Origin of the sequence: Ensifer adhaerens (genome assembly GCF_000697965.2) — a bacterium.
Taxonomy (GTDB): domain Bacteria; phylum Pseudomonadota; class Alphaproteobacteria; order Rhizobiales; family Rhizobiaceae; genus Ensifer; species Ensifer adhaerens.
On the sequence record NZ_CP015881.1, the window covers coordinates 971,537 to 1,086,879 of the forward strand.

105 protein-coding genes, 7 pseudogenes and 1 riboswitch (2 of these 113 running past the window's edge) are annotated in these 115,343 nt (G+C 59.6%); of the genes and pseudogenes, 49 read left to right on the plus strand and 63 right to left on the minus strand.

The window, feature by feature from the left end; genetic code table 11:
* The 5 genes from FA04_RS24060 to FA04_RS24080 all read left to right on the plus strand — a co-directional run.
* Nucleotides 1-687 carry the 3' portion of a glycosyltransferase family 2 protein gene (locus FA04_RS24060; RefSeq protein WP_034797997.1) on the plus strand. 294 nt of this gene lie to the left of the window's left edge, so the window shows 687 of its 981 coding nt (coding positions 295-981); its start codon lies beyond the left edge, outside the window; it ends in the stop codon at nt 685-687.
* Nucleotides 684-1,610, plus strand: a complete 927-nt coding sequence (locus FA04_RS24065) for a glycosyltransferase family 2 protein (RefSeq protein WP_034798001.1) — start codon at nt 684-686, stop codon at nt 1,608-1,610. Before FA04_RS24060 ends, FA04_RS24065 begins: the two co-directional genes overlap by 4 nt.
* The gene (locus FA04_RS24070; protein ID WP_034798004.1) at nt 1,610-2,626 is read left to right on the plus strand and encodes a glycosyltransferase family 2 protein; all 1,017 of its coding nucleotides are present in this window, start codon (nt 1,610-1,612) and stop codon (nt 2,624-2,626) included. Before FA04_RS24065 ends, FA04_RS24070 begins: the two co-directional genes overlap by 1 nt.
* Nucleotides 2,627-2,630: 4 nt before the next feature.
* Nucleotides 2,631-3,536, plus strand: coding sequence for a UTP--glucose-1-phosphate uridylyltransferase (locus FA04_RS24075; protein ID WP_034798018.1), 906 nt, complete (start codon nt 2,631-2,633; stop codon nt 3,534-3,536).
* 73 nt (nt 3,537-3,609) lie between these two features.
* On the plus strand, nt 3,610-5,970 hold the full coding sequence (locus FA04_RS24080; protein ID WP_034798020.1) for a polysaccharide biosynthesis tyrosine autokinase: 2,361 nt from the start codon (nt 3,610-3,612) through the stop codon (nt 5,968-5,970).
* Nucleotides 5,971-5,998: 28 nt separating this feature from the next.
* Here FA04_RS24080 and FA04_RS24085 read toward each other — a convergent pair whose 3' ends face one another.
* On the minus strand, nt 5,999-7,453 hold the full coding sequence (locus FA04_RS24085) for a TrkH family potassium uptake protein (RefSeq protein WP_034798022.1): 1,455 nt from the start codon (nt 7,451-7,453) through the stop codon (nt 5,999-6,001).
* A 354-nt stretch (nt 7,454-7,807) separates the two neighbouring features.
* Between FA04_RS24085 and FA04_RS24090 the strand changes: the two genes are divergently transcribed.
* Nucleotides 7,808-8,050, plus strand: coding sequence for a hypothetical protein (locus FA04_RS24090; protein ID WP_034798024.1), 243 nt, complete (start codon nt 7,808-7,810; stop codon nt 8,048-8,050).
* A gap of 48 nt (nt 8,051-8,098) precedes the next feature.
* Here FA04_RS24090 and FA04_RS24095 read toward each other — a convergent pair whose 3' ends face one another.
* The 7 genes from FA04_RS24095 to FA04_RS24125 all read right to left on the minus strand — a co-directional run bounded on the left by FA04_RS24095 (nt 8,099) and on the right by FA04_RS24125 (nt 17,938).
* Nucleotides 8,099-9,172, minus strand: coding sequence for a glycoside hydrolase (locus tag FA04_RS24095; protein ID WP_167550721.1), 1,074 nt, complete (start codon nt 9,170-9,172; stop codon nt 8,099-8,101).
* 46 nt (nt 9,173-9,218) lie between these two features.
* On the minus strand, nt 9,219-10,391 hold the full coding sequence (locus tag FA04_RS24100) for a polysaccharide pyruvyl transferase family protein (protein ID WP_034798026.1): 1,173 nt from the start codon (nt 10,389-10,391) through the stop codon (nt 9,219-9,221).
* Nucleotides 10,392-10,533: 142 nt separating this feature from the next.
* Entirely contained in the window at nt 10,534-11,712 is a 1,179-nt protein-coding gene (locus tag FA04_RS24105) for a polysaccharide pyruvyl transferase family protein (protein ID WP_034798028.1), read from the minus strand.
* 38 nt (nt 11,713-11,750) lie between these two features.
* Nucleotides 11,751-14,432 (minus strand): glycosyltransferase, encoded by a 2,682-nt coding sequence (locus FA04_RS24110; protein WP_034798031.1) that lies wholly within the window; start codon nt 14,430-14,432, stop codon nt 11,751-11,753.
* Entirely contained in the window at nt 14,419-15,891 is a 1,473-nt protein-coding gene (locus tag FA04_RS24115) for a DUF6212 domain-containing protein (protein WP_167550715.1), read from the minus strand. Before FA04_RS24115 ends, FA04_RS24110 begins: the two co-directional genes overlap by 14 nt.
* 174 nt (nt 15,892-16,065) lie before the next feature.
* Nucleotides 16,066-17,319, minus strand: a complete 1,254-nt coding sequence (locus FA04_RS24120; RefSeq protein WP_051659390.1) for a glycosyltransferase family 4 protein — start codon at nt 17,317-17,319, stop codon at nt 16,066-16,068.
* Nucleotides 17,320-17,365: 46 nt separating this feature from the next.
* Nucleotides 17,366-17,938, minus strand: a complete 573-nt coding sequence (locus tag FA04_RS24125) for a MarR family transcriptional regulator (RefSeq protein ID WP_034798035.1) — start codon at nt 17,936-17,938, stop codon at nt 17,366-17,368.
* 232 nt (nt 17,939-18,170) lie between these two features.
* Between FA04_RS24125 and FA04_RS24130 the strand changes: the two genes are divergently transcribed.
* The 9 genes from FA04_RS24130 to FA04_RS24170 all read left to right on the plus strand — a co-directional run bounded on the left by FA04_RS24130 (nt 18,171) and on the right by FA04_RS24170 (nt 30,989).
* A complete protein-coding gene (locus FA04_RS24130) occupies nt 18,171-19,916 on the plus strand; it encodes a type I secretion system permease/ATPase (protein WP_034798037.1) in 1,746 nt (581 codons plus the stop codon).
* Nucleotides 19,913-21,331 carry an HlyD family type I secretion periplasmic adaptor subunit gene (locus FA04_RS24135; protein ID WP_034798039.1) on the plus strand — a complete coding sequence of 473 codons (1,419 nt, stop codon included), beginning with the start codon at nt 19,913-19,915 and terminating at the stop codon, nt 21,329-21,331. Before FA04_RS24130 ends, FA04_RS24135 begins: the two co-directional genes overlap by 4 nt.
* Before the next feature lie 311 nt (nt 21,332-21,642).
* Entirely contained in the window at nt 21,643-22,302 is a 660-nt protein-coding gene (locus FA04_RS24140; protein WP_034798040.1) for a calcium-binding protein, read from the plus strand.
* 66 nt (nt 22,303-22,368) lie between these two features.
* Nucleotides 22,369-24,621 (plus strand): glycosyltransferase family 2 protein, encoded by a 2,253-nt coding sequence (locus FA04_RS24145; protein WP_051659391.1) that lies wholly within the window; start codon nt 22,369-22,371, stop codon nt 24,619-24,621.
* Nucleotides 24,618-25,463, plus strand: coding sequence for a class I SAM-dependent methyltransferase (locus FA04_RS24150; RefSeq protein WP_034798041.1), 846 nt, complete (start codon nt 24,618-24,620; stop codon nt 25,461-25,463). Before FA04_RS24145 ends, FA04_RS24150 begins: the two co-directional genes overlap by 4 nt.
* A complete protein-coding gene (locus FA04_RS24155; protein WP_034798043.1) occupies nt 25,460-26,722 on the plus strand; it encodes a glycosyltransferase family 4 protein in 1,263 nt (420 codons plus the stop codon). Before FA04_RS24150 ends, FA04_RS24155 begins: the two co-directional genes overlap by 4 nt.
* A 10-nt stretch (nt 26,723-26,732) precedes the next feature.
* A complete protein-coding gene (locus FA04_RS24160) occupies nt 26,733-27,464 on the plus strand; it encodes a hypothetical protein (RefSeq protein WP_034798045.1) in 732 nt (243 codons plus the stop codon).
* Nucleotides 27,465-27,474: 10 nt separating this feature from the next.
* The gene (locus FA04_RS24165) at nt 27,475-29,691 is read left to right on the plus strand and encodes a hypothetical protein (RefSeq protein WP_034798048.1); all 2,217 of its coding nucleotides are present in this window, start codon (nt 27,475-27,477) and stop codon (nt 29,689-29,691) included.
* Nucleotides 29,688-30,989 (plus strand): glycosyltransferase family 4 protein, encoded by a 1,302-nt coding sequence (locus FA04_RS24170; protein ID WP_034798050.1) that lies wholly within the window; start codon nt 29,688-29,690, stop codon nt 30,987-30,989. Before FA04_RS24165 ends, FA04_RS24170 begins: the two co-directional genes overlap by 4 nt.
* Before the next feature lie 23 nt (nt 30,990-31,012).
* Here the strand turns inward: FA04_RS24170 and thiD are convergent, their stop codons facing one another.
* Nucleotides 31,013-31,888, minus strand: a complete 876-nt coding sequence (gene thiD, locus FA04_RS24175) for a bifunctional hydroxymethylpyrimidine kinase/phosphomethylpyrimidine kinase (RefSeq protein WP_082936552.1) — start codon at nt 31,886-31,888, stop codon at nt 31,013-31,015.
* Between the two features lie 117 nt (nt 31,889-32,005).
* Nucleotides 32,006-32,109: riboswitch (TPP riboswitch) on the minus strand.
* A gap of 577 nt (nt 32,110-32,686) precedes the next feature.
* Between thiD and FA04_RS36525 the strand changes: the two genes are divergently transcribed.
* Nucleotides 32,687-33,421 (plus strand): CatB-related O-acetyltransferase, encoded by a 735-nt coding sequence (locus FA04_RS36525; RefSeq protein ID WP_051659392.1) that lies wholly within the window; start codon nt 32,687-32,689, stop codon nt 33,419-33,421.
* A gap of 3 nt (nt 33,422-33,424) precedes the next feature.
* On the opposite strand, the gene FA04_RS24185 is transcribed toward FA04_RS36525, so the two are convergent.
* Both FA04_RS24185 and FA04_RS24190 read right to left on the minus strand, forming a co-directional pair.
* Nucleotides 33,425-34,417 (minus strand): hypothetical protein, encoded by a 993-nt coding sequence (locus FA04_RS24185; protein ID WP_143106276.1) that lies wholly within the window; start codon nt 34,415-34,417, stop codon nt 33,425-33,427.
* A gap of 1,166 nt (nt 34,418-35,583) precedes the next feature.
* Complete coding sequence (locus FA04_RS24190) at nt 35,584-35,952, minus strand: hypothetical protein (protein WP_034798054.1); 369 nt, start codon at nt 35,950-35,952, stop codon at nt 35,584-35,586.
* A gap of 109 nt (nt 35,953-36,061) precedes the next feature.
* Here FA04_RS24190 and FA04_RS24195 point away from each other — a divergent pair, with 109 nt between their 5' ends.
* The 4 genes from FA04_RS24195 (at nt 36,062) to istB (FA04_RS24210) (ending at nt 41,118) form a co-directional block, all read left to right on the plus strand.
* Complete coding sequence (locus tag FA04_RS24195; protein ID WP_034798056.1) at nt 36,062-36,787, plus strand: class I SAM-dependent methyltransferase; 726 nt, start codon at nt 36,062-36,064, stop codon at nt 36,785-36,787.
* A 26-nt stretch (nt 36,788-36,813) separates the two neighbouring features.
* On the plus strand, nt 36,814-38,487 hold the full coding sequence (locus tag FA04_RS24200) for an alpha-2,3-sialyltransferase (protein WP_034798058.1): 1,674 nt from the start codon (nt 36,814-36,816) through the stop codon (nt 38,485-38,487).
* Between the two features lie 544 nt (nt 38,488-39,031).
* Nucleotides 39,032-40,330: an IS21 family transposase gene (istA, locus tag FA04_RS24205; RefSeq protein ID WP_034804431.1), complete on the plus strand. Its 1,299-nt coding sequence runs from the start codon at nt 39,032-39,034 to the stop codon at nt 40,328-40,330.
* Nucleotides 40,324-41,118: an IS21-like element helper ATPase IstB gene (istB, locus tag FA04_RS24210; RefSeq protein ID WP_164475062.1), complete on the plus strand. Its 795-nt coding sequence runs from the start codon at nt 40,324-40,326 to the stop codon at nt 41,116-41,118. The genes istA (FA04_RS24205) and istB (FA04_RS24210) overlap by 7 nt, the downstream gene beginning before the upstream one ends.
* A 176-nt stretch (nt 41,119-41,294) precedes the next feature.
* On the opposite strand, the pseudogene FA04_RS24215 reads toward istB (FA04_RS24210), so the two are convergent.
* Nucleotides 41,295-41,612, minus strand: a pseudogene (locus FA04_RS24215) (ATP-binding protein); the annotation flags it as partial.
* Between the two features lie 59 nt (nt 41,613-41,671).
* Here FA04_RS24215 and FA04_RS24225 point away from each other — a divergent pair.
* Nucleotides 41,672-42,885 (plus strand): IS3 family transposase gene (locus tag FA04_RS24225; RefSeq protein ID WP_156553014.1). Its coding sequence is split into 2 segments (ribosomal slippage): nt 41,672-42,008 and nt 42,008-42,885, totalling 1,215 coding nucleotides; the frame shifts between segments, so codons are not numbered across the junction.
* Between the two features lie 33 nt (nt 42,886-42,918).
* Here the strand turns inward: FA04_RS24225 and FA04_RS24230 are convergent.
* Together FA04_RS24230 and istA (FA04_RS24235) are read right to left on the minus strand one after the other, a co-directional pair.
* Nucleotides 42,919-43,515: pseudogene (locus tag FA04_RS24230) on the minus strand (ATP-binding protein); the annotation flags it as partial.
* Nucleotides 43,512-45,026, minus strand: a complete 1,515-nt coding sequence (gene istA / locus FA04_RS24235) for an IS21 family transposase (RefSeq protein WP_064817033.1) — start codon at nt 45,024-45,026, stop codon at nt 43,512-43,514. The gene istA (FA04_RS24235) and the pseudogene FA04_RS24230, both read right to left, overlap by 4 nt.
* A gap of 294 nt (nt 45,027-45,320) precedes the next feature.
* On the opposite strand from istA (FA04_RS24235), the gene tnpA reads away from it, so the two are divergent.
* Genes tnpA through tnpC form a run of 3 tightly spaced genes read left to right on the plus strand, consistent with a single transcriptional unit; the run spans nt 45,321 to nt 47,797 of the window.
* Nucleotides 45,321-45,716, plus strand: a complete 396-nt coding sequence (tnpA, locus tag FA04_RS24240; RefSeq protein WP_034803538.1) for an IS66-like element accessory protein TnpA — start codon at nt 45,321-45,323, stop codon at nt 45,714-45,716.
* Nucleotides 45,713-46,060: an IS66 family insertion sequence element accessory protein TnpB gene (tnpB, locus tag FA04_RS24245; RefSeq protein ID WP_027997154.1), complete on the plus strand. Its 348-nt coding sequence runs from the start codon at nt 45,713-45,715 to the stop codon at nt 46,058-46,060. Before tnpA ends, tnpB begins: the two co-directional genes overlap by 4 nt.
* Nucleotides 46,061-46,105: 45 nt before the next feature.
* The gene (gene tnpC / locus FA04_RS24250; protein WP_335668931.1) at nt 46,106-47,797 is read left to right on the plus strand and encodes an IS66 family transposase; all 1,692 of its coding nucleotides are present in this window, start codon (nt 46,106-46,108) and stop codon (nt 47,795-47,797) included.
* 675 nt (nt 47,798-48,472) lie between these two features.
* Here tnpC and FA04_RS36580 read toward each other — a convergent pair.
* Nucleotides 48,473-49,618 (minus strand): annotated as a pseudogene (locus tag FA04_RS36580) (recombinase family protein); the annotation flags it as partial.
* Nucleotides 49,605-49,784 (minus strand): hypothetical protein, encoded by a 180-nt coding sequence (locus tag FA04_RS24265; protein ID WP_034803546.1) that lies wholly within the window; start codon nt 49,782-49,784, stop codon nt 49,605-49,607. The gene FA04_RS24265 and the pseudogene FA04_RS36580, both read right to left, overlap by 14 nt.
* Before the next feature lie 359 nt (nt 49,785-50,143).
* On the opposite strand from FA04_RS24265, the gene istA (FA04_RS24270) reads away from it, so the two are divergent.
* From istA (FA04_RS24270) to FA04_RS24290, 5 genes and pseudogenes are all read left to right on the plus strand, one after another.
* On the plus strand, nt 50,144-51,676 hold the full coding sequence (istA, locus tag FA04_RS24270) for an IS21 family transposase (RefSeq protein ID WP_034804397.1): 1,533 nt from the start codon (nt 50,144-50,146) through the stop codon (nt 51,674-51,676).
* Entirely contained in the window at nt 51,666-52,460 is a 795-nt protein-coding gene (istB, locus tag FA04_RS24275; RefSeq protein ID WP_034804394.1) for an IS21-like element helper ATPase IstB, read from the plus strand. The genes istA (FA04_RS24270) and istB (FA04_RS24275) overlap by 11 nt, the downstream gene beginning before the upstream one ends.
* Nucleotides 52,461-52,600: 140 nt before the next feature.
* Nucleotides 52,601-52,831, plus strand: a pseudogene (locus FA04_RS24280) (transposase domain-containing protein); the annotation flags it as partial.
* A gap of 8 nt (nt 52,832-52,839) precedes the next feature.
* Nucleotides 52,840-53,121, plus strand: a complete 282-nt coding sequence (locus FA04_RS24285) for a hypothetical protein (protein WP_234798775.1) — start codon at nt 52,840-52,842, stop codon at nt 53,119-53,121.
* Nucleotides 53,109-53,702, plus strand: a pseudogene (locus FA04_RS24290) (IS21 family transposase); the annotation flags it as partial. The gene FA04_RS24285 and the pseudogene FA04_RS24290, both read left to right, overlap by 13 nt.
* Before the next feature lie 6 nt (nt 53,703-53,708).
* Here FA04_RS24290 and FA04_RS35295 read toward each other — a convergent pair.
* Nucleotides 53,709-53,878, minus strand: a pseudogene (locus FA04_RS35295) (IS66 family transposase); the annotation flags it as partial.
* Between the two features lie 180 nt (nt 53,879-54,058).
* Here FA04_RS35295 and FA04_RS24300 point away from each other — a divergent pair.
* Nucleotides 54,059-55,197 (plus strand): IS3 family transposase gene (locus FA04_RS24300; protein WP_167550716.1). Its coding sequence is split into 2 segments (ribosomal slippage): nt 54,059-54,317 and nt 54,317-55,197, totalling 1,140 coding nucleotides; the frame shifts between segments, so codons are not numbered across the junction.
* Between the two features lie 121 nt (nt 55,198-55,318).
* Here FA04_RS24300 and FA04_RS24305 read toward each other — a convergent pair.
* The 19 genes from FA04_RS24305 to FA04_RS24395 all read right to left on the minus strand — a co-directional run bounded on the left by FA04_RS24305 (nt 55,319) and on the right by FA04_RS24395 (nt 74,113).
* Nucleotides 55,319-55,564, minus strand: coding sequence for a hypothetical protein (locus tag FA04_RS24305; protein WP_034800630.1), 246 nt, complete (start codon nt 55,562-55,564; stop codon nt 55,319-55,321).
* Nucleotides 55,565-55,836: 272 nt separating this feature from the next.
* Nucleotides 55,837-56,619 carry an ABC transporter permease gene (locus FA04_RS24310; protein ID WP_090427500.1) on the minus strand — a complete coding sequence of 261 codons (783 nt, stop codon included), beginning with the start codon at nt 56,617-56,619 and terminating at the stop codon, nt 55,837-55,839.
* Between the two features lie 292 nt (nt 56,620-56,911).
* Entirely contained in the window at nt 56,912-57,304 is a 393-nt protein-coding gene (locus FA04_RS24315; protein WP_034800628.1) for a hypothetical protein, read from the minus strand.
* Between the two features lie 385 nt (nt 57,305-57,689).
* Nucleotides 57,690-59,045, minus strand: a complete 1,356-nt coding sequence (locus FA04_RS24320; RefSeq protein WP_034800626.1) for a KpsE/RkpR family capsule polysaccharide export protein — start codon at nt 59,043-59,045, stop codon at nt 57,690-57,692.
* Nucleotides 59,046-59,705, minus strand: a complete 660-nt coding sequence (locus FA04_RS24325) for an ABC transporter ATP-binding protein (protein WP_034800624.1) — start codon at nt 59,703-59,705, stop codon at nt 59,046-59,048.
* A 120-nt stretch (nt 59,706-59,825) separates the two neighbouring features.
* Nucleotides 59,826-61,052 carry a capsular polysaccharide export protein, LipB/KpsS family gene (locus FA04_RS24330; protein ID WP_082936578.1) on the minus strand — a complete coding sequence of 409 codons (1,227 nt, stop codon included), beginning with the start codon at nt 61,050-61,052 and terminating at the stop codon, nt 59,826-59,828.
* Between the two features lie 143 nt (nt 61,053-61,195).
* Nucleotides 61,196-62,065 (minus strand): glucose-1-phosphate thymidylyltransferase RfbA, encoded by an 870-nt coding sequence (gene rfbA / locus FA04_RS24335; protein WP_034800622.1) that lies wholly within the window; start codon nt 62,063-62,065, stop codon nt 61,196-61,198.
* Nucleotides 62,066-62,080: 15 nt separating this feature from the next.
* Nucleotides 62,081-62,980, minus strand: a complete 900-nt coding sequence (rfbD, locus tag FA04_RS24340) for a dTDP-4-dehydrorhamnose reductase (RefSeq protein WP_234798776.1) — start codon at nt 62,978-62,980, stop codon at nt 62,081-62,083.
* Nucleotides 62,977-64,038 carry a dTDP-glucose 4,6-dehydratase gene (gene rfbB, locus FA04_RS24345; RefSeq protein ID WP_034800620.1) on the minus strand — a complete coding sequence of 354 codons (1,062 nt, stop codon included), beginning with the start codon at nt 64,036-64,038 and terminating at the stop codon, nt 62,977-62,979. The genes rfbD and rfbB overlap by 4 nt, the downstream gene beginning before the upstream one ends.
* A 52-nt stretch (nt 64,039-64,090) precedes the next feature.
* Nucleotides 64,091-64,645, minus strand: coding sequence for a dTDP-4-dehydrorhamnose 3,5-epimerase (rfbC, locus tag FA04_RS24350; RefSeq protein WP_034800618.1), 555 nt, complete (start codon nt 64,643-64,645; stop codon nt 64,091-64,093).
* A gap of 231 nt (nt 64,646-64,876) precedes the next feature.
* Complete coding sequence (locus FA04_RS24355; protein ID WP_034800616.1) at nt 64,877-66,112, minus strand: DUF6716 putative glycosyltransferase; 1,236 nt, start codon at nt 66,110-66,112, stop codon at nt 64,877-64,879.
* Nucleotides 66,113-66,116: 4 nt separating this feature from the next.
* The gene (locus tag FA04_RS24360) at nt 66,117-67,331 is read right to left on the minus strand and encodes an acylneuraminate cytidylyltransferase (RefSeq protein WP_335668938.1); all 1,215 of its coding nucleotides are present in this window, start codon (nt 67,329-67,331) and stop codon (nt 66,117-66,119) included.
* Entirely contained in the window at nt 67,286-68,218 is a 933-nt protein-coding gene (locus tag FA04_RS24365) for an N-acetylneuraminate synthase family protein (RefSeq protein ID WP_034800612.1), read from the minus strand. The genes FA04_RS24360 and FA04_RS24365 overlap by 46 nt, the downstream gene beginning before the upstream one ends.
* Before the next feature lie 142 nt (nt 68,219-68,360).
* The gene (locus FA04_RS24370) at nt 68,361-69,431 is read right to left on the minus strand and encodes a capsular polysaccharide export protein, LipB/KpsS family (protein ID WP_051659553.1); all 1,071 of its coding nucleotides are present in this window, start codon (nt 69,429-69,431) and stop codon (nt 68,361-68,363) included.
* A 249-nt stretch (nt 69,432-69,680) separates the two neighbouring features.
* Nucleotides 69,681-70,475, minus strand: coding sequence for a sterol desaturase family protein (locus tag FA04_RS24375; RefSeq protein ID WP_034800610.1), 795 nt, complete (start codon nt 70,473-70,475; stop codon nt 69,681-69,683).
* 81 nt (nt 70,476-70,556) lie between these two features.
* The gene (locus FA04_RS24380) at nt 70,557-71,354 is read right to left on the minus strand and encodes a 3-methyl-2-oxobutanoate hydroxymethyltransferase (protein WP_034800608.1); all 798 of its coding nucleotides are present in this window, start codon (nt 71,352-71,354) and stop codon (nt 70,557-70,559) included.
* Between the two features lie 43 nt (nt 71,355-71,397).
* Nucleotides 71,398-72,624 carry an NAD(P)/FAD-dependent oxidoreductase gene (locus FA04_RS24385; protein ID WP_034800606.1) on the minus strand — a complete coding sequence of 409 codons (1,227 nt, stop codon included), beginning with the start codon at nt 72,622-72,624 and terminating at the stop codon, nt 71,398-71,400.
* 49 nt (nt 72,625-72,673) lie between these two features.
* Entirely contained in the window at nt 72,674-72,991 is a 318-nt protein-coding gene (locus FA04_RS24390; protein ID WP_034800605.1) for a MocE family 2Fe-2S type ferredoxin, read from the minus strand.
* A gap of 30 nt (nt 72,992-73,021) precedes the next feature.
* Nucleotides 73,022-74,113 (minus strand): fatty acid desaturase family protein, encoded by a 1,092-nt coding sequence (locus FA04_RS24395; protein ID WP_034800602.1) that lies wholly within the window; start codon nt 74,111-74,113, stop codon nt 73,022-73,024.
* Nucleotides 74,114-74,277: 164 nt separating this feature from the next.
* Between FA04_RS24395 and FA04_RS24400 the strand changes: the two genes are divergently transcribed.
* On the plus strand, nt 74,278-75,309 hold the full coding sequence (locus FA04_RS24400) for a LacI family DNA-binding transcriptional regulator (protein ID WP_034800600.1): 1,032 nt from the start codon (nt 74,278-74,280) through the stop codon (nt 75,307-75,309).
* A 29-nt stretch (nt 75,310-75,338) separates the two neighbouring features.
* Here the strand turns inward: FA04_RS24400 and FA04_RS24405 are convergent, their stop codons facing one another.
* A complete protein-coding gene (locus FA04_RS24405) occupies nt 75,339-76,382 on the minus strand; it encodes a capsular polysaccharide export protein, LipB/KpsS family (protein WP_034800598.1) in 1,044 nt (347 codons plus the stop codon).
* A gap of 319 nt (nt 76,383-76,701) precedes the next feature.
* On the opposite strand from FA04_RS24405, the gene FA04_RS24410 reads away from it, so the two are divergent.
* The 5 genes from FA04_RS24410 (at nt 76,702) to FA04_RS36410 (ending at nt 81,773) form a co-directional block, all read left to right on the plus strand.
* Nucleotides 76,702-77,514, plus strand: coding sequence for a TIM barrel protein (locus FA04_RS24410; RefSeq protein ID WP_034800596.1), 813 nt, complete (start codon nt 76,702-76,704; stop codon nt 77,512-77,514).
* Nucleotides 77,515-77,743: 229 nt separating this feature from the next.
* Entirely contained in the window at nt 77,744-78,673 is a 930-nt protein-coding gene (locus FA04_RS24415; protein WP_034800594.1) for a sugar ABC transporter substrate-binding protein, read from the plus strand.
* A gap of 165 nt (nt 78,674-78,838) precedes the next feature.
* Nucleotides 78,839-80,380: a sugar ABC transporter ATP-binding protein gene (locus tag FA04_RS24420; RefSeq protein ID WP_034800591.1), complete on the plus strand. Its 1,542-nt coding sequence runs from the start codon at nt 78,839-78,841 to the stop codon at nt 80,378-80,380.
* A 31-nt stretch (nt 80,381-80,411) separates the two neighbouring features.
* On the plus strand, nt 80,412-81,437 hold the full coding sequence (locus FA04_RS24425; protein ID WP_034800589.1) for an ABC transporter permease: 1,026 nt from the start codon (nt 80,412-80,414) through the stop codon (nt 81,435-81,437).
* Between the two features lie 213 nt (nt 81,438-81,650).
* Nucleotides 81,651-81,773, plus strand: coding sequence for a hypothetical protein (locus FA04_RS36410; RefSeq protein ID WP_255381084.1), 123 nt, complete (start codon nt 81,651-81,653; stop codon nt 81,771-81,773).
* Between the two features lie 118 nt (nt 81,774-81,891).
* Here FA04_RS36410 and FA04_RS24435 read toward each other — a convergent pair whose 3' ends face one another.
* Together FA04_RS24435 and FA04_RS24440 are read right to left on the minus strand one after the other, a co-directional pair.
* Entirely contained in the window at nt 81,892-83,271 is a 1,380-nt protein-coding gene (locus FA04_RS24435) for a sensor histidine kinase (protein ID WP_034800585.1), read from the minus strand.
* Nucleotides 83,268-83,945 (minus strand): response regulator transcription factor, encoded by a 678-nt coding sequence (locus FA04_RS24440; protein ID WP_034800583.1) that lies wholly within the window; start codon nt 83,943-83,945, stop codon nt 83,268-83,270. Before FA04_RS24440 ends, FA04_RS24435 begins: the two co-directional genes overlap by 4 nt.
* 77 nt (nt 83,946-84,022) lie before the next feature.
* On the opposite strand from FA04_RS24440, the gene FA04_RS24445 reads away from it, so the two are divergent.
* Nucleotides 84,023-85,090 carry an ABC transporter substrate-binding protein gene (locus FA04_RS24445; RefSeq protein ID WP_034800581.1) on the plus strand — a complete coding sequence of 356 codons (1,068 nt, stop codon included), beginning with the start codon at nt 84,023-84,025 and terminating at the stop codon, nt 85,088-85,090.
* 60 nt (nt 85,091-85,150) lie between these two features.
* Here the strand turns inward: FA04_RS24445 and FA04_RS24450 are convergent, their stop codons facing one another.
* Nucleotides 85,151-85,600: a DUF1801 domain-containing protein gene (locus FA04_RS24450; RefSeq protein ID WP_034800579.1), complete on the minus strand. Its 450-nt coding sequence runs from the start codon at nt 85,598-85,600 to the stop codon at nt 85,151-85,153.
* A gap of 460 nt (nt 85,601-86,060) precedes the next feature.
* On the opposite strand from FA04_RS24450, the gene FA04_RS24455 reads away from it, so the two are divergent.
* The 5 genes from FA04_RS24455 (at nt 86,061) to FA04_RS24475 (ending at nt 89,843) form a co-directional block, all read left to right on the plus strand.
* Nucleotides 86,061-87,005: a Bug family tripartite tricarboxylate transporter substrate binding protein gene (locus FA04_RS24455; RefSeq protein WP_034800577.1), complete on the plus strand. Its 945-nt coding sequence runs from the start codon at nt 86,061-86,063 to the stop codon at nt 87,003-87,005.
* A complete protein-coding gene (locus FA04_RS24460; RefSeq protein ID WP_034800575.1) occupies nt 87,002-87,493 on the plus strand; it encodes a tripartite tricarboxylate transporter TctB family protein in 492 nt (163 codons plus the stop codon). The genes FA04_RS24455 and FA04_RS24460 overlap by 4 nt, the downstream gene beginning before the upstream one ends.
* A 14-nt stretch (nt 87,494-87,507) precedes the next feature.
* Nucleotides 87,508-89,025 carry a tripartite tricarboxylate transporter permease gene (locus tag FA04_RS24465; protein WP_034800572.1) on the plus strand — a complete coding sequence of 506 codons (1,518 nt, stop codon included), beginning with the start codon at nt 87,508-87,510 and terminating at the stop codon, nt 89,023-89,025.
* A gap of 205 nt (nt 89,026-89,230) precedes the next feature.
* Nucleotides 89,231-89,398, plus strand: a complete 168-nt coding sequence (locus FA04_RS24470) for a hypothetical protein (RefSeq protein ID WP_156553057.1) — start codon at nt 89,231-89,233, stop codon at nt 89,396-89,398.
* A 277-nt stretch (nt 89,399-89,675) separates the two neighbouring features.
* Nucleotides 89,676-89,843: a hypothetical protein gene (locus FA04_RS24475; RefSeq protein ID WP_089045876.1), complete on the plus strand. Its 168-nt coding sequence runs from the start codon at nt 89,676-89,678 to the stop codon at nt 89,841-89,843.
* 185 nt (nt 89,844-90,028) lie between these two features.
* Here FA04_RS24475 and FA04_RS24480 read toward each other — a convergent pair whose 3' ends face one another.
* From FA04_RS24480 to FA04_RS35935, 15 genes are all read right to left on the minus strand, one after another.
* Nucleotides 90,029-90,475, minus strand: a complete 447-nt coding sequence (locus FA04_RS24480; protein ID WP_034800566.1) for a universal stress protein — start codon at nt 90,473-90,475, stop codon at nt 90,029-90,031.
* A 101-nt stretch (nt 90,476-90,576) separates the two neighbouring features.
* Nucleotides 90,577-90,897, minus strand: coding sequence for a hypothetical protein (locus tag FA04_RS24485; protein WP_156553059.1), 321 nt, complete (start codon nt 90,895-90,897; stop codon nt 90,577-90,579).
* Nucleotides 90,898-90,951: 54 nt separating this feature from the next.
* The gene (gene virB11 / locus FA04_RS24490; RefSeq protein WP_034800562.1) at nt 90,952-91,944 is read right to left on the minus strand and encodes a P-type DNA transfer ATPase VirB11; all 993 of its coding nucleotides are present in this window, start codon (nt 91,942-91,944) and stop codon (nt 90,952-90,954) included.
* A 10-nt stretch (nt 91,945-91,954) separates the two neighbouring features.
* A complete protein-coding gene (gene virB10, locus FA04_RS24495; protein ID WP_034800560.1) occupies nt 91,955-93,127 on the minus strand; it encodes a type IV secretion system protein VirB10 in 1,173 nt (390 codons plus the stop codon).
* Between the two features lie 9 nt (nt 93,128-93,136).
* Nucleotides 93,137-93,991, minus strand: coding sequence for a P-type conjugative transfer protein VirB9 (gene virB9, locus FA04_RS24500; RefSeq protein WP_034800558.1), 855 nt, complete (start codon nt 93,989-93,991; stop codon nt 93,137-93,139).
* Nucleotides 93,991-94,662 (minus strand): VirB8 family type IV secretion system protein, encoded by a 672-nt coding sequence (locus FA04_RS24505; RefSeq protein ID WP_034800555.1) that lies wholly within the window; start codon nt 94,660-94,662, stop codon nt 93,991-93,993. Before FA04_RS24505 ends, virB9 begins: the two co-directional genes overlap by 1 nt.
* Before the next feature lie 4 nt (nt 94,663-94,666).
* Nucleotides 94,667-94,942: a hypothetical protein gene (locus FA04_RS24510; protein ID WP_034800553.1), complete on the minus strand. Its 276-nt coding sequence runs from the start codon at nt 94,940-94,942 to the stop codon at nt 94,667-94,669.
* Between the two features lie 36 nt (nt 94,943-94,978).
* Nucleotides 94,979-95,914, minus strand: a complete 936-nt coding sequence (locus tag FA04_RS24515) for a TrbL/VirB6 family protein (protein WP_034800551.1) — start codon at nt 95,912-95,914, stop codon at nt 94,979-94,981.
* Between the two features lie 22 nt (nt 95,915-95,936).
* Nucleotides 95,937-96,149 (minus strand): EexN family lipoprotein, encoded by a 213-nt coding sequence (locus tag FA04_RS24520; protein WP_034800549.1) that lies wholly within the window; start codon nt 96,147-96,149, stop codon nt 95,937-95,939.
* Entirely contained in the window at nt 96,146-96,844 is a 699-nt protein-coding gene (gene virB5 / locus FA04_RS24525) for a P-type DNA transfer protein VirB5 (protein ID WP_034800547.1), read from the minus strand. Before virB5 ends, FA04_RS24520 begins: the two co-directional genes overlap by 4 nt.
* Nucleotides 96,844-99,210 (minus strand): VirB4 family type IV secretion/conjugal transfer ATPase, encoded by a 2,367-nt coding sequence (locus tag FA04_RS24530; protein ID WP_034800545.1) that lies wholly within the window; start codon nt 99,208-99,210, stop codon nt 96,844-96,846. Before FA04_RS24530 ends, virB5 begins: the two co-directional genes overlap by 1 nt.
* Nucleotides 99,203-99,544: a VirB3 family type IV secretion system protein gene (locus FA04_RS24535; protein WP_034800543.1), complete on the minus strand. Its 342-nt coding sequence runs from the start codon at nt 99,542-99,544 to the stop codon at nt 99,203-99,205. The genes FA04_RS24530 and FA04_RS24535 overlap by 8 nt, the downstream gene beginning before the upstream one ends.
* A 4-nt stretch (nt 99,545-99,548) precedes the next feature.
* Nucleotides 99,549-99,848, minus strand: a complete 300-nt coding sequence (locus tag FA04_RS24540) for a TrbC/VirB2 family protein (protein ID WP_034800542.1) — start codon at nt 99,846-99,848, stop codon at nt 99,549-99,551.
* Nucleotides 99,845-100,516, minus strand: coding sequence for a lytic transglycosylase domain-containing protein (locus FA04_RS24545; RefSeq protein WP_034800540.1), 672 nt, complete (start codon nt 100,514-100,516; stop codon nt 99,845-99,847). The genes FA04_RS24540 and FA04_RS24545 overlap by 4 nt, the downstream gene beginning before the upstream one ends.
* 2 nt (nt 100,517-100,518) lie before the next feature.
* Nucleotides 100,519-101,037, minus strand: a complete 519-nt coding sequence (locus tag FA04_RS35935) for a hypothetical protein (protein ID WP_082936579.1) — start codon at nt 101,035-101,037, stop codon at nt 100,519-100,521.
* A 93-nt stretch (nt 101,038-101,130) separates the two neighbouring features.
* On the opposite strand from FA04_RS35935, the gene FA04_RS24550 reads away from it, so the two are divergent.
* Complete coding sequence (locus FA04_RS24550; RefSeq protein WP_034800538.1) at nt 101,131-101,499, plus strand: transcriptional regulator; 369 nt, start codon at nt 101,131-101,133, stop codon at nt 101,497-101,499.
* A 227-nt stretch (nt 101,500-101,726) separates the two neighbouring features.
* On the opposite strand, the gene FA04_RS24555 is transcribed toward FA04_RS24550, so the two are convergent.
* The 6 genes from FA04_RS24555 to FA04_RS24585 all read right to left on the minus strand — a co-directional run bounded on the left by FA04_RS24555 (nt 101,727) and on the right by FA04_RS24585 (nt 106,360).
* Nucleotides 101,727-102,929: a hypothetical protein gene (locus FA04_RS24555; protein WP_034800533.1), complete on the minus strand. Its 1,203-nt coding sequence runs from the start codon at nt 102,927-102,929 to the stop codon at nt 101,727-101,729.
* A gap of 17 nt (nt 102,930-102,946) precedes the next feature.
* Nucleotides 102,947-103,258, minus strand: coding sequence for a hypothetical protein (locus FA04_RS24560; protein WP_034800532.1), 312 nt, complete (start codon nt 103,256-103,258; stop codon nt 102,947-102,949).
* A 52-nt stretch (nt 103,259-103,310) separates the two neighbouring features.
* Nucleotides 103,311-103,637: a LuxR C-terminal-related transcriptional regulator gene (locus FA04_RS24565; RefSeq protein WP_064817034.1), complete on the minus strand. Its 327-nt coding sequence runs from the start codon at nt 103,635-103,637 to the stop codon at nt 103,311-103,313.
* A gap of 68 nt (nt 103,638-103,705) precedes the next feature.
* Nucleotides 103,706-104,832, minus strand: a protein-coding gene (locus FA04_RS24570) for an IS3 family transposase (RefSeq protein WP_156553061.1) whose coding sequence is annotated in 2 segments (ribosomal slippage) — nt 103,706-104,604 and nt 104,604-104,832 — 1,128 coding nt in all. Because the reading frame shifts where the segments join, the coding sequence is not laid out codon by codon here.
* A 21-nt stretch (nt 104,833-104,853) separates the two neighbouring features.
* Nucleotides 104,854-105,237: an autoinducer binding domain-containing protein gene (locus FA04_RS24580; RefSeq protein ID WP_234798777.1), complete on the minus strand. Its 384-nt coding sequence runs from the start codon at nt 105,235-105,237 to the stop codon at nt 104,854-104,856.
* A 166-nt stretch (nt 105,238-105,403) separates the two neighbouring features.
* Entirely contained in the window at nt 105,404-106,360 is a 957-nt protein-coding gene (locus FA04_RS24585) for a LysR family transcriptional regulator (protein WP_082936580.1), read from the minus strand.
* A 151-nt stretch (nt 106,361-106,511) separates the two neighbouring features.
* On the opposite strand from FA04_RS24585, the gene FA04_RS24590 reads away from it, so the two are divergent.
* Nucleotides 106,512-107,411: a nucleotidyltransferase and HEPN domain-containing protein gene (locus FA04_RS24590; protein WP_034800182.1), complete on the plus strand. Its 900-nt coding sequence runs from the start codon at nt 106,512-106,514 to the stop codon at nt 107,409-107,411.
* Between the two features lie 220 nt (nt 107,412-107,631).
* On the opposite strand, the gene FA04_RS24595 is transcribed toward FA04_RS24590, so the two are convergent.
* A complete protein-coding gene (locus tag FA04_RS24595; RefSeq protein ID WP_034800276.1) occupies nt 107,632-107,913 on the minus strand; it encodes a hypothetical protein in 282 nt (93 codons plus the stop codon).
* Nucleotides 107,914-108,029: 116 nt separating this feature from the next.
* Complete coding sequence (locus FA04_RS24600) at nt 108,030-109,184, minus strand: amidohydrolase (RefSeq protein WP_034800183.1); 1,155 nt, start codon at nt 109,182-109,184, stop codon at nt 108,030-108,032.
* A 521-nt stretch (nt 109,185-109,705) separates the two neighbouring features.
* On the opposite strand from FA04_RS24600, the gene FA04_RS24605 reads away from it, so the two are divergent.
* The 5 genes and pseudogenes from FA04_RS24605 to FA04_RS24625 all read left to right on the plus strand — a co-directional run.
* Nucleotides 109,706-110,731: a BMP family protein gene (locus FA04_RS24605; RefSeq protein ID WP_034800184.1), complete on the plus strand. Its 1,026-nt coding sequence runs from the start codon at nt 109,706-109,708 to the stop codon at nt 110,729-110,731.
* 129 nt (nt 110,732-110,860) lie between these two features.
* Nucleotides 110,861-112,390, plus strand: a complete 1,530-nt coding sequence (locus FA04_RS24610; RefSeq protein ID WP_034800186.1) for an ABC transporter ATP-binding protein — start codon at nt 110,861-110,863, stop codon at nt 112,388-112,390.
* Nucleotides 112,380-113,429, plus strand: coding sequence for an ABC transporter permease (locus tag FA04_RS24615; protein WP_034800187.1), 1,050 nt, complete (start codon nt 112,380-112,382; stop codon nt 113,427-113,429). The genes FA04_RS24610 and FA04_RS24615 overlap by 11 nt, the downstream gene beginning before the upstream one ends.
* A gap of 1 nt (nt 113,430) precedes the next feature.
* A complete protein-coding gene (locus FA04_RS24620) occupies nt 113,431-114,372 on the plus strand; it encodes an ABC transporter permease (protein WP_034800188.1) in 942 nt (313 codons plus the stop codon).
* A pseudogene (locus FA04_RS24625) lies at nt 114,369-115,343 on the plus strand (amidohydrolase family protein) (it continues 317 nt past the right edge of the window). The gene FA04_RS24620 and the pseudogene FA04_RS24625 overlap by 4 nt, the downstream one beginning before the upstream one ends.

The window sequence follows — 115,343 nt, forward strand, 5'->3', positions numbered from 1 at the left end:
CCGGACGATTACTGCGAGCGCCTCGTCGAGGAGGCTCTTCTGACCGGCGCGGACTCCGTCGTCGTCGCCATGCAGACGGTTGGCTTCACGCCCTTCCAGAAGGCCACGGCCTACGCCCAGAATTCCAAGCTCGGCAATGGCGGCGCCAAGCACCGTCTCGGCGCGGCGAGCCACTGGGCCGATCACGGTCATCATGCGCTGATGCGCATTTCCGCCTTCCAGGCGATCGGCGGCTACGACGAGATCTTCAGCCACAACGAAGACGCGGAGTTCGACTATCGCTTCCGCCAGGCGGGCTATCGCATCTGGATGACCGACCGGACCAGCATGGTCTACTACCCCCGTGCCAAGGTCGGGCCGCTCTTCCGTCAGTATTTCGCCTATGGGCGCGGACGCGCACGCAATGTGTTGAAGCACCGCGCCTGGCCGAGCCTCAGGCAGTTGCTGCCGCTTGCCGTCGCTCCGGTCGCCGTCGGCGCACTGCTCGCGGTCGTCAGCTGGCTTGCGGTCGTTCCGGTCGTGCTCTGGGCTGTGGCCTGCATCGGCTACGGCATATGGATGGCGCTCGGCCAGAAGAACCCCTACGGCCCGCTCGCAGCCATCTCGGCAATGGTCATGCATTTTGCCTGGTCGGCCGGCTTCTGGCGGGAATTGCTCACCACGCGCAACCGGAGGGTGGCACCATGACCAACACCGTCGCCCGGACACAGATCGACATAGCGGTGTGCACGTTTCGCCGGCCGGAGCTTGCAGAAACGCTGCATTCCCTCGCGCTCATCACCGTGCCTGCCGATGTGGCGATCCGCATTATCGTCGCCGACAATGACGTCACGCCGAGCGCCGAGGCGCTCGTCAACCAGATGCGCCCGACCATGCCTTGCGAGATCTGCTACGTGCATTGCCCGGCGTCGAACATTTCGATCGCCCGAAACGCCTGTCTCGACAACAGCACCGGGCACTATCTCGCCTTCGTCGACGACGACGAGAGGGTGTCGAGGACCTGGCTCGTGCAATTGCTCGATACCGCCGTAACGACCGGCGCCGATGTCGTGCTCGGCCCGGTTCGTGCCGAATACACGCTGTCTGCCCCGAACTGGATGCGCCGCGGCGATTTTCATTCAACCCGGCCGGTCTGGGTCGATGGCGAGATCCGCACGGGCTACACCTGCAATGTTCTGATCGATCTCACTCGCCCGGTCGTCTTCAACAGGCGGTTCAATCTGGCGCTCGGGCAGACAGGCGGTGAGGATACGGAGTTCTTCCGCCACATGCATGCGGATGGTGGGCGTCTGGCCTATGCGCCCGATGCGCTGGTCTTCGAACCGGTACCGGAGAAACGCGCGCGACTTGCCTGGCTTGCAAAGCGTCGTTTCCGTTCCGGCCAAACCCATGGCCGGCTCTTGAGTGAACCGGGCCAAGCCGGCAGCCGAGTTGCCGAAATCGTCCGCGCGACGGCGAAATCAGGCTATTGCGCCATCGCAAGTCTTATGCTGCTCGGATCGCCGGTCGCTCGCTCGCGCTACGCGCTTCGCGCAATCATGCATGCGGGCGTCGTCAGCGGCCTCATTGGTGTGCGCGAACTCCAGCAATACGGAGCGGCGACCGCTTGATGACGCAACGCGCCCCCGACGTCAGCTTCGTCATCGCGGCCTATAATGCTGCCGACACGATCCGACGCTCCATCGACAGTGCGCTTGCGCAGACGGGCGTCGACGTCGAGGTGATCGTCGTCGACGATTGCTCAAAGGACGAGACCTGTGCGGTCGTCGAAGAACTCGCTGATCCGCGCGTGCGGCTGCTGCGACTTGCCGAGAACCGCGGGCCCGGCGGCGCGCGCAATGCCGGTCTCGAAGCGGCCCGTGGCGACTGGATCGCCATTCTTGACGCGGACGACACGGTTAGCCCTCAGCGGCTGTCGCGCATGATCGGCCTTGCTTCCTCGACCGAAGCTTCGATTGTGGTCGACAACATCGACGTCCTCAATCTCGATGGGCGGCTGGAGCGCATGTTTCCCGAAGCCGAGCTTGAGCGCCGTCGGACGCTGACGCTTGCGGCCTTCATCGGTTCCAACGTGCTTTTCCGCTCCACCTTCAATTTCGGCTACATGAAGCCGATCTTTGAGCGCCGGTTTCTGAACGAACATCGCTTGCGCTTCGAGGAAACGATCCGCATCGGCGAGGACTACATCCTGCTCGCCTCGGCGCTTGCCCATGGCGGCCGATGCGTCATCGATCCCTCGGCCGGCTATTGCTATCACATCCGCGAGGGCTCGATTTCGCGCGTGCTCGAACTGCGCCACATCGACGCGATGATGACGGCCGACCGGGAATTCCTTGCCAGGCACACGCTCGATGCCGAGGCGCTAGCGATGCAGCGCCGGCGCGACAAAAGCCTCGTCGAGGCGCACGCCTTCCTTCGCCTTGTCGAACACCTGAAATCCAAATCGTTGGCCGGAGCCACCCAGGTGGCTCTGACCAACCCCAGAGCGCTTCGGCACCTCAGAATGCCGATCGCCGTGCGATTGCGCCGGCTACTTGCGCCAATCGCACGCATGAAGCCTGCCACCTCGACGGTGGCGGCCGAACGACCCACCTCGGGCGAAAGCCCACACGTAAGTAAAGGATAAGACCATGGACCGTATCAGGACCGTCAGGAAAGCTGTGATCCCGGTCGCCGGCAATGGAACGCGGTTTCTTCCCGCGACGAAGGCGATACCGAAGGAGATGTTGACGATCGTCGATCGTCCGGTCGTGCAATATGCGGTCGATGAAGCCCGTGAAGCGGGCATCGAGCACATCGTTTTTGTGACCAGCCGCAACAAGCAGGCGATCGAAGACCACTTCGACGACACGCCTGAACTCATCTCGTCGCTGACCCGCTCCGGTAAGAACGCCCAGATTTCCGAACTGGAGCAGATGCTGCCGCGCGCCGGTTCCGTCAGCTTTACCCGCCAGCAAGCGCCGCTCGGCCTCGGCCATGCCGTCTGGTGCGCCCGCGATCTCATCGGCGACGAGCCCTTCGCACTGCTCCTGCCGGACATGCTCTGCCACGGCGGACGCGGCTGCATGGCCGGTCTTGTCGACCTCTACCGTCAGACCGGCGGCAACGTTGTCGGCGTCGAGCAATGCGCTCCGGAAGATGCCTCGAAATATGGCATCGTCGGCAAGGGTACGGCCGTCCCCTATGGCTTCGAAGTCACCCAAATGGTCGAAAAACCGCTTATGGGCGAAGCCCCGTCCAATTTTTATCTGAATGGTCGTTACATCCTGCAGCCGCAGATCTTCGACATACTCGCCCATCAGCCGCGCGGCGCCGGAAACGAGATCCAGCTAACCGACGGCATGCTGAAACTGTCGCAAAATCAAGCGTTTCACGCTCATCCCTATGATGGGCGCACGTTCGACTGCGGCTCCAAGGAAGGCTTCATCGCGGCCAATGTCGCCTTCGCGCTGGCGCGTTCCGATCTCGGCGACGCGGTCTATGCCTCGGTCAAGGACATGGTCCTGTCTCACGAAGGCCGCATCCGCGCCGCATAACTGGCTTCGGCGCCTCTTTTGAAAAGAAGAGGCGCCAGCCTTCGGACCAAAGGGAAACGGACAGAGCGACCCAATGAATCAAAGAAGTCTCCCCTTCAACAGTGTCGTACCGCGCAACGTGGAGGAGCCCGACGGCTTCATCGACCTCGATCGTCTGTTTTCGGTCGTCTTGCGTCGCGCCAGAATGGTCGGCCTGTTTGTGGCGCTCTTCATCGCGCTCGGTGTCGCATACCTGGTCTTCGCAACACCGCTCTACACATCGGCAACGCAGGTCCTTCTCGACGAGAACCTGTCGAAATTTGCCGAAGAACAGGCGCCGCCGCAAAACAGCGCCCTGCTCGACACCCAGATTGCCAGCGCCGTGGAAATCCTGAAATCCGGCGAACTCGCCCTGCGTGTCGTCGACAAGATGAACCTTGCCGACAACGATACCGTCCTCAATCCGCCGCGCTCGCCGTTCGACGTCGTCAAGGACGGGCTGAAGTCCGTTACGGGCATCTTCTCGAGCGGGCCGGAGATTTCCGAGGATATGGCCCGCAACGGCCGGAGGCAAAAGGCGGCGGCACTGCTCCAGCAGGGACTGGCCGTCGAACGCGTGACGCGAAGCTCCGTCGTCTCGCTTGCCTATCGTTCCAGCGATCCGCAGCTTGCCGCTGGCATCGTTCGCACCTATGCCGACGCCTATCTCAACGACCAGCTCAACGCCAATTTCGAGGCGACCGAACGGGCCTCGGTCTGGCTGCAGGAACGTCTTGCAGACCTTCGGCAGCGCACGCAGACCGCGTCTCTAGAGGTCGAAAAATACCGCAGCGAAAACGGCCTGACGCTTGCGCGCGGCGAACTCATGTCGGAACAGCAGCTGGCCGATCTCAACAGCCAGCTGATCATTGCCCAGGCCGATAGCGCAAGCGCTTCGGCGCGCTACAAGCAATTCCAGGCGATCGTCGACCAGGGACCGGAGACGGCCGTCAAGAACGCCACGATTTCCGCTAAGGAAGGCGACAACTCGGTCATCCGCGATCTACGCACGCGCTACCTTGCGGTCAGCAAGCGCGAACAGGACGTGAGCCAGAGCTTCGGCGCCGACCATCCGCAGGCCGTGTCGCTGCGCAAGGAGAAAACCGATGTCGGCCGCCAGATCTTCCAGGAACTGCAGCAGCTGACGGCAAGCTACCGCAACGAATACGAGGTGGCGCGCTCACGCGAAGCGTCGCTGCGCGAAAACATAGAAGGCACCACCGGCCGCAACGCAAATGCAAATGTCTCGCTCGTGCACCTGCGCGAACTGGAGCAGCGGGCAGCCGCGCTGAAGACGCTCTATGAGACCTATCTGAACCGCTACGAGCAGGCCTCTCAGCAGCGCTCCTTCCCGATCGCCAAGGCGCGGGTGATTTCCAGCGCCGGCGTCCCGGCCTCGCCTTCGAGCCCGAAGAAGACGATGGTGCTGGCCCTTTCGGCGGTGCTCGGCCTGATGGCGGGCGGCGCGTTTGCCGCTTTCCAGGAATTTCGCGAGCGGACATTCCGGCTCGAAGGCGACGTGCGCGCGATCCTCGGTCATCGGTCGTTCGGATACATCCCGCTGGTCGGCCCGCGTCACCCTGGAACGACGGATCTCGTTCGCGCCAAGCTAATGAAGAACAAGATGCCGCCACCGGTAACGCAAGGGGCGCCGTCGTTCGAGCGCCTCAGCCGCATCGTGCTCGACGCTCCGCGCTCGTCCTTCACCGAGACCTTCCGCAACGCCAAGCTCGCCTGCGACCGGATGCTGACCGGCAACGGTTCACGCGTCATCGGCATCGCTTCGGCGGTGCCCGATGAAGGCAAGTCGATCATTGCCGCGAATTTTGCGGCCCTCCTTGCCGCAAGCGGCAAGAAGACCCTTCTGATCGATGCCGACATCCGCAAGCCGGGTTTGAGCAAGATGATCAATCCGCCGCCGAAGGCGGGTCTGGTGGAAGCGTTGATCGGGCAGGCATCCTGGCCGGCGGGCATCAAGATCGACCAGCAGACGAAGCTTGCGATCCTGCCGGTCGGCGGTGAAGCAGTGGACGGCAACGGCCCGTATGACAGCCATGAGCTGCTTGCGTCGCCGGCCATGGCCGAGCTCATCGACAATGCACGCAAGTCCTTCGACTATGTCGTCGTCGATCTCGCGGCACTCGCCCCGGTCGTCGATGCCAAGGCCTTCGCGCCGCTTGCGGACGGCTTCCTCTATGTCGCCGAATGGGGCCGGACGCCGTCGCGCCTGGTGCGCGACCTCTTGCATTCGGAGCCGCAGATCAATGCCAAGATCCTCGGCGTGATCCTCAACAAGACCGACATGCAGGAACTGGCAAAGTACAGCGACTTTGGCGGTGCCGAGCATTACCGCCACCGCTATGAGAAGTACTACATCGAAAGCGCCGGCACGCGCCGCAAGACCGAGGCCGCCTGACAGGGCGCGCCTCGTTTCGACCTGTCGCTCAGTCCCTCCAGAAGAGCGGTGTCAGGATGACCAGGACGGTCAGTATTTCCAGACGGCCGAGCAGCATCATGAGCGACAGGAGATAGAGCGCCGGGTCGGTCAGCGTCGAGAAGTTGCCGGCCGGCCCGATGATCGGGCCGAGCCCGGCGCCAACGTTTGAAAGCGCCGTTGCGACCGCTGACACCGCCGTGACGAGATCATAGCCCATCGCCCCCATGGCGAGGCTGCCGAAAGCCCAGATGAACATGTAGGCCGTGAAGAACATGAACACGGTGCGCTGCACGTCTATGTCGACAAGTGTCTTGCCGTAGCGCACCGTGTGGACCGCATTGGGGTAGATCAGCTTGAAAAGACCGGCGCGGATAGAATTGAAGATGATGATGAAGCGGTAGGCCTTCATGCCGCCCGCCGTCGAACCGGAGCAGCCGCCCATGAAGGTGGCGGCAAAGGCAAGTGCGACGATGAACTCACCCCAGAGCATGTAATCGTCGCTGGCAAAACCGGTCGTCGACAGGATCGACGAGACGGTGAAGAAGCCGTGCGCCAATGCCTCGTGCGCCGAGACCCCGTTGACGATCCGCTGGTAGAGACTTGCGGCGAGCGCAAGTGCCGTCAGATAGGACAGAAAGACGATGATCTGCGGATCCTTCAGCGTATCGAGCCGGCCACGAACGATGAAGAGGATGAGCACCGAAAACGGCAGGCTGCTCAGCGTCATGAAAAAGGTTGCGACCCAGAGGATCGGCAGGCTGTTGAAGTAGCCGAGCGAGGCATCGTGGGTGGAGAAGCCACCGGTCGCGACCGTCGACATCGCGTGGTTGATCGCGTCGAAACGGCTCATGCCCAGATAGGAGAAGATGATCGTGCACGTCACCGTCATCACGACATAGATCAGGATGAAGGCGCGCGTGAAGGTGACGATGCGGGCGAAGGGCTTTTCGGTGGTGTCCGAGGACTCCATCTTGAAGAAGGACATGCCGCCGACCCTGAGATAGGGCATGACGAAGAGCCCGAGCGCCACAATCCCGATACCGCCGAGCCAGTGCAGAACCGAGCGCCAGAGAAGAATGCCCGGAGGCGCATGGTCGAGGCCGCTGATGACGGTCGAGCCCGTTGTCGTGATGCCGGAGACCGATTCGAAGAAGGCCTTGGCGAAATCGAGCTTCAGCGACGACAGCCAGAAGGGCACGGCGCCGACGAGAGACACGACAATCCAGAGAAGATTGACGACGAGAAAGCCCATCTTGCGGCTGAACAGCGGCGAGCCGCCCTGCGTGGCAGCGATCGCCAGAAGCGACAGACCGCCAGTCGCAAAGGCCGAACCGGCAAACACTCTCCAATTGGGATGACCATAGAACAGATCGACTGCGGCCGGCAGCAGCATCGCGAGCGACAGATAGAACGCGGCCTTCGCGGCGATGTTGATCGCGGTCTGATAGAGGGGTGCATGCAACGGTTGATCGCCTCAGCGCATTGTCCAGGACCGAATCGGTCCTCTGGATCTGCGGCCATTCAACCTCAAAGGCGCGCGATTCGCACCGGCTCGGGACAGAGAACCCTCTGGTAACCAACAGTCAGTCCCGTATTTTCGTCGATTTTGTCCCATGGGCGCGGCAATCGTGTCCAGGCGGTCCCGGCAAATGCCGCGTGAAAGGCGCCATTTCCATGCTGCACTGCGGCATTTTGCCCAATCAACTCTAACTCACGAAAAGATCACGACTTTTGGCCGCGGCAAGTCATCACCTTGACTTATTTCCACGTGTAAAGCCTGCTTCATCCATTCCACATGCAACCTTGAGCACAACCGATGACCCCCGCCCGTTTCACCCAATGCCTTCTCGTTCTTCGTTGGACGCCGATCAATCTGGCAAGCGCCCTCCATTGCAACCTGGCATGGATCGAGGCGATGGAGACCGGGGACGAAATGGTTCCGGAGGAACTGGCAACCTGGCTGGAAACGCTGGCGCGGACCCACGAGGAGCTCGGTATTCCCGTCACCTACCGCGGTAAGGGGCTTGAGCCTGCGACGAGCCGCGCAACGCGGCGCTGATCCCGCGGAACGATGTTCTGTGCAACTCGCGCCCGGAAGCGCCCTGCATCAATCGCCCTTGGCCGGTTCGATCGCAAGCGCGCCGGCCGGGCTCAGAGCTCCGCAGCGCCATAGCCGGTAGTTCTGCTGGGTGTCCCAGTCGTAGTAGTAGGCGGCATCCAGGCGTTTTTCTTCGGAAAGCCGCTCGAACACCGTCCGCATGGCCGTCATCGCCCCTTCGCGCTCGCGATCATCGACGGGGCAGCTACGCGCCGTGTTGGCAATCCCCCATTCCGTCACCCAGCAGGGCCGCCCCCGGTCGGCAGGCGCGCAGAAGTCGAGAAGTTTGGTGACGATCGACGTGATCGCCGGCTTATCCTTGCGCGCCGGGTAGATGTGAATGCCATAGGCATCAACAAGTGCGTCCATGCCTCGCGCCTTCAAAAGGGCGATCACCTCGCCGGGGTCCAGCCGCTCCATTCCCTGGCGGTCCGCTTCCTTGGCTCCCATGTCGGAGAGCCCGGCGGAGACGATGATCGCCTTGTTGTTGGCGCTCGCTCTTGTGGCGTCGCGGGTGATCTTCAGCGCCGCGACATATTTGTCTAGACCTTTTCCAAATGCCTGGGGATCCCTGAGTTCACTGAGAAGTCGCGGCGTCGCTCGGCCCGGCTTCTCGTAGACGGCGAGGTCGCCGTTATAGCCGGCGAGGTTGATCTCGTTTCCCGGTTCCACCGCGTCCAGACGGATGCCAAGGGTATCGATGCGCTGCAGAGCTGATGTCAGGCCCGTGCGGTAACGATCAAGGTCCAGATCGGACAACCGGTTGATATCCCAGATGCGCCCGAAGCCGGTGCGCGGGGTAACGCTGTCCGGATAATAGCTTTTGTTCGACAACTGGATTTCGAGCAGGATCCGCAGACCCAGCCGGTTGGCAATCTCCAGCGCGTCGATGCTTTTGTCGACAGGGCGCGACAACGATAGCCGCACATGCGTCGCGCCGCTGTCGGCAATGTCGCGAAGGATGCGTTCCTGATCCGTGCGTTCCAGCCACGCGAGATTGAGCCGATTGACGCCGTAGCGCGCGGCCGCAGTCTCGCCCGCAAACGCCGGAGCGCCACGCGAAAGCCCCGCCCAGGCGACCAGGGCGGCCAGGAGCAGCGCCAAGGGCGCTGCCCGGTTCAGGGGCAGATTAAATGCCAACCTGTTTAAGCGCACTTTGGAAGTTCGCCTCGCATGCCGAATAGCGTTCGGTAACCGCCTGCGCATCGATCTTCGACAGGAAGTTGGCGAGATGCGCCTTCTTGTCCGCCTCACGATTCCAGACGCCCGCCTCGATATAGGGGAAGCCGATGAATTCGAGCATCTCGCGCATACGGTCGTCGACGGCGATCATCAGCGAAGGCGTGCCCGCCTGCATGCCAATGACGCAGCCATGGAAGCGCCTGCCGATGCAGAGGTCCCGGGTTGATGACCAGGCGCGCCACTGGTTGGTGTCGAAGAACACCATCAGTTCGTTCTGCCGCTGCCACTTTTCCTGATGCTTGTATTCGGTCTTGCCGGTGATGCGGCCGCTGGAGCGGTCATAGACCGGCGCGTTGTCATCCACGGGAAGGGTGAGGTTATAGGCGACGACTTCGTCCTGGATGACGTAGCTGGCCACGCTCTCCGGCTTCAAGAGCGCGTGGGCATCGACGATGGTGTCGGCGACGCTACCGAGATAGCCGCCGAGCGCGAGCTTCTGTGCCGAGGCAAGGTCTGCGTTGGCAAGCGACGTCAAGGAGTGGCGCATCTCGTTGGGAGCGAAGAAGAGCGAGGGGCAGCCGGTCGGCTTGACGAACTTCATGCCCTCCGCGCGCAGGAACTCCGCGGTGAAATAGCCGCGGGTCAGGAAGAAGCTTTCCTTCTGCTTCAAGACCTCGAGGAACCGCAACGTACCGGCCGGCAGGTTTTCTTTCAGACCTTCACGCTTCTGGATGCCGATGCCCATCACCAGAACCGGCATCTTCAGCTTCTCGAACACATCCGCTTCGAGATCGGCCGAGTATCCCGGACGCAGCAGGTTCGCCGAAGCGAACACGCACATGTCGAATTCCTTGTTCAGGGCATCGTAGACGTCGTTGGCGCCGCGGCTGTTGACCAGATGCCAGAACGGCACATAGGTCACGTCATGACCGCGCAAGGCATAAGCTGCGCCCTCGCCGATCAGGTAGTTGCCGGTGTTGGCGATCTTCTTGACCTGATCGACCAGATCCTTCTTGCTTCGGATATCGTCGAAGTAGGGTTTGTGATGAACCGTCGCACCGGAAACGCGCGCCACGGTACGCTGGAGGTAGGAAGGGATTCCGGTGAGCAGGATACGCATCGATACACCTGGTTTGTGGACTGGCCCACAGAGTTGAGGAAGAGGGAGGGCGGCACGAGGAAGCGGATCTGCAAACCCCACCGTGCCGCCCGAACATCATGAATTGAGCGCCTCGGATCGAACGCGTCCGAGGCATCACGGTTTAGAGGCCGATGCCGATCTCCCGCAGCACCGTACGGAAATTGCGTTCGCGATCGGAGTAGCGGTCGACCAGTTCCGACGCGTTCAGCCCGGCCAGATGGCTGGCAACGAACTCCGCCCGGTTTTCCGCCTTTTCGAGCTCTTGGACGTCGACCGACGGCAGGCCGGTGAAGCCCAGCATTTCGCGCATGCGATCGTCGACAGCCACCATCAGGCTCGGCACGCCTGCCTGCATGGCGATGATCGAGCCATGGAAACGACGGCCGAAATTGAAGTCCATGTGCGAGGCCCAGGCGCGCCACATGTTGGTATCGAAGAAGGTGCGTACATCGAAGGGCACCTTCTGGCGCTCCGCGCCCGGGAAAGCGAGCTCGCCGAGCATCTTGCCCGAGCAGGAATCGAAGACCCTGCCATCGGCATCCGGCTCGACCTTCATGTCGAAGTGCAGGAATTCGTCCTGGATGATGTATTGGGGCTTGGCGCCTTCCGGGTTGAGCGCGATCGCATCGACGATACAATCGTGATTGGCGCCGAGATAGCCCGAAAAGATCGTCTTTGCCTGACCAATCTTGACGTCGGGCAGCTTCTTCATTGACGCGCGCATGTTGTTCGGCGCGAAATAGACCGAGGGGCAGCCGGTTGGCCGGACGTACTTGAATCCCTGGTCCTTCAGGTAGCCGGCGGTTTCGTAGCCGCGCGTGAGGAAATAGTGCTCGCGGTCCTTGAGAACGTCGAGCAGCCGCTTCGTCCCCTCCGGCAGGCCGGTCTCCAGATCCTTGCGGTTCTGGTGGCCGATGCCGAGCATGACAATCGGCATCTTCAGCTTGCTCAAGACATCAGCCTCGGCATCGGCGGAGAGGCCCTTGCGCAACAGGTTCGCGCAGGTGAACACGCAGATGTCGAAGTTGTTGTTGAACTCGTCGAAACCGGTGCCGTTCTTATGGCAATTATAGAGGTGCCAGAACGGGATTTGCTTGGCATGGGGAGCAATGGCGCGCAAAGCCCCTTCACCGATCAGATAGTTACCGGTGTTGCTGATGTTGCGAAGCTCCTGAAGAAACTCGTCCTTGGATTCGGGCTGTTTCTGCCGTTCCGAATAGGAAACCGACAGGCCATTCGCGCCGTTTGCGAGGCGCGTGTAATGACCAGGAATACCCGTCAGGAGGATTCTTGGACGCATGCGTAAGTCCCTTCTCTTTGAAAAGTCGTACGGGTCGATCAGCCTGCAGCTGCGACGCCGGTATTGGATGTGTCTCGCGCCCGGATGACCTTGGCACGCGAAAGCGAGGAATTGTTCACGGCGCCGTCGCACCAGCCGAGGAACTCCGAGAAGGAGTTGGACCAGGCGCGGCGCGCCGCTGTTCTCAGGCAACCTTCCATGATCGGCGCCAGCAGGTTGCGATCGCGCGAAACCTCGGCGATCGCCTTGACCATGTCGCGCACCACCTGGGGATCGGACGAGGCATCGATTAGGATGCCGTCCTCGCGATCGACGATCAGTTCGTCGACGGCGCCAACCGCGGTTGCGATCGGCACGCAGCCGAGCTGTTGGGCTTCGGCGATCATCAGCGGGGCACCTTCCCAGCGCGAAGGCATGATCAGAACATCGGCCCAGCCGAGCGCCTTGATCAGGTCGCGGCTGGCAAAGACCGGTGGGCGCACGTCGACGCCCAGTTCCTTGAGCCGGTCCGTCCAGGAGAACGAGGCATCCGCCAGGATCTCGCCACCGATCGCCCGCGCATCGAACGACACGTGTGCGGCCCGCAGTTCGGCGATCGTCGCGGCCAGGCGGTCGATGCCCTTCTGCTGGTCAAGACGACCCATGTAGAGCAGCCGCAGCCGGTCGTCCTTGCGCTCGATCCGCCGCACCTGCAGCACGTCTGCAAGCACCTTGGGCGGCACGGAGAAACTTGCGCCGTTCGGAACGGCAAAGATCTTCTCCAGCGGCACGCCGAAGCTGTGCAGGTAGAACTTCAGTTGTTCCGAGCAGGTGAGGAAGGCGTCGTAGCAATGCTCGTGGGCGATGGCTGCAAAGGGCTGGCCGGCCGGGCGCTTGAACGGCGTGTTGTCGACGACGTGCAGATAGCAAGCCGTGCGTGTCCCTTCCGAGCGCAGCCGTGCGATCAGCGGATGCATCGCCATCACGTGGTTGTTGATGACGAGATCGAAGCCTGAGAGCTGACCTTTAAGCGCACCCCAATCGACTTCATGATGGTCGGCAATGAAATCCTGGCCGAGGAACGAGCCGGAGCCGCCCCAGGCCGGGATGCCCTGATCCCAGAAGTGAACATAGTCGAAGCTCGAATCGAACTCGTCGATCACGTCCATCCGGCTGGTGCCGAGCACGAACAGATGCGTCTCGTAGCCCGCGGCCCTAAGTTCACGCGAGGCGGCGTAGATGACCTTCTCGGCGCCGCCAAACGACGCGTTCGGCACGAGAAGCGCTGCAGTTTTCTTGCCGGCTTCGCTGTGCCCGAGCGGCAGCACCGGCGAGCCGCCGATTTCCGTTCGCAAGGCCTTGTGCAGGTCGGAATAGGGCATGAGCCGCGCGGGGCGCCAGGTCCAGCGACGGCCGGCCGTGCGGCGAAGCGGACTGGTGGCGATCGCGTTGACGCAGTTGATCATCACCTGTTGCGGCGTGATCAGCGTGCGGCGCGGCAGGGCGCGCGGGAACGGGAAGCGCACATTGAGAACCGCCGAGGTCGGCCATACCTGCTGCGTGCCGATAGAAGCAAACCAGTCGAGCGCATTGTTGCGGATGACGTCGCGCAAGAGCGCCGTCGAAATGAAGATGAGATCCGGTTGGCCGAGATGCTGGGCGCCGGCGTCGAGGAAGGTCGGCTCGATCTTGCGCTGCGTCGCGTCGTTGCCGAGATGAACGAAAACGACGTTGGCTTTCTCACTCAGGCGCTCCAGGTGACAAAGCACGTTGGGCAGCATGCGCGAGCGCAAAAGCAGATCGATCGTCGCACCGCTGCCGGCCATGACGAAGGGCGGAAAATGCACGTTGTCGGGCTCGCCGGTGCTGGCCCAGAAGGCTGGGATGATGTCGTCGAGGCGCAGCCGCTTCGGTTGCTTCGTCGGATCTGTGAAGAACGAGATCGCCGCGTCTTCGGTGCGCGCGAAGAGATAACGCGGGCACTCCTCATGCTCGAAATCGACGAGCATCGGCCGCTGGAACAGCGCCTTGTGGCGCTTTCTGAGGAAGCTCACGGATGTCGCGCGGTCGCGGTTGGCTTCCTTGAAACGGCTTTCGGCGCGCAGGCGGTATTCGAACGTCGTGTCATGGCAGGGCGTTCCGACAAAGCCGTGCTCGACGCAGGAAAGCCAGAACTCCCAATCCTCAAAACCGTTCTGTCGGTCGTCGTTGAACCGAACGCCTTCCTGGAAGACCTCGATCGAGATCATCGAGCCGGTGTCACAGATGTTGTCCGTGATGCAGTGGACGAGCCGCGAATACTGGTTGCCGTAGTGAGCCCGCCAGCTCACCGAGAAGGTGTCAATGTTGGTATAGACCCAGCCGGCGCCGCTTTCGTGCAGGCGCCGATAGAGGGTCTCGATCGTTCCCGGCAGGACTCGGTTGTCGGCGTCAAGGAAATAGACGGCCTTCGCCTCGGGCAGATTTTCGAGCACGTAGTTGATGGCGCGGTTGCGCGCGCCGCCGGGGCCGGCGTTTCGCCCGAAGACCACATGGATATCAGGGTGGGCCCCGGAATAGAGCAACAGTTGATCGAAGGTTTCCTGCCGCGGGTCGCCGTCGACCGAAACGACGATGGCAATACGGCAGCCCTCGAGGTCCGATGCAAGCGCGGATTCGAGCGCTTCGAGCGCCAGCGCCGCATGGCCATAGAGCGGCATGGCGATCGCAACGAGGTCCCTTGGATCGCTATTGCTGGACATGAGACGCACCACTCGACTGCTTGACCATCCGGAAGCCCGACACCTTGAGCCAGGAGAAATCGACCGAGTCGGTTACGGCGCGGCTGAGGATCATCAGATCCATGGGCTGGCGCACCGGCTCGTCGAGCTGGAAGTTGATGTTGATCGGCTGCTCATTGGTGACCTCGCGCCAGCCGCTGAAGAAGGCGGACGGCTTGACCACCCCCTTGCGAGCCAGTTCCGCCACTTCGGAGCGCGCGTTCGAGCCCGCTGGCGCGAGCAGGAAGCTGACGGCTGCCGGGGCGCCCTTGGGATGATCGACCACAGCGCTTGCGGAGAAGGATATGGTGCCGGGCTCGACAGCGCGACCGACGGCGCCGGCCGATACCCCATTTGCAAGCGGATGGCAGACGACGGCGTGTTCGTGTTCGAGAAAGCGCACGGTCTGGAATTCCGGGACGACCGGCGTCACCGATACGTCAACGATCTGGCTGAGCAGATCGACCGAAAGCCGGTAGTCCTCGATGAAGTGGCCGTCGAGCAGCGCGGTCGGCGCGATCATGTTGGGCATGCGCGTCGGCTTGACGCCGGGCAGGCCGGTGTAGACGCGGAACGCTAGAGGGCGCAGATCAAGGTCGGCGTGTCGGGTCTCGGACCGAGCCGTATAGTGTTCACTGGCGATGGGATAGCCGAGCGAAAGCCCGATCGTTTCACTACCGGTCGTCGAAACGCGAAGCCGCAGTGTCTTCGCGCCTCCCCCGCAGGTGCGCGGCAGGGCAAAGAAGTTCCAGCTCGGAACGAGCTGCGAGAATGGAACGGCCCACTCTGCAACCCCCTCGCCGCTCTCGACATAGCTCAAGACAACGACCAGTTCGCCGCCGTCCCGCGGGACCGAGTTGAAGTGAAGCCCGATGCCGGCGACGCCATGGCTGGAGACCGGCAGGAGCTGTTCGACAAAGGCATTGGCAATCAGATGGCCGATGCCCTCGTCCTTGGGATCGACATAGGGGTCGTGCGCAAAGACTTCGGCGACCGGTTCCCAGTTGCGTGCCTGGAACGCATCTTCGAGCGCGCGGTAGTTTTCAAGCAGCGTTTCACGCTCGCGGCGAAGCAGCGCAAGCTCGGATGTGATTGCCGACGAGAACCGGGCAAGCCGCCCGACACCACCATCGACCAGCGCCTGAATGAGCCCAGCGCTTTCGCTGACGGCCTCGGCGCTCAAGCGCTTGATCGGGATATCCGGGACGGTGCCAAATGCTCGCAGCGAGACGATGCCGTCGGCCAGATCCGCCTCGCCCTCGCTAGAAAAGGCGAGCCCGATCAATGGAAACACGTTTTCCAGGGTCGCATCAGGCCGATCGCCTGCCGGAAGAAAATGAACCAGGTGCTCGATGCCACTGCCCTGGACACTCGCCCTATCGTGATCCGAGGCCAACACCAGCTTTCTCTTCGCCTGCGAATACCTCACGCCAGAAGACACCAACCCTTGCACGCGCCACCCTCAATTCAACCGAATTCTCTCTGTAGTTGAATCCCCCAATCCGAAATAAACCGGCGAATTCAACGACCTAGAGAAAGCATATCAAGGTTATTTGCACTGCACAATAAGTTATATTTGCGTTTTTCGTGAAATAATAGTTCGGCTTTTGAAGTATTATGCAGATGAGACCCGTAATATTTGAGTGGATCCAGGGGTTCCCATTGCCTTATCCAGCAATGTCATCTGTCGCGCAATGCAATCGCCCAGACGGAACCTTTGCTCGACGGTGCGGCGGGCGGCTGCACGCAAGTCGGAATACTTCTCCGGTTGCTGCAAAGCGCCAGAGATCGCCTCCGCGAGCGCATCCGTATCGAAGAACGGCACGAGCAGGCCGTTGCGGCCGGAGCTCAACACCTCCTGCATCGGCGCGGTGTCCGATCCAATGACGAGAGCGCCGCAGGCCATGGCCTCCAAGACCGACCAGGAAAGCACGAAAGGATAGGTCAGATAGATATGGGCGGTTGAAATCTGGAACAGCTGCTTGAGGACACCATGCGGCACCACGCCTGGAAACAGGAACCGGTCGGCCGGGATATTCAGGGATTGAAGCAGATAGTCCTTCCACGAGCCGCCACCGGGCGGTGGGGCGCCGTAACTGACGCCGTCGCCACCGACGAAAACGAAAAGCGCATCGGGATGGCGCTTCGCGACCTTTGCGGCCGCCTCCAACGCCTGCGGGAAGCCGCGATAGGGCTCGAGATCGCGGGCGACGAAAGTAACGATCGGCGGATCACCCGCCTTTAGCACCCGTCCGTCCGGAAGCTTCAACGATGCCGACGGATCGGGACGGAAGACGCGAGTGTCGACGCCCTCGTGGCAGACGGCGATACGGGCGCGATGCTCCGCCGGATAAAGGCTCCGTTGCCATTGGGTCGGGCTGAAGCCGCCATCGATCGCATCAAGCGTCAGGAGTTGCGACATGTTGCGCAGCCGCAGTCGCTTACGCGTATCCTGGTCGGGCTTGTCGTCGGGGGCAAAGCCGATATCGGCCCCTTCGGCGCGGTAGAAAAACTCGCAATAGCCGAGTGCCGGGACATTCGGCAACACATCCTTGACGAAGGTCATACCGCCCCAGCCGATGTGCCCGACGATAACGTCGGGCACCTGCCCCTGGCGGGCCATGGCATCGAAGGTTTCGGCGACCCGGTGACCGATCCGGACATGATGGTCAGGCACACCAAGGTGCCTTCCCATCTGCGAATTGGCCTGCGGGCCGGGTTCTGCTCTGTGGCGAACGACACGCGTTGCCGGAATCCGCTGATCCACGGTTTCCGTCACGAGTGTCACTTCATTTCCGGTCTGCGCCAAATGAGACGCGAGAGCGGCGAACTGGCAGAAGCCGCGCCGGTGTACAAATGCTACGTGCATATTCCCTGCCTATAGCCGTTGAAAGGACAGCCTGTGCGCGGGCATCTCAGATGCCGTAGCGCGTTGCATTCCCCCAAACCAGCTCGAGCCGGTGCAGTGTTTGAAATGCGGTTTCGAGATTGCGCCGGTCCTGCTCGCCGTGGCTGAGGACACGTTCATAGGCGCCAGCCGCCTTGCGTAAGGAATCGCACAATTGCTTGCCCTTCTCCGAAAGCTTGATGCGGGCCGAGCGCCGATCGCGCTGGGAGGCGGCCCTGTCGATATACTCTCCGTCGCCCAACTGCTTCAGGTAGTAGGAAACGTTGGAGCCGACATAGTGGCCACGGTCCAAAAGCTCCGCCACCGACACTTCCGCATCGCCGATCGCCAGAAGGACCATCGCCTGTGCCGGGCCGATATCGTCGACGCCAAGCTTCGTCAGCTCGGCACGCAACAGGCCGGTAAAGCGCCGGCTGGCCCGCTCCATCATCCGTGCCAACTCGAAATATGTGACCACGGACGCTTCGCTCTCCTGGTCAATATTGTCATGTTCAGGGGCACTTCCAGCTGCGTCATCCCCGGGGCGGATGGCAACAGCGCCGCCAAAATCTGCGAACGGATAGAGAATCCTTTGATTCATCCCTCTCTCCAACTGAGCATTACTACAATATTCAAAAATTACTTCAAATTTTGAAGCAATTTTTCGCCCCCTTTACTCCCCCCGAATACGACTATCTTGAGCATTCCACCATTATTGTGTCACACTTATCACGGCAACACTGTGATTTAAGTGATAACAAACAAAATAGCTTCCTCAAGACCCCAACGAACTTATCCAGAAAATCGCCACGCGTGACAGCAAACGAGGCAATATGATTAGCAAGAACCAAATTGGGCCAAAGAAGGCGCAAAATGGAGCAAACGATCCGCGGCTGCTTATTTTGAAGGCGCGCCGCGTGTTTGTTTTGGCACTTATTTATGCAGCCCTGCTGAGTGCTTGCATCGGCATATTGCAGCTCTCGACACCACTCTACATGATGCAAGTTCATGACCGCGTTTTGAACAGCCAGAGCATGGACACGCTGACCATGCTGACGATTCTCGTCATCGGCGCACTCGTGATCTACGGCGTGCTCGAATACATCAGGGCTTTGACGTTCCAGGCGATGGGTAGTGCGGTCGTGCGCTGGCTGAACCTGCCGGTGCTGACCGCCGCCGTTCAGGCGGCCGCCGATCAAGGGCTGACCCGGGCGACCCAGTCGCTACGGGACCTGGCGGAATTGAGAAGCTTCCTCACAACCTCTGCCGTCAGCGCCCCACTCGATGCCGCCTGGTCGCCGATCTTTCTCGGGGTGCTCTTTGCGCTGCACCCAATGTTCGGCCTTCTTGGCGCCATTTCCATTGCCCTGCTCGTATGCTGTGGATTGCTGACTGATTTGCTGACTCGCCGGCTGATGAAAGAGGCCAATCAAGCCAATATCGAGGCCGTTTCGAAAATTGGTTCAAGCTTGCGCCATGCCGAGGCGATCGAGGCGATGGGCATGCTGCCGGCACTTGCCCGCCGCTGGCGCACCGCACAGCTGCACGCGCTCGACGCGTTGGAAACCAGCGGAAGCCGCAGCAAGGCGATGGCTTCGATCACCCGTTCGCTGCGCTTCATGATCCAGGCGGCCGCACTGGCAACAGGCTCTATCCTCGTGATGAAACAAGAGATTTCCCCCGGCGCGATGATGGCGACGACCATCCTCGTCGGACGCCTGCTCGCCCCGTTTGATTCGATGATCGAGAACTGGCGTCAGTGGGTGCTCGCCATCGCAAGCTGGCGCCGGATAGAGACTGCGCTGAACCAGGATCTGGCCGTACGCCAGACCATGCCGCAGCCGCGCACGCAGGGCGATCTTGTTGTGGATAAGCTCGTTTACGCGGCGCCCGGCCTCGATGTGCCGATCATCAAGGGCGTTTCCTTCTCGCTCTCGCCCGGCGAAGTTCTCGGCATCGTCGGCCCCTCGGCGGCGGGCAAATCGACACTGGCCCGGCTCCTCGTCGGAATTCAAAAGCCGACCACCGGCGGCGTCTTCCTCGACGGCAACAATGTCTATCTGTGGGAGCGCGCTTCCTTTGGCCAGATGACCGGTTACCTGCCGCAGTCGGTTTCGCTGCTCGAAGGAACCATCCGCGACAACATCTCGCGCATGGAGGAAGGCGAACCCCAAAAAGTGCTCGAGGCGGCTCGGCTTGCTGACGTGCACGACATGATCGGGCGCCTGCCGCTCGGCTACGACACTCCGGTCGGCGATGGCCACCTGACGCTTTCGGGCGGCCAGCGCCAGCGCATCGCTCTTGCCCGCTGCCTTTACGACCATCCTCGCCTGATCGTTCTCGACGAGCCGAACGCCAATCTCGACGCCATCGGCGAGCGCGCATTGATCCGCGCGATCGAGCGGGCGCGCAACGACGGTGCGATCGTCATCATGATCGCCCACCGGCCGACGATCATGCAGGCCGCCGACAAGCTGCTCGTTCTTGAAAACGGGCGCATCACCCAGTTCGGCCCGCGCACCGACGTGGTCGCATCCATGACACCCGGGGAGCCGAGACGGGAAGGCGTATCCGCATGACGAACAAACAGAACCTGCCAGCCTCTCGCGACGCACGCACACTCGTGGCCAAGGACGACCGCGCGAACCTGCCCGCGATCCCCGAGCGGCCCCACCCTCTGCACGGGCTGGATGCGGACGCAGAAGGAAGCGCCACCGCGCCGCTGCGCGGCGTGGTCCTTGCGGGCCTGACGACGATCCTCGTCGCCTTCGGTGGTTTCTTCGGTTGGGCGTTTTCAACGGAACTCAGCAGCGCGTCGGTCGCAAGCGGCACGATCGTGGTCGATTCGAAGCGCAAGACCGTCAGCCACTTCGAAGGCGGCATTCTCGACCGCCTCCTCGTCCAGGAAGGCGATCGCGTCACGCTCGGCCAGCCGCTGGTCAAGCTTGCCGACACCCGCGCCCGATCCGACCTTGAGGCACTGCAAAGCCGGCGCCTTGGGCTGATCGCAAAGCTTGCCCGCCTCAGGGCGGAGCAGACCGAAGCCGCGCAGATAGATTTCCCCGACGAGCTGATGGGCACCGCGGAAACCGCTGCCGACGACGCGGTGAAGGCGGAGACAAACTTCTTCGACCGCCGGCGCGAAGCAAAGGCCGGCCGGCTCGAGGTTCAGGGCAAGACCATCGAAGAGTACTCGGAAAGGGCCAAGTCGCTTGCCGAGCAGATCAGAGCGACCGATCGCCAGATCGAACTGATCACCGAGCAGCGCACCGCGATCGCGACGCTGGTTGCCAAGGAATTTGCCCAGCGCTCCAAGCTGATCGAGATCGATGCCAAGCTCAGCGAACTTGCCGCTTCGCGCGGTGAGCTTGCTGGCAACAAGGCCCAGGCCGAAAAGGCGGAAGCCGGAGCGGAACTCGGGCTGACCGGTATCGAGAACGAATTCCAGTCGGAGATCGCCGGCGAAATCACGACCGCCCGCCTCGAACTTGCAGATGTGGGACAGCGCCTCGTCTCGGCCAAGGACGTCTTGAGCCGCCTCGAAATCCGCTCGCCGCAGACCGGTATCGTCACCAACATTCAGTTGCGCACACCGGGCAGCGCGGTCTCTGCCGGCCAGCCCTTGCTCGACATCGTGCCTGAGGACGAACCGCTTCTGGTCGAGATGCATGTCGGCACCCGAGACATCGACAGTATCGGCATCGGCTCAAAGACGCAAATCCGGCTGACCGCCTACAACCAGCGCTCGCACCTGCCGCTCGATGGCGAAATCAGCTACGTCGCAGCCGACCAATCAGTCGATGACAAGTCGAACGTCTCCTACTACGTGGCGCGCGCCCGCATTGCGCCGGCCTCGCTCACCGCCAACCCGGACATCCGCCTCTATCCCGGTATGCCGGCGGAAGTGCTGATCGTGCACAAGCCGCGCTCGGCGATCGATTACATGGTTTCGCCGATTGCAGAGAGCCTCAATCGAGCCTTCCGGGAAGACTGATCCAGAAGGCTCCAACACCGCCTGCGCCGGCGAAATTCAATTTCGCCGGCAATTTGTTTCTAATTTTGAATTTATTTCTAAGTAATAACAAAACTATCGCCCCTTAGATCTCAGGGATAATCATCAAACTGATACAAGATATACATCGTAGGTAGCAGATAATAATACAGTGCAGCTGATTTTATTTCTTTTTTGCTGTTGCCATATGTTTTTTTGCAGTGCAATGTCGCCGCGCTCGCCACCGGTTTGAGACCGAGGATGAGCGCAAGCACAACCAAAATGACGTACGCAACAACTAAGAGGAGTAGCATATGGCCACGTTGGAAGGCGGCGCGTATGATGACGCCCTTTTTGGCTCACGCTTCGACGACTTCATTCACGCTCGCGCGGGTGATGACTTCGTGAACGGAGGCAATGGCGACGACACCATTTTCGGCGACGAAGGTGATGACATGCTGTTCGGCGGTAACGGCAGCGATACCCTGTTCGGCGGCTGGGGTGACGACGTTATCCATGGCGAGAACGGGAACGACGTTCTGTTCGGCGGCCAGGGTGATGACCTGCTTTACGGCGACAACGGGAACGACATTCTCATTGGCGGCGGCGGCAGCGACCTGCTGATGGGCGGCCGAGGCAGCGACATCCTGTTCGGTGGTGCCGACAACGACATCATCAACGGCGGCCAGGGCGACGACGTCATGACCGGCGGGGAAGGCAGCGACGTGTTCGTGTTTGACGGCGGTGGCGGCAACGACGTCATCCTCGACTTCACGCCCGGCGAAGACCTTCTGCAGATTTCGAAGGACATCAACGGCCTCGACATTTCGTCGCCGGAAGATCTGGCATCGCGCGTCACCCAGGTTGGTGGCAACGTGGTCATCGACTTCGGCCATGGCGATACGCTGACGCTCGTCAATGCGGACGCCGACGACATCCAGGCGAACCCGAACCACTACTTCACGATCCATTGAGATTGACTGGCGCGCCCCACTTCCTCCCGTGGGGCGCCCTCCCTTTTCGTCCTTCAGGAGTAGCGCGTGACGGCAGACGACCGTATCAGAAGCTTCGGCCTCGACTTCACAAGCGCCGCAGCTTTCAGGCTCGGCTTCGACGTTGCTGTGCTGATCTGGGACGTACCTTCCGAACTCCCGGCAAAGACAAAACACGCCCTTTCCGCGTCGCGGTCCCTCGTCCCTCTCGTCAGCATGGCGCTTCCGCGCGCCCAAGGGGGCCAACGGATCTTCTGGGCGATGCGCCCCGGAAACGGCCGCGAACTCGGCGAAATCGCGGCGGACGGCGAGATCTTGCAGACGGTGGTTCTGGAACCGACCGCCAAGCTCCCTTTCCTCGATCTGGCGGCCCAGCTTTCCGATCTCCAGCCCGAAGGTCGTCTCAAGTTTCTCAATAATCTGTTGACGGTCTGGCGAAGCGCGTTTCGCCTGTCTCGTGACGAGTTCTTTATTGGCCTCGTCGATGACGTGATCCACGCCCTGAACCTTGGGCAGCGCCCCGCAACCATCGCCTGTCGGCTGGCGCATGGCCGCTATCTGGCAGAGACGACCGTCAATGCCGAGCTCGGCGAGATCAACGCCATCTATGCGCTCGGCGCCGAGGCGATTTTGCCGCTGCCGCAGCAATTCGCCGTAACCGGCCGAACCGAGCGCGGCCAGCGCCGCTGCCATTTCGTTCTTGAATCGCCGCGTGCGCCCCAGGCGCTCTCACTCATCATCATGGGAAAGCGCGGTATCGCCGTGCGTGAGCTTTCGCCGCGCGGTTCCCGATATCCCAACCTCCAGCAATGGTGGCCTGAGCACGGCGCAGCGCCGGGCTTGCGCGAGTTCGTCGTGCGGTCCTTGAGCGAGGTTCCGGAAAGCGGGACGGCCCTTGCGATCGACCTGCAGCTTCGCTCCGCCCTGCCGGCAAAGCAGGCGGGCAAGTCCGCACTACATCCGGGTGCTGAGATCGACCTCGCCCTTGCCATGTCGGAAGGCCTGCTCATAGGCGGCTGGACGCGGGACGCGAACGGCGTCCTTGCCGGCATCGACTATCTCCAGGAAGATGGCACGGCCTTGCCGCTCGATGGCAACTGGTATGAATTTCCGGGCTGGGCCCGCGGCGCCGAAGAAGGCTCCAAGACCGACGTGACCGGTTTTGTCAGCTGGCTGCCGATGCGCGATCCGCTTGGGCCCCTTCTTCAGCCGCGCTTCCAGTTGCGGCTGGCGTCCGGCGCAGTCAAGCCGCTGGTGCCAAAACCGCAACCCTTCGACCCAGCAACGCAACGCAACCGCATCCTGCGTGCCGTTCCGCCCCAGCACGCCAACGATCAGGCATTCCGCACGATCCTTGCGCCGGCGCTGAAGGACGTGGAGCAGCGACTGGGCAAGACGATCAGGGTCGACCAGACCAAGGACTTCGGCCCGATGATGGCCGCGCCTCTCATCTCGATCGTCGTTCCCCTCTACCGCGTGCTCGACTTCCTGCGCTTCCAGCTGTCGGGACTTGCGACCGATCCTTTTGTCGCGGCCAACGCCGAGATCATCTACGTGCTCGATTCCCCGGAGATCCACGACGAGACGGAACACCTGCTCGGTGGCTTCCATCTGCTTCACGGGCTTTCGATGAAGCTCGTGGTGATGAACCGCAACGGCGGCTATGCCCGCGCCTGCAATGCCGGCGCGCGGTTTGCCCGCGGTTCCGTCATTGTCATGCTCAACTCGGACGTCGTGCCCTGTGGGGCCGGCTGGCTGGAAAAGCTTGCGCTGTCGGTGCTGAAGGAAAAGTCGATCGGAGCGATCGGCCCGAAACTGCTGTTCGAGGACGGCTCGCTGCAGCATGCGGGCCTCTATTTTGCCCGCAACAAGCAGGACATCTGGCTCAATCACCATTTCTACAAGGGCATGCCGGGCGCCTATGCGCCGGCGCAGCAAATGCGGAGCGTCCCGGGCGTCACCGGCGCCTGCCAGGTGATGCGCAAGGAGGTGTGGGACCTCGTCGGCGGCTATGCCGAGGACTTCGTCATTGGCGACTACGAGGACAGCGATCTCTGCCTCAAGATCCGCCAAGCCGGCTTCGACATCGTCTATGAGCCGGCAGCCTGTCTCTATCATCTGGAGCGGCGCTCGATCAGCCGCAGCCAGGATTACACGCGCGGCGTCGCCAGCCAGTACAATGCATGGCTGCATACCGAGCGCTGGAACCAAGACATTACCACCCTGATGCCATCCTACCTCGGCGCCGAAGAGGCGGCAGCGCCGAGCACCCGTAAGCCTGCCGCCAGGAGCGCCGCATGAACCAGCCCGCACTTCGCCACGCAGACAACCTGCAGCCGGCCTGGCAACAGAACGAAGACCGTATCGAAGGCATGCTTCAGACGGTTCTCACCAATCGTTTCCTGCCGCAGCCGGACCAAAACAGCGTCTTCGTCGGAGATGGCAACTACCGGGCTGTCGGCGCGGAGTTTCTCGGCCACTTCATCCGCATGGGCGGATTACAGCCGAAAAGCAGCGTGCTCGACATCGGCAGCGGCATCGGCCGCATGGCCGTTCCGCTGACGCAATATCTCGATAGCGATCACGGGCGCTATGTCGGTATCGACCCGGTGGAAGGCGGCGTCACCTGGTGCCGTCAATCCGTCACGCCGGTCTATCCGAATTTCACCTTCCAGCATGTCGACATCGCCCACGAACTCTACAACCCATCAGGCAGGATCAACGGCAAGGCGCTGAAGCTACCTTACCCTGATCGCCAGTTCGACTTCGCCATCATGACGTCGATCGTCACCCATCTGCCGCCGGACGAAGTGCTCGTCTATTTCAGCGAGATCAACCGGATGCTGAAGCCCGGCGGACGGCTCTTCGTCACCGCCTTCGTGGCCGATAGCATCGCCGCGAAGGATGAACACGGCCGGCGGGATCCCCGCCTTGCCTTCGTTCGCAGCGGCGACGGCCCCTGCTGGTTCGTGCCCGGCCTGCCGCCGCTTGCCGCCGTCGGTTTCGACGACGGCTTCCTCGACCGGGCGCTGGAGCGGGCAGGCTTCACGACGGTCCTGAAATCGCTCGGTCACTGGCGGGGCCAAAGTGCCGGTCACTACCAGGATGTCTTCGTCGCCGAACGCCGGAGTGTGAGCGGATGAAGAAGCGTATTCTGGTCGCCGCGCACAACCATCCAGCACTTCACCCCGGCGGCACGGAGATTTTCGCGCACGACCTCTTCCGTGCCTATCAGCGGGCCGGTCACGAGGCGCTCTTCCTCGGCGCCACCAACCAGACCCACCGCCAGGTGCGGCCCGGCACGAGCTTTCAGGCGATCGGCCCCGAAGGCGACGAGGTACTGTTGTGGTCCGGCCATTTCGATCGCTTCTTCTTGAGCCAGATCGACCTCTATGGCGTCGTGCCTGACCTTACCGAGCTTTTGCGCGATTTCCGGCCGGATGTGGTTCACATCCACCATCTCCTGCTGCTTGGCGCCGAGTTTCCGCACATCGTCCGCCGCACCCTGCCCGACTGCCGGATCGTGATGACCCTGCACGACTACTACCCGCTTTGCCATCACGATGGGCTGATGGTGCGCACCAGCGGCAAGGAGCTTTGTCACAAGTCGAGCCCCGACCGTTGCCATAGCTGTTTCAAGGACATTCCGCTCGATCGTTTCGTGTTGCGCGAGCAGCATCTGAAAGCATTGCTCAGAACCGTCGATCGCTTCATCTCGCCGAGCCAGTTTCTGAGACAACGTTTCATCGACTGGGGTCTTAACGGCGACCAAATCGACGTGATTGCCAACGGCCTGCCGCCACGAGACGCGCCGTCGCGCAAGGGCCAGCCGGAGAACGATCGGCCGGTCTTTGGCTATTTCGGCAACCTCAATCCGTGGAAGGGCACGTCGGTGCTTCTCGAGGCTGCGCGGCAGCTAATCGACGAGGGCCTGCGTTTTGAGCTGCGGGTGCACGGGGGCGCCCCCTTCCAGGCCGACAGTTTCAAGGACGAGATCGCCCGGCTCTTCAAGAAGACGGCGCCTTCGGTCCAACAGCGCGGCGCCTACAGGCGCGAAGACATCGGCGGCCTCATTGCCGCTGTTGACTGCACCATCGTGCCTTCGATCTGGTGGGAGAACGCGCCGCTCGTCATCGGCGAGGCGCAGTCTCAGCGCAAACCGGTGATCGCCAGCAATATCGGCGGCATGGCCGAAATGGTGCAGGACGGCGTCAACGGCATCACCGTCTCGCCGAACGATCCGCGTGCGTTGGCTGCTGCCATGCGCCGCATAGCGGAAAGCCCTGACCTTCGGCGCCGCCTTTCGGCCAATGCCCGCAAGCCCAACGATATCGATACCACTGCCCGGCGCTATCTCACGCTCATCGACGCGATCGAGCCCCGAGAAATCGTCGCCGCCTAGAGGGAAGACCATGTCTGTAGCAGCCGACAAACCGGACGTCGCACCGGAGCAAAACAATGCAAAGCCGCTGAAGGGCCGCGTGGACGCGATCGACCAGGGCCGCGTCTTCGGCTGGGCCTTTGACCCGGAAACCCCGGAAAAGCGGCTTGCCATTCGCGTGCTTCTCGACGGCAAGGTGATCGCCGAGGCACTCGCCGACCGCAACCGGCCCGATCTCAAGCGCAACGGCATTGGCGACGGCAACCACGCGTTTGAAATCGCGTTGCCTGAGATGGCGAGCGCGCGCAGCGGTGAACTCGTCGTGCTTGCGGCGACCGGCAAAGGCGGCGAACTGCCGCTTCGTGTTCCCAAGCCCGACGAACAGGCGGCTGAAGCGCTGATTGCAGCGCCACTTGCAAAAGTGCTCGACAAGCTCGACGTGCTGATGGCAGCGCAACGGCAATTGCAGGTCTCGCAGCGTTCCGCCCTGCGGTCGAAAGTCGACGACGGCGACGAAGCCGAAAGCCCCGGACTTGCAGCAATCAGCGATGATGTCGCGAACCTCCGCGGAGAGATCACCCAACGGTTGACCGATCTCGACGTCCACCTGATGCGGCTCGACGGTGTAATCGCGGGTATGGAAAAGAGCCTCAACGCACTGAAGCAGCGCTCGAACGGCGATTTGAAGCCGGCGTTTCTGCTACTCTTCGTGCTTGCGGGCTTTGCGGCAGGCGCGATCCTTTCCGTCTTCCTTCGGACCTGAGGCGCATCTCATGCCCAGTTCGGAAAGCCTTTCCGCAAGCCCAGCACCGCTCGGCCGCATCGCGCGCAGTGGACGGATCGTCGCCTGCCCGATCGACGAAACACTGTTGCTGGTTATCGGAACCGGTGGCCCGATGGCCGATCAGTTGCCGGTCGAGATCAATGAAGATGCGTCAAGCCAGGTTATGGCGTCGGTCGTCGGCTGGCGGCTGGCGGCAGCCCAGTCTTCCACCACGCATGGCTTTGCCGCGCTGTTGCCGGTCGAAGGCTCGGCGCAACTGCCGACTACGCTCCGCTTCGGCAAGACGGGTAACGGTAAGCGCTATATGGTTGCGCCACGCACCTTTTCGATCGGTGAAGTCACGGCAATGCTGAAGGATTTCGCCGGTCCGCAGCTGGTACACGTGCTCGGTCGTCTGGTGGACGTGCTTATCAAGCCACCGCATGCCGACCAACGGCTCGCGGCCATTACGACCCTGCTTAAAACGGGAGCGGCGAGCGACGGATATATCGAACTGCTCGGCGAGGGGCATGATGGAACCATCGCGCTGAAAGGATGGGCGCACGACCTGCCCGCCGGCGTCTGCCGGGCGATCATCAAGAGCGACGAAACATTCCTTGCCGATTGCAGCGTCGCCATTTTCCAGCGCAACGACGCGCCTGACGGCTCGGCCGGCTTTGTCGGCCTCCTGTCCGCAAACGATCTGCCCCGAGCGCGCGACATCAAGGGCATATTCTATCGCGGCCGGGGCGCCTGGCGTTACGCCGGGCTCCACGAACGCCGGGTCGTGACCGGTCCGCTCGAGACACCCGGCCATATCCGCGCGATGCTGCTCCAGAGCCAGAGCTCGCCGCAAGTCATGCTTCGCCTGCGCGATGCCGCGAGCGGATACGATGGCACCGAGACGATCTCAAGCCTTCCGGTTCCTGTCCGCCTTGGCGTGGACGCACTCTACCAGGGTGAGGATGGTGCCTTCCTGATTTCGGGCTGGCTCTTAGACGCGGAAGGCCATGTTGAAACCGTGCGACTTTGCCGACAGGGCGGCGGGGCACGGCTAGACGCAGGCTGGACCCGAACCGAGCGGTCCGACGTCGAAGAGGCCTTCGTCGATCGCCCGGAATTCAAGAGCGCGATTTCCGGTCACCGCCGATCGCATGGCTTTATTAGTCGCGTCGAGGTGCTTAATGGCGAGGCGGAGGGACCAGTTCACATCGAACTCACCCTCAGGGACGCCCGCCGCGCCTACATGCCACTTTTCCCGGTCCGGCTGCCCGCACGCACCGCCGCCCTACGGCTGCTTGGCTCGATCGATCCGACAAGCTGGGCCCTGCCCGATATTATCGACCGGCAGATCGTCCCTTTCCTGACGGCGGCGCGCAGCACCGCACCGAGCGTCGAGACCGTTGTCGACATGGGCCCCTTCGACCAGGCCGAGGGTACCGCCATCCTTCTTGTCGCCGGAGAAACCGAAACGGATTTCGCACCGCTTTTGGGGCTGCTCGCGCTTGATCCGCAAACGCGCCGGGCCCCGATCGCGCTCGTGCTGCAGACCGAGCGGTTCCGACGACACGCGGTCCACATCCGTCAACTCTCGGAATTCTATCGCTTGCCGCTGCGGCTCGTCTCCGTCGAAGGCGCCGGCGATGCATGCGACCTGGCGCAAGCGGCCGCCGAAAGCGTAAACAGCGACGCGGTCGTTCTGCTTTCTACGTCGCTCACGCCGGCCAATGCCGGGTGGTATCAGGCACTCGTTTCCGCTTACGAGACAAAGACGGGAAGCATCATTTCGCCGACCCTTGCCTATGAGGATCACTCGATCCGCTGGGCCGGCAGCACGTCGCTTGATCGCCCCGACCATCTGCAATCGAGCCGCTACGCCGGCTATCCTGTCGGCGCCGTCAATCGCCTGAAGCTGACCCAGGTCGCAACTGCATCGCTCGATTGCTGCATCCTGCCGCGTGAAGCGCTGATGGAGGACGCAGGTCTGTCGCCGACCTATCTCGGCGCAGCGCTGAAGGGCCTCGATCTCGCCCTTCGCCTCAGCGGCAAGGGCTACGAAGCCTACTGGCTTCCTTCCCTGCAGATGGTCGGATCGGACGACATGCCCGGAGCGGGCTCTGCCGCCACAGCCCGGTTCGTGGAGCGTGTCGATCGGACGCTCTTCCGCGCCCGATGGATGCCCGCCTCCGAAACCGCCCAAACATTCTTCGAGGAGACTGACGCATGAGCGAAAAACTCCGCGTACTGGTGGTCTCCCATGGCCACCCGACCCATTCGCTTGGCGGGGCCGAAATTGCTTCGCATGGCCTTCACAAGGCGCTGAACGGCCTGTCGGGCGTGGAATCGATCTACCTTGCCCGTGTCGGCAGTCCGGTTCCGCGCCATGGCGCCTCCGCGCTGATGAGCCTGCGTCTTGCCATGGACGAAGTGCTCTACCACGCCGAAGACTTCGACCATTTCTTCCTCTCCAACGGCGATACGGACGCGATCCGCCGCGACCTCTTGCGCTTCGTCGGCGACATCAAGCCTGATGTCGTTCACTTCCATCATATTCTCGGCTTCGGCCTGGAAGCGCTCTACGCCGTTCGCGATGCTCTGCCCAAGGCGCGCATCGTCGTGACGTTCCACGAATATCTGCCGATCTGCCACAATCACGGGCAAATGGTGAAACGCCCTTCGGGCCAGCTTTGCAACGGCGCCTCACCGATCAGTTGTCACACGTGCTTCCCTGAAATCCCGGTGTCGCGGTTCGTTCGCCGCGAACAGTTCGTGCGCGGCATGCTCAATCTCGCCGATGCCTTCATCGCGCCGAGTGCCTTTCTCGCCAACCGCTATGTCGAATGGGGTCTTGAAGCCGCGAAGATCTTCGTCATCGAGAACGGCATCGTCATGGGCGACAAGGCGCCGGCCCGCGAATTGCCGTCGCCGACGGCCCGGCGCAACCGTTTTGCCTATTTCGGGCAGATGACACCGTTCAAGGGCGTTCATGTGTTGATCGACGCGGTATCGCGCGTGCCCGACGACATCTGGGGCGACGATTCCTCACTGATGATCTTCGGCGGGAACCTCGAGCGTCAGCCGAAGGACTATCAGGAGAAGGTGGCGAAACTGATCGAGGACGCCGGTCGTCGCGTCCGCTTCTATGGCGCCTACCAGAACCAGGACATGCCGCGGCTGATGCGCTCGGTCGACTGGGTGGTGATGCCGTCGGTCTGGTGGGAAAATTCCCCTGTCGTTATCCAGGAAGCGCTGCATCATGGTCGGCCGATCCTCTGCTCCGACATCGGCGGCATGGCCGAAAAGGTTCGCGACCGCCTGGATGGTTATCACTTCCGCACCGGCAGCGCCCAGGATCTGGCCGACCGCCTGATCGACGTCCTCGGCGCGCCGCGGGCATGGGACAATCTGCGTGCGACACTTCGGCGACCGACGAGCCATGTCGATTGCGCGCGGGAACATGTGGCGCTCTATCGGAAAATGCTCAAGGGCGAGCAACCGGCCCTGCCGAGCGCGGCAGTGGCCTGAGGTAAGCCCGAAGCCCACACTGCTCAGCCAGATCGCGAAGCACGGCCAAGAGCGCCCTGGGCTTCGGCTACGTTCGATGCCGCGGCGCCCGACCCTTTGTCGTCGCCCCACCAATGATGAAAATGATGCACCGGCCCCCGCCCCTGTCCGATGGTCAGACGATCGGCAGCGACCAACGCGTCATGCAAGTAGGCCTTGGCAGCGACGACCGCATCCTCGATCGGCCTGCCCTTGGCAAGACCCGCAGCGATTGCGGCCGAGAGAGTGCACCCGGTGCCATGATCATTGCTGGTTTCGATCCGTGGTCGCGACAGGTTGAGGACACCCTCCCCGCTATAGAAAATATCGATAGCATCCCTGCCCTTGGCATGTCCGCCCTTCATCAGCACCGACCGCGCGCCGAGTTTCAGAAGCATCTCGGCCTGGCGCGCGATCTCGGTTTCGGTTTCGGCGATCCCGCGTCCGGTCAACAGCGCCGCCTCGGGCAGGTTCGGCGTCAGAATGAGCGCGAGCGGCAACAACTCCTCCTTGAGCGTCGCGATCGCGTCCGGTTGCATCAAGTGATCGCCCGAGGTCGCCACCATCACCGGGTCTATGACAGCCAGCCGGTCGTAGCGCTTCAGACCAGCCGCGATCACCGCGATCGTCTCGCGCCGCGACACCATTCCGATCTTCACCGCACCGATGGCGAGATCGGAAAACACAGCGTCGATCTGAGCCGTAACGACAGTCGGGGAGATATCTTCCACCGCAGAAACCCCGCGGGTATTCTGCGCGGTGACCGCGGTGATCACGCTTGCGCCATAAACGCCGAGCGCCGAAAACGTCTTCAGGTCCGCCTGAATACCAGCCCCGCCGCCGCAATCCGAACCTGCGATGGTAACGGCGATCGCAGTCATCTGGCCACCTGTATGAGGCTTGAGCCTTCTATAACTGATTCAAAAACAGACAGCAGCAACGCGATCTCCCGCAAACGGACGGAGACCGGACCAAGGGGCGCGAAAACGGTTGGTGAGCAGAAGGGCCCTCGCCGTTCCTACGCCGGTATGATCCGGATCAGGTTCAAGGGTCTGGCTCACCGCCATCTCAGCACCGTGACAGTGCGCCCCTCGGCAGGAAGAATGCTAGGGGCGGATGACTCGGGTTGTCAAGGGCCGGAGTTTGGAGCTCGAATGCGTGGTTCGATGGAATTGGCCAGAAATCCAAGCTTTCACAAGCACAAAAAAGGCCCCTATTGCCGCTATAGCGCAAGGGGCCTTTTGTCTGAGCGTTCGACTTCACAGACACGCCGACATTACTTTTTTCATCCGACAAGGCAAGCGGTAAGCACACACATGTATGTCAGAAACCTGAGAACCCGGTGTCGGATTTCGGCTGGATACACCGTCCTGGAGGGCGCTTTGGATCTACCAGTTTTCAGAGAATGCATTTGACGGTTCAAACAGGGCTGCACACCGGTAGTGGCAGGCAAGGGTGAGAAAGATAATTCCCCCCGCAGTACCGCGGTACGACAGGGTGTTGATTTTCCATTATTCTGACGACGATCGGAGAATTTCTTGTTATCGCAAGCGCCAGTCGCCTAGAAAGCGGCCGACCGCTTCTTCACAATTTGCCACGGCTTGAAAGGAAGGATATGCATCGGCGGGAAGTGCGCCTACAGGGCGCCTTGGTCGTCAAAAAAGGTTGGATGAGAAGTTTTGTCGCAGACAGTAGTGGAAAACGAAAAGCAGATTCTAAAGTTCGGAGCCGCAATTTCGTCTCTGAGGGGCATCGCCGCACCGCTCGAATTCGAAGCCCCGGTCAACGTGATGTCGCCCATCACCGAGGCAACCATGATCGGAGCGTATTCCTACATCGGACCGGGCGGCGAACTCTGTGGTGCGCGTATCGGCCGCTTCTGCTCGATCGCCGCCCGTGTGGTCATCGGGCCCTTCGAACATCCGACGGATTGGATTAGCACGCACCCCTTTCAGTTTGGCAGGTCAAGAAAATTCAAGTTCTGGTCTGAAGCCACCGAATTTCGTTTCAATCAGTTGGAGTTAAAACCCGCACCACATATCGGCAACGACGTCTGGATTGGGGATGGCGCGCGGATCATGCGCGGGGTGACGATCGGCAATGGAGCGATCGTTGCTGCAGGCGCGGTTGTGACCAGGGATGTCCCATCCTTTGCGATCGTGGGGGGCGTACCGGCTAAAATCATTCGGTATAGGTTTGATCAGGACACCATCGCGCGTCTGGAGAAAGCGCAATGGTGGAACTTCAAGATTTGGGCTGCGCGCCCAGATTTTCGGGACATAGCTTCGATACTCAAAACCATCGAAGAAAACGACGCGCCACCATTCGACCCGCACCAGCGGAAATTGTCGATCGAGGACGGTAAATACGTCGTTTCCGACCCGATCGGCCGAACTCGCAACAAAGCGGCCTGATCGTTATCCGACGACGATATTGCTCTGTGTCCACGGTATGCCCTTGGGCTTGGTTGTGAGATTATCCCGGTAAAGCGTCACAACTGCACTGTTCAGCCCGCCAAGTATACAAGCGGCCGGTGTTTCGCGCCGGAACTTGAAATTGCAGGCTCCAAGTTTGATCGAGACCTCCGCGAAAGCCCCCCCGCTCTCCTCGACTTTGATCGGGAAGTACTGGTTCCCTTCGATATTCGTCCGGTCAAACGCAATTCCTAGGAAGGCAATGTTCTGCGCTTTGCCGTGTCCAAGGATGTGAACGCCGTTTCTGTTGCATGGGCCGATCGTGCCACCTATGAACGACAGCTCATTGACGCCGATAGGGCCTGACCGGATAACAATTGGGTTTCGGACTAACCTTGCAACATCGGCCCCCTTGAAACCGCCGTTCCCTAAGTTCGTGAATGCGCAGTTCGAGGACCCGTCGTGCAGGTCAACGATCCCCCCGCCGTGCGTTGCCCCCATCCGGCTCAAAATGTTCGCGAATTGACCATCTCGCGCAACACCGACGAATGCGCCCCCGCCGCCGATTCCGATATCGCCATGGATATTCGTCATCTGAATGCCCCCGCAATTCAGAGAGTTCCGGCCAACGTTGCGGACGCCGGCAGCAACGCCATGAAAGCGAAGGTTGTCGAACTGGTACGCGCGCATGGCGGTCTCTTGCGTATCGTTGCTCGAGCCGTTTGGCGTCCATGAAACCGGGAAATCTAGATCGCCAACGGCGATCTTGGTGTTTGCGAAGGTACAGCCGTCCAGCTTTAGGCCCCGACCGTAGATATGGAAGATCTTTCCACCTCCCTCTGTCCCGACCCTGCTGATCACTGCGTCGATGTCAGCAGCCGCCCCAGCCGGTCGCTCAAAATGAAAGAGTGTTGTGACAGCGTTCCCCGCATCACACTCGACGAAAAATCCGGAAGCCTCGAAGTTTGCGGCCGATACATTGAACAGCCGCGGCATCGAGTTCTCCGACACCCTGATCTTGCTACTCGCCCGATTGCCAACCCGGGACGCCATGACAGACGATACATTGGCGCCTGGGTAATTTACATTGATCGTGTCGCTGATGCGGAGTAGCGCTCCCGTGACGTCAATCATCTCGCCACTATCGAGTGCCGACTGCAACGCTGCCGTATCATCCCCCCCGGAGCCAACCTTACTCCGCCCACTTCCGAAAGCCTCGACATGCCAAAGTCGGCGCTCCGGGTTGCCGGCGTCCTCGCGGAAAGCTGAGGAAGCCAATGCCCCCTTGCAACCCATCGCCACCAACCCCGCCCCTGCGAAACTCAAAAATGATCGTCTGTTCTGCATGTATCGCCCGAGTTCGTTCGTTAGTGGCGCTGCCCTTCGACGGCCTTGTACCTCTATTGCCATTGCGGCGTCTACAAGAGGGCCAAACTAGCCGTACCCACGCTTTGATGGTACGGACCAAAAACCCAAAGAAGAGGCATCCATGGACGATAAGCCGAAACGCAATTTGGACCTGATTTTGATTGTCACCGTGACCAGTGGCGTATTGTTGACGATTGCTGGCGCGCTGCTGCTCGCAACCCCTTAATCCGGAGGAAGCTATGTTAGTTTGCTGTATTCGAGATTGTGGAAAGCCTTAACACGCAAACGGCTATTGCGAAAACCATGCGCGCCGGCCGACAAACTACGAAGACCCACGAAAGAAAGCCCCCAGAGGCGAACCGCTTCGATGGATTATGAAGCATGTTGACTTCGATGGTCACGGTTGCCTCTCTTGGCCATTTGCAAAATCCCCGAACGAGCAGCCATCTCTGCAATACAACGGGGTCCATGCCGGCGCCGCACGCGTAATGTGCATCATGGCCCACGGAGGGCCTACAGGCGACTCGACCTACGCAATTGTTGCGTGCCGCAATGAAGACGGCTGATGCGTCCACCCCAAGCATGTTCGATGGGGAGCGCGTTCAGAGAAGCACTATGCAAACCTCACTGCAGACGATATTCGTGAGATCCGTCGCTTGGAAGGTGCAGCAACCAAGTCAGCCATCACCCGTCAGTTCAAAATATCCAGAGAAACCGTCCGCTGTATCCTAGCACGCGAAACGAGGGCGCGGGTGGAATAAGGTAGGGAACCGGGCACCTTCCGCCTTGCCGCATTATTCGAGGCTAGCCTTCAACCCGGCCAAGCAGAGTGCGGCCGCCGGTGTAACTGACACACATACAGGACCATCGTTGACTTGGGCTCGGCCCTTGCCATTCACCCAGCAAGCGGCCCAACTCTCAACACTCACGAGCTGGTTCGCAAGCTCCAGCGCGGTCTCAAGCGATGTAGTGTACTCCGGGACTACCGCGGGCTTTTCGTCGGGGTTGAGCCAAGTAACCTTCTTTCCAGGTGGTTTGCCAGCACCGGAATCGATTATCGCAACGTGTCGTCGCCACCCAAATAATGTAGCGATGTATCCATCATACATACGTTCCGGAGTTATGGCCTCATCCAGGATTGTTATGACCTCCTCGACGTTCATCACCTAGCTCCCAATCATCTCAGTTACGTGGCAAAAGACACTGCCCTCACTGCGTTGCCTTAACGTCATCTTGGCGGTACGACAAGACAAGGCAAAAAAGGGGAGCCACATGGTTTCGGAAGATAAGCTTCACACTACGATCAAAGCGGTATGGAATAACGCGGAAGATGAGACCTATCGACAGGACCAATCTCACTACCGTGGCGTCGGCAGATGGGCGGATGACGAGGCTTGGCAGGATATCGGCCGATCCTCAATGCAGAAAATCAAGTTCCTGTGGCGCCTTCTCAATAGACCAAATGCGTCACTCGCAAATCAGGTGGTCCTGGAGTGGGGACCTGGCGGAGGCGCGAATGCATTCGGTCTTCGAGAAATTAGTTCCCGGTACTATGGAGTAGATATCTCCGAGAAAAACCTAGCCGAAGCCGGCCGGATGATGACGGCGGAGGGGAGACCTAACTATTTCAAACCTGTACTTCTCGCTGGGGTCCCGCAATCGATAGTCGGTGACGTGGAGCCGATCAATATCTTTCTTAGCACGGCAGTGTTTCAACACTTCCCATCCCGAGATTACGGAATCGAGGTCCTCAAGGCTCTCCGGTCAATGTGCGCCCCCAACGCCGGGGGCTTCATCCAGATCCGGTTCGATAACGGCAACCCTAAATATCGCGGTATTGCGTCTATCCAAGAATATGAGCGTGAACACATCACCGCAAACTCTTATCCCATCGAAGTTTTTTGGGACGCCCTTGACGCTGCCGGATTCCAGCCTCTCGCTGTGAATGGCCTCCGGACGAAAAACAACTATGCAACCTTCTACATGGCGGCTAAATAGGCCCCGTTTTCAACTGGAGATCTTAAATGGCATTTCCGAAGAACAGCCAATCGGTGCCAAATGAATTGGAACGGATCAGGCGATATTTCTCTGACCGCCTGCATCAGGATTGCTACATCGTCGGAAACGGCCCCTCTTCTTCGGAGGTGAGGCTCAGCGAAGAAGAAGCCGCCAACTCAGCCATCTTTCGGGCCAATTGGTTTTTCCTCGAAGAAGAAAAACGATACGGCGACCGGGTTGATGGCTTCTTCTGGTCAGTTGACAACGCCGGCCTTCGCGAGAACCTCCAGAACATACAACGCCTGGATCGCTACAAGATCAACGCGTTCTTCCAGCCCTTTCAAGCATCTGATCTCCGCGAAAAGGTTATCACCGCCTCTACCGCAGATCTTATGCCGAACTTCGACCATTGGGCGGTAATCGCGTCAAACCCCACGCTTGCCCGTTTCATGATGGGTCGCCCCCTTCCGACGCAGGGCATGCAGATGATCGCGTTCGCCGCGATTATGGGTTTCAAGAAGATTCATCTGTCTGGCATCGATCTTTACGCAGATATAGCGAAGCGCTACGCGTGGGACGTGCCAGACACCATCCGTGAGCACTTGCAGGAAAAAGATGTAGCAGCTGGATACGAAGCGAAACATAGCCTCGATCTGGATATCAGTTTCCTCCGGGCTATCCGCGACCAGTATGAATTTGATCTGATCGGGCTCTCGAAGATGGAAATCATCGCGCCCCATCTGACCCGGACGGAAACGCGGATTGCCGAACCAGCACAAGCTGAACCAGACCGCAGCGGCAACATCTACGTCACGCTGGCAGACGGGCGGTATGCGATCGGCGCGATGGCACTCGCCCGCTCCCTGGCCGCCACGTCCAATGTCCCTCTCCTGGTTCTCCATACCGATCCGTACACACCGCATTTGCTTAAGCATCTACCGAACGTTTCCACGCTGGCTGTGGAGCCGATCGACAATCCACATACCCACGGGCAAACCAGGTTCGCCGGGACCTTCACGAAACTGCGCGTCTTCGAGTTGAAGGGTTACGACCGCGTGACCTTTGTCGATGCGGATTGTGTCGTGCTCAAAAACATCGACGACCTCTTCGATCTTGAAGGGTTCTGGGCCGCGCCCGACTGGGGCACGGATCTGACTCGGGCATTCAACAGCGGTGTTTTCAGCTTCTCGCCGTCGGACGATATTAGTGAACGAGTGTTTTCGGCGCTCCCGCACAGCCACAGCAATGACGGCGGAGACCAAGGGTTTCTGAACGTCGTCCTGTCACCAGAGGTCCAGTGGCTGCCGGTTGAATACAACACGCTAAAGCGCCTGCCGGTCTATCACCCGAACATGGTAAACATCAACGATGTGAAGGTCTTACACTTCGTGGGTGACAACCCATGGGATACCTATCAATTCAAGTCGGAATTCGTTCATCTTGAGAATATCTGGGCGTCCTTCATGGAGAAGGAAGACTGGCGGCATGCATTCTGGATGAACAAGGCCTTCATATCCAAGCGTTGGGGCAAAGCGAAGAAGCCACCCCAACCACCAGCAAACTCGAAGAACGATTTTCAGAAGCGGCTCGACAACTACGATTTCGTCCGCCGCAACGTCGTTAAATGGGGGGACAAGCTCCTTCCCCCGTTGATCTCTAAGCCCATTGACAAGGCACTTAAGCGCGTCGGGATACTCTGATCCGGAGATCACGCATGCGAATTGGCTTCAGTAACGACAATGGGGCGTCAGCAAGCGCGCTGGAGTAGTGACCACTGCATTGGCTTCGAAGCGTCAAGGCCGGCAAAAGCGTCTACTTTGCGACGCTTTGCCGGTCTGATCGCCCCGCTCGCGCGCGGCGATCAGATCGGCAAGCCATCGGCATATTTGGAAATCGCAATCTGGGCCAGAAGCGCTTCCGTCGGAATGCCGGCTTCGATGATGTGTGTGCGGGAGCCGCGGCCTGGATTGCGGGTTTCGGTAATTCGCGGACAGGGTTTCCATTAAATCCCGGACAGCGATTTCACTAAATCCGGGACAGCATTTCCGCTAATTCCCGGACAGCGATTCCGGTAAATCCCGGACAGTCTTTCGGCGATTAAAACATCGACTTTCGCACGCGCCGTTTTGCCATTCTGGACCCCGATTTGAGAGGGGTGCGGGGAATGGCTGTCAGGCGACATGTAAAACTGGTCCGGTAGCGACACCTAAAACTGGTCCCCCTTTCAGACCTTAGGAGGGACTAATGGACGTTGAGACAGGTACGAAGATCTCCGCGAGATTGGCGCGGAGAGAAGCGATGCTCGAACCGGACGAGGTGACTGCGATGCTGCGGCTCAAGAAGCTGGGGTGGGGCACGCGGCGGATCGCGGCGGAGCTGGGATGCTCGCGCACGACGGTACAGCGATACATCGAGACGGGTGGCTGGCGCGGGTATCGGCGAGCCCGCCGGGAAACGCAGCTCTCGAAGCATGAAGCGTGGGTCCGTGAGCGGTTCTTTCGCCATGGCGGCAATGCTGATGTCGTGCGGCAGGATCTGGCTCGAGAACTCGGCATTGAGGTCAGTCTGCGCACGGTTGAGCGAGCGGTCGCGGGGTATCGGCAGCAGTTGGCGGCATCGGCTTTAGCGACGATGCGCTTCGAGACACCGCCAGGCCATCAGATACAGATCGATTTTGGCGAGAAGCGAATGGAGATCGGAGGCGAGAAAGTCCGCGTCTACATCTTCGTGGCAACGCTTGGCTATTCGCGTCGCACATACGCGACGGCGTTTCTCCACGACCGTCAGTCTGCCTGGTTCGATGGGATGGAGGCAGCCTTCAGGCATTTTGGCGGTGTCACAAGCGAGGTCCTTCTCGATAATGCTGCGGCATTGGTAACACGGCACGACGCGGTGACCCGCGAGGTCGTGTTCAACGATCGGCTGCATGCCTTCTCCCGCTATTGGGACTTCCGTCCTCGCGCATGTGCACCATACCGGGCTCGTACCAAAGGCAAGGACGAGCGAGGCGTCGGGTATGTGAAGCACAACGCACTTGCCGGACACAGCTTTGACAGCATGGAAGGCCTTCACCTGCACCTTGCGTGGTGGATGCGCACGGTTGCCGATCTTCGATGCCATGGCACGACAGGCGAACCACCACTTGAGCGCTTTGTCCGCGACGAAGCTATGACGCTACACCCACTAAATGGCAGGCCGCCATTTCGTCAGATCCGAGAACTGCTGCGCAAGGTCCACGCCGATTGCGCCGTTGAGGTCGACACCAACGCCTACTCAGTCCCGTGGCGGCTCATCGGCGAGATTGTCGAGGTGACGATCAGCGGTGGCCAGGTCCGCGTATTCCATGCTGGTCAGCTTGTCGCGAGCCACGCCGAGTCACACGGGCGTCATCGTCGCCTGACGGATCCCGCCCATTTTGTCGGCGTCAGCGGCTTCGGCATGCCTGTCAAGCAAGCCGCGCAGGCCGATCCGCCCGCTCCCAAGCTGCCCGAACTTCTTCGCCCACTGTCGGAATATGAGCGGTTGATCGGAGGGCAATGGTGATGGCAGTTGATCACGACACGCTGATCGGCTGGCTGAGCCGGCTGAAGCTCACCGCCATCCGCGACCAGCTCGACAACCTTCTTGACGAAGCCTCGCGCGCGGATCTCACCATTCGCGAGACGCTCGCATTCCTGTGCGAACGCGAGATTGCAAGGAAGGACGAGAGACGCATCATCATGGCGATGAAGATCGCGCATTTCCCGCATGCACGAGATCTCGAGGGATTTGATTTCGAGGCGCAGCCCAGTGTCGATCCGCAACAGATACGAGAACTCGCCACCGCCCGTTGGGTGGCAAATGGTGATGCCTTGCTGCTGCTCGGTCCACCTGGCGTTGGGAAGTCCCATCTCGCGATTGCGCTTGGAAGAGAGGTCATCCGTCAAAACTACACGGTGTTGTTCACAACGGCGCAGGCATTGGTCGCAACGCTCGTGAGAGCACATGGCGAAGGACGCCTGGAAGAACGACTTGGGTTTCTCGCCAAGCCCAAGCTGCTCATCATCGACGAGCTTGGCTATCTTCCACTCGAGCCCAATGCAGCCCACTTATTTTTCCAGCTCGTATCGAGGCGCTACGAGCGGGGTGCAATGCTCGTCACCTCCAACCGCAGTGTCGGAGAATGGGGAACAGTGTTCGGCGACCCCGTCGTGGCAACTGCTATCCTTGATCGGTTGCTGCATCACAGCCACGTCATCACAATCCGTGGCGACAGCTACAGGCTACGAGAAAAGCGCCGTAGCGGGCTTCTACAGAAGTCCACGACGGCAGCCGGTATGGAGAGTAACTAAACACCCTTGGCGGACCAGATTTGCGTGTCGCCTAAGGACCAGTTCACGATGACGCTTGATAATGGCGAGACGGAAGCAGGCGAGACTTACTGACGTGAAGGACATTCGATCGATATTGCGACTGACTATAGCGCGGCGATCAGGATGAGACGGCGGCGACAATCTGGATGAGACTCTTATGTCGCGGTCGGGATGAAAGTATCATGCTGATTGTCGCTGGCAAGAGTCTCGTCGTGTTCTGATTGCCGCTCCGCGACAATCTGGGAAGCACTTTTAATTGTCGCGAAGGCGGTAGGTCTGCCGCGCTGGCGTTTGGCTTCCATGGCGGAACGTCGCCGATAGCTTTCGACGTTCATTTCGAAGATCGTTGCGTGATGAACAAGTCGGTCCACCGCCGCAAGCGTCATGGCCGGGTCCGGAAAGACGCGGTTCCATTCCCCGAAGGGCTGATTGGCGGTGATCATGATGGAACGCCGCTCATGAACTGCCCCCACTTTCGACCGGACACTCAGCATAAGCAGGAAGGCTCAAGCACAGGCTTGAGGATAGGCTTATGTCTAACGAGTTTCGACAGGTTGACCTGATGATCGGTGACGTCCGGCGGCGGCGCTGGACAACGGAACGCAAACTGCAGATCATCGAGGAGAGCTATGCCCCAGGGGAGACGGTTTCCTCTGCGGCTCGGCGGCATGGAGTTGCGCCAAACCTTCTCTATCGCTGGCGTCGGCTCTTGAGCGAGGGAGGTGCGGTGGCAGTGGACTCCGACGAGCCGGTAATCGGCAATTCTGAGGTGAGGAAGCTGGATGATCGAGTGCGCGAGCTTGAGCGCATTCTCGGACGCAAGACGCTGGAGAACGAGATTCTTCGCGAAGCCCTTTCCAAAGCCCAGTCAAAAAAACCGATATCGCGGCCGATATTGTTGCCGAAGGGCGGTTCCCGATGAAGGCGGTGGCGGAGGCCTTACACGTGTCGCGTTCTAATCTCTCCGAACGTCTGAAGGGCAAGTCCAAGCCTCGCGGACCCTACCTCAAAGCGGACGATGCCGAGCTGCTGCCTGCCATTCGCAAGCTGGTGGATGCCAGGCCAACTTATGGCTATCGGCGGATCGCTGCCCTTCTCAACAGGCAGCGGCGGGCCGCCGATCAGCCGGTCGTCAACCGCAAGCGGGTCCACCGCATCATGGCCAACCACGCCATGATCCTTGAGAAGCACACCGCCGTGCGCAAGGGCCGCGTCCACGACGGCAAGGTCATGGTGATGCGGTCGAACCTTCGTTGGTGCTCCGATGGCCTGGAGTTCACCTGCTGGAATGGCGAGGTGGTCCGCCTTGCTTTCATCATCGACGCGTTTGATCGAGAGATCATCTCGTGGGCGGCCGTCGCCAATGCCGGGATCTCCGGTTCTGACGTCCGCGATATGATGTTGGAAGCAGTCGAGAAACGCTTCGGTGGCACGCGTGCCCCACATGCCATCGAACATCTGTCCGATAACGGCAGCGCCTACACAGCAAAGGAAACCAGGCTGTTTGCTCAGGCCCTCAATCTGGTCCCTTGCTTCACGCCGGTCGCCAGCCCTCAATCAAACGGTATGTCGGAGGCTTTCGTCAAAACCCTGAAACGCGACTACATACGCATCTCACCCATTCCCGACGCCGACACAGCGCTCCGGAACATCGATGGATGGATCGAGGATTACAACGAAATCCATCCGCATTCAGCGCTGAAAATGGCATCCCCAAGGGAATTCATCAAAGCATTGTCTCAATAGCTGACTTGTCCGGCGAAATGGGGGGCACTCCAGCTCATATCTTGCGGAGATGAGTTCGAAGAGCACGCTGGTTTCGGCCTGGTCCTTGGTGACGTAGGCCAGATCGTCGAGGATGAGCAGATCGAACTTGTCGAGCTTTGCGATGGCGGATTCGAGCTGGAGCTCACGCCGTGCGACCTGCAGCTTCTGAACGAGGTCGGTCGTGCGCGTGAACAGCACTCGCCAACCGTTCTCGATCAGTGCGAGGCCAATGGCTGCGGCGAGATGGCTCTTTCCGCCTCCGGGCGGGCCGAACAACAGGATATTGGCACCTTTGGCGAGCCAGCTATCGCCGGCGGCAATGGCCATGACCTGCGCCTTGGAGACCATGGGCACAGCGTCGAAAGCGAAGCTCTCGAGCGTCTTTCCGGGCGGCAGATGCGCCTCGGCGAGGTGACGTTCGATCCTGCGATGCGCCCGTTCAGCCAGCTCGTGTTCGGCGATAGCGGAGAGGAAGCGAGCCGCGGGCCACCCTTCACGATCGGCCTGTTCGGCAAATTGCGGCCACAGCGTTTTGATTGTCGGCAGCCTCAGGTCATTGAGCATGATGCCGAGGCGGGCTTCGTCGATGGTGTTGTGGACATTTTTCATGCGGCCTCTCCCGCATAAGCAGGCCCCATCAGGGCTTCATAGCTATTGAGCGATGCGAGCTGCACATGAACGGTCGGCAACTGGTCCGGGTCCGGGCCGAAGATGGCTCTCAAGGCCATCAGGTCGGGCAGTTTGCGGGCGTCGAGCGTTCTGGCAAGCTCCTCGGCCAGTTCACGCTCGCATCCGCGATCATGAGCCAGGGCCAGCAGTTCGACGGTGACCTTGCAAGCCTGCCGGTCAGGCAGTTGCTCGATGAGAGTGTCGAAAGCCCTTCGGTATTCCGGCCGAGGGAAGAGCTTGTCGCGATAGACCAGGTTGAGAAGCGCCATCGGCTTTTTGCGCAGGGAATGAATGACGTGGTGATAGTTGACGACCTGATCGTGCTTGCCGCTCGCATGGGCGCGACCTCGCGGCAACGTCAGCAGATGCGTGCCGCCGATGAAGACGTCGAGGCGATCGTCAAACAAACGCACACGCAGCCGGTGGCCGATCAAACGGGAGGGGACGGTGTAGAAGACCTTGCGCAAGGCGAAGCCGCCGGTGCGCGACACGGTGACGACCACCTCCTCGAAGTCGGTGGTGCGGCGAGCGGGAAGTGCCTGCAGATGCGGGCGCTCGGCATCGATGCGCTTGCCATGCGCGGCATTGCGGCGGCTGACGATCTCGTCGATGAAGGCGCGGTAGGAGCGGAGATCGTTGAAGTCTCGGGTGCCGCGCATCAGGAGTGCATCGCGGACGGCGTTCTTGAGATGGCCGTGGGAACTTTCGATCGAACCGTTCTCGTGGGCGATGCCCTTGTTGTTACGGGTTGGCGTCATCCGGTAATGAGCGCACAGGTCCTCATAGCGGTTGGTGAGATCGACCTTGGCATCGGCATCGAGGTTGCGGAAGGCGGCCGACAGGCTGTCGCTGCGGTGATAGAGCGGCGAACCGCCGACCGACCACAGGGCGTTCTGCAGGCCCTCCGCCAAGGCGACGAAGCTTTCGCCGCCAAGGATGACATGGGCGTGTTCGAAGCCCGACCAAACCAGCCGGAAGTGATAAAGCAGATGGTCGAGCGGCTGGCCGGCGATCGTCACGCTGAGGCTGCCCATGTCGGTAAAATCCGACAGCCCCAACCGGCCGGGTTCGTGCGTCTGGCGAAAGATCACCTCCTGTGCCTCACCGTGAACGGCCCGCCAGGACCGAATGCGCCGCTCAAGTGTGCGGCGAATGCCTTCGGGCAGTTCCGGATGACGTCGCAGCATCTCGTCGTAAACGGCGACCGCACGAATGCCGGGAGCGGCCTTGAGAAGCGGAACAACCTCCGCATCAAAGATATGCTCAAGCGGATCGGGGCGACGCCGACCGCGCGGCGGCTTGTTCTGCGACGGAAGGCGCTGCTCTTTCTCGATGCGGAATGCCGTCGCCCGGCTGATCGACGCCTTCGCGGCGGCGACCTCAACAGAATGCGTTTGTCGATACTTCATGAATAATCTCATCTGATGATCGGTTACATGGCGACCCGGCACAAAGGTGGTTCTCCATTCCAGAAAACCGCCACCGTAGCGGGCCGACCGCGATCATGAGACGCCTAAAAATTGCGCCGCGGCGGGAGTGTAACTCCGGTCGGGCTACGCCCTCCCTTCGTCACACCCCCGCCGCCGAGTCTCATCCTGATTGACGCTGAATCTCACCTTGATTGCCGCCGCGCAGACTGACGCACGAACAGGGGCTTTCGGTTCGTGGTACCCCTCCGGTGAGGGCCGCCTTGCTGAGTTAGGCTGAAGGCTGCAAGTCCTAGTGCAAACACTAGGGGTAGTCCTATGACGAAGCATCAGATTGAGGTCATTACGTCGGTCGAGCGGCGTCGGCGCTGGTCCCGGGAGGAGAAGGAGCGCCTGATCGCGGCGACGCTTGAGTCAGGGGCAAGTGTTTCAGAGATCGCCCACTCGGCCGGCATCCATGTGAGTCAGCTCTTCCGCTGGCGCAAGGAGCTCTGCCAAATCTCCGCTCCGCCCGTGCCGCAACTCATTCCGGTGGAGATCGTCGAAGCGCTGCCTGCGCCGGCGATCCCGACCGAGCCGCCGCCGGTCTCCCGCTCGCGCAAGAAAGCAAGCATGGTGATGATCGAGCTTGGCGGTGGCCGTCGCCTGCGGGTCGAGAGCGACATCGATACCGAAGCCTTGGCCCGGATCCTCGATGTTCTGGAGCGGCGATGATCCCGGTCCCGAGCGGTGTGAAGGTCTGGCTGGCGACAGGCTATACCGACATGCGCAGAGGCTTTCCCGGCCTGTCGCTGATGGTGCAGGAGACGTTGAAGCGCGATCCGATGAGCGGCCATCTCTTCGTCTTCCGGGGCCGGAGCGGCGGCCTGATCAAGGTGATCTGGCACGACGGCCAAGGTGCCTGCCTGTTCACGAAGAAGCTCGAGCGCGGGCGGTTCATATGGCCATCCGCGGCCGACGGCACGGTGGTGATCACGCCCGCGCAGCTCGGCTATTTGCTCGAAGGCATCGACTGGCGAATGCCGCAAAAAACCTGGCGTCCGACGTCGGCGGGATGAGCAAAACCGCTGGCACGGCGGGAGCGAATATGATTCCATCCCGCCATGACCGATGCGGCCGATCAGCTTCCCGACGACCTTGCCAGTGCGCACGCGATGATCCTCGCCGAGCGTGCGGCCCGCCGTGAAGCCGAGGCGCTCGCTGCTCGCGCCCAGGCCGTGAACTCGCATTCGGATGCACTGATCGCCCGGCTCAGGCTGGAGATTGAGAAGCTGAAGCGCGACATCCATGGCAGCCGCTCGGAGCGTAAAGCCCGGCTTCTCGAACAGATGGAGCTGCAGCTCGAGGAACTGGAAGCGGACGCCGGCGAAGACGAACTGGCGGCGGAGATGGCGGCACGCTCCTCGGCGGTCAGGGCCTTCGAGCGCAAGCGTCCATCTCGCAAGCCTTTTCCAGAGCATCTGCCGCGCGAGCGCGTCGTCATTGCCGCACCCGCGAACTGCCCGTGCTGCGGCTCGGCCAAACTGGCGAAGCTGGGTGAGGATATCACCGAGACGCTGGAGGTAATCCCGCGTCAGTGGAAGGTGATCCAGACCGTGCGGGAGAAGTTTACCTGCCGCGCATGCGAGAAGATCACCCAGCCGCCGGCACCCTTCCATGTGACGCCGCGCGGCTTTGCCGGGCCGAACCTCTTGGCAATGATCCTGTTTGAGAAGTTCGGTCAACATCAGCCGCTGAACCGGCAGAGTGAGCGCTATGCCCGCGAGGGCATCGACCTCAGCCTCTCGACGCTCGCCGACCAGGTCGGGGCCTGCGCCGTGGCGCTGAAGCCGCTGCATGGGCTGATCGAGGCGCATGTACTGACCGCCGAGCGTCTGCATGGCGATGACACCACCGTGCCGATCCTCGCCAAAGGCAAGACCGACACGGGACGCATCTGGACCTATGTCAGGGATGACCGGCCGTTCGGTGGGCAGTCGCCGCCGGCGGCGCTCTACTATGCCTCGCGCGATCGGCGACAGGAGCACCCCGAGCGTCATCTCAAGAGCTTCACCGGCATTCTGCAGGCCGACGCCTATGGCGGCTACAATCCGCTGTTTAAGGTGGATCGTGATCCTGGTCCGTTGACCCAGGCACTGTGTTGGGCGCATTCGCGGCGCAAGTTCTTCGTGCTTGCCGACATCGCCACCAACGCCAAACGCGGAAAGCATGCTGCCGCGATCTCGCCGGTTGCCCTCGAGGCGGTCAAGCGCATCGACGCGCTGTTCGACATCGAGCGCGACATCAACGGACTTTTGGCCAACGACCGGCTGCAACGACGTCAGCAGGACAGCCGTCCGCTCGTTGATGAGCTTGAGGTCTGGCTTCGATCTGAGCGAACAAAGCTGTCGCGCAGTTCACCGGTCGCCGAGCCGATCGATTACATGCTGAAGCGCTGGGACGGCTTCACATCCTTCCTCGGCGATGGCCGGATCTGCCTCACCAACAACGCCGCCGAACGGGCGTTGCGCGGCTTCGCCGGACCTGAGTCATTGTGCACTCCCTCTCTAAGTGTCTGTAAACATTGGAAGCGTCTCCGTGTCAGTGGTGCGACACGGGCGACCCTTTCGGGCTATCGCGGCCTGAACCGTCGCGGAAGTAAGGTCGCTGGCGCGGATTTGATACGGCGCGCCGGGAACCACCTGCTCGGCAGACAACACGTTCGTCTTGATAAGGTGGCGTATTCTGTGGTTCGTCACGCCCAAAGTCGCCGCCGCCTCTGTCATGGTAAGCCATTCGCCCTCTTTATCGGCTGATTTGTACGCGTGAATGGCACGGACCCGCCTTACGGAAGCGACACGGTGTGCGGTCCAGGTTTTTCCTTGACCCGTGGGCATACCCATTCGATTGAGCGACGCGGCGATATGTTCATCGGGCCAGCGTCCTGCCATGCTCCGCATCACTGCCAAAGCATCTTCCGTTGTGGCGCAACCGTGTTCACCGCTCTGAGGCTTGCGCACTCTCAGTTCCGAGTGCTGACCGCCTTTCCAGTGGATTGTCAGCACCACGTCGCGCACTTCATCGTCAACATCGACAACAATGTCGGCGATCAATGTACGCAGCAGTTGCTGGCGCACGCGCATGGTGACATCCGGCGACTCCCAGGCCGCCTGCAGATTGTCGGCGAGGTTTGCGAAAGTGCCTGTGTCAACTTCGATGGTTGAAGGACTATCTGCAGGCTTGCGCACTTCCAGATCACGGACGCGGCGTAGCGCCGTTTCCCAATTCTTCTCAAGCTGTGCAGCAATCAGGCGGTTGTCTGGATCGCATGCCGCATAGCGGCGCTCGGCGAGGCTTGCCTCGTAGCGGGCCTGCCGCAGTTCCAGATCGTGAATGTGGCGCTGTTCTTCCTGTCGCTCCCGGTGCATCCGCTCTGCTTCAAAAGTCGCCTCGATCGCTAGTGGTTCTACCGCGCGCAACAACTCGCGCGCAACCGCCGCATCGACCTTCGAGCCGCCGAACGTCATGCAACGGGGCAAGCCCATCATCAGGTTCTGTTTATAGCAGCGATAGACAGGATTTTGTGGATTTCCCGTATAGGCAACACTCAGTCGCCGTCCACACCGTCCGCAAGTCAGGAGACCCGACAACAACGCTTTGCCGCCGCGGCCCGATTTGGTTCCGCCCGAACGGCCATAATTGTTGAGCGCCAGTTGCTGTTGGTTGCGCTCGTACTCTTCCCAACTGATGTAACCTTCGTGATGGTCCCGGATCATCACTTCCCAGGTGCCGGCCGGCTTGCCGTGCCCGTAGCTGCGCCGCGCCCTCCCATCGACGATGGCTGTCCGCTTCTCGCTCTTTCCATAGACGTAGACGCCGGCATAGAAGGGGTTCTTCAGGATGCCGATGACATTCCGGTAACGGACTGGCGTCCAGACAAAGTTGGTCATGCGACCTTCGTCCGACGGCCGCGGGAAGTGGATATTGTCCCGTGTCATCGACAATAGCACCTGGCGTGCGCTTCCAAGCTCACGGAAGCGTGCGAAGATGGACCGGATCACGTCCTGCAGCCGCAAATCCGGATCAAGCCCGAGCCCCGCCTCTCGATGCCAAATGTACCCGAACGGAACGGAAAGTCGCAGTTCGCCACGGCGCGCCTTCGATCTGGCGGCATCGAGCATCCGGGCTCTCAGCACGCCCAGTTCGAACTCGCTGATACTGCCCTTCATTCCCAGCAGCAGCCGATCGTTGGGTCGACACGGATTGTAGACGCCGTCATGGTCAATGACGCGGGCTTCGACCAGGCCGCATAGTTCGAGCAGGTGATGCCAGTCCCGACCGTTGCGCGCAAGCCGTGAAGCATCGAAGCATAAGACGGCACCAACTTGGCCAGCGCATAAAAGGGCGACAAGACGGTCGAAACCAGGGCGCGCGACAGTTCCGTTGGCAGAGCGCCCGAGGTCGTCGTCGATGGTCTCGATGTCGCTGAAGCCGTGTTGTCGCGCAACGTCAACAAGATCATACTGCCGTCGCTGGCTTTCCAGATTTGTCATGACCTGCGATTGCGAGGACTGCCGTACGTAGACGATGGCTTTGCGCGCGAGCAGCGCTGTCGGAATCAAATCAGTGTTGCTCATCGTTGAGCTCCTCGACGACGAGGCCTGCGGCCTGCATCAGCAGGCAAGCCAGCGTTGAAATCGCCTTCGTGCGATCCTTGTCGCTCAGTCCGTCGAGCATCCGGGTTTTGAATATCAGGTCGAGCTGCCGGCCCGACGCCGGCACCAGCGTATTGCGGGATCTCATCATGGTCCTCCTGAGTGATTCTACGTCCACTTCGGAAGGGTGCCGCTTTGGTGCCGCCAGAGACCAGCCTGTTCAATTCGATTAGCGTCGCAAGATCGACGCGTGGCGTTCCCATGGTCATGCCGCGGCAGACCAAGGGATCGATCATCCACCCTGAGATCGCGATGACGACACCTGTCGGCCCCAGAACCTTCAAAAACCGGCCTGTCGCTCGTTCTTCAACACGGCGAATGGAAACCCTCTGGCTGTTGGTTTCCGCGCGGAACTGAGCCGGTTAGGCGCATAATTTCCATTGAGAATTGAGCCATGTGAACCTTCCCCTCAACGCGGTGAGCGACGGGGGCAACGGAGTGATCCACATGGGACTTTTAAACATCATCCGTCGGATGGCACTGCGCGAGAAGCTGTCGGTTCGCGAGATCAGCCGACGAACCGGATTGTCGCGCAACACGATCGCGAAGTACTTGAGCGCTGGCACGATCGAACCGAAGTTCGCGATACCAGAGCGACCAAGCAAGCTCGATCCTTTTGCCGATAAACTGGCCGGCTGGCTGAAGACCGAGGCCGGGAAGTCGCGCAAGCAGCGTCGAACGTTGAAGCAGGTTCACGCCGATCTGGTGGCTCTTGGCTTTGCCGGTTCTTATGGCCGGGTGGCCGCTTTCGCCCGTGATTGGCGGGCTGATCGGCAGCGTGAGCAGCAGACGACGGGCCGCGGCATATTCGTTCCGCTGTCTTTCCGCCCAGGTGAGGCATTCCAGTTCGATTGGAGCGAGGACTATGCCGTCATAGGCGGAGAGCGCGTGAAGCTTCAGGTCGCGCACATCAAGCTGTCGCACAGTCGGGCTTTTCTGGTCAGAGCCTACCTGCTGCAAACGCACGAGATGCTCTTTGACGCCCATTGGCACGGCTTCCGTGTGTTCGGCGGCGTACCTTGTCGCGGCATCTACGATAACATGAAGACAGCAGTCGATCGCGTCGGCCGCGGCAAGGAGCGACAGGTCAATATCCGCTTCCTCGCGATGACGAACCACTACGTCTTTGCGCCTGAGTTTTGCAATCCCGCCGCAGGATGGGAGAAGGGCCAGGTCGAGAAGAATGTTCAGGATGCCCGACCGCGGCTGTGGCAGCAGATGCCGGACTTTCCGGATTTGCTGGCGTTGAATACCTGGTTGGAACAGCATTGCCAGGACCTGTGGCGGGAGACGCCGCATGGCACCTTGTCCGGTACGATCGCGGATGTTTGGGCTGATGAGCGGGCAGCATTGATGGCATTGCCTACCGCTTTTGACGGCTTCGTCGAGCAGAGCAAGCGCGTCTCGCCGACATGCCTGATCACCTTCGAGCGTAATCGTTACAGCGTGCCTGCGTCTTTTGCGAACCGGCCCGTCAGCCTGCGGATTTATCCCGAGCGACTGGTCGTTGCAGCCGAGGGCAATATCCTCTGCGAACATCCGCGGATCATAGAACGCAGTCACGACAAGCCACCACGAACGATTTACGACTGGCGGCATTACCTTGCCGTCATCCAGCGCAAGCCCGGTGCCCTGCGCAATGGCGCACCCTTCCTGGAATTGCCACTGGCCTTTCGGCAACTGCAGGACCAGATGCTTCGCCGCCCCGGTGGTGATCGTGAGATGGCCGATATCCTTGCCCTTGTCCTTCATCACGATGAGCAGGTCGTCGTCAGGGCTGTGGAACTGGCCTTGGATGCGGGCGTGGCGACCAAGACGCATGTGCTGAACCTGCTGCATCGACTGATCGACGGCAAGACGACCGACGGTCCCGATATCGATACGCCACAGGCGCTGACCTTGCTGCGCGAGCCTAAGGCCAACGTCGAACGCTATGACGGTCTGCGTGTCCGGATCGTGGGAGGTCGTCATGCGTCATGATCCTGCCAGCGCCGCCGTCGTCATCATGCTGCGTAGCCTGAAGATGTATGGCATGGCCCAGGCGGTCACGGACCTGATCGAGCAAGGAGCGCCAGCGTTCGATGCGGCCGTACCCATCCTGTCCCAGTTGCTGAAAGCCGAGATGGCCGAGCGCGAGGTTCGCTCCATCGCCTACCACATGAAGGCTGCCCGCTTCCCGGCCTACAAGGACCTCTCCGGCTTCAACTTCGCCGCCAGCGAGATCAACGAAGCGACCGTGCGCCAACTGCACCGATGCGAGTTCATGGACGGCGCGCAGAATATCGTGCTCGTCGGCGGGCCGGGCACAGGAAAAACACATGTCGCGACAGCTCTCGGCATTCAGGCGATCGAGCATCATCGCCGCAAGGTCCGCTTCTTCTCGACCATCGAATTGGTCAACGCGCTCGAGCAGGAAAAGGCCAAGGGCAAGGCAGGCCAGATCGCAGAGACGCTGGTTCGCCTCGATCTGCTGATCCTCGATGAGCTTGGATACCTTCCGTTCAGTGCTTCAGGCGGAGCGCTGCTCTTCCACCTGCTGAGCAAGCTTTATGAGCGCACCAGCGTCATCATCACCACCAACCTCAGCTTCAGCGAATGGGCCACCGTCTTCGGCGACGCCAAGATGACAACCGCTTTGCTCGACCGCCTGACCCACCGTTGCCATATCCTGGAAACAGGAAACGACAGCTTCCGCTTCAAGGCCAGCTCGGCCGCTGCGGCACAAAAGAGAGGAGAAAAAGCCAGCCCATTGACCAAACTCTGATCAGAAAACCATACTTAGAGGTGGCTCACTTCTCGGTGGAAAAACCGGCTCAGTTCCGCGTGGAAACCAACACCTCTGGCCAAAATAAGGATGCCAGCGATAAACAACCTCAACTTCATCGCCGACATGGGCAGAATGAACGGGGCATTGCTCTGGGCAGGAAGGCGTGGCTCTTTGCCGGCTCCGACCGTGGTGCTGATCGCGCCGCCTTCATGGCAACGCTGATCATGAGCGCCAAGCTCAATGACATCGATCCACAAGCGTGGCTCGCCGATGTGCTCGCTCGCATCGCCGACACCTCGATCACCAGGCTCGAGCAATTGCTCCCGTGGAATTGGACGGCATTGTCAGCAAAAGCCGCTGCTGCGTAGGAGTACCGATGACTTACGATATCGACAAAATCCGCGCTCTTGTTCGCGATGTGTTGCTCCGCGACTGGGATCCGATCGGCATATCTGACATTCCCGAAGTGAAGGACGAATACGACGCCTACGCCGACGTCGTGCTCGGTATGCTCATCAACGAGAACGCAACGGCAGAAGACATCGCCAACTACCTCTTCAAGATAGCCACAGAGCACATGGCGCTGCCCAATCGCGAGATGGCGAAGCTGTCCGAGACAGCCGCAGCAGCAATCGTGGCCCTACGATCAAACCGCTAGGCGGAAGTCACCTTCGAGCTACCTGTGGTGCTCACCGGACGGATACGGTTCGTGCGATATCGGAACGGCTGAAGATCAGCAAAACGACCATTTCGACCTACCTGCTGCGGGCGCGTGAGGCCGGGCTGACGGGCTGGCCGTTGCCGCCTGGCCTTGACGAGGACGCTGTGTTGCAGCGTCGCCTGTTCCATCGTCGCGGCCGCCCGCCCCAGGATATGCACGCGCCTGACTGGAGCCAGATCGCCAGTGAACTGAAGCGAAAGGGCGTGACGCTGACGCTGTTGTGGCAGGAATATCGCGAGCGGCACCCGAACGGTTATGGATACACTTGGTTCTGTGAGCGCTTCGCCGCTTTCGAACAGCGCGCCAGCGCCACTTTCCGCAATCGCCACACCGCCGGCGCGGCGATGCAGACCGACTATGCTGGTCACACCGTCCCCGTCATTGATCCGGCGACGGGCGAGATCCGGCCGGCGCAGATCTTCGTCGCGGTTCTGCCGGCCTCTTTGTACACCTTCGCCTATGCGAGCTTCACTCAACGGCTGCCAGACTGGATCGAGGGTAAGCAACGGGCTTTGAGTGTTGGTTTCCGCGAGTTTGGATTTTCCCGACACCGCGCCAGGGTCGCCTGCCAGACTGTGAAGAGGTCACGGACGATCACCGCCGGACTTTCCTGACGCGCTGCGACACGAGCTTCGGGACTTTGGCCGCGGACGGTTTCCTCGATTTCCCAGAGCCTCGCCATACGCTCGACCGTCGCCCTGCCAGATTCGATGGCCGCTCATCGGATCGCGCTTCAACGTCTCCTGCCCCATCAACGACATGCCAGGAAAGCCTCTCTGCATGTCGGTATAGAGGTGGCTCGGGAAATCTGAACAGCGGGGATAAGTGGAATTTCTGCCTGACTTCGGCTTAGATGCCGGGAACAGGAGATGCCATGACGAGACGACCGCGCCGGAACCATAGCCCGGCTTTCAAGGCGAAGGTGGCACTTGCCGCCATCCGAGGCGAGCAGACGCTGGTGGAATTATCCCAGCAGTTCGATGTGCACGCCAACCAGATCAAACAGTGGAAAGACCAGCTCCTTGAGGGGGCGACAGGCGTTTTTGGCGATGAAACCAAGGCGGAACCGGCGGGACCAACCGTCGATGTCAAAACCCTTCATGCCAAGATCGGCGAACTGACACTGGAGAACGATTTTTTATCCGGTGCGCTCGGCAAGGCGGGATTGCTGGGCGGAAAGAAATGATCGACCGCGAGCATAAACTGTCGGTCGTGCGCCAGGCGAAGCTTCTCGGCTTCAGCCGGGGCAGCGTCTATTATCTGCCTCGTCCGATGTCTGACGGGGATTTGGCCCTGATGCGCCGGATTGACGAATTGCATCTCGACTACCCGTTTGCCGGAAGTCGGATGTTGCAAGGGCTCTTGAAGGGAGAAGGGCTGGAGGCTGGGCGGCTGCACGTCGCCACGCTGATGAAAAAGATGGGCATCGAAGCGATCTACCGTCGGCCGAACACCTCCAAACCAGCGCCTGGACACAAAATCTATCCCTACCTCCTGCGCAAGTTGGCGGTCACCCGGCCCAACCAGGTCTGGGCGATGGACCTGACATATATTCCGATGGCTCGCGGCTTCGTCTATCTCTGCGCCGTCGTGGACTGGTTCAGCCGGAGGGTTCTCTCATGGCGGCTGTCGATTACGATGGAAGCGGCCTTCTGTATCGAAGCAGTCGAGGAAGCTCTGGTCCGTTATGGCAAACCCGACATCTTCAATACGGACCAGGGATCGCAGTTCACATCCATAGACTTCACGGCGGTGCTGAAGAGGGCCGAAATCGCCATCTCGATGGATGGCAAGGGTGCGTGGCGGGACAACGTGTTCGTTGAACGGATCTGGCGTTCGATCAAATATGAGGAGGTCTACCTCCACGCCTACAAGACCGTGTCCGGGGCCCGCGTCGGCATTGGCCGATATCTCAGCTTTTACAATAGCCGACGCCCACATTCATCCCTTGACCGGCAGACACCGGATCAGGCCTACTTCAACGCGCTGGCACCAATGATGGTGGCAGCATAATCGAGGCGGAAATCCACTTAGAAAAACGCCCGAAACTGTTCAGACAAACCGAGCCACCTCTGTATAGCCTGTCGCCAGCCACACCTTCACCCCGCGCGGGACCGGGATCATCGCTTACGGATCATCGCCGCTCCGACACATCGAGGATCCAGGCCAAGGCTTCGGTATGGATGTCGCTCTCGACCCGCAGGTGACGGCCACCGCCGAGTTCGATCGTTCGATCATCACCATGCTTGCTTTCTCGCGCGAGCGAGGGGCCGGCGGCTCGGTCGGGATCGCCGACGCCGATCGGGCGGTCCTTCTCCTCCCGGGTCCAGCGCCGGCGCCGCTTGACCGGCGTAATGACCTCAATCTGATGCTTCGTCATAGGACTACCCCTAGTGATTGCACTAGGACTTGCAGCCTTCAGCCTAACTCAGCAAGGCGGCCGTCACCGGAGGGGTACGTCTCATATCCGGCAGCCTTGAAGTATCTACTGCATCCTGCAACGGAGAAGAAGCTGCATGCGGACAAGCGAGCATCGACGCCCGGAGATCGCCCGAGCCCGTGAATTGTGGACTAGGCTCCTCGCAATAGCCTCCTCCACCCAAAAGGCGAGCTTGCCGCTAGGCCACCGTCCTATCACCGACGTACATCGTGTCAGTTTTTTTCTTCGCGGAGGTGGGATGCTGAAAAGGTGAAAAGCAAGACCCCCAGAAAAAATGCTACAAAGGCACACTGCAGCGCATATGAAACGTCAAGGCTAACAGCACGGTATTCTGAGTAAACACCGGATCGGAACCACATTATTATATGCGCTATCGGGTTCAGCAGCAGTATTCCTCGAAACGGTTGCGGAATGGAGTCCGCCAAGAAAAAGACACCCGAAATAAGAAAAAGTGGCTTTGTGACAATGGAGTAAATTTGCTCATACAAGGGCGATCGAGCGAACAAGGCGATGTTTGCCATACCAACTCCCAATCCCAATAACATTGCTACGAATATAGAAAAGAATACAATCGAGTATTCCAATCCGGCGAACACTGAACGATGATCCTCGACAGAGATCAATCCCAGCACTAGGAAACAAATGAATGCGGTCGTGAGCGCTTGGACAATAAATCGCGCAGCAACTGTATCCGCTGGCGCTACCACTGGATAGTTTAGCAGGGCGCGATTTGCACGGACGGCGCCGGCAACAAACGATGTCATGCTATTGTATGCCAAAAGTGGCAGGTAGCCTGTTGCAAAGAACAACATGAAGCTGCTGCCAAGTGCAGGCGCGCGTGCGATCGTACCAAAAACAACGCTTAACAAAGCGATATGGGCAACGGGGTCAATCAAGGCCCAAAGGTATCCACCAGGCTTGCCTCCATATCGTGTAGACATTTCACGCACCATAAGGGAAAATGTCGATCGAATATGTTGCTTGACAAGTTCCACTGTCGTTCCAATCTGTGAAGCCATCACAATTCCTGACTGGCCATATCTCAAAGCGCCAGGCAGATCCAAAAAAGTATTCTGTGATAGGGAGAAGTTAAGCGCAATTGAACGTCCGAGCTGTGGCAACTGCCACTGCTTTCTGTTCTGGCGTAGTAACCTGAGTGCGGCGATGCACAGCGCCGTGGCCGGTGTCAGCCCCTCACACGCACGCCCCTCTCCAAGCTGGCCCCTTCCCTTGCCGTTCAACCAGAATGATCGATCCTATCAGGTTCGCGCTAGCCCCCCCCCAAATTCAGGATTTGACCTGATTGTCAAGGTTCGATTTCGCCTTCAGCGATGCTATACAAAGAGCCATTGCGGCGGTCGGGGCATGACAATAGGCGCCTGTGCCCACAAACGCGGTACCAGTTCCGCCAATAGTGCTCACACCCCAGCGATCGTTCGGCGCGACCGCCTCCATCAATTCGACAGCGGCGTCGATCGATGTTGTGAAAGGCGGTACAATTCCTGGATTTTCGCCCGACGGAACGACCCAAAAGACTTTCTTGGCAGGCTCGCCGTTCGGGTCTGTTTTAACGTACTCGACTTTTTGACGCCACCCCAGGATGGAGCCAATCGCCGCGTCAAATACCCGCTCGGCTTGTTCAGCTTGTTCGAGCTTGGCGATCAATTGATCTATGTTCATACAATCCCCGCATGCTCTTGGGCCTATCAGAAAGAGTCCGCCCGCAGATACCCGCTTTTTTGACTTGACTCAATAAGTCCCTTGTCGCTTGTACCGGCGCCGGTACGAGGCTTGCCTCCTTGGAATACCGCCCGGTCGCCTCAAAAGCAACAAACGTCGGGCTGGGAGGGACGCGCGGTCCTTGCATTGCCGCGAAAGCAAACGGTAGGCCAGTTTAGATGACGCAAGTTCGCGAACTGTGTTATCCATGGCATCCCTCGTTGGGCGGCCCGTTCATATTCATGAGGTGCTAGCGAAGGGAAACGCTGTTTTCCTTCGCAGAATGCAGAAACTGCTTCAAGGCTCCGTGTACGGAGCCGTACGAAACACAACACGCCTTAGTACTTCAAGCACGATCACGAATATTGTAATAACTCATCACACCAATCCCCCAAGCGAAGAGCAATCCAAGTGTGACAAGCAAAGCGCTCATGAACCGTGTAGGATACTGCGCCAGTTCGGAAAGCGTTGGTTCGATAAACAACGCAAGATAGCGCTGGCGATTGTTTGCTTCAATCCGTGCCTTCTCAAGTGAAGCCAACGAGGCTGTATAGGCGCGCTCAGCAAACTCGCGTTCCGTTTCCAGTTCTTCAAACTCGGCAATCCGGCCCGCAACGTCGTGAGCGCTTAAGGCATCCGCCCCAACCCGTTCCTCACCTGTTCCCAACCGCTGCCGCTCAACAGAAAGCTGCTGTTCAATGCTACCGATTCGCGTCTTCAGAAGTCGAATCCTCGGTGTGGACTCGCCCATTTGATTTCTTGCGGTGACTAGATCGGCGTTAAGCTGCGTCCGTTGTTGCTCTAGGGAAGCTATAAGCTGGACAGCGAGTTTCGCCTCCTCTTCCGGGCTAATTTCCTGTGACTTGTCCCGATAGTGACGGAGAGCAACACGCGCCCGACCAAGCCGTGCCTCGCTAGCTAACACTTCGTCTTGCGTGGCTCTGAGGACATCGTTGCGAGCTGCAAGCGAAAGTCCATTTACTAGATTATCGCTGTTTTCAACAATAAACTGGGTGATCGCTTGAGCTTGTTTTGGCTCGAATGCTTTGACTGTGACCTGAATAATGCCTGAGGCGTGATCGAAATTGACCGCGACCATTTCTTTCCAATACTCGAGCTTATCCTCGACAGCTAAATTGGAACCAATGCCATAGAAGTAATCGAGACCTCGAGTGGCGTAGATCTTCTCAAGATTAAATCTCTGATCCGCCGCAGCGACAACTCGCTCACTCATTATATAGTCCATTAGGATATAGCTGTCGGAAACGGTGCTGCCACTCGAAGCCTGCGTAAACATCCCTAAAATATCGGTGGCTCCGCCTGCATCAATGCTTCTCACAGAGAAGGATGCTGAACTATGATACTGATCGGCAGCAAAGAAAGCCATGTACAACGATACCATCGCTGATGGCAGCGCAACAAGAAGAAGGAACGAAATTCCAAGTATAGTGTGCCGAAGCTGATATTTTTTGAACCAGGCCCAATTCGACCCCAGCGGCAACTCAGACTCATCAAGTGGCAATAATCGCGCGCGGCCTTCCGGAAGTCGCGTCGTCGGCACACTTTGTTCGCGCAGAAGTCCTTCAAGTAATGCTATCCCCTTGTTCCTCTCGGCAGTTTTCGGGGATGGCATCGAAGTAGGAGACTGATTAGCGGCTAGTGCGAGTTGAGGTTTCGCGATAGCATCGTCTTTGGCCGCCATTTAATTTCCCTTCATGTTGTTGTCGTGCGCGCGAATTGCGTCCTCGACATCGTCGTAGTAGCTCAGCGCGCCTTTTTCCAGGACAACTCCGCAATCGCAATAGTCGCGGATCGTGCCGGTACTGTGCGATACCATGATCACATCTGCCCCTTTTAGCTTCGTTTCAAAGACAGCATGACACTTTTTCTTAAAGTTTGAGTCACCGACGGCCGTAATTTCATCAACAAGATAGTAGTCAAAATTAACACCCATGCTCAGGCCGAAAGCGAGCCGTGCCTTCATTCCCGATGAGTACGTTCCGACTGGCGCTTTAAAGAATGAACCGAGCTCGGCGAAATCTTCGACATAGTCGATCAACTCAGCGGAATCCACGCCGTAAATGCGGGCCACGAACCGGACATTCTGCTCACCGGTCATAGAACCTTGAAAACTGCCAGCGAAACCTAGCGGCCATGAGATTTTCCCTTGTCGCACAATTCGCCCCTGGTCAAGCTTGATCGCGCCAGCAACTAGGCGCAACAATGTCGACTTTCCCGCTCCATTGCGCCCGAGTAGCCCGACGCTCTTGCCGCGGTGGAGGGTAAGCGAAGCATCCCTAATGATAGGTTTCTTGATTCCCTTCGCGCGGGCATACTTTGTCGCGTGTTCGAACCGAATCATCCCGCTTCTCAGTTTCATTTGAATGGTGTGAACCCAGAGGTGTCACAAAGTTCTCATATAAAGGCTTACTTCATAGTGCGGTTCATGTCGAGGCTGCGTCAAACGCCCCAATCTTATCGTTCACCCGAAAGGATACAGAACGCGACCGACTGCTCTCAATCTAGGGTCCGAGAGGCTCCGAAAGAAGCCAATCGGGTCGGCGCGGAAATCTTCGAAATCACGATCACTCCCGAATTTACGCACAAGCGAGGCCACGAATGGGGTCAACATATGACGCCAACCTAGCATTCCGTAAGGCCCCCAAGCACGCCACCGAGAACCGGAAGCAGATCGTCGGCTCGAACAGCTAAGCTGCTGCTTTATTCCTTCGACGGTCGCCTCGAAGGAGGTCTGCTCTCCAGTCTCTGGATCAAAATACCGAGGGTAGAGCAGATAGGCCCCGGCGAAGAGTGCCTCAATACTTAGGTTCCGCCCGCGACGCGGACTTGGTTGGCGATCATCCGTCAAGCCCCAGCCGGAGTAAAAGGGGCAACCCGCGACCGTCACCTGAACACCGCGCAGCAACGCTTCGAACCCAACGAGTGACGTGATTGTATAAACGTGATCTACGGTGCGTAAAGCTTCCGAGATCGGCAGGCTTTCTGTGACAAGCTCACACAGATGCGCTACTTCAGCAGGATCGGACTTAGCAACACGGACGCGGCTTAAGACGTCAGGATGCGGCCTGTATAGGATCTGGGCACCATTCTGTTCAACTGCAGCAAGCCGTACCAGGTCGTGGTTTGTTATGGGACTCAAGCAACCTTCTCGGATCGACGCGTCGTCCTCAACTTGCCCAATGACAAGGACTCGTTTGCGAGTCTTTTCTCCGTACACGTCCTCCGCACTCATCTGCTTCCGACCGTTGTATTTGCTGACGCCGCTTCTACACAGAAGCTTAATCCCCTCGCGTGCACGGGCCAAGAGCGCCTCATCTCCCTCAAAGTCATACTCTTTGAACAAGATCTCAAGATCCGAAGCTTCGCGACAACTAAAATAAGGAGCCTTGCTGTCGAGCGTCAGGGACAACGGATGACTTCTGCTGGCACTCGGGCGCGCTGAGCGAAGAAAGCCGTCTTCGATGAAAGTCACACTGATGTCGTGCCGTTTTGCGATCGCTTTAGCTGCCTCGGGGAGCTCGCCCCCCCAAACGAGAAATTCAGACCTGTTGACCGCATAAATCGCAAACGCCGCGGCCAAATCTGCTTCGCTGGAATCACTTGAAACAAAGTAAAAACAGCGGTCAGGAAAATAGCGCTTTAGAAAAGGCTTCTTCCAGTCAGTGATTCGAAACGCGAACGTATACAGGCCGACCTCGGACGCCAGACCGGTTGCAAGGTCAACTGCGTCCGCATGCTGCTGGACTGCTGGTCTCTTCCATCCAATCACCAACTTTATACTCCAAGGCCCCGGGCTGACGCCGAAACTGAACCGCCAGAAAGCGCGCTTTTTTAGATATTTTGTACCACGTTCGCCAGATACAGGCCATACGCACTGTTCCCGTAGCGATCTGCAAGGGACGTCAGTTCTCGCGAATTAATAAAGCCTAACCGATAAGCAATCTCTTCTGGACACGCAACTTTGAAACCTTGTCGACGTTCTAATGTTGCTACGAACTCCGATGCCTCCAGCAGACTGTCGGGAGTGCCCGTATCCAGCCAAGCGTAGCCTCGCCCTATTCGCTCAACGTGCAACTTTCCACGTTCTAGGTAGCTTCGGTTTACATCCGTTATTTCGAGCTCGCCTCGGAGGGAGGGACGCAGGTTTGCCGCTATGTCTACGACTTCGTTGTCGTAGAAATAGAGTCCTGTCACGGCCCAGTTAGAACGGGGCCGACTGGGTTTTTCGTCAATCGCAATTGCCTTCATCGCACCATCGAACTCGACAACGCCGTACCGTTCAGGATTGCTCACGTGGTAGGCAAAAACCGTTGCGCCGCTCTGACGTTCCATGGCGCTTTTAAAGAGTTGCGTGATCCCGTGCCCATAGAAAATATTATCTCCTAGAATCAGACACGAAGGATGGCCGGAAACGAAATCTGCACCGATCACATAAGCCTGCGCTAGCCCATCAGGTGACTGCTGTTCCGCGTATGAAAGCGAAATACCCCACTTTGCCCCATCACCTAGCAAGCTCTGAAAGAGCGGCAGGTCCCGCGGTGTCGTAATGATAAGTATATCTCGGATACCAGCCAGCATCAATGTGGATAACGGATAGTATATCATGGGCTTATCATAAACCGGGAGGAGCTGTTTCGAGCTAACCAACGTCATTGGATGCAGCCGAGTTCCACTTCCGCCTGCGAGAATGATACCCTTCATTTGAACCTCTTCGTTCTATACATGCTGCAATAGACGGCATACTGACGCACTTACCGAAGCACTCCAAACTGGCAAACGAATCCCATGATGATCCTGTATTTTCCTCGAACACAGGCGAGAATTAGAGGGACGACGCGCCGGCGTAGGGTAGTCCGCAGCTGAGATGCGCCTGACTTCCGCAGACGGCCCATCAATGGCTCGGGACGCCTTAAGGATTTCCTCAGCGAAGTCTGCCCAACTCGCATCACCTGTCGCGGTCAAATGAAATGTACCTCTAAGCTCACGGTCCCGGGAGTTCAGCAGGTTTTTTCCGACCCTAAATATCTCCCTCGCCAGATCGAGAGCAGATGTTGGATTGCCCACCTGATCGTCGACAACAAGCAGCTCTTTTCGAGTTCTTGCATGGTCTAGTATTGTCCGCATAAAGCTTCTGCCAAAAGGGCTATACACCCAGGCCGTCCTTAGAATCACGTGATCATCCATGACGGCACTGATGAGTTTCTCGCCCTGCAATTTGCTCTGACCGTAGACCCCTAGCGGAACAGCAGTGTCGGTTTCGACGTATGGCGTATTTTTGGTCCCATCGAATACATAGTCGGTGGACAGATGGATTATCGGGACCCGCATATCGCTAGCAGCAACAGCCAACTCTCTCGGTGCCTCCGAATTCACCTTGAAAGCCGCTACGCGGTCGCTCTCGGCGAGATCAACCGATGTGTAGGCGGCGGCGGACACGACTATGTCCGGAGAACATTCTTTCAGGACACCCACTATACTTTTGGTATTCATCAAGTCGAGCTGCGGCCTACCCAGCGCAATAATCGCAATCTCTGGTTGTTCGCGTCCAGTTTCGAGAAGCGCCTGGACCACCTGACCAGTCAACCCTGTCACGAGAAAGCGAATGGGCGGGCTCATGTGGCATCTCCTGGCGTGGTCAAACCAAGGCGCGCACCGTCATAGTTCTTACGCAGTGGCCCCCACCACCATTCATTCCCCAGATACCATTCTATGGTTCTTCTGAGCCCGCTCTCAAAAGATTCCAGTGGCGCCCAACCGAGCTCCGTCTGCAGCTTAGACCCATCGATCGCGTAGCGCATATCATGGCCGGGCCTGTCCTGGACAAAGCGAATCAATTCTTCGCGCGGGCGGCGTGCGGGAATGAGCGAATCTACTATGGAGCAGATGGATCTCACAACATCGATGTTCTGCCGTTCATTGCGGCCGCCAATATTGTAGGATTCTCCTGTTCGGCCGCGCCCGGCGATGAGGTCGAGCGCGCGAGCATGGTCTTCAACAAACAACCAGTCGCGGACATGTCGACCGTCGCCGTAGACGGAAATTGGCTTTCCTTCGATCGCATTCAAGATTGCCAATGGAACGAGCTTCTCGGGAAAGTGATAGGGTCCGAAATTGTTTGAACAATTGGATATCAATATCGGCAGGCCATAGGTTCGCGCCCACGCCTTCACCAAATGGTCAGATGCTGCCTTAGTTGCGGAGTAAGGAGAACTTGGATCGTAGCGGGTCGTCTCAGAGAACAAGTCGCCATCGGCTAATGAGCCGTAGACTTCGTCGGTAGAGACATGAATGAACCGAAACTCGGTTCGCTCTGCGGGCTTCAGAGATTCCCAATAATTCCTCGCACACTCCAGCATATTGAAGGTACCGAGGACGTTCGTTTCGACAAAATCTCTCGCCCCGGTTATTGAGCGATCTACGTGGCTTTCTGCCGCGAGGTGCATGACGCGATTTGGCCTGAACTCGGAGAACGCGCTTGCGATCGCAAGGCCGTCGCGTACATCAGCTTTTTGAAAACGATACCTCGGATTGTTTTTTACTGGCTTAAGCGAGCCGAGCGTTGCTGCATAGGTTAGACTGTCGAGATTGAGTACGTCGTATCCCTTGTCGACAATAAGATGGCGAACGACCGCAGATCCGATAAAACCTGCTCCTCCGGTAACAAGAATACGCATGCGTTATCACGATCCTTTTTGACAGACGATTGTAATAAAGGTTCCATGCGACTTATGCGAAGTTCGCATATAGCTCGTTCAACCGCGGTTGCTTCTTGTCCTTGTCTGACACGACAGCTTCGGCAATCGATGTTGGCCACGTAATCTCGAGTGCGGGATCATTCCAAAATAGCCCGCGCTCAACCTCCTGTTTGTAATATGCGGTCACTTTGTAACAGATTGTGGTTTCGGGTTTGAGCGTGCAAAAGCCATGAGCAAATCCCGGCGGAATCCAAAGTTGGCGACCGTTTTCGTCAGAGAGTTCAGCGGCTACAAACCGCCCGAACGTCGGCGATCCATGGCGCAAATCAACTGCCACATCCCAAAGCGCACCTACCGGGCAAGAAACGAGTTTTCCTTGAGCATGCGGCGCGAGTTGGTAATGTAAACCGCGCACCGTACCAGCCTTTCGCGAGTACGAGAGATTCTCTTGCACAAATGCGAACGAGCCAATGTTGGCTTCAAATTGGTCGGAGCGGAACGTCTCAGAAAAATAGCCGCGTTCGTCTTCCATTCTATTAGGCGTGATTAAGACAACTTCCGGAATACTCGTTTGCTCGAACAGCATAACTTCACCCTTTTCTCCCCTCGTGCGTGTTCTAAGTCCATGGCCGCTGCCGCACTAGCAGTTGAGCATAGGCTGATGACATCAGATCTGGCCCGGCCACGCACAGGTTCGCTGTTGATCTAGCGACGAGAACGCTGCCCAACGCCCGTCCGTGCTTTGGATTCGACAAGCATCGAATCCTCCAAACTGATCGGACTCGGTCTCTGACGCTCGCGTCAGTAGGCGGACACACTAGGTAACCAAGCAAAGCAACTGCTGCCAAAACTTGGCGATGGACGCAAGCATCCCCGACCCCAAAGGTTTCCTTTGAGATTTGAACGTACGCGCAAGTACACCCGAAGTACCTTCTCGTCGCATGAGGTGAGCCCTTAACTCTGGCGACATCTCAGCGCGTTGAGGTCTCTGCATCAGGGGAACTCGAGGCGCAGCAGCCAAACCAATCGCCTCGTTCACCAGACGGTCAATGACTGTATTGGGATCCGCAATAAAGCGTGCCTTCCATTCCGCGTCAGGCTTGCTGACGAACGGGAACTGCAGTTCGGTGAAAGTTCGAATTATGCCCGAGCCAAAGAAGTATTGTAGGCCGTACTCCTCGTGCGCCCCAAAGTCACCGATCACAGCCGTTGGAATTCCCGCGTGTATCGCCTCAGCTGCGACGGTGGAACACACGGTGAGACAGTGGGAGGCCGTCGCGAGGAGCGTCGATGCCTTTTCACTAGTGAGCGCGAGATTGCTAGGCCATCCCCCTTGCGACTGTGCGGCCGCCCTGAGAAGTGGTTCGATCGGATGCCACGATCGATGCAAACTTGCTTCCTTCGTCGCCGTGCGCGGCTTTACGACAAAGTTCGTTTTCGGGAAACGTTTGGCCAATCGAACTAGTTCTGCAGCCAAGAATTCTCTTTCAGCATGATATCGCGGTATGACCGCCTGCTCGAAAAAGACGACTGGTCCGGACGCCAGTAGTGGCCGCGTCACAGGTTCAAGCAAAGCGCCAAGCCCGAAAACTCGCGCATTGCTGGCATCGACACGAAAGGAACTACACATTGCAGCATATGATTCGGCATCTGCTTGACAATTCAGCCAAAGCAGGTCGCTCCCGGTGCGCATGGAAAAGCCATCAAGCGCATATCGAAGAACGAGACCAGGATAGCAAGAAATTACCAATGGACGTCGGTCACCTAGCTGGACCAGGTGGTGCATGAGCCGCCTAGTCGATAAGCCCTCCAGACAGGAAAGGAGAATGTCGTAGTCGGCGACCTCGTGGGTAACGCAGAAACTTTCAATGTCGATCCAACGGACTTTCGTCCCGCCAACATACTGCTCGACTTGCTTACCGCTAATCTGGGTCTGTCGCCGTGCTTGCACCAAAGCCAGCTCTACGGTGCAACCTGAACGCTCAAAATACGGCGAGATCAATCTAGCAGTATTAAGAAATGAATCGTACGACGCAAGCGCCAGGACACGCATGCGATTACCCGATCAGCTTTTGCGAGGTGAGCAACTCACTAACTTCCCTCAGGGCGCCGTTTCCACCAGCCTTTCCAAGCACGAGTGTTGCTACAGCCTTAGCCTCAGTATGGGCGTCAGATGGAGCGAAACTTAGCCCGCAAGCTTTCATGCAATCCAGATCATTAACATCATTGCCGACGTACGCTATCTCCGTCCACTCGAGGCGGTTTTCAGCGCGCCAAGCGTCAAGCGCTGGCAACTTATTGTGAACATGATGCAAAACATCCATCTGAAGCTTGGCCGCACGTGCGCTCACTACGGGATTTTTCTCACGAGACAGAATGAGTGTTTTAACTCCCCGATTCCGAAGAAATTCAATGCCCATACCATCACTACGACTGCAACGAACCGCCTCCGTACCGTCTTGGTTAACAAGCACTCGGTCATCCGTATGTACGCCGTCGAAGTCCGTGACAAGCGCCCTAATCGTCCTCTTCGGTATGGTTCGCTGCAAGTCATGGATCTCGGCATAGGCTTCAGCGATTACCCAATCCTCAGCCGTATCAATTTCAATTGGCGGCATAGCGACCGGGACAAGAACTGTTACGCCGCAGAACCTTTGCTCGGTAGCCAAGAACTCAGGTACGCGAACAGCATAGATGGCTCCCGTCTCTCTGTAGCGCGGTATCATATCCTGTCGCCGTTGACGCGGTTCCGCATGATTGTGTGTAAGACCGATCGCTGTTCCATCGCTAGCTACTTGCCAAATGAAGCCGTGATCCTCAATCGCGGCGAAGGCGCTCGCAGCCCCGCGATTTAAAAGTTCCGATACAACAGCATCGATTTGCTCGGGAGTGGTAAACGGTGAGGTGCATTGAATGAAAACGAGCACATCCGGCATCGTCCCCGTCATGCCTTCAATCTCACGCAAGGCATGTATTAGTGCCGATTCAGAACTTGCGGTGGAATTTGATAGCGCGGGCGGGCGGGTGATAGCAGTAGCGCCGAAACGTTTCGCTACCTCGAGTATCTCCGATGAGTCGGATGAAACGTAGACGTTGGACACGAATTTCGACTCAATAGCAGCCAAAACGGCGCGCCCTACCAAGGGCACCCCATTCAAATATCGTGTGTTCTTGCCAGGGAGGCCAACAGAACCTCCCCGAGCTGGAATTACGGCGACAACTTGCATCACGAAATTTGCCGAATTTGCCCGCCGTGCTTTTCTTCGCGCCATTTCAGCTTGTCACGTTGGACCAGCTCGACGTCGAGCATTTCTTTTCCCTTGTACGTCACCGCCTTGCTCACATTCTTCAAATCGCGGCAGAGACGGCGCAACCCGTCAGGCTCAAGACTTGCGGCGTGATCGGTCCCCTTCCAAGTGCGGTCCAGCGTGAAATGACGCTCTACGTACTCAAAGTCCCCTTTGCCATAAACATTTCGACCAATGATCCCCGCCGTCATCGCGGCGACGTCTGCGGCGATCCCCAGGTGATGGCCAGAAAAGCCAATCGACTTAACTTTGTCACCGTAGCGTTCCTGCAATCGGTTAATCTCAAGCACACAAATATCGGCAAAGGCCACCGGATAGCCCGACGTGCACGCATAGAGAACCAGATCTTTGGCGCGCCCACGCTTTTCGTAAAACTCTACGAGCCGGTCAGTTTCTTCATGCGTGGTCATTCCGGTAGAGACATGGATCTCTCCATCAAAGTTCTTGCAGAGGAACTCCTGAAGCACATAATGCTGATTTGTTGCGGACGGCAACTTTATCAGATTAGGTTTCAGAGCGGCGATCTCCTGCGCAGACGTAAGATCCCACACGGAAGTTGAATAGTCGATCCCCATCGCCTGGCACTCTTCGCGCAGTTCCCGATGCTGACCAACAGAAAACTCAAGAAACTCACGATGCTCGCCGTAGGTCGCACCATACGAATTGGCAGGAACGGGGTGCGGCCGATCATACTCTTCCGGAGTCAGCAGCTCTCGGTTGTGACGCTTCTGAAATTTGGCGACGTGGGCGCCGCAGATCTTTGCGGCAACACGTATGAGTTCCTTGGCAATGTCCATGCTACCCATGTGGTTGCAGCCGATTTCCGCAATCACTTTAATTTCGTTTGTCATATTCAGGATCCTGTTGGTCTTCGGTTACTCCGGCGTATGCCGTACTTGGATTGGGCCACACCGATGCACTTGCCAGTAATGACGCTACGCTGTCCTTAGACATTTGCGGCATCAAAGGCAATTGGCTGCGTCAGTAAAGAGATCAGTTGGTGGACAAAGAACTCAGCCCTGGACCTTCATTGTCCGTCAAAGCTCGGACCCGGGCGGCTTCAGTTGCGTCATGCAACCATTGGAGTACAGCCTCCATTTCGGAGGGCTGAGAACTCACGAAGTAGCGAGATCGTAGTATGTACGCTGCAGCAAATATCTCCTGCACAGAGCGGAGCTTGGTTCGGCGCGAAGTGCGCAGCCTATCGTCGGTTACGCCCCAACCAGCATAGAACGGCAAACCGTAGCACGTCACCGCGATCCCACGAAGAAGGGCTTCAAACCCCATAAGCGAGCTGATTGTATACACTCGATCGACTCCCTCGAACGCTTCCGCTGGCGCTATGTCATCAATCAACACCTCACAGATGTCAGCGACGGCCGCCGGGTCTGAAACCCAAGCGCGGGTGCGATGCAATACCTCAGGGTGCGGCTTGTAGACGATCTGCGCGTTCGGGTTTTCGGCTGCGGCAAGCCGAACGAGATCGTTATTGGTTAGGGGCCGATCACAACCGTACTTTACTGCGGCATCAGTTTCCACCTGTCCAATAACCAAGATACGCGGCCTCTCCTTTTTCCCGAGAACAGCATCGAGAGTCAGGCGTCTGCCCAAGTTGTACTTGCTCACTCGAAAATTGAGCAACAGTTCTATACACTTTTCCGCTCGCTCCATTAGGGCTTTGTCTGAAGCGAAATCGTATGTCTCGAGGATAAGTTCAAGATCAGAGGCATTCCGCGCATCGTAGTGCATGGTACGTGAGTCAACAATGAGCGATGCGGGTGGAGATCTATGGGCACCGAGCGCCACCGAGCGAAGGAAGCCATCCTCAACATGAAAAAATGGAATTCCACAGATACCGCAGAATATCTTCAAAAACGGCCAATATTTGAAACCCCAAACATAGACTTCAGGCTTCTTGTAGAGAAGTAATCGAAAAGGCCAACCGTGGATCAGCATTGTGGGCGCCTTGCGGCTTAGCACAGTGCATTCAAGATCAGGAAACCAATTCGGAACCTCATCTTTCCAAGGTTTGAAGCCGAAGAAGAAGGCTTTTCTGCGCGGCATAATAAAGCTGTTATCTCCGTCGATTCGCGCGTCCCTCCTCGAACAGAGGACAATACGTCTTGTTGTTGGGCGCCGGACGCAAAGTATTCATCCGGAACTAAAAACGAGTGGTCAGAGGTACGTCGTTGGAGTTACCGAACCTGAGCCGTTTGGCGAATTCAAGGCCCGATCGATCCCAAACCGATGAGACAGACGCCAATTGGCATTCTCTCTAAGTGGGAGCAGTGCGACTCTGGGTTGCGCGGCTCCTCATTCGACAACATGAATTCCGGGAACCTTTGACATTCTGATCGCCGGTGCCTCGCCCTCAAAAGCCTCCACCCGCCGATCATAGTTCGGCGCGACCGTGCCCATCACGCGGTCCCAGAACGAGAAATAGTTCGCGTAGTTGTACTTGAATTCGGCGTGGTGCTGGTCGTGATAGGTCGTGCAAAGCATTGGCGAAGGATACCGCGCCGTGCGTGAGGCGAAATATTCGAAGCCGGCGTGGCCGAAGGTGCCGTTGATCTGATCGAACAGGCGGTGGGTCAGAAGGATGATCGGCGGGAACGGCACGAGAAACGTGATGACGGCATAGTAGCCCTGGCTCATAGCGGTATCAACTAAGCCGATCGAGTCGTTGCTCCAGGCCGTCGGCGCGACACTGCGGTGATGCAGGAGATGGTACTTATAGAAGAGCTTGGTGTGCAGCAGCCGGTGGGCGAAATAGAACCAGGCGTCGAAGAGCACCATGCAGAGCACGAACAGCGGAATGGCCGTCCACCAGCTGAACTCCCAAGGCGAGAACAGCGTCCATCCCTTGTACTGGACGAAAAGCCCTATCGCGACCGACGTGCAGGTCACGAGGATCGAGGCCATGCTCTGGCGGATCTCGATGGCCTTGCGCTTCTCGCCGCGCCGCCCCTTTTGGATGCGGCGCTCGGGGTTGCGGTCGTTGAGCCAGGTGATGCCGTAGCCGAGGATGAAGTACAGCGCCACCGTCGCTGCATAAATCGCGGCCAGCAAGCCGACAAAGGTGAGACTGTCCTGAAGAAGGGCGCTCAAATCGTGATCCGTCGCGGAAAGAAAAGTTGAACTGGTGTGTGGACTATATCAAGCACCCTCTTCCGCGCAAGGCGTACAGCTTTAGCCGCGCTCAAACTCGGCCAGAAATGCGCGCAATTCTGCGCCGTCAATGCCGACGAGGTGGCCCTCCTGCGGATACCTGCCCGAGTGCACATCCTCGGCAAACTCCGTGAACGCGGCGATCCGTTCGCGCTGAAGCCGGTCGTATTCGGCGGCAAAGTTGCGGTATGTCTTGGCATGGCGTGGCACGTGGCCGCGATTGCTGCCGAGCACGTCGGCGGCAAACAGATATTGGGCGTCGCAGCCGCAGCCTGCCCCCATCGAGAGCATCAGCATCGAAGTTCTGGCACTGATCGGTGCTGCAACTTCTCCCGGTACGACCTCGATTTCTGCAGCGAAGGCGCCGGCTTCCTCGAGCGCCTTGACCTGCCGCCAGATCTCGAGTGCAGTCGCGGCCGTCTTGCCGACAGCACGGAAGCCGCCGGTCCAGGTGGCTTTGGATGGGATGAGGCCCACATGGCCGCAGACGGGAATGCCCTCCTCTCGCATCAGCCGGACGGTCGAAAGCCCGGCAGCACAGTAGACCGCATCGCCGCCGGCCTTCAGCGCCTTGAAGGCCGCACGCATGTACTCTTCCGCCGTGACGTAGTCGCCATATTCGAGCCCCGGAAAGGCAAAGCAGGTGGGCGCCACCTCGCGAAACTCCGGTCCTAAGAGCGTCGGGGGAACCGAAACGAGGTCGATGCCGGCGGCTTCTGCCGCTTCGGCTTCATCCAGCGTCTCGACGCGCAGCATGGTGAGCTGGCGCTTGCCCTTCATCGACAAGAGATCGGCAACGGTCGGACGGTGGCTTTTCATGAGAAGGCTCCGGTTGGAAACAGGACGAGATTTGCCGCTCACGCTAGGCGGCGAGGAGTGCTTTGAGCTTGGTATCGGGCGAGATGAGCGCTTGCGGGTCCGGCCGCTTTGCGGCTGCAATCAGCATTTCGGCAAGCCGAATGTCGCGCGCGACCGCATTGCCCGGTCCGATGCCGGAGGCCGCAAGCAGCCGACCGGTATCGTCGAGATGAAAAAGAATGAAGGCGTCGTCGGTAAGTTCGCGCCGCACGGTCGTTGCAGTACCCTCAGCAAGCCCCGCGATCTGCAGTGTCAGATCATACTGGTCGGACCAGAACCACGGCACGCTGGTGATCGCCTCGCCCCCGCCGAGCAGATTGCCGGCAACGAGCGTCCCCTGATCCTGCGCATTGCGCCACGCCTCAAGACGTATCCGACGATCACCATAGTGACAGAGCGGGAACGAGCAGCAATCGCCAGCGGCGTAGATATCCGGGTCGCTGGTTTGAAGCGTTGCGTCGACCGCAATGCCGTTCTCGATCGAAAGGCCGGCGACGGCTGCAAGGTCCGTGTTCGGGACCGCGCCGATGCCAACGACGACGAGATCGGCCTCAATTGTCTCGCCGCCGGCGAGAACGACGCGCGCACGGCGTTCGTCCGCGTCGATACGTTCGATCTTCGCGTTGCATCGTATGTCGACGCCTTCTGCTCGATGCCGCGCGGCAACGATTGCGGCGATCTCCTCCGGCACGCCGCGCGAAAGGATGCGCGGCAACCCTTCGATAAGCGCCACGGCAGCACCGAGCCGGCGCGCCGTTGCGGCAAGCTCCAGACCGATGAAGCCACCGCCGATGATCGCAAGCTTGCGACCGGGCGAAAGTTCGCGGCGGATCTCTTCAGAATCGGCATGGGTTCTAAGCGTGCGGATGCGGCGTGACACCTCATCTATACCGGCGATGGTTCGCGCCCGGGCACCGGTCGTCAACAACAGCCGGTCATAGGCGATGCTGCTTCCGTCTGCGAGCGTCACGCGCTTTTCTGCGCGATCGATGGCCATGACCGGGATATCCGTCAGGACTTCGATCGCTGCTGCCGCATAGCGCTCGGCATCAGCGACATATTTCGGCGCGACCTCTGCCTTGAGCCCTTCCTTCGAAAGAGGCGGCCGCTCGTAGGGAAGATGCGGTTCCGCGCCGATCAGTGTGATCTTACCGTCGTATTGCTTTTCCCTGAGGGCAAAGGCGGCCCTTGCGCCACATTCGCCGGCGCCCACGATGACGATGGAACCCATCTCAACCTCCCTGCCCGCCGCGGCGAGCCCAATCCTATCGAGAGCGGCTTCAGCCGAGCGCGATGAACACGCTTCCGGCCTCGACCTTCACGGGATAGGTCTTCAGGTTGACGCACACGGGAGCGCCCTTGGCCTGGCCGGTCTTGTAGTTAAAGCGGCCGTTGTGCTTTGGACATTCGATGATGTCGTCCATGACCAAACCGTCGGCGAGATGGATGTGCTCGTGCGTGCAAAGCCCGTCGGTCGCGAAATATTCGTCGTCGGGGCTGCGGTAGACCGCAAAGGTGCGTCCGCCGTGATCGAAACGGATCACATCTTCCTCATCGATTTCGTCCGCTGCGCAGACCTCAACCCAGTTTCCGCTCATGACTTCCTCCCATTTCCTGGCATTCGTTGGTTATTCGGCTGCGTGCACGATCGCATCCCTGTGAAACTCTTCCCGGTAGGGCTTCGCGGTCGCCGGCAACTTGCGCTTCAGGAAGTAATCTTCGTTCCGCAACTGTCGCAGAAAGGCCGGGATCATTTCGCGGTAGCCGTCCAGCATCGACGGGTTCGGCTCCGGCAGATCATGCTTGATCATGGCGTGCAGCTTCGGCAGCGCGTGATAAGGCACCATCGGGAACATGTGGTGTTCCACATGGTAGTTCATGTTCCAATAGACGAAGCGGCTCACCGGGTTCATGTAGACTGTGCGGCTGTTCAGCCGATGGTCGGTCACGTTGTCGGCAAGACCGCCATGCTGCAGCAACCCAGTCAGCACATGGTGCCAGGCGCCATAGAGCCTCGGCAGACCGATCAGCATCAGCGGCAGGATCGAACCGAGATAGAAACAGGCGGCAATCGTCGCGGCATAGATCGCAAACCAGATGCGCGCGACCAGGATCGCCTTCGGCTGCTCCATTTCAGGGATGAAAGTCGCTTCCTCGGCGCTGATGATGCCGAACGTGTTGCGCACCATATCGATCATCGCGTGCCAAACGTCGAGCACGCCGAAGAAATTGAGGACGAGGCGCAGCAGATCCGGCGGCCGCATGACCGCGATTTCGGGATCCCGGCCGACGATCACCGTATCCGTGTGGTGGCGGGTGTGGCTCCAGCGCCAAGTGACCGGATTGCGCATGATCATGAAGCAGGCGATCTGGTAGACCGCATCGTTCATCCACATCGTCTTGAAGGCCGTGCCATGGCCGCATTCATGCCAGCGGCTATCGGAGGCGGATCCGTAGAGAACGCCATAGGCAAGGAAGAACGGGACGGCCCACCAGGTGCCCCAGAAGGTGATGCCGAGTGCGCCGAACAGAACGAGACAACCGAGCCAGATCGCAGTGTCGCGGATGGCCGGACCATCCTCGCGCTTCATCAGTTCCTTCATCTGCTTGCGCGGAATGTCGGTGTGATACCACTCTGCGGCCGAGAGACCGCTGGCGACCGCCGCCTGGGCATCCCGGCCAAGCAGGCTATAGTCTCGCTTCGTCGGCATCATCGTCATTTGCGCTCCTCCCCGCGGTCCGACCCGATCTGGCCGGCGACGTCTCATGTCGTGCAATGACGATAGGTTGACTTTTGCCAGGTCTCAATGCAGCAATGATATATTCTCTCAAATGATGTCATAAGCCGCATTTCACGCGTGATACAAACCTATCAGGAGCCACGATGAGCAACCGTCCGACCATTGCCGACCTTGCGCGTACTGCCGGCGTCAGCGTCGCCACCGTCGACCGCGTACTCAACGGGCGCCATCCCGTGCGCGAGGAAACCGCGCGTCGGGTCTATGAGGCTGCTAAATCAATCGGCTATCACGCCGTGGGCTTGATCCGGCAGCGCGTCTTTGAAGACCTGCCGCAATACAGGCTTGGCTTTGTGCTGCAAAAGCCGGAGCAGGCCTTCTATCAAACCGTTGCGAAGGAAATCGAAATCGCGGCACTGTCGCTCTCGCATGCCCGCGTCTTCGCCCAGATCGATTTCGTGGCAAATTCCACCCCATCGACCATCACGGACAAGCTTCGGGCCGCTGCGGCGCGGAACCAGGCCATTGCGCTCGTCGCTCCCGACTACCCGGCCGTGACCACCGCGATAGAAGAACTCAAGGAACGCGGCATTCCGGTCTTCTCCCTGCTTTCGGATTTTGCCGCAGGCGTTCGCGAGGGCTACGTTGGCCTCAACAATCACAAGGTCGGCCGCGCAGCCGCGTGGATGATCACAAAGGCGGCCAAACGCCCCGGCAAGGTCGCTGCCTTCGTCGGCAGCCATCGCTTTCTCGGCCACGAGCTTCGGGAAATTGGCTTTCGCTCCTATTTCCGTGAGCACGCGCCGGATTTCGAGGTGCTGGATACGATGGTTAACCTCGACACGGCCGAGATCACCCATGAAGCGACGCTCAATCTGCTGCAGCGCCACCCGGACCTGATTGGCTTTTATGTCTGCGGCGGCGGCATGGAAGGGGCGATCTCGGCGATCCGCGAGGAGAAGCTTGAGGGAAAACTGATCGCGGTCGTCAACGAGCTGACGCCGGATTCCCGTGCGGCCCTTGGCGACGATGTCGTGACCCTGGCGATATCGACCCCGACGGCCGCCCTCGCGCGCGAAACGATCAACCTGATGATCCAGGCGATAGACAAGGGCCCGACCGGAGCGCCGGGGCAAACCTTCTTGCCGTTCGACCTCTTCACACCGGAAAATATCTAGGCAGATGGTGGTTCGTGAGAATGACGGCGCTACGCCTCGCGCCGCGTCTGTGCAATTTCTTTCACAAGGTATTCAATGGCCGCCAGTGTATCCAACCGCACCCATGTCTCAGGATGGCGATACACTGGATAGAGACTCAAAGCCGCAAAGGTGAGTTGATCGAGCGTCGGGCGCGCCCCCGACCTGCGACGCAAGGTGCTTTGCGAAGCCTTGCCCGATCGGTCGTCGGTAAGACCCCAGCCTGCATAAAACGGCGTTGCATAGCAACGGACAGGCAATCCCCGCAAAAGCGCATCGAAGCCCATTTGGCTGGACACTGTCCAGACCTCATCGACGATTTCGAGGATTGAGGCGGCAGAGACCTTGTCCGCCATCAAGATGATCCCGGGCGTTTTGGCAGCCCGCTCTGTCATGTAGCCGCGCCTATGGCCGGCGATCACATCTGGATGTGTCCGAACAACGCACTGAGCGCCGCTAGCGAGGGCATCATCCAACATCCGATGAAAGGACGCCGGCGATCCGAGCGCCTTTGCAACGGAAACATCCCCGTACACTTGATCCACGAGCAGCACCCTGCGCCGGTTAGTGCGTTCAATGCGCGGACTATGGTGGGGCAAGCTGTTGTATTTAGAAAGCTTGTTCGCCACCAGGGCCTCCCGGATGGTGGCACCCGTGTTTGTGAACTCCGCACGACCCGCTTCGGCGATCAACAACTCTAGACGCGAGGCACGACCCGCTTCGACCGGAAGCGCTTTGTCGTCGATAACAATCGAAATCGGCACACTGCCTTCCTTACCCAGACCCACGGAGCGTAGAAAGCCATCTTCGAGGTGCCAATGCGGTAGACCTCTGAGGCGTGCAATGCGGATAGCTGTCTTTGCCGGCAACCGACCGCCCCAAGAGACGATCCCGTCGAGTGAAGATGACAGCGTCGAATGAAGCGGCGCATCCCCGAAGTAGTTCCGCAGCCAGGGGAATGCCTGCTGCACGAAAAAGGATGCCCCTATTCTGGAACCCCATCTCGGGTGCCAGGGGCGCGTTGTTTCTGGCGATACTTCGTCCAGCTCGTTCATCCCTTTGTCTCAAGCCGCTAAAGTTCTCAACTTCGTCCGGCCAAAAACCATCTCCCCTTCAGAAATGCAATTGCCAACTTGAAGCAGGAGCGATCGGAGATCTCTTAACCACTGGGAAGCATGTCAGAGAGAATTTGGTACCCACGCAGGAATGAAAGAATTCCATCACTGACGAAGGACAATCTTGCAGCAATGCAAGGCCTTTTCGCGCTGTGCTCTTTGACTGCGCTCCGACAGTTGGTGAATTGTCCGCAAGGTTATAAATGGAATGAACGTTCCATTTATAACCCATAGCCACCCCACTGGAGGAGACATTCCCGTGACCGCCCTGCCCTTCGCCCTCAATCACATGACGACGCCGAATCTACCGCTTGGCGACTTTTTCCAACTCGCCAAATCGCTCGGCATGACCTCTGTCGAAATCCGCAACGATCTCACCGGTAACGCCATCCTGGACGGCACGCCGGCGAAGGATGTCGCCGCCCTCGCCGGCCGTCACGGCATCACGATCATCTCGATCAATGCACTTCAACGTTTCAACGAATGGAACGAGGCCCGTCAGGCCGAAGCCGAAGAACTGATCGCCTATGCACGCGACTGCGGCGCCAAGGCCCTTGTCCTCGTTCCCGTAAACGACGGCACGGGCCAGGCCGATGGCGAACGCCAGGAAAATCTTCGCAAAGCTCTTTCGGCACTGAAGCCGATGATCGAAAAGGCCGGGATCATCGGCCTCGTCGAACCACTCGGCTTCGAAATCTGCTCACTGCGCTCGAAGACGGAGGCTGTCGAGGCAATCAAGGTCGTCGATGGTGAGAAGACCTTCCACCTCGTGCACGACACGTTTCACCACCACCTCGCCGGCGAGCCTGCGATATTTCCCGAGATGACCGGCCTCATCCACATTTCCGGGGTCGCGGATGAACGTGTCGCGGTGGCGGATCTGCGTGATTCGCACCGCGTTCTCGTCGATCGGAGCGACCTGCTCGACAATGTCGGACAGATTCGGCGCCTGCGCGCGGCGGGCTATGCAGGGCCACTCTCCTTTGAGCCATTTGCCGCCGAAGTCCACGGATTGGCGGATCCCGCCGCCGCGGTGGGACAGAGCGTGGATTACATCCGAGGCCATATCTAAGCTCCCCCGGCGCGAGGCGGGCAAATCAGCAGCGGGCGCCGCATCAGGCCTTGACGGCGTCCGTATAAAATGGAATACATATTCCGTAATCGCAATTTGCTGGTTCGTTTATTCCGTTTTGTTCGAAAGCGCAGCGGGAGTGCCGCTTTCGAAATGAATGAGCGCAATCGGCCATTGCGTCCCCGGCAGGAGAAGGTGGCGCCGGGCACCATTGTGGAGGAGAAAGACAATGAAGAAATTTGTGCTCAGCACAGCGCTGGCGATGATGATGTCGACGGCAGCCCATGCCGAGACCATCGGCGTATCCATGGCCCTTTTCGACGACAATTTCCTGACGGTCTTGCGCAACGGCATGTCCGACTACGCCAAGACGCTCGATGGGGTCGAACTGCAGATCGAAGACGCGCAGAACGACGTCTCCAAGCAGCAGAGCCAGATCCAGAACTTCATCGCCGCCGGCGTGACCGCGATCATCGTCAACCCGGTCGATACGGATGCGACGGCTGCCATGTCGAAGATCGCAGCGGATGCCGGCATCCCGCTCGTCTACGTCAACCGCGAACCGGTCAACGTGGACACGCTGCCGGATAAGCAGGCTTTCGTGGCATCGAACGAGCAGGAATCCGGCACGCTGCAGACGCAGGAAATCTGCAAGATGCTCGGCGGCAAGGGCAAGGCCGTCGTGATGATGGGCGAACTGTCCAACCAGGCCGCCCGCATGCGCACCAAGGACATCCACGACGTACTTGCCACCGACCAGTGCAAGGGCATTGAGATCGTCGAGGAGCAGACCGCCAACTGGTCGCGTACGCAGGGCTCGGACCTGTTGACGAACTGGCTTTCGGCCGGTCTTGAGTTTGACGCCGTCATCTCCAACAACGACGAAATGGCGATCGGCGCGATCCAGGCGCTGAAGGCCGCGGGTCGTTCGATGGACAGCGTCGTCATCGGCGGCATCGACGCTACGCAGGATGCGCTCGCTGCGATGGCTGCCGGCGACCTTGACGTCACGGTGTTCCAGAACGCCGCCGGCCAGGGCAAGGGCTCGGTCGACGCCGCACTGAAGCTCGCAAAGGGCGAGCCGGTGGACAAGAAGGTCTACATTCCCTTCGAGCTCGTCACCAAGGACAACCTCGACAAGTACCAGGCGAAGAACTGATCGCCACAGTCGGGAGCGCGGGCAAACCCGCGCTCCCCCTTTAAAATGCAGGTCCGTCCGCAAATGCCTGCGTCCAATGGATGCCGCATGCGGTAAGATGGGCTGGTCACCCGCCAGCGACGAGGACTTTCCGCGACAGCCGGAAACGACGGGGAGGCAAGGAACATGACGCTCAGTCCGACAACGATGGCAGCCGTGCGCGCCAGCGGCGCGGTACCCAAAGCCGAATATCTTCTTTCTGCAGAAGGCATCCGCAAGGAATTCCCTGGTGTCGTCGCGCTCGACGATGTCGAGTTCAAGCTGAAGCGCGGCACGGTACATGCGCTGATGGGCGAAAACGGCGCCGGCAAATCGACGCTGATGAAGATCCTCGCCGGCATCTACACGCCCGACAAAGGCGACGTGAAGCTTAAAGGTGCCGAAATCCGGCTGAAGTCGCCGCTCGACGCCCTCGAAAACGGCATCGCCATGATCCATCAGGAGCTGAACCTGATGCCGTTCATGACGGTCGCGGAAAACATCTGGATCCGCCGGGAACCGAAGAACCGCTTTGGCTTCGTCGATCACGGCGAGATGAAGCGCATCACCGCCCGCCTGTTCGATCGCCTGAAGATCAAGATCGATCCGGAGATCGAGGTCCGCCACCTCTCGGTGGCCAACCGGCAGATGGTCGAGATCGCCAAGGCGGTCTCCTACGAATCCGACGTGTTGATCATGGACGAGCCGACGTCTGCGCTGACCGAGCGCGAGGTCGCGCACCTTTTCGAAATCATCCGGGATCTGCGCGAACAGGGCATCGGCATCGTCTACATCACCCACAAAATGAACGAGCTGTTCGAGATCGCCGACGAATTCTCGGTTTTCCGCGACGGCAAGTTTATCGGCACCCACGCCTCAAGCGACGTTACCCGCGACGACATCATCCGCATGATGGTTGGTCGCGAGATCACCCAGATGTTTCCGAAGGAAGAAGTGCCGATCGGCGACGTTGTCCTGTCGGTCAAGAACCTCGCGCTTGACGGCGTCTTCCGCGACGTCTCCTTCGACGTCCGCGCCGGCGAAATCCTCGGCATTGCCGGCCTCGTCGGCTCCGGGCGCTCGAACGTCGCCGAAACCCTCTTCGGCGTCACGCCTGCAAGCTCCGGCACGATTTCAATCGACGGCAAGACACTTTCAATCGACAGCCCGAACACGGCGATCCGCAACCGCATGGCGTTTCTGACCGAAGACCGCAAGGACACCGGCTGTCTCCTGATCCTCGACATTCTCGAAAACATGCAGATTGCCGTGCTCCAGGATCGTTTCGTCAAGGGCGGCTTCGTGACCGAAAAACAGGTCACGGCGGCCTGCGAAGAAATGAGCCGCAAGCTGCGTGTCAAGACGCCGAACCTGCAGGAGCGCATCGAGAACCTCTCGGGCGGCAACCAGCAGAAGGTGTTGATCGGCCGCTGGCTGCTCACAAATCCGCGCATCCTGATCCTCGACGAGCCGACACGCGGCATTGATGTCGGCGCCAAGGCGGAAATTCACCGTCTCGTCACCGAACTCGCGCGCAACGGCGTCGCCGTCATCATGATCTCCTCGGAGATGCCCGAAGTGCTCGGTATGAGCGACCGCATCATGGTCATGCACGAGGGCCGCGTCACCGGCTTCCTCGACAGGGCCGAAGCAACCCAGATCAAGGTCATGGAGCTCGCCGCGAGCTGAGCGGGAAACGACCCCAAAGGGAGGACTGAAAATGGATACCAATGTCGCCGCACAGGGAGCGAGCGCACCGCTCTCAGGAACAAGGCGCCGCTTGCCGCCTGAATTCAACATCTTCCTGGTCTTGATCGGCATCGCGCTGGTCTATGAGATCCTCGGCTGGATTTTCGTCGGCCAGAGCTTCCTCATGAACCCGCAGCGCCTGACGATCATGATCCTGCAAGTGTCCGTGATTGGCATCATCGCCGTCGGCGTCACCCAGGTCATCATAACGGGCGGCATCGACCTTTCCTCCGGCTCCGTCGTCGGCATGACGGCGATGATCTCGGCAAGCGTCGCCCAGGCCTCCACCTGGCCGCGCGCGCTCTATCCGTCCTTGACCGATATGCCGGCGATCGTCCCGATCGGGCTTGGCATCGGCATCGGGCTACTCGCCGGCTTTATCAACGGCCAGCTGATTGCCCGCACGAAGATCCCGCCCTTCATCGCCACGCTCGGCATGATGGTTTCGGCACGCGGCATTTCCAAGTGGTACACCAAGGGCCAGCCGGTCTCGGGTCTCACCGATCAGTTCAACTTCATCGGAACCGGCATCTGGCCCGTCATCGTCTTCCTGGTCGTCGCGCTCATCTTCCACATCGCGCTGCGCTACACTCGCTACGGCAAGTTCACCTATGCGATCGGCGCCAATGTGCAGGCAGCCCGTGTCTCCGGCATCAATGTCGAGGCGCATTTGATCAAGGTCTATGCCATCGCCGGCATGCTGGCGGGCCTCGCCGGTGTCGTCACGGCTGCCCGTGCGCAGACAGCACAGGCCGGCATGGGCGTCATGTACGAACTCGACGCGATCGCCGCGACCGTTATCGGCGGAACCTCGCTGACGGGTGGCGTCGGCCGGGTCACCGGCACGGTCATAGGCACCATCATCCTTGGCGTCATGACCTCAGGCTTCACCTTCCTTCGGGTCGACGCCTACTACCAGGAAATCGTCAAGGGCCTGATCATCGTCGCGGCTGTCGTGATCGACGTCTATCGACAGAAGAACCGCAAGAAGGCCTGAGTCCCAAAAGCAATACTCTCCTCCCAGTGAAGCCAACTGGCCGGGATGATGAAAGTCATCCCGGCATTTTATTTTGTTCAGAAGGCTATATCGCCAGGCTCAAGCCGTTTTCCACATATGCTTGGCGCGCAGGGCTGCCCCGGCGCACACGCTCTGGCAAAGTCCTTGGCGATGCACTATAAGACAGGCGTTCAAAACTATTGGAGACTTCCCATGTTGTCGCAGCGCAAGCTTGCGAGCCAGTTTCAGCCGCGTTTCGTTCTTCAGCTTTGGAACGCGATGCTGCGGGTACAGACCCGCGAGACAGCTTCCTTCTTCGGCCACCGCGGCCGCTAAGCAAGACCCCAAAAAACCTGAATTGCCCCAGCCGCGTGAGCGTGTCGCCCGACCGCTCGCAGATGGCTTTCGCTCAACCGGCCCGCATTTGGCGGCGCTGGGCTGAGCCTATTCATGCTTAGCCCTCTGGAAAGCGGATGGTCACCTTGAGGCCGCGGCCGTCAGCCCCCTCACTGAGGCTGGTTGTCGCGCCGTAAAGCTCGGCAATCTCTTCGACGATCGGCAGCCCGAGCCCTGAGCCGGGCGCGTCACTGCCGCCACGCTCGAAACGCCTGAGCACCGTCTCGTGCAATTCCGGCCGAATGCCCGGTCCGTTATCCTCCACCTCCAGCGACACCGAACCGTCCCGCGCAAAGACACGGCTCGTCACTTCTGCACCGCGACCGGCATAAAGCAGCGCGTTGCCGATCAGGTTCTTGAGCAGTTCACCGATGAGCAACGGCTCGGCACGGATGAAAGCCTCACCACCACCGTCAAAGCCGAGATCGATATCCGCGTCGCCGGCCGCCGGCACATGCTCTGCCGTTATCTCCCGCACCAGTTCGACCAAATCGATGCGCTCCAGCGAACGTGCCTCATCCTTGCCGGCAGCATCGATCTTCGCCATCAGCAGCAGCTGCCCCAGAATGCGCTCGGCATTGGCGACCGCCTCGTCGGCCTTTTTCACAGCACTTCTCGTCTCCTCGATCGAGCCGGCGCGTTGCGCCAGGGCGAGTTGCGTGCGGATGATGGCGAGCGGCGTGCGCAGCTGGTGGCTGGCATTGCCGGTGAAATTGCGAAGCGCATCGAGCGCCGACTGCAAGCGCCCCATGAAGGAATTGACCGTGTCGACGAGGCCCTGGACTTCGTTCGGAACCCGCTCGCCGATCGGATGCAGATCGTCCGGACTGCGCTCCGAGATCGCGTCACCCAGCCTGTAGAGCGGCCGCAAGGAAAACGTAACCGCGATCCAGACGATCATCGCCGCACCGGCAATCATCATGCCGAGGCGGAGCGCCGAGCGCACCAGGATCGTCTGCGCCAGATGTCGGCGCGCGATTGTCGTTTCGGCAACCGTGACCACGAAGGGCACGGAATTGATGCCGGTTGACGCGGAGCGGCGAAGGGCGGCAATGCGGATCGGTTCGCCGCGGAAGATCGAATCCGCAAAGGTGGTCGATGCGCCGGGCTCCTCCGCCAGCGACGGCAGCGTCTGGTAGCCGGTGATGAACTGGCCGGGCGGGCCATCGACCCGGTAGAACACCCGGTCCTGCGCGGCCGACGTCAGCATTTCCAGCGCGACATAGGGGATGTCGACTTCGAGCGACCCGTCTTCCGCCACGACCACGCGCTCGGCGATTGCCAGCGCCGAGCCGGCAAGCACCCGATCGGAAACGACGTTGGCGGTCGTCACGGCCTCCCGATAGGTATCCATCAGTGCAATGACCCCGATCACCACCGTCGAGATCAACAGCCAGCCAAGCAGGCGCCGGCGGAGGGAATAGACCGTCGTCCTCATTCCGGCCCGGCCGCCTTGTCGAGATAGTAGCCGATGCCGCGGGCGGTGCGCACGGTCAGCCCATGCGGCGCGAGCCGCTTGCGCAGCCTGCTGACATATTGTTCGATCGCGTTGGAGCTCAAGTCGTCGTCGAACCCTGTCAGCGACTGCATGATCGCATCCTTGGCGACCACCTTGCCGGCACGCATGAACAGAAGCTCCAGAAGTCCGAGCTCGCGCGCCGGGATCTCGATCGGCGCGCCGCCGGACGAGAAGCTGCGGGTGTTGAGATCGAGTGACACATTGCCGTAACTGACGGTCGAGGCCCTGAGGCCCGCCTGACGGCGCAAGAGCACGCGCACGCGCGCTTCGAGCTCGCCGACGTCGAAAGGTTTGATCATGTAGTCGTCGGCGCCGAGGTCGAGCCCCTTGATCCGCTCTTCGGGCGCGCCCCTTGCCGTCAGGATCAAGACCGCGGCGCGGTTCTGGCGAGCACGCATCGCCCTCAGCACATCGAGGCCATCCATTTCAGGCAGATTGAGATCGAGAATGACAAGATCGAACGTTTCGGTGGCGGCCACCGCATGCGCCGACGCACCGTCACTGACGACATCGACGGCGTAGCCGCTGCCGCGCAAGATAGCCGACAGGCCCTCGGCCAGGTCCTGGTTGTCCTCAACAAGCAAGATACGCAACTATCATCACTCCCCCGACCACCTTATCCGCCGACGCCTTGCTTGTGAACGGTACGACACTGAGGCATTGTGGATTCATGCGGTTCTTGATTTCTTTTCTTTTTTTTGCCCTTTGTCCTCAGCTGCTCCTTGCGGCCCCTATCATATTCCCGGCCCTTTCCGGCAAAGCGGACGTGCGCACGCTGGTCGTCTATTCATCACTCGACGAGCCGCTCGCAAAGCCGATGATCATCGGTTTCCAGCGGGCCAATCCGGACGTTACCGTGCGCTATGAGGACATGCTGACCGGAGAAATCTACGACCGCATCATCAAGGAGACCGACGCCGGAATGAAGACGGCGGACTTCGCCTTTTCTTCCGCCATGGACCTGCAAGTCAAGCTCAGCAACGACGGTTACGCCCAGCGCAGCGATTTGCCGATGAGCGACCGCTGGCCCGCCTGGGCCAACTGGCGCAACACGGCTTATGCGCTGACCTTCGAGCCTGCCGTCTTCGTCTATCACAAGCCGAGCTTCACCAAGGAGAAACCGCCGTCGACGCGCGCGGAATTCGTCGATTACCTGAAGCGCCAGGGCGCGGCCGTCTTCGGCAGGATCGGAACCTATGACATCGAGCGGTCCGGCGTCGGCTTCCTCTTCATGTCGCGCGACCAGGAACAGTTCGGCGATATCTGGGATGTCATCCAGGCGATGGGGGCGGCCGGCGTCAAACTCTACTCGACGAGCGAAGCAATCCTCGAGCGTGTCGCCGACGGCCGCTTCGTGCTCGGCTACAACATCCTCGGATCCTATGCGGCGGACTGGGCGGCACGGCATCCGGATGTCGGCATCGTTCTGCCGAAGGATTATACCGTGGTGATGTCGCGCATCGGCCTCGTCCCGCAAGCTGCCGCCTCCCCCGACCTCGGCCGGCGCTATCTTGAATTCTTCATGTCGAAGGAAGGCCAGACGATTATGGCCCGGGAGTTGCAAATCCCGGCCGTCAGCCCCGAGGTGGCGGGAGAAAATACCGCCAACACCATGCAGGAGATGCTTGGCGGCCAGTTGCGCCCCGTCCCGGTAAGCCCGGGACTGATGGTCTATCTCGATCAGGTAAAGCGCTCACGGCTGATTGCCAAATGGAACGAGGTTCTGAGGCTCCATTGAAGACGACGGACCGGAAGCGCGGCGCTCCCGGTCCGATCGCAAATCCCGCCACCTTCAGGCTTAAGCCTTGTTCCGCGTACGCCCGGACCGTAGGGCCTGCGCGGAAAGGTTCAGTTCGACGGCAGCAAGCACCAACGCCTTCAACGCCTCTTCGTCGATCGCCTCGCCCTCGTGGATATCGATGGCGCGCCGGACATTGCCGTCAAGGCTGGAATTGAAAAGACCTGCCGGATCGTCGAGTGCTGCCCCCTTGGCGAAAGTCATTTTCACAACCGCTTTATAGGTCTCGCCGGTACAGATGATGCCGGCATGCTCCCAGACCGGGACGCCTCGCCATTTCCATTCCTCGACGACGTCAGGATCCGCTTCCTTGATCAGCTTGCGTATCTTCGCAAGCGTCGCACCGCGCCAGTCGCCAAGTTCCGCGATCCTCGCGTCAATCTGCCCGGAGGCAGAAGCGGCGGCTTCTGCCGCATCGTCGTTTTTCGCCTTGGTCGTCGCTTTTGCCATCGTATTTACTCTCCCATCATCCTTGCCGGAGCTCGCCTTCAGGCGGGGCCGGTGCAAACCGTCTTCGCCTTTGTCGGCGTTGCTCCTCATACCTAGGCTCGGGCCGGCTGGCGGCAATATCCGAGCAACGATTCGTGGTACCGTCGCGAAATCCGGTCGGGACCTGGCTCAATTTGAACGCCGGGAACCGGCAACATCGCCTGTCAGCGCATGCGAGAACCTAAAATTCCGTAAACGATGAGGCAGGATTTTCGCATTCGGGGCTTGATGTCAGCTAAATGTCAGCTTTCTATGGTGCCTTAAGGTCACTGGCACCCGTGGAGGCGGGCCGCCGGTTGCGTACTGGGAGGAAGCCACCAATCCGGTCAAGCGATAAGGGTCGAAAGAGCCCGTCGCCGTCTTCCCGTTCGCACACAGCAACAACGTGCGCGGTGAAAACGCGCCTCACGGAGGACTGACCTTGAAACATATTTTCCTCGCAACGATTCTCGCCGGTGCGATGTCGCTCCCGGCTGTTGCCGCTGATTACACGATCATTGCACCTGCAAACCCGGGCGGCGGCTGGGACCAGACGGCGCGTTCGCTGCAGACGGTCATGCAGCAGGAAGGCATCTCCGGCAACGTTCAGGTTCAGAACGTGCCGGGCGCCGGCGGCACCATCGGTCTCGCCCAGTTCGCAAGCCAGCAGAAGGGCAACCCGAACGCCCTGATCGTCGGCGGCTACGTCATGGTCGGTGCAATCCTCACCAACAAGTCCCCGGTCACTCTTAAGGACGTCACGCCGATCGCGCGTCTCACCGGCGAATACGAAGCGGTCGTCGTTCCGGCCTCGTCCGACATCAAGACCATGGGCGACCTCGTCGAAGCCCTGAAGAAGGATCCGGGCGCCGTGTCCTGGGCTGGCGGCTCGGCCGGCGGTACCGACCACATCGCCGTTGGCCTGATCGCCAAGGCGGCCGGCGTCGATCCGACCAAAATCAACTACATCGCCTATTCCGGCGGCGGTGAAGCGCTTGCTGCTATCCTCGGCAGCCAGGTTACCGCAGGTATCTCGGGCTACGGCGAGTTCGAATCGCAGGTCAAGGCCGGCACGCTCCGCCTGCTCGCCGTCTCCAGCGCCGAGCGCATTGCCGGCGTCGATGCTCCAACGCTGAAAGAATCGGGCGTTGACGTCGTCGTCGAGAACTGGCGCATGGTCGCAGCCGCTCCTGGCCTCTCGGACGAGCAGAAGGCCGCCGTTTCGGCCGATATCGAGAAGCTCGCGAAGTCCGCTGGCTGGCAGGAAGTCCTGAAGACCAAGGGCTGGCAGGACAGCTATCTCGCCGGCGATGCGTTCAAAGCCCAGCTCGACAAGGACGTTGCGGCGACCGAGGGCGTTCTCAAGGACATTGGACTGGTGAAATGATCAAGGGGCATCACCCTTCAACTGCAACGCGTCGCCCGGATCGGGCGGCGCTTTTCATCGCGGTGGTTCTCGCCGCTATCGCTGGACTCATTTTCTGGGATGTGTCGCGCCTGACGGGCGCTGCCGGCTACTCCCAGGTCGGGCCGACGACGGTCCCCTATGCGATCGCCTGCTGTCTTTTCGGCCTTGCGATCTGGACCGCGATCGAAGCGTTTCGCGGCGATTTTCCAGAGCGTGAGCACCAGGAAGTCGCTCCGGTTATCTGGATCGTCGGTGGTCTTGCCGCCCAGATGCTGCTGTTGAACATTGCAGGCTTCTCGATCGCCACCGGCATTCTGTTCGCGTTGACCGCACGCGGTTTCGGCAAGCGCAAGCTTTGGTTCTCGCTCCCCGTCGGCATTGCGATCTGCTTTGTCGTGTGGGTGATCTTCGCCAAGCTGCTGCTCCTGTCGCTGCCCGCGGGGCCGCTTGAACGCCTGTTCTTCTAAGAGGGCCGACGACCATGGCTACTTTTGAATTCCTGATGCAGGGATTGCTGGTTGCTGCGCAGCCAATGAACCTGCTCTACGCGCTGATCGGCGTAACGCTCGGCACGGCGGTCGGCGTCCTGCCCGGCATCGGCCCGGCACTGACCGTGGCGCTCCTGCTGCCGGTCACCTACCGTCTCGATCCCGGCGGCTCGCTGATCATGTTTGCCGGCATCTATTACGGCGGCATGTATGGCGGCTCGACCACGTCGATCCTGTTGAACACGCCCGGTGAAAGCGCCTCGATCGTGACTGCGCTCGAAGGCAACAAGATGGCGAGGGCGGGTCGCGGCGGGCCCGCACTGGCAACGGCCGCGATCGGCTCCTTCGTCGCCGGCCTGATCGCCACGCTTGCTCTTGCCTTCATCGCGCCTTACATCGTCAAGCTGGCCCTGGTTTTCGGTCCGCGCGAATATTTCGCGCTGATGGTTCTCGCCTTTGTCACCGTTTCCTCCGCCTTCGGCGACAGCACCCTTCGCGGTCTGACATCGCTGTTTGTCGGCCTGGCGCTTTCAGTCATCGGCATCGACCAACTGACCGGCCAGGCACGTCTTTCCTTTGGCGTTCCCGAATTGCTTGACGGCATCGAAGTCACGACGCTCGCCGTTGCCATGTTCGCCATCGGCGAGACGCTCTACATCGCTGCACAGGGCGACAAGGGGCCCGACAAGGTCGAGGCCGTCCGTGGCTCTGTATGGATGAATGCGGCCGACTGGGCACGCTCCTGGAAGGCGTGGCTGCGCGGTACCCTCATCGGCTTCCCGATCGGCGCCATGCCGGCTGGCGGCGCTGAGATCGGCACCTTCCTGTCCTACGCCACCGAAAAGCGTCTGACGAAGCATCCGGAAGAATTCGGCAATGGCGCGATCGAAGGCGTCGCCGGTCCGGAAGCGGCCAACAACGCCTCGGCCGCTGGCACGCTCGTGCCGCTCCTGACGCTTGGCCTGCCGACCACGGCAACCGCGGCGATCATGCTTGCCGGCTTCCAGCAGTATGGCCTCCAGCCCGGACCGCTGCTGTTTGCGACCAATCCGCAGCTCGTCTGGGGCCTGATCGCCAGCCTTCTGATCGCCAACTTCATGTTGCTGGTTCTGAACCTGCCGCTCATCGGTCTTTGGGTGAAGCTGCTGACAGTTCCGAAGCCTTGGCTCTATGCCGGCATCCTGCTGTTTGCCACGCTCGGCACGATCGGGGCCAACCCGTCGGTCTACGAGCTCGGCATGTTGCTCGCCTTCGGCCTGCTCGGTTACGCGATGCGCATCTTTGGATATCCGATCGCGCCTGTCGTCGTCGGCCTGATCCTGGGCCCGCTCGCCGAACAGCAGCTGCGCCGCGCGCTCGCGATCAGCCAGGGGGACTACTCGGTCCTGTTCACCTCGCCGATTGCCGCAGGCCTCCTGATCATCGCAGCTGCAGCGCTGATCGTACCGCTCATCCTTCGGGCCCGTGGCCGCGGCGAAGTCCTTGCGCAGCTCGCCGCCAACGAAGACTAAGCCCCAAAACAATCGGGTCCGGAACCCCTTTCGGACCCGATCGACATAGCGCCTCCTCCCAAGGCCTATCCGAAGGCCCGGCCGGTTTGAAAACCGACCGGGCCTGCTTCCTTTGCATGGCTGGCCTGTCCGATTGTGCATTGCAATAAGACCGACCAAACCCCATCTTTTGCTCATCAAAGAGAAAACGAAAGCGAGCAAGAAGATGGTTACCACAACTTACCACAAGGGTTTCATCGGTCGTGCATTCGCAGTTCTCGGCGCCGCTAGCGCTGCCGCCGCCGCTGTCGAAGGTCACCGCCGCCCGAAGGCAAGCGACCTGCGTACGCTGGGCATCGATCCGGCGAACTTCCCGGACACGCGCCGCGGCTAACATATTCCAGCGCCCCGAGGGGCGCCTTATCCTCCCAAGGATAGAACGGCTCGGGGTCGAGAGACCACCGAGCCGTTGTTTTTCCGGCAGCCGGCATCTTCAGCCCCCGCCACTTCATAGACCCGGCTCAAGAGGGCAGACGGTCCGACGCCCACTCGTCCCAAGTTGAAGCAGCGTGCTTCCGTTGCATGGCTGGCCTGTCCGATTGTGCATTGCAATAAGACCGACCAAACCCCATCTTTTGCTCATCAAAGAGAAAACGAAAGCGAGCAAGAAGATGACTACCACAACCTATCACAAGGGTTTCATCGGTCGTGCATTCGCAGTTCTCGGCGCTGCTAGCGCTGCCGCCGCCGCTGTCGAAGGTCACCGCCGCCCGAAGGCAAGCGACCTGCACACGCTGGGCATTGATCCGGCGAACTTCCCCGACACGCGCCGCGGCTAACAAATTCCAGCGCCCACGAGGGCGCCTTATCCTTCCAAGGATGATGAAGAACGGCTCGGGGTCGAGAGACCACCGGGCCGTTGCCATTATGGAAAAGCGCGTCCCTCCTCGTCGGGGTTCGTCGAACGCCGACAACGCGTTGGCGGCGTATGTAGGACATCAACGAGGCGTCGCGCGACGTCGCCTCACTTCTTCGCGCGATAGATCAATACCGGTATCGTGGAGTGAGCCAGCACCTTGGCAGCTACGCTGCCGAGCATCAGGCTTCCGACGCCACTGCGACCATGGGACGCCATGATGATGAGATCGGCATCTTTGTATATCGCCTGGTCGCAGATTGCGCGGTAGACCTCGTGGCTGCGGACCTGCTCCGTCTGGCACTCCACGCCTTCCGCCGCAGCCTTGCGCGCTAAAGCCGCGAGCATTTCCGCGGCATGCTTGCTGGCCAGCGCCTCGTATTCGGTGCGCGTGCTCGACAACTGCTCGGGATCGACCGAATAGAGGTCGAATGGTTCGGTAACGGCAAGGATGTTCACTCGTGCGCCGACGTCCTTTGCAAAGGTTATGCCTGCATCGACAGCGATTGTTGCTAAGGGCGAGCCGTCGGTGGGTATAAGAATATTGCGAAACATGGGATCCTCCTCTTCCAAGCTCCAGAGGAAGCTTAGTGCCTGGAGCGGCCTATTCCTTTGATCCCGATCAACGTTCCGGATTTCAGCAGGGAGGCGAATACTTAGCGACCTTTGTCGAAGCGGAAAAAATGTCGCAGTCGCCGCCGCAGGATGACGGACCAAGGCACCTCGGCATTGATCGCCTGGTAGCCAGCTTGTGTCAGCGAGAATTCAACGCGACCGTCATCTACCTCTCTTCGCGTGATGTATTGCATGTTCAGGGCGCGAAAGACCGTCGGGTGCAGTTCCGGTGGCCAGTAGATTTCATCTCCCGGCACCCGATAGGCGCCGGCGTTGTAGAGCTCCTCAAGCACGTTCCTTAAATCACTAGCCAGCATCGGATTTTTATCGCGCGCAGCGTGCGGTTTGGCAATGTGCGACACGACGACCTAAGGAGATAGATCGTCGTTCCAGTGCCGTTCCTAAACATCTATTCGTCAATGGGCCCTGAAATAGACTTCCGTTACGCGAAACTGCCCATCGATGCGCTTGCATTGTACGATGACGTCAATGGCGATTTTCAAGAGTTCGCGAATGTCGGTGCGCTGCAGGTATTGTCCGCCCTCCGATTCCTTTACCAGAAGGGTCAACTGTTCAAACGCCAATCTCGCGGAGTCAGCGTGCACCGTTGTGATTGAGCCGGGATGCCCAGAGTTCACGTTGCGGATGTAATAGAAAGCCGTCCCATCGCGCAGTTCCTGCAGTAGGATTCGATCGGGCCGCATGCGCAGACAGGATTCCAGGAGCTCCCTCACGCCAACTTTGGCGAGCCCCTGACCTCCCTTGGAATAGAATAACCGCGCGTGGTTCGGCTGACGAATCACGAGTTCCGGCGTGTCTTCGATAGAGATGACCCGCTCATCATCCGGAATATGACGAATGAGTGCCTTGGAGAGCGTTGTCTTCCCCGACCCCGTCGCTCCTGAGATAACGATATTCTTCCGGGCCAGCACCGCCTGGCGAAGGAACTCGGCCCACGCGCCCCTTTGATGCAGATCGATGAGTTTCCGGTCCGTCGCACCGGCCATGTGACTGCCGGGCGCCATGTCAGTAAACAAGCCACCCTGCTCAAGGTCGCCAAGACTTAATGCGGCAGACGAGGGCTTCCGGATGGTGATGCTGACCGTGTTCCGAGTGGTCGCAGGCGGGATGACGATCTGGATTCGCTCATTCCCCGGCAGTGTTGCCGACAGGATCGGTCTCGTTTCATCGATGGATTGATGGGAAAGACTAGCCACGGCCCTGGCGAGGCGCATCAGCTTTTCAAAGGATAGCTCCGGCAGATCATGGGTCCGCCATCCACCGGAGCCTTCTGTCAGCACCTGCCCTGGCCTATTGACGATCACTTCGTAGAGCGAGGGGTCGTCAAGGTACGGCATGAACGGAGACAGAAGTTCACGAACGACTGTCGCATCAGGACCTTCGGTCATCACCCACCCCCTACTTCGTCACGCGCGTCGACCGCGGGCGGACATCTCCCAGCACCGCGCGGTCAAGGATTTTGTTTTTCGGCCCGATCACGCGCAATCCGTAAACACCGGAAAAGTCGAGATCGCGTGCGACGAAGATCGAGACAAGCTCGCCTTGGTTCTTATTGAGCGTTGGCGGAATGTTGATCGATTGCTCGACAGCGATGGCTGCCGCCTGCTGGCCTGCGTTTGTGGTGTTCTCCGTGTCGACGTCGCTGTTACGCAGGCGACTGTTGGCGTAGCTCGTGGCATCGCCGACGATGGACAGGAGAAGCGCACTCCCGAACCGCTCCCACCAGTGAGTGTCGACGTAGCCATTCACGCCCGCCCGGCCGAGCGCATCCGTTGCCGGCGAGGCCAAGGTGACGATGACGCCGTTCGGGGTTTTCGCGCGGTTCCAGAGCACGAAGAGACGCTTCTGTCCTCGCTGGAGGCCGCCCCGATATTCGCCAACAACTTGCGTACCTTTCTCCATCAGCACAACCCGGCCATTGTCCGATAGAATATCCCGGTCGATTACGCAGCTGGTGAAGCCGGGCTGATCGGATGCCATGGCAGTTTCCAATACGCACGGAATTGACGATCCCATTGCAACTACGAAGTTTCGATTGCCGAGCGTGCCGGCGCGCGAGCCCTCAAGCCTGGTCGGCCGTAGCAGCCCGTTGAACCGCTGTTCGTCGGCGTTGGCGGAGTTCTGACCCACCCTGCTTCCATCAAGCGGCACGAAATGGCTGTCCGCGGACACCTCCGGATCCGCGATCTCGCGGTGCGACGTTGTGTTCTTCTGTCCACCGCTGAAGGCGATGACCGGCGCCCGGCGCGCCGAGTCAAGCAGCGGATCTTCGTCCTCCACCTCCTCTGCGGCGAGCGGGGTCGGCAGCTTCACTTCCGGCACGGCTTGGACCGGCTCCATCTTCTCCTTGACCGGCTCGAAATTCGCTGTTTGCCGGATGACAACCCGCTCGGGTCTGGTTGTGTCCGTCGGAGTGTGCTCACCGCTCATCGACCACAGGGCGAAAGCGACAAAGGTAACAACAGCCAGCGCAACCGCGCCGCGCTTCAAGACAGGATTGTTATCGACCCTCCCCCCGGGAACCGTTTCGCCACGCTCCCCCGGTATCCGGTTTTCATCTTCCTCAAGCATGACTGTCTCCTATTGCGCCGCGCCGGCTTCAGTCCGAACGACCCGCTCGACCGACGGCGAGGTCGTGTTGGTGTCCGGGTTGATACCGACGCGGTCATAGGCCTCGTTGAAGACGCAGAGCACGTCCCGTCCCCTCCGCAGGATGAACTTCCGGCCAATCGCGTGGACCAGGACAAGATTGCCGTCTACGGATTTCGGCACCAGGCTTTCACTACCGTCTGAGTTCTCGATGTAGATCGCGGGTATTTCCTGATTGCCGACGAAGGCAAATGTCGTAACCTTGCCATTGTCGTAGACCGAGTGCGGCTCCAGCGCCTGGGAGCCCTGCGCCGAATAACGCCAATTCCGAGGACCATAGCCCTCATGAGTGGCCAAGACATTGTCGGCCTCCTTCGACTGAGCAGCGATCGCTCGCGCCGCCGCAGCTTGGCGGCGCCGCTGCGCTTCATCGGCCGGGTAGCGGTACTTGACGTAGAAGTAGGTGTTATGACCCACCTCCACTTTTCCGTCCCGCACCATCAGTTCCATTTGGTAGCTTCGGGTCGAGCCGTCGCGCCGAGTGGAGACGACAGAGAGATTGGTGACCGGCTGATTTTCCCGCGGTTTGAGAAACAGGATGTTTCCTGCCGGCGCCACCTCCCAAGCTACACTGTTGCCCAGCGCAACATGGGCGATCTCCTCGTCGGCCGCGAACTCCACCTGCACCGAAGAACGCAATGAGCCGATGATGCGAGTGATGTTGTAGGGCTGGTAATCGACAAAGCGGACACGACTGTCCTGCGCCGCGCCGCGCGGAATTTCGAGTGCAGATGCGGTGCTGGCGGACGTCGTAAGGAGGAGAGTAGCAATGAAAATAGTCCGCATCAGTTGATGGCCTCCGGATCGGCTCGGTATTCGCTGACGGCAAAACCGAGAGGATTCACCAGCCGATCCGTCGACGACATCGGCGCGTTTGCATAGGAGAACGTCAGCGTCGCAACCCAATGGGTTGTCCGGACTTCTTCCCCGCGGATGATGGTGCGCATGTAACGGACGGATACGACATGCGAATTTATCAGCGAGATCGAGGCGATGCTGATGCGTGCGGTGGCGCCGCGCCCATAGGTGTTCTGCGGCGACTCCGGATTGCTGCCGCGATAGAGGGCCGAAAACCGAGCCTGCTCCGGCTGCGTCGAGAGAAGCGCGACTGTGCGGAAGTTCTCCTCTGCCTCGCTCCAGACGTAGCCTTCGCGAGCGCGGACGTATTTCGCGGCGAAGTATTTGGTCACGGCCTCGTCATAGGTGCCGGGCGTCGACGTCAGCGCCGAGACGACATCAACGATACCTGTCGAATTGTCGACCCGCACGACAAACGGCTCGACCGATTTCAAGGGCGTGAGGCCGGCAACGGCAAGGATCGAAGCGCCGGCGAGAATGCTTGCCGCGACGGCAATGGACCAGGCAACGCGTGAAGAGCGCTCGACCTGGAGCATGCGTTCCTGGTCGAAGCGCCGCGCCTTGTCAAAGTATGTCTTGAGTTCGTCGCCGGAGACCATCGCGTCAGCCCCCGCATGGACGATAGGAGGCGTCAACGTCGGACTGAGCAAAGGCGGAAGGTTCCCTGCCCTCTTCGACATAAGCGGTGGCGACGGACTGAGAGGTCGCCGGTCCCGCATAGGACTGTTTCTGTTTGACGTTGCTATTGTCTTCCCACTGCCACATCGAGCGATTGAGGGCGCGGCGCGAATAGCCATCGCAATTCGGGAGCGGATACGTCAGCGATGCGCAGCCGCTTAAGGCAGCCGCCATGCACAGCAGCGGAAATGTTCTGATCATTCCTGAAGAGCCTTTTTCTTGTTCGTGCGAAAAGCGTCACGATCCCGAGCCTTTCGGGCTCAAGGTTCGACCAATGGCCCGGACACCGCGTCCGGCCGCACGGGCGGTATGGGACGCCGCCCAAGCGAGCGTGCTTTCGTGGGCGTCGCGTGCAGCGCCGTAGCCGTAGGCCAACGACGCGCCGCCGGCGGCAAGCGCCGAAGCGATGTTCGGAAGCTGATAGAAGACATAGAGGGCAGCGAGGCAGATGGCGCAGAGCGCGGTTGGACGCATCAGCACGTCGGTATATCCTTGAATTGCCGTGAAGGTCGTATCGATGCAGGTGATCAGCAGTGAGCCGACGGCGACGACGAGCACCTGGAGGATCACGAAGTTCGCAAGCTGTCCCAGCCACGCCTCGGTGAAGCGCCGCGTCGCCTGAAACATCGCCAGGGCCACGAAGATCGGACCGATGGCGAGCACGATGGCGAGCGCCAGCCGGGCATAGAGCGATACGATATAGCCAATCGCCGCGACGATGAAGCTCGCGCCAATGACCATCATGCCGCCGATGCCTGTCACGAAATCGACCGGCCAAGAGGAGCGGGCCCAGATCTCCTTGGCACACGCGTGCCCCTTATCGAGCAGGCTGTCGAAGGTTGAGGCACTTGGTGCTGCGCCGGTGTTCAACGCCTGCGAAATCTCACGCGGCAATCCCTCGAAGAAGATGTCGGTGACGTAGGTCTGGTATTCGTCGGCGTCCCTCACCAGCATCACGATGATGGCGAGCTTGATCGTCCGAAATGCGAAGTCGAGGATCGGTTCCTGGACCGAGCCGCGGAGCACGAGATAGCCGTAAAGCACGACATAGAGCGTGACCGCTGCCGTCAGGGGGCCCGAAATCCACTCTGAGATGTTCGAGGTCCCGTCGGAGATGAAGGTCTCCAGCGGGGCCTTGAACTGCTCGTCGACGAAGGCAAAGACCTGATACATGCCCTCAACCTCCAGGTGCCTTTCACATCCGCTTAAGACGGGCCTTAAAGTCTGCGGCCGCGGCGTTTTGGCAATTCGGGGTATTGCCTAATTCACCAGGGTTGTTGCGACACGTCGCGATGATTTCGGACAGCAGGGCCTCGTCGGCGATGAGTTCGTCGACAGTGTAGGTGCGCTCGGCTTGCTCGGAGCAGCTAACCAATAGGACAGCGAGAAGAACGACATGCCTCTTCATTGCAGTGCCGCCCCCATCGCGTCGAGGCGCCGGCGCCAGTCTTCCGCCTTGCGCTGCTCGTCAATTTGGGCCTGTGCCTGCTGGACCATTCGGAGGGCCTCCATGCGCAGTACATCGGTCTGGAGGAAAGCTGTTTCCGCCTGAAGTCGCGCCTGAAGGTCGGCTATGTCCTTGGCGTCAGCCGCGGTCGAAATCTTCTCGCGGAGTTGGTCAATGCCATCGACGCGCTTGGCCGCGGCATCGAAGATATGCTGCGCTAGGCTCATCTGCCCGGCATTCTTGTTCTGAATGCGCGAAAGCTCCTGCGCGTAGAAGTCCTCTGCGCTGGTCCGATAGGTCGAATTACCATCAAGGAATTTCGTGGCCGTATCGCCGAACACGCCCGTTCCGCTTCCCTTGAACAGCCCCTCGATGACGTTAAAGTCCCCAGGCAGCGCCTTGCGGACGGCAGGATCGTTCAAGACGCCGGCAACATCCGCCATGTCGGTGATCTTGTTGAGCGAGCCGTAAAGCTGCTGCGCCTGCTCTATCTGCTGATTGAGCGCATCAAGCTGGGCTTTCAGTTGGGCGATACTCTCGAGGTGCTTGGCGATCGCGGTTCGGTCGATCACCGGGATCCCCTGCCCGGCTGCCGTGCCGGCGGAGAGAATGAGCGCCGCGGCTATTGCCGCGCCGTGAATTCGATTAGAAGCCATTAGCTCAAACTCCTTCTTTGCTGAAAAATCGGAAGCCAATCCGCGAGCTGGTCGCCGACTTCTGTGCGGATGGCATCGGCGAGTTCGACATTCGCGGTGCGGCCGGAGAGGATGGCAAGTTCGTCGTCGAAACCGCCTAGGTTCAGTTCGGCGACAACGCTATTGTGTCCTTGCTTCAATATGAATCGGCGGCTCTCGACGGAGAGCTCGCGTGCAATGAGTTCATACTCCCGCTCGGTGAGCTTGAAGCCGTCGACATAGTCCGCGTGGTTACTGCGGGAATTCGGTAGGAAGATCTGCGTCGGGCATTGCTCGATGATCGTATGAGCGATCGGCGATACGATCGCATCGCGCGGGCTCTGCGTAGCAAAGAGCATAAGCCCGTTCTGCTTGCGGATCGTCTTGAGCTTGTTCTGTGCGAGATCGCGAAACCCTTCATCCTGGAGCGCCTTCCAGAACTCATCGATAACGATGATGATGCGCCTGCCATCGATCAGTTGCTCGACGCGATGAAAGAGGTAGGCCATCAGCGGCGTGCGGATTTCCTCGTTGTCGAGGAAATCGGTCATGTCATAGCCGACGAATTTGCCGTCGAAGCCGATGTCCTCAATGATGTTATCGAACACCCAACCGAGCGGCCCCCCTCTCTCCCACCGCCGCAGTCGCGCGGCAATGCCTTCGGGATCGGCGTTGTTGAGGAAGGTCCTGAGCGCGCCGATCGTCCGGCGCTCCACCGGCAAGTCGGCAAGGCCGTCGATGGCGACGGCGATATCGCGGAGTTCGGTCACCGTCAGTTCCCGTGTTGCCGAGCCGACAAGCCTGCCGACCCAGCGCGTGAGAAACACCTTGTTGTCCGGCGTCGGTTCCAGTGCCTTCAGGGGAGCGCACCCGGTCGGGGCACCATTCTTCAGCGGCAGATAGGTGCCGCCGGCGGCGCGCACGTAGAGATCAGATCCCCTGTCCTTATCGAAAAACACAACATGCGGGTCATGTTTCTCCAGCTGCGACAGCATGAAGTTCAAAAGCACGGTCTTGCCGGCACCGGACGGTCCGCACACGAAAGTGTTGCCGAGATCGCCATAATGGAAATTGAAGTAGTACGGTGACCCCGACGCCGTCTTGAGAAGAGCGACGGCAGGTCCCCATTCATTGCCGTGCTTCCGACCGATCGGGTAGGAGTGGAATGGTGCGAGCGCCGCGAAGTTGCGCGACGTGATCGCGCCGGACCGGGCGCGATAGCGGAAGTTTCCTGGTAGTTGCGCCCACCAGGCCGCCTCGAGGCCGAGATCCTCGCGCGCGACGACGGCGGCTCCACTGGTTAGGCCGGCGCGCGCCTTGGCGAGATTGTCGGTCAGTTCCTTCACCGATGGGGCAAAGACGGAAAGCGTCAGGTGGTGCTCGCCTAGCACGAACCGATTGGACTCCAGATCGTCCATCGCCCCATCAAGTTCCTCGATCTGTGAGGCCGCCTTGTCCCCACTGCTGACCATCTGGTTTTGCTTGCGGCCCATGATCACGCGGGCGTCCGCCTTCGAGACGAAGGAGAAGGATTGCGCCAGGATCAGTTCGAAAGGACTAGTGAGCACACCGTCGAGCATGCCGGTCCGAGTTCTGGCCGGATATTCCTTAAAACTCAGCATGCCGGCAAAGCGGCTTTCGGCCTCGTGCCGGATCTCGACTGTCTCGCGGCCGACAATGACACGATCCGAGTAGATCGCCGAGGCGATACGCCCCTCCGTCAGCGGGATCGGCTCCCGACGGCCGCCGACGAACTGATGCAGCACTTCGCTCGGCTCCGAGAACAACAGGCCGTCACGTTCGTAGAGGCACAGCACGCGCGGTTCGAAGCGTTTCAACGCCGCTGTGACATCGACGACCTTGTCGCGGAGCTGCTTGAGGGCCTCCTCGTCGAGTTCGGCCCCGGCCTGACGTGCCCGACGCAAGCGCGCCAGCAGCCTTGCCGCCTTGTCGGACGGATCGCGGGCCGGAGACCACAGGATCGTCAGATAGAGGTCGTTGCGAAACAGGTCCTCCCCAACCATGCGCGCGCGATACTTATCATTGAGCGCCGCCGAGAAAGGTGTGGTGAACGTGCCTTCCGGATAGCTGTTGTCGCGACGGCGGATGAGATGAGTCCACAAGGCAAGCCGCTCGTCGGCGATGTTCCGATAGAGCGTGTTGAGGTCCCGATGGAGAGTATTCAGGTCGAGAACATCCGCGGTCTCGAAAGAGACGCCTTCGAGCGCGATCATTACCATCAGCGCCCGGGAATCGAGCGCGATCGTCGACACGTCGACATGGCGGACATAAGGGATGAAGGTCTCCGGACCGAGTTCGCGAGATCTAAGTGTGGTCAGGCTAGGCAAATCCGAGGTCCCTTTCATCGTATTTGCGGGCGAGCTTCAGGGGACTAAGCGTCGCTCCGCCCCAAAAGGCGCTGTTGCGCGACCGGCCGCGTGTGTCCACCCAAGCCAGCAAGATGCGGAACATGTTGTGGTCGTGTTTGACGAGCGCGCGGAAAATGAGGTGAAAGACGACGCCAACAGCCAAGTAGGCGATCGAGCCGGCGACGATGTAAAGAATGGTCGTCAGCATGATGTTCATGCCCATGGCTTCCATCGTCACGCCGGCGATCATCGCCGGACGGGTGCAAGCGATGAACAGCGTGTCTTCCTCAAGGATTTGCCGCGAACTCGCCATGGCGTCAGCTTCCGACGATGGTGTTCACGAGTTCGGTAGCGCCGAAGATGCCGCCAATACCGATGATCCAGAACCCTGCGCGCCTCAGATCCATGTAGCCGAACATCCAGGCTATGCAGATCACGATGATCGCGATGACGGCCAGAAGCTTGGCGATGTTGCCTGTCAGCATTTCGACGATGTTCTGCAGCACGGTCTCGATGCCGGCCGCCTGCGCGAAGGCAGGTTCGACCATGGATGCGAGGATGGCCGTTGCCATTACGGCGGATGCGGCGATCGGGCGGATACGGGCGCTGAAAGTCATTCACTCTCCTCCATATGACTGTTCTGAAACACGAGGACGGAGGACCTCCGTCTCGATCTGAAAACGTCCCAGGACGGCACCGACACCGTTTGATCGGCCAGGGCCTCGTCCTTGCGGGCATCGCCGATCGCCTCGACAAGAGGCGCTTCGTTGAGCTCCCTTTCCCGTCCATCATCTTCGATCATGCGCGTCGTGATGGTGCTGGCGAGCCGGCTTTTTTCCTGGCGGACCTGCTCATCGTACCTGACCATCGCGCCGACAGATGGATCGTTCCGTCCGTAGTAGGAGTGCAGCATCACCTGTTCGGCCCGGCTCGGGTCCGCGCCCGCTTTCACCGCCAGCCGGTAGTACCCGTCGAGAATGGTCGCCGTGGCCCGGAGGTTGCGGCATGGGTCGAAGGCATCTGAAATCGAAAGGTTGAGCTTGCGGAGTTCTTCCATGCCGATGCCGCCGAGGCCGAGCTGTATGTCGTGCCGCTCGGCTGCCAATGACGTGGCGATTGCGATCGCCTTCACCTTAGTCGTGGGCTGCACCGAGAGTGTTGCGCCGCTGTTGACCCGGATGGCGAAGGGTTCGAACCGGCTTTCAAGGCTGACGATGGCGGCGAGCGTCTCGCTTGCAATTGTGGGTGCGCACGTTTGCGCCAAATCGAGGAAGGCTACAGGCATGCTCAGTACCACACTCGTTGCTTGCCAACCCCGTCGATGATCACGTCGATGTAATGGGGTTGCGGCCGGACGTTCGGTCGTGTCGTTACATAGCGCTGACACGTACGGCCGTCTCTCCGCCGCCACACTGCCGATGAGTTCCTCCGATCATCGTTGGAGTAGCATTCAGCGTTCGAGACGGTCTGTGGCGTGGTCGAGATACAACTCGCTTCGAGCCCATGGTTTCCATACCGCGTTGTCAGGCGATAACCGTCAGAGCAATAATAGGGGTCGTATCGAGGGCGCGAGGCCTGAAACCCAACGCTGCCGCAAGTGGGAAAGGAGCGCCCTCTTGCAAGCGCGCGCCAGAGCCTGTGGATTGGCGCCCGGCATTCCGCGTATTGCGTCGGACCGCTCGGATTGGAAAGGCACAGGATAACCTGGCACCCCCATTCGCCCGCTTGCGCTTTACTCTCGAAAACAAGATAGAATGGCGCTAAACTGGCTGCAGCGACAAATGCCCGTGTAAGAGACTTGTTCATGGCCACCACCTTCACTAACGCGATTGTGCGCAATCCTAATAGCGGCGCGATTTCGCGACGCGTTTTACAATCATATATCTGACAGTATAAAAAATGACAAGCGCACTTAATGCCCATTGGCAGAGCCAGCTGTTTTCGGCTTATGCTCTGCAGGAAGTTTTCGACAAACCAGTTGAGGGAGAGACGCCGCAATCGCGTTTGAAGCAGGTCGGAATGATGACAGTGCTCTACATGATGCATCAAAATCACGAAAAGCTAACCCTCTCGAATATAACTAAAATTACGGGACTGACCCGCAATGCTGTGGCGGAATCGATCGATCCTCTCATTGAGCGGGGCATATTGACCGAAACGATCGTGAAGAACTCGATGGGACGAGGAACCGCGAGGCAGTTTGAGTTCTGCCCGGACGTTTTCGATCGCCTGAGGTTAAGTCCGGAGCAGCAAAAACCCGGAACTTAGTGATTTTTTTTCGACACTAACAACGGCACGCGACGGCGGCGTTGAACCGGCCCGCACGCTGACCACTCGGCGCAGCACCTTCGAGCAGCTTCGTGACCTTCCAAGTAGGCGTTAGTTTGGGGCCGAAAACTTCAACTCGGCCATCCAGGTCTGCTTTTCGACGGCCGTCAGGCGAATACCTGCATCTGATATTCACTTACAGGACAGCTTCCCAAGAGGTACTTTATTCACTTGGCCGTGCGCCGCAGCTCTTCCAGTAGCGGTCGCAACTTGTGCTTGCGCCGGTGCTGCTCGATAAGCCCATCAAGGTGCGCAAGCCACTGGCCGGACCGCCCGCAAGCCTTATACGCGCGGGCGGCAATCCCGAGCCACAATGCGGCCGTCTCATAGCGGCTTGATCTTCCTTCAGACATAATCGGGTCGGCCATGCGGCATGCAAGGACAATCACCCAATCGGGGTGATCCGCCAATGCCCGTTCAGCAAGTCGACCCAGCGTAGGGTGACGTGGACTGAAGAAACGCGTTTCCTGCAGGTCGATGCAAGCAACGGCGTCGGCGACCAAGTCCTCGTCGAGCAGGATTTCGATCCGCTCATAGGCGTAAGGTGCCGCCGTCAGCGCCGCAAGCAGCAATTCCCGCAACTTCGGCCAATCCGACGGAGCAACGAGTTTCTTGGCCACGCGGAAATCTTCCCGTGCAAGGCTTTCTTCCAAGGCTACTTGCGTTGCCTTGAACATCATATCCCGATTGCCCGCCTCATGCGCCTTTTCGCGCAGCCAGCGTGCCAGCATTGCCCTGCCTGTTCTGTGATGCCAGTTTTCTTCGCCTTCGCCGCACCCGTCTCGCGACAGTCCCCAGGCCGCAACGTCGATCGCGGCTTCCACCCGACCGACAGCCGCGACGGCCTCCGCAAGCCGCAAGAGATCACCATGGGTAGTCAGGCGCACATGGGCGAGCGCGACCGCCTCATCGACACGCCCCGTCTGCGCCAGCTTCACGGCATGGTCGCAATGAAAACCCGCCGCACGGGACAGGTTGAGGAAATGCTCACCGCGCCCCATGGCTTCGAGCGCGGCAAGTCGGACCCGTGTCAGATCTTCCTCGAGCGGATCGCTACTTCCCCCAGGCGGCCAGCTTTGCCCAAGCCCTGCGAGCGTGGCCTGAAGGCCTGGCTCGTCCCAGCCTTGCATGCAAGCTGCAATGGCAGTAGCAAAGGCATCGTCGGCGCCAAATTTTGCGAGTTCGCCCTGCCAGTCGGCCAGTTCGCCGGCGAGGTCATCGCGCGCCTCCTGTGAGACACCATTCATGAGGGCGGCTTGCGCGATCAATTGATCAAGCCGTGGAAGAAACTCGTTCAGGGGTTCATCCCAATCGGCGTTTTCCGGCCAACATGCGGCCAGCCCCGCGGCCACGGGTTTCAAGATCGTCAATGCATGGTCGCCGCGCCCTACGGCAAAAAAGGTTCAGCCTCGTCAATCAGTTGTTCGAGCGCCGCTTCATCGATACCCGCAGTCCGCTCGCCCCAGCTATGCCGATGGCGCCCCGAACCGGTCGAAGAGAAGACCGCTTCGGCGCGACGACGAAACGGCACAGGATCGAGCAGCGTGCTTGCCTCGTCAGCCACCAAAACCGCAAATCTGGCATCGAGCCAAAGGGCAAAACCCTCGTCGCTCTCGGTGCGTTCGAGCACGAGTGCCTCAAGCCGTTCACGCGAAAGCGTCCGTAGAAGATCCGGACGCTTGTTCACCACCTGTTCCATCTGTACTCCTCAAAACCTCGACTTCAGATGCTTGGCAGCGATGCGCCTGGCTTCAAATCAGCTTTAGCTTCGTCGCCAGAGCCGTCGCCTGCGGAAGCGAGTAGGCATTTAGCTTCCTGCGCGCATTATTCATGTGGAAGTTGACGTTCCAGTAGCTCATGTTCTCGATGTCGGCGATTGCTCTCATGGATTTGCCCTCGGACGCCCACTTGAGCATAAGCGCCTGTCTAGTGGTCAAAGCGATGGTCGGTTTTGCTGTAGGCTCAATGTTCGTTTGCTCGATCCGCACATGAAGCTGGGCGACCGCCATGGCGGCCGCTACCGGATCGACATCACCTTTCAGCGAGAGGGAAGGCTTGTGTGAGGCCATGGTCAGCATTGCTATACGTCTGAACGCAGTCGCGACTGGAATGGTGAATAGCCCCGAGTTTCGTAGACACCCTCGGGTTAGATTTTCTGCTGCTTCTCGAACTCGACGGGTGACAGCATCCCGTTCCTGACGTGTTTGCGTTTCGGGTTGTAGAACATTTCGATGTAGTCGAACACGTCCTGGCGAGCTTCATCGCGTGAACGGTAGACCCTGCGACGTATCCTCTCTCGCTTCAGAAGATTGAAGAAGCTCTCGGCCACCGCATTGTCATGGCAGTTGCCGCGTCGGCTCATCGAGTGAACCAGATTGTGGTGCCTGAGGAACGAGGCCCAGTCCATGCTGGTGAATTGCGAGCCCTGATCGGAGTGGATCAGCACTTTGTCCTTCGGTTTGCGTCGCCACACCGCCATGAGCAGAGCCTGCAATACGACGTCCGTGGTTTGGCGGCTCTGCATCGCCCAGCCGATGACCCGGCGGGAATAGAGGTCGATGACGACGGCCAAATAAGCAAAACCTTCGCAGGTCCGGATATAGGTGATGTCCGTGACCCAGGCCTTGTCCGGAGCCGCTACGTCAAACTGCCGGTCGAGCGTGTTGTCGATAGCGACGGCAGGCCTGCCGCCATAGATGCCGGGACGGCGTTTGTAGCCAATCTGCGCCTTGATCCCGGCGAGACGGGTCAGACGCGCAACCCGGTTCGGGCAGCATATCTCGCCCTGATCGAGAAGGTCGTCGTGCAGCTTGCGATAACCGTAGACCTTCCCGCTCTCTTCCCATGCCTTCAGGAGCAGATCGGTCTGTCGTTTGTCCTCGTTGGCTCGCCTGCTCAGCGGGTTCTTCAGCCAGGTGTAAAATCCACTGGGATGAACCCGCAGAAGGCGGCACATCGTCCGCACCGAAAACTGCAAGCGATGCAGAGCAATGAACGCGTACTTCACTTTGCATCCCTGGCGAAATACGCGGCCGCTTTTTTTAGGATATCTCGCTCCTCGGTAACGCGAGCCAGTTCCTTCTTTAGCCGCCTGATCTCCTCGGTCTCGTCGTTGCCCTTGGCGTTCGACGCAGCAAACTTCTTCTTCCATTCGTAGAGCGAATGCTGGCTGACGCCGAGACGCTGCGAAACCTCAGCAACCGGATAGCCTCGCTCCGTGATCTGGCGCACCGCGTCACGCTTAAACTCTTCGCTGAAATTCGATTTGCTCATGATGCTCTTCTTGCCTCAAAATTAGGAAAGAAGGCGTCTACAAATCTCGGTGCTATTCATGGTGATCCCCGACCGAATACCGAAACCGGCGGCATCCAGATAAAACTGCCGAACGCGCCTCGATCGGACAGTCCTTGAATTTGCGGAAGACCAGGTGAACGCCTTCATCGTCGACCTTGCAATCTGGATCACGGGATCGATCTCGTTGAAGCTTTTGGCGAAGTACCAATCCTGCCATTCGGGATGATAATTCGAAACGGCGAATGTTCCGATTGGTTGAAGATTAAGGTAGGCGTAATACTCGAAGCCGAGCTCTTGCGCGAGCTCGGTGAGCGCTTCATTGAACATCTCCTTGGTGCGCGCCACGGTGGAAACATCGGTTAGCTTCTGAAACCAGCCCTTCACCTTCTCCTCCTTTTCTGCCCTCTCGTCTTACTCAAACAATACTCGGCCCACGACGCTCTGGACTGTTTGGGAAGCAGCCGGCGAGTTTGTGCTTGCCAAAACTCGCCTTGAAGGTCCAAGCGCCATCGTCGCCAAACTCTGGCGGCCTACGTTGCCACCTACCTATCTACTCGCCATGCGCCGGCAGAGGGCGCTTGGTGTTGTTTCTTCCGGAATGGTCGCCCACAGCTTTAAGCGATCTTGATGCCGCCAGCGTGCGGGCAATTTCCACGATCTCTTCACGGTTCGCGGTAGGGTCCTCTTTGTTCCAGGCAAGCCCCATGCCGATCGTGAAATCCACCCCCTCCACTTCCCGAAGGCGGAACGACTGGTGGGGCAAATCTCTGGTCCATTCCGGCACGAAACCTACTCCCATCCCGGCCGCGACCAGCGAAACCAAGGAGAGCGTGTCGTCGCAACTACAGGCAACCTGATCGAGAAGGCCAAATTTTCTGAACTGCTCGAAGAAGTACTTTTCCGTGTAAGATAGATTTGAGCGGGAAAAGGAGATGATCCGCTCCTGTTTCAGATCGCTCATTGTGACGGTCTCCGCCGTCTCAAGCCGGCTGCCAAGTGGCACCGCCAGAAGATATCGTTCGTTGGCGATGCTCTGCCAACGGAGCGATCCGATGTTTTCGACCGGCCGGATGAAGCCAAGGTTGATACGGCCCTTCTCCAGGTCGCGGATGATTGCATCGGTGGAACCACTGCTCACGTGGATCTGAATATCGGGAAATCGCTTGCCGAGCTTGTTCAGAAAAAGCGGCAAGACACCGAAGGTCGCGGGATATATGGTTCCGATGGTGATCCGATCGACATTCTTGCCCGCAACGGCCCGCACGACAGCGGAACTGTTTTCGATCTCCCGCAGAACATTGATGCACCGCTCGTAAAAAACTTCGCCGGCTTTTGTCAGTTGAACACGCCGCGTAGAGCGGATGAGAAGCTGCACGCCGAGCTCCCTTTCCAACGTTTGTATCTGCACGCTAAGGGCGGGCTGCGCCATGGAGAGCGTCGCCGCAGCGCGCCCGAAATGCAACTCCTCGGCTAGGGTTGCAAAACATCTCATTTGGCGGAATTCCATTCGCCTGTCCTCTGCATCCGCGCAAATCATTCCACACGGAGACAGATCATCCATTAATCTCCCATATAGATCAATCTGTTATTTTTTAATAATGCAAAAACCATTAATTCCTGCAGTAGACGGCGAATCGTCTTTATCCTATCGGTTGAGTATGAAAACGAGCCTGGAACATCTTCCCGAGAAGAAGCAGCGCGAGCTTGCGCGCGTCGTGGAGATCATCCACGAGGAGTTTGCCGATGCGCTCCAAGGCGGCTCGGCCGATTTCAAGAAGCGCGGTCGGATCCTGAAAATCATCCTCTTCGGCTCCTACGGCCGCGGCACCTTTGTTGACGAACCGCATACGATGAAGGGCTATCGCTCCGATTATGATATCCTCGTCATCGTCAATTCGAAGAAGCTCGCAGAACCGGAATACTGGGAGAAGGCGACCGACCGATTGATGTGGGACAAAGGAGTCTCGACGCCCGTCGGGCTGATCGTCCATGGCGCCCGGGAGGTGAACAACTTCCTTGCGGACGGACAGTATTTCTTCGTTGATATCCAGCGCGAAGGGATCGTGCTCTACGAACTCGACGACCGGCCTCTGGCCGAGCCGAAACGACTCTCGCCTGCCGACGCGCTCAGGGTGGCGAGGGAGCATTTCGAGAGACAATGTGCAAGCGCGAAGTATTTTTGTCAGTTGGCACGGTACGCCATTTCTGACGAACAGCGAAATCATGCAGCGTTTAATTTGCACCAGGCAGTGGAGACCGCCTATTCTTGCCTGCTCCTCACACTAACCAATTACAGCCCACCGTCGCACAATATCAAGTTTCTCCGCGGTCTCGCCGAGGATCGCGACCAGCGGCTGATCGACGCCTGGCCGCGCGACCAGCATCGTTTTACCGCCTGGTACAACATTCTCAACGAAGCCTATGTGAAGGCCCGCTACTCGAAGCACTTTGAGATTACCGAAGAAGGGCTCAGTTGGCTTCTAGAGCGGACGGAGCATCTTCTTCGACTCGTTGAGCTGGTATGTCAGGAGCGACTGGCGGAATTGGGCTCAGCCTAGCTTCCACATTCCTACAACTCCGTACGGCCTGCGTTGAAACGAATCCAAGGCGCGATCAAGCTCGGGATAGTACCACCCCAACGGGCCCCAGACCATGCCCGAGCCACCTTCGACATCGCCGATGAAATCGGAGGCACGCCGTCTCCGCAGCGTCCTTTGCGCCGCGCTTCAGGGATCAGTGAGCGACGAGTTCGTGAAGACGTCCTATTTGCAGGATGCATCATTTAGCGATCCGCCTGGTGCACTGGTTCTCTCGCTTGATGCAGGCGATCTCCGCCGTCGAGCATTCGGCAATGCCATTAACGATAACGCAGTGCGAGCATTGATCGGTGAATTCCAGGCAATCTGGATTGGCCTTGATGAAGTCTTGCAGGCTGGCATTCTCGGTCTGCTGCGGCTCAGGAACAGCGTCGGCAGCCGGCGTATCCGCCGCCTGAGCGGCGGTCATCCCCGCGATGGCAAGCGCCAGGCAAAGCGCGACACGAATGCTGGACTGCCTCATCGCCTGCTCCTCCTCTATGCACATCCGACGCGACGTGAAACGGCTCTTCTCCGGAACTGCGCACTGTGAGAGAGTGCCGTCACGGCGCCCGCCGTGCAAGCGACCGTCCGGCGCCCTCACCCCAGTTCGTTACGGATCGCCCGCATGAAGACCTTGGCGCCGATGCCGATCAGGTCATCGGGAAAATCGTAGTCCGGATTGTGCAGCCGCGCGTGGTTCTCGCCGGCGCCGAGAAAGAACATCGCCGAAGGCGCCACGCGCCCGAAAAGCCCGAAATCCTCCGAACCCTTCATTGGCAGCACGCCCTCGCCGCGGTCACGGCTGACGCCCTCCTCGTCCATGGCCCGCTCAAGCGCCGTCACGGCGGCGTCCGCGTTGCTGCATTGGTGGAACACGTCCTCGTAGCTGATTGCCACCCTCAAGCCGGCAGCACCGGCCTCTTTCGCAGCCAGCGCCTCGGCCCGGGCGACGAGATCGGCCATGCGCGCGTCGGTCAGGGTCCGGAGCGTCGCCCAGATCTCGGCATAGCCGGGACTGATGCCGAAGGCCGCCTCGCCGAGCCGCGCATGCGTCACCGTGACCAGCGTATAGGTCTCGTCGAGCGGCCCGTTGTTACCCAGCGCCGTCAGCCTGGAAAGCAGCGCGGCAACAGCAAAGGTAGGCGCAATGCCGTCCTCCGGCGTCGAGGCATGCGCCGTCTTGCCGGACAGTGAAATCCGCATGCCGCGCGAGGCGCAATTGACCGGCCCCGTGCGAAGGGCCGCATGGCCAAAGCGTAATCCCGGAAAATTGTGCAGTGAGAAGACCAGATCCGGCTTGATGTCAGCAAATTTCGGGTCGGCAAGCACGGCCGCAGCACCGGCGCCGTTTTCCTCCGCCGGCTGGAACATCAGGATCGCCCGGCCCTTGGCCGGCCGCATTTGTCCCAGTCCCCTCGCCAGCGCCACCAGGATCGTCATGTGCCCATCATGGCCGCAAAGATGCCCCTTGCCCGCGATCTGCGACCGGTGGCCGATTTCCGAAATCTCCTCGATCGGCAGCCCGTCGAGCTCGGCCCGCACCATGACGGTCGGACCCGGCTCGCGTCCTTCATAGATTGCCGCCACCCCGTGCCCGCCAAGGCCGGTGATCACCGCGTCCGGCTTCGTCTCAGCCAACGACGCCACGATCGTTTCCGCCGTTTCCCGCTCCTCGCCCGAGACTTCCGGCCGCCGGTGCAGGTCGCGCCGAAAAACGGTGAGCGCCTCAAGTTCACGGTCGATCAGAAACATTCACGCGCCTCCGCTTCTTTATCAGGATAGAAGCTCCAGTTTCCGGCTCCACTGCTCATGCCTCTGGACAACGCATGATCCGGGTGACCTGGCCCCTTCAAAAGTCTCCCAGCCACGACCTTAAACCATCTTCGCTATTGAAAGAGAAGCGCGAAAGACGTCGTTGGACACAGCTGCAGTGGATCGACTTCAGCCCGATCTCACACTTGCTTTGCCGGTCGCACTGGAACTTGTTCGCCCAGGTCGCAACCAAGAAACCGGTTTCTCGAAACTGCGCCCAAAGTACGCACGGCTCTCGGTCTTCAAGTGAGGCCTCCAACTTGTCGCGTTGAATGATCGGTTAGCGGCTTCAGACGCGACACGTCTTTCTTCAGACTGCACAGAGCTTGTCGCGCAAGCTGCGTCATATCCGGTTGAATGGCGTACCACACCCCAATTGCTGCAAACTCCAACTTCCCCTACATTGACCAAGTGGTAAAAAAGACGCGCGCCAAACGCGCAATCAATCAGAGGGGAACTTAATGCAAAGCGATTCCTTCAATTTTGCCATTTCCAGAAGAACCCTGATCAAAGCTGCTGGCGCTTCCGCCGTGGTGGCGGCGACGGGTCTGCCGGGCCGTCTGCTCGCTGCGGATCCGATAAAGGTGGCGGCCATCTACACCGTTCCGGTCGAGCAGCAGTGGGTCAGTCGTATCCACAAGGCAGCGAATGCAGCCAAGGAGCGCGGCGACATCGAATATGTCTATTCGGAAAACACCGCGAACAACGATTACGAGCGCGTCATGCGTGAGTATTGCGAGGCAGGTCACAAGTTGATCCTGGGCGAGGTCTTCGGCGTCGAGGATGCGGCCCGCACGGTTGCCAAAGACTACCCGGATGTCGCCTTTCTGATGGGCTCGAGCTTCAAGCCCGACGCCGCTATTCCGAACTTCTCAGTTTTCGACAACTATATCCAGGACGCATCCTATCTGTCCGGCCTTGTCGCCGGCGCAATGACGAAGTCCAAGAACATCGGCATGGTGGGAGGCTATCCGATCCCAGAGGTTAACCGGCTGATGAATGCATTCATGGCCGGCGTGAAGGAAGTGGCCCCGGACACCAAATTCCAGGTCGCCTTCATCGGCTCATGGTTCGATCCGCCAAAGGCCAAAGAGACCGCTTTCGCCCAGATCGATGGGGGTGCGGACTTGCTATATGCCGAACGTTTTGGTGTGTCCGACGCCGCCAAGGAGAAGAAGGTCTTGGCCATCGGCAATGTCATCGATACCCAGGCGGACTATCCGGACACCGTTGTCGCATCCGCACTGTGGCATTTCGAACCGACGCTAGACAAGGCGATCAGCGAAGTGAAGGCCGGCGCGTTCAAGGCTGACGACTATGGCATCTATTCCTTCATGAAAAACGGCGGCTGTTCACTGGCGCCTTTCGGCACCTTTGAGAGCAAGGTTCCGGACGCCATCAAGGTCAAGGTCGCGGAAAAGGAAAAGATGATCAAGGACGGTTCGTTCGCCGTCGAGATCAACGACGCCGAGCCGAAGTCGACCTAGCCTTCCTTCCTCGCGTTCATGGGAGAAGTGGTCGGCTGTGGCGGACCAGGAATTACACTTCGCCAACAGCGACCATTCTCTCCTTGGACGGGAAAGGAAGTCCCCACAACTCCTCTTCCGGTCGCCGACGTGTCTAGCAAAACCGCCCTTCGTCTTTCCCGCATCAGCAAGCGCTTCGGCCCACTCAGGGCTAACGACGCCATTTCGTTTGAACTCAAGCAGGGCGAAGTCATAGCACTTCTCGGGGAGAACGGCGCCGGCAAGACGACTCTGATGAACATTCTGTTCGGCCACTACGTCGCCGACGAAGGAACCGTCGAGGCATTTGGCAAGCCGCTGCCGCCGGGAGATCCGCGCGCTGCCATAGATGCCGGCGTCGGCATGGTTCACCAGCACTTCACCCTCGCTGACAACATGACGGTGCAGGAAAACATTGCGCTTGGCACGCAGAGCATTTGGCGCCTGCGGCTCGACCGGGCCGCCGCGCGACGGCGCATCGAGCGATTGTCCGCCGATTTCGGCCTCGCCGTCGACCCCACAGCTACCGTCTCCAGCCTTTCAGTCGGCGAGCGACAGCGCGTCGAGATTCTAAAGGCTCTTTATCGCGAAGCCCGAATCCTAATCATGGACGAGCCGACGGCTGTCTTAACCCCCGCCGAGACTGAGGCACTGTTCCGGACGCTGAAGCTGCTCGTCGCCAAAGGCCTGTCGATCATCTTTATCTCTCATAAATTACACGAAGTGATGGCCGTCAGCGATCGTGTGCTGGTTCTGCGTTCCGGCCAGCTCGTAGGTGAGCGCGAAACAGGTTCGACCGATCGCAAAGAACTGGCAGCGCTCATGGTTGGAAAAGAGGTCAAGCCAGCCAACGTCAGTCCGCTGAAGCTCGGAGCACCGCTGCTGGCACTCGAACAGGTCTCCGCAACGGCCTACAACGGGGCGGGCCTCGACAAAGTATCGCTCACCCTCACAGCCGGTGAAATCACCGGAATTGCCGGCGTCGCCGGTAATGGTCAGGCTGTCCTTGCTGCCCTTATCGCCGGCATCCGGCGTCCCACCAGCGGCAGCATTTCCATCGCTGGACGGGACGTCGCCGACTGGTCGCCGCGCGCCGCGCTCGCACATGGCGTGGCCCGCATTCCGGAAGACCGCCACGCTATCGGCAGCATCGGCGACATGAGCGTGACGGAAAATGTCATCGCCGAACGCTACCGAAGCCCTCGGTTCAGCCGCATGGGCTTCCTGAATTGGAAAGCCGCCGGGCGTTTCGCAGAGAAACTCATTGCCGACTACGACGTCAAATGCCCTTCGCCCGAAGCACGCATACGCCTACTCTCAGGCGGCAACATGCAGAAGCTCATTCTCGGCCGGGCCCTTGATGCCGACCCCGCGGTCATTCTGGCAAGTCAGCCGACACGCGGCCTCGATGTCGGCGCCGTCGCCTATGTTCATCGCATGCTGCTCTTAGCGCGAGATCGGGGCGCCGCGATATTGCTCATTTCGGAAGATCTCGAAGAAGTCCTGGCATTGTCCGACCGCATCTTCGTTATGTTCAAGGGGCGCCTTTCCACACCCTCTGCAAGGGGCGAACGCAACATTCGGGAACTGGGGGAACTGATGGCGGGCCACAGCGGGGAGCGCGGCGATCATGCGGCTTGAACCGAAACCCGCGCTGTCCCTGGCGATCACCTTGCTGTTTCCGCTGGCTGCCATAGGCACCACACTGGTGCTGACGTCGGTACTGGTTCTCGCCGCCGGCGCTTCCCCACTGTCCGTCTTCTATCTTGTGGCGAAGGGGGCGGCCGGCTCACAGTTCGCATTCCTAGAGACCTTGACCCGGGCGACGCCACTGATCTTCACGGGTTTGGCGATCGCCGTCGCCTTTCGGGCAAAGCTCTGGAACATCGGCGCAGAAGCCCAACTCTACATCGGTGGCGTCGTCACCGTGGCGCTGGGAACGGGCGCACTGCCCCTGCCTTCGGTTGTTCTAATCCCGGTAATTATGGTCGCCGTCATGGCCGCAGGCGCGTTGCTTCTGCTCGGCCCAGCCGTGCTGAAGACGCGTTTCGGCGTCGACGAGGTGGTCACAACGTTGCTGCTTAACTTCATCGTCCTGCTGTTCGTGTCGATGCTGCTCGAAGGTGTGCTCAAGGATCCGATGGGGCTCGGCTGGCCGCAATCGCAGAAGGTCATTGCCGAAGCACAACTGCCGCGCCTTATCCGGGGCAAGCGCCTGCACTATGGCTTCATCATCGCCCTTGCTTCGGCCGTCCTCATCTGGATCGTCATGAAAAAGACGGTTCTCGGTTACGAAATGCGCGCCGTCGGCATCAATCCCGAGGGCGCACGTTTTGTCGGAATTCTGGTCGACCGCACTCTGATGAAGACGGCGTTGCTTTCGGGAGGACTGGCCGCTCTCGCGGGTTTTTCCGAAGTCTCCGGGCTCAAAGGCAACCTGACGCTCGACCTGTCGCCAGGCTACGGCTACGCGGGCATCGTCGTCGCTATGCTGGCCATGCTGAATCCGCTCGGCGTCATCGCCTCTGCCATCTTCGTCGCCGGCATCTTCGTCGGCGCAGATGCCATGAGCCGAGTGGCCAAGGTACCGAGTTACATAGCCGACGTCATGGTCGCCACCTCGTTACTGACGATGGTTGTCGCGATCCTTCTGACGCGATTCCGAATCAGGTGGAGGTGACATGGACGCGCTCGAAATCCTCTTCACCGCTTCTTTCTGGGTTGCCGCAATCCGCATAGCATCTCCGCTGATTTTCGCGACGATGGGCGAGTTGATCTGCGAGCGCGCGGGCGTTCTTAACCTCGGCATCGAGGGGATCATGACGGTAGGCGCTTTCGCCGGCTGGTTTACCGTATATTCCGGCGGCGATCTTTGGGCCGGCTTGCTGGTCGCTGCCCTTTTCGGTGCCATGTTCGGCCTGCTGCATGCGACGCTTACGGTACCACTCGGCCTTTCGCAGCACGTCGTCGGCATCGGTGTTACGCTACTTGCCACAAGCCTTACCTATTTCGTCTATCGCCTTGCGCTGCCCGAAGTGACGTCGCCGCCCAAAATCGAGCCGTTCCAGCCCCTGCCGATCCCGGGCTTATCCAGCATCCCGGTCGTTGGCGAGGCGCTGTTTACCCAGACGCCATTGACCTATCTCGCATTCATCTCGGTTGCAGCCGTTGCCTGGATCCTCTATCGCACGCCCATCGGTCTCGCCGTTCGTGCTGCCGGCGAAAATCCGTCAGCGGTCGAAGCGCAGGGCATTTCGGTCACGGGCATCCGCATGGGCGCCGTTGTCGTCGGTAGCGCGTTAATGGCGGTCGGCGGTGCCTTTCTCACCACCTCGGCTTTCAACTCGTTCTTCTTCCAGATGATCAATGGACGCGGCTGGATTTGCATCGCACTCGTCGTCTTTGGCTCCTGGCGGCCAGGAAAGGCACTGATCGGCGCCGTCCTCTTCGCCGCCTTCGATGCCTATCAGGTTCGTCTGCAGCAAATTTCGGGCGGCATCGTGCCCTATCAGGTTTTCCTGATGATGCCCTATGCGCTGTCGATCCTGGCGCTGATCCTGGTCGCACGTCGTGCCGCATACCCTAAAGCTTTGATGATCCCGTACCAGAAAGGCGAAAGATGAGTTTTGACCTGATCGTAAAAGGTGGCACGCTACCCGATGGCAACGTCGCCGACATCGGCATCAAGGGCGATAGGATCGCCGCGATCGAGCCACGCATCGATGCCGAGGCTGGTCGTGTCGTCGACGCCTCGGGCGACCTCGTCAGTCAGCCCTTTGTCGATCCGCATTTCCATATGGACGCAACGTTGTCCTACGGCCTGCCACGTATCAATGCCTCAGGTACGCTGCTCGAAGGCATCGCGCTGTGGGGCGAACTCAAGCTGCTCCTGACCCACGAGGCCGTCAAGCAGCGGGCGCTAGCTTATTGCGACTGGGCGGTCTCGATGGGTCTCCTCCTATCCGCACCCATGTCGATACATGCGATGACCGCCTTCTTGCGGTGGAAGCACTGCTAGAGGTCAAGAAGGAGATCGCCCCCTATATCGACCTCCAGCTTGTCGCCTTCCCGCAGGACGGGTTCTATCGCTCGCCGAATGCTCGCGAAAACACCATCCGCGCCCTCGACATGGGCGTCGACATCGTCGGTGGCATTCCGCATTTTGAGCGGACCATGTCCGACGGCACGCGTTCCGTTACCGAACTATGCGAGATCGCGGTAAAGCGCGGCCTGATGGTCGACCTGCATTGTGACGAGACGGACGACCCGTTATCGCGCCATATCGAGCAGCTTGCCTATGAGACCCAGAGGCTCGGCCTGCAAGGCCGGGTAGCTGCCTCGCACCTTACATCGATGCATTCGATGGATAACTACTACGTCTCGAAGCTACTGCCGCTGATTGCGGAAGCCGACATCTCAGTGATCCCCAATCCACTCATAAACATCATGCTTCAGGGGCGCCACGACACCTACCCTAAGCGCCGTGGCCTGACGCGAGTGCCCGAGATGCTGAAGGCCGGCATCCGCACCGGTTGGGGTCAGGATTGCGTGCTCGATCCCTGGTATTCCCTCGGTACAGCCGATATGCTCGACG

Bases quoted from the DNA above. Each gene is read 5' to 3' on its own strand.
- FA04_RS24065 (WP_034798001.1), top strand. From the start codon at position 684: ATGACCAACACCGTCGCCCGGACACAGATCGACATAGCGGTGTGCACG.
- FA04_RS24070 (WP_034798004.1), top strand. From the start codon at position 1,610: ATGACGCAACGCGCCCCCGACGTCAGCTTCGTCATCGCGGCCTATAAT.
- FA04_RS24075 (WP_034798018.1), top strand. From the start codon at position 2,631: ATGGACCGTATCAGGACCGTCAGGAAAGCTGTGATCCCGGTCGCCGGC.
- FA04_RS24080 (WP_034798020.1), top strand. From the start codon at position 3,610: ATGAATCAAAGAAGTCTCCCCTTCAACAGTGTCGTACCGCGCAACGTG.
- FA04_RS24090 (WP_034798024.1), top strand. From the start codon at position 7,808: ATGACCCCCGCCCGTTTCACCCAATGCCTTCTCGTTCTTCGTTGGACG.
- FA04_RS24100 (WP_034798026.1), bottom strand. From the start codon at position 10,391: ATGCGTATCCTGCTCACCGGAATCCCTTCCTACCTCCAGCGTACCGTG.
- FA04_RS24105 (WP_034798028.1), bottom strand. From the start codon at position 11,712: ATGCGTCCAAGAATCCTCCTGACGGGTATTCCTGGTCATTACACGCGC.
- FA04_RS24110 (WP_034798031.1), bottom strand. From the start codon at position 14,432: ATGTCCAGCAATAGCGATCCAAGGGACCTCGTTGCGATCGCCATGCCG.
- FA04_RS24120 (WP_051659390.1), bottom strand. From the start codon at position 17,319: ATGCACGTAGCATTTGTACACCGGCGCGGCTTCTGCCAGTTCGCCGCT.
- FA04_RS24125 (WP_034798035.1), bottom strand. From the start codon at position 17,938: ATGAATCAAAGGATTCTCTATCCGTTCGCAGATTTTGGCGGCGCTGTT.
- FA04_RS24130 (WP_034798037.1), top strand. From the start codon at position 18,171: ATGATTAGCAAGAACCAAATTGGGCCAAAGAAGGCGCAAAATGGAGCA.
- FA04_RS24135 (WP_034798039.1), top strand. From the start codon at position 19,913: ATGACGAACAAACAGAACCTGCCAGCCTCTCGCGACGCACGCACACTC.
- FA04_RS24140 (WP_034798040.1), top strand. From the start codon at position 21,643: ATGGCCACGTTGGAAGGCGGCGCGTATGATGACGCCCTTTTTGGCTCA.
- FA04_RS24150 (WP_034798041.1), top strand. From the start codon at position 24,618: ATGAACCAGCCCGCACTTCGCCACGCAGACAACCTGCAGCCGGCCTGG.
- FA04_RS24155 (WP_034798043.1), top strand. From the start codon at position 25,460: ATGAAGAAGCGTATTCTGGTCGCCGCGCACAACCATCCAGCACTTCAC.
- FA04_RS24160 (WP_034798045.1), top strand. From the start codon at position 26,733: ATGTCTGTAGCAGCCGACAAACCGGACGTCGCACCGGAGCAAAACAAT.
- FA04_RS24165 (WP_034798048.1), top strand. From the start codon at position 27,475: ATGCCCAGTTCGGAAAGCCTTTCCGCAAGCCCAGCACCGCTCGGCCGC.
- FA04_RS24170 (WP_034798050.1), top strand. From the start codon at position 29,688: ATGAGCGAAAAACTCCGCGTACTGGTGGTCTCCCATGGCCACCCGACC.
- thiD (WP_082936552.1), bottom strand. From the start codon at position 31,888: ATGACTGCGATCGCCGTTACCATCGCAGGTTCGGATTGCGGCGGCGGG.
- FA04_RS24185 (WP_143106276.1), bottom strand. From the start codon at position 34,417: ATGCCGCGGCTGTTCAATGTATCGGCCGCAAACTTCGAGGCTTCCGGA.
- FA04_RS24190 (WP_034798054.1), bottom strand. From the start codon at position 35,952: ATGAACGTCGAGGAGGTCATAACAATCCTGGATGAGGCCATAACTCCG.
- FA04_RS24195 (WP_034798056.1), top strand. From the start codon at position 36,062: ATGGTTTCGGAAGATAAGCTTCACACTACGATCAAAGCGGTATGGAAT.
- FA04_RS24200 (WP_034798058.1), top strand. From the start codon at position 36,814: ATGGCATTTCCGAAGAACAGCCAATCGGTGCCAAATGAATTGGAACGG.
- istA (WP_034804431.1), top strand. From the start codon at position 39,032: ATGGACGTTGAGACAGGTACGAAGATCTCCGCGAGATTGGCGCGGAGA.
- istB (WP_164475062.1), top strand. From the start codon at position 40,324: ATGGTGATGGCAGTTGATCACGACACGCTGATCGGCTGGCTGAGCCGG.
- tnpA (WP_034803538.1), top strand. From the start codon at position 45,321: ATGACGAAGCATCAGATTGAGGTCATTACGTCGGTCGAGCGGCGTCGG.
- tnpB (WP_027997154.1), top strand. From the start codon at position 45,713: ATGATCCCGGTCCCGAGCGGTGTGAAGGTCTGGCTGGCGACAGGCTAT.
- tnpC (WP_335668931.1), top strand. From the start codon at position 46,106: ATGACCGATGCGGCCGATCAGCTTCCCGACGACCTTGCCAGTGCGCAC.
- FA04_RS24265 (WP_034803546.1), bottom strand. From the start codon at position 49,784: ATGAGATCCCGCAATACGCTGGTGCCGGCGTCGGGCCGGCAGCTCGAC.
- istA (WP_034804397.1), top strand. From the start codon at position 50,144: ATGGGACTTTTAAACATCATCCGTCGGATGGCACTGCGCGAGAAGCTG.
- istB (WP_034804394.1), top strand. From the start codon at position 51,666: ATGCGTCATGATCCTGCCAGCGCCGCCGTCGTCATCATGCTGCGTAGC.
- FA04_RS24285 (WP_234798775.1), top strand. From the start codon at position 52,840: ATGACTTACGATATCGACAAAATCCGCGCTCTTGTTCGCGATGTGTTG.
- FA04_RS24305 (WP_034800630.1), bottom strand. From the start codon at position 55,564: ATGACGAAGCATCAGATTGAGGTCATTACGCCGGTCAAGCGGCGCCGG.
- FA04_RS24315 (WP_034800628.1), bottom strand. From the start codon at position 57,304: ATGAACATAGATCAATTGATCGCCAAGCTCGAACAAGCTGAACAAGCC.
- FA04_RS24320 (WP_034800626.1), bottom strand. From the start codon at position 59,045: ATGGCGGCCAAAGACGATGCTATCGCGAAACCTCAACTCGCACTAGCC.
- FA04_RS24325 (WP_034800624.1), bottom strand. From the start codon at position 59,705: ATGATTCGGTTCGAACACGCGACAAAGTATGCCCGCGCGAAGGGAATC.
- rfbA (WP_034800622.1), bottom strand. From the start codon at position 62,065: ATGAAGGGTATCATTCTCGCAGGCGGAAGTGGAACTCGGCTGCATCCA.
- rfbD (WP_234798776.1), bottom strand. From the start codon at position 62,980: ATGAGCCCGCCCATTCGCTTTCTCGTGACAGGGTTGACTGGTCAGGTG.
- rfbB (WP_034800620.1), bottom strand. From the start codon at position 64,038: ATGCGTATTCTTGTTACCGGAGGAGCAGGTTTTATCGGATCTGCGGTC.
- rfbC (WP_034800618.1), bottom strand. From the start codon at position 64,645: ATGCTGTTCGAGCAAACGAGTATTCCGGAAGTTGTCTTAATCACGCCT.
- FA04_RS24355 (WP_034800616.1), bottom strand. From the start codon at position 66,112: ATGCGTGTCCTGGCGCTTGCGTCGTACGATTCATTTCTTAATACTGCT.
- FA04_RS24360 (WP_335668938.1), bottom strand. From the start codon at position 67,331: ATGGCGCGAAGAAAAGCACGGCGGGCAAATTCGGCAAATTTCGTGATG.
- FA04_RS24365 (WP_034800612.1), bottom strand. From the start codon at position 68,218: ATGACAAACGAAATTAAAGTGATTGCGGAAATCGGCTGCAACCACATG.
- FA04_RS24370 (WP_051659553.1), bottom strand. From the start codon at position 69,431: ATGCCGCGCAGAAAAGCCTTCTTCTTCGGCTTCAAACCTTGGAAAGAT.
- FA04_RS24380 (WP_034800608.1), bottom strand. From the start codon at position 71,354: ATGAAAAGCCACCGTCCGACCGTTGCCGATCTCTTGTCGATGAAGGGC.
- FA04_RS24385 (WP_034800606.1), bottom strand. From the start codon at position 72,624: ATGGGTTCCATCGTCATCGTGGGCGCCGGCGAATGTGGCGCAAGGGCC.
- FA04_RS24390 (WP_034800605.1), bottom strand. From the start codon at position 72,991: ATGAGCGGAAACTGGGTTGAGGTCTGCGCAGCGGACGAAATCGATGAG.
- FA04_RS24395 (WP_034800602.1), bottom strand. From the start codon at position 74,113: ATGACGATGATGCCGACGAAGCGAGACTATAGCCTGCTTGGCCGGGAT.
- FA04_RS24400 (WP_034800600.1), top strand. From the start codon at position 74,278: ATGAGCAACCGTCCGACCATTGCCGACCTTGCGCGTACTGCCGGCGTC.
- FA04_RS24405 (WP_034800598.1), bottom strand. From the start codon at position 76,382: ATGAACGAGCTGGACGAAGTATCGCCAGAAACAACGCGCCCCTGGCAC.
- FA04_RS24415 (WP_034800594.1), top strand. From the start codon at position 77,744: ATGAAGAAATTTGTGCTCAGCACAGCGCTGGCGATGATGATGTCGACG.
- FA04_RS24420 (WP_034800591.1), top strand. From the start codon at position 78,839: ATGACGCTCAGTCCGACAACGATGGCAGCCGTGCGCGCCAGCGGCGCG.
- FA04_RS24425 (WP_034800589.1), top strand. From the start codon at position 80,412: ATGGATACCAATGTCGCCGCACAGGGAGCGAGCGCACCGCTCTCAGGA.
- FA04_RS36410 (WP_255381084.1), top strand. From the start codon at position 81,651: ATGTTGTCGCAGCGCAAGCTTGCGAGCCAGTTTCAGCCGCGTTTCGTT.
- FA04_RS24435 (WP_034800585.1), bottom strand. From the start codon at position 83,271: ATGAGGACGACGGTCTATTCCCTCCGCCGGCGCCTGCTTGGCTGGCTG.
- FA04_RS24445 (WP_034800581.1), top strand. From the start codon at position 84,023: ATGCGGTTCTTGATTTCTTTTCTTTTTTTTGCCCTTTGTCCTCAGCTG.
- FA04_RS24450 (WP_034800579.1), bottom strand. From the start codon at position 85,600: ATGGCAAAAGCGACGACCAAGGCGAAAAACGACGATGCGGCAGAAGCC.
- FA04_RS24460 (WP_034800575.1), top strand. From the start codon at position 87,002: ATGATCAAGGGGCATCACCCTTCAACTGCAACGCGTCGCCCGGATCGG.
- FA04_RS24465 (WP_034800572.1), top strand. From the start codon at position 87,508: ATGGCTACTTTTGAATTCCTGATGCAGGGATTGCTGGTTGCTGCGCAG.
- FA04_RS24470 (WP_156553057.1), top strand. From the start codon at position 89,231: ATGGTTACCACAACTTACCACAAGGGTTTCATCGGTCGTGCATTCGCA.
- FA04_RS24475 (WP_089045876.1), top strand. From the start codon at position 89,676: ATGACTACCACAACCTATCACAAGGGTTTCATCGGTCGTGCATTCGCA.
- FA04_RS24480 (WP_034800566.1), bottom strand. From the start codon at position 90,475: ATGTTTCGCAATATTCTTATACCCACCGACGGCTCGCCCTTAGCAACA.
- virB11 (WP_034800562.1), bottom strand. From the start codon at position 91,944: ATGACCGAAGGTCCTGATGCGACAGTCGTTCGTGAACTTCTGTCTCCG.
- virB10 (WP_034800560.1), bottom strand. From the start codon at position 93,127: ATGCTTGAGGAAGATGAAAACCGGATACCGGGGGAGCGTGGCGAAACG.
- virB9 (WP_034800558.1), bottom strand. From the start codon at position 93,991: ATGCGGACTATTTTCATTGCTACTCTCCTCCTTACGACGTCCGCCAGC.
- FA04_RS24505 (WP_034800555.1), bottom strand. From the start codon at position 94,662: ATGGTCTCCGGCGACGAACTCAAGACATACTTTGACAAGGCGCGGCGC.
- FA04_RS24510 (WP_034800553.1), bottom strand. From the start codon at position 94,942: ATGATCAGAACATTTCCGCTGCTGTGCATGGCGGCTGCCTTAAGCGGC.
- FA04_RS24515 (WP_034800551.1), bottom strand. From the start codon at position 95,914: ATGTATCAGGTCTTTGCCTTCGTCGACGAGCAGTTCAAGGCCCCGCTG.
- FA04_RS24520 (WP_034800549.1), bottom strand. From the start codon at position 96,149: ATGAAGAGGCATGTCGTTCTTCTCGCTGTCCTATTGGTTAGCTGCTCC.
- virB5 (WP_034800547.1), bottom strand. From the start codon at position 96,844: ATGGCTTCTAATCGAATTCACGGCGCGGCAATAGCCGCGGCGCTCATT.
- FA04_RS24535 (WP_034800543.1), bottom strand. From the start codon at position 99,544: ATGGCGAGTTCGCGGCAAATCCTTGAGGAAGACACGCTGTTCATCGCT.
- FA04_RS24540 (WP_034800542.1), bottom strand. From the start codon at position 99,848: ATGACTTTCAGCGCCCGTATCCGCCCGATCGCCGCATCCGCCGTAATG.
- FA04_RS24545 (WP_034800540.1), bottom strand. From the start codon at position 100,516: ATGCCTGTAGCCTTCCTCGATTTGGCGCAAACGTGCGCACCCACAATT.
- FA04_RS35935 (WP_082936579.1), bottom strand. From the start codon at position 101,037: ATGAACAAGTCTCTTACACGGGCATTTGTCGCTGCAGCCAGTTTAGCG.
- FA04_RS24550 (WP_034800538.1), top strand. From the start codon at position 101,131: ATGACAAGCGCACTTAATGCCCATTGGCAGAGCCAGCTGTTTTCGGCT.
- FA04_RS24560 (WP_034800532.1), bottom strand. From the start codon at position 103,258: ATGGAACAGGTGGTGAACAAGCGTCCGGATCTTCTACGGACGCTTTCG.
- FA04_RS24565 (WP_064817034.1), bottom strand. From the start codon at position 103,637: ATGCTGACCATGGCCTCACACAAGCCTTCCCTCTCGCTGAAAGGTGAT.
- FA04_RS24585 (WP_082936580.1), bottom strand. From the start codon at position 106,360: ATGGAATTCCGCCAAATGAGATGTTTTGCAACCCTAGCCGAGGAGTTG.
- FA04_RS24590 (WP_034800182.1), top strand. From the start codon at position 106,512: ATGAAAACGAGCCTGGAACATCTTCCCGAGAAGAAGCAGCGCGAGCTT.
- FA04_RS24595 (WP_034800276.1), bottom strand. From the start codon at position 107,913: ATGAGGCAGTCCAGCATTCGTGTCGCGCTTTGCCTGGCGCTTGCCATC.
- FA04_RS24600 (WP_034800183.1), bottom strand. From the start codon at position 109,184: ATGTTTCTGATCGACCGTGAACTTGAGGCGCTCACCGTTTTTCGGCGC.
- FA04_RS24605 (WP_034800184.1), top strand. From the start codon at position 109,706: ATGCAAAGCGATTCCTTCAATTTTGCCATTTCCAGAAGAACCCTGATC.
- FA04_RS24615 (WP_034800187.1), top strand. From the start codon at position 112,380: ATGCGGCTTGAACCGAAACCCGCGCTGTCCCTGGCGATCACCTTGCTG.
- FA04_RS24620 (WP_034800188.1), top strand. From the start codon at position 113,431: ATGGACGCGCTCGAAATCCTCTTCACCGCTTCTTTCTGGGTTGCCGCA.